Raw genomic sequence first — 115,343 nt, 5'->3', positions numbered from 1 at the left:
ACAAACAATGGTGCAGAAATCATTAACACGAAAGAGTGGGGTAAGCGTCGTTTAGCTTACGAAATCAACGACTTACGTGAAGGTTTCTACATGATCTTAAACGTGAACTCTAACGCAGAAGCGATTAATGAATTCGACCGTTTAGCTAAGATCAACGAAGACATCCTTCGTCATATCGTTGTTAAAGAAGAAGAAAAATAATTGATATATAAGGGAGAGTGGTTCGATTGATGAATCGTGTTATCCTCGTTGGTCGTTTAACTAAGGACCCTGACTTACGTTACACGCCCAATGGTGTTGCAGTAGCTACTTTTACGTTAGCTGTGAATCGCGCATTTGCGAATCAACAAGGTGAGCGTGAAGCTGACTTTATTAATTGTGTAATATGGCGTAAACAAGCAGAAAACGTAGCAAATTATTTGAAAAAAGGTAGCTTAGCAGGCGTAGATGGACGTCTTCAAACTCGTAATTACGATGGACAAGATGGTAAACGTGTATATGTAACAGAAGTTCTTGCGGAAAGCGTACAATTTTTAGAGCCGCGTAATGGCGGTGGGGAGCAACGTGGTTCATTTAATCAGCAACCATCAGGAGCTGGTTTCGGTAACCAAAGCTCTAACCCATTTGGTCAATCTAGTAATCCAGGAAACCAAGGTAACTCTGGATTTACTAAGAATGACGATCCATTTTCGAATGTTGGTCAACCAATCGACATTTCGGATGACGATTTACCATTTTAATGGTATAAATCGGCTATTTTTAACAAAGAATGGAGGGAATAGACATGGCAGGACGCAAAGGTGGACGTGCGAAACGTCGTAAGGTGTGTTTCTTCACATCTAACGGCATCACTCGCATTGACTATAAAGATGTTGATTTATTAAAACGTTTCGTTTCTGAGCGTGGTAAAATTTTACCTCGTCGTGTAACAGGAACAAGCGCAAAATACCAACGCAAACTTACAGTTGCAATTAAACGTGCTCGTCAAATGGCACTTTTACCATATGTTGGTGAATAATAGCGTATGAAATGCACAGTAGAGTCGGACTCTACTGTGCATTTTGCTATGCTTTTCTTTTTTTGAAAGAGAGGTTAGATGATGAAAAATACGAAATTTATTACTGAAGGTGCAGCACTGTTAGCGATATATGCAATGTTATTGCTTATATCTATGTACGTTCCAATTTTAGGTGCAGTTGTAACGTTTGCGTTGCCATTGCCGTTTATATTGCTAACGATAAGATATAGATTATCTAACGCCTTTGTAATTTTTACGGCGGCGCTTTTTATTACTGTTATTGTCAGTCAACCGATGAACTTAGTAAAGACAACTATGTTTGGATTGATAGGTATCATTTTAGGATATATGTATAAAAAACGAAAAAAGCCGGTAGAAATTTTGATGGCGGGGACGCTTGCGTACTTAATTGGTATTATGCTCATTTATGTTGCAAGTATAAAGTTTTTTAACATAGATTTAATGAAGCAAATGCAAAATATGTTTAATGAAAGTATGGCGCAAAGTGAAAAGATAGTCACTGCTGCTGGTATGCCGATTAGTAAAGAGCAAAAAGAATTATTTGCACAATTTAATGATGTGTTACAAACGTTATTCCCAAGTTTACTTGTAATGGTCTCGGTATGTTTTTCTTGGATTACAGTTATGATATCAGGTAGTGTTTTGAGAAAACTAAAGCATGGCGTTATACCTTGGCCTAAATTTAAAGATATACAATTACCAAAGAGTATTGTTTGGTATTACGTTATATTTATTTTGCTATCAACTTTTATAAAAGTAGAACCGACATCATATTTACATATGGTATTTTCTAACCTATATGTCATATTTGCTTTACTACTAGTACTGCAAGGTCTGACGTTTATCGCTTTTCTAGCGCATAGTAAAGGTTTTACGAAAGGGGTTCCTATTATTAGTTTTATTGCCTGCATGTTTATTCCGATGCTGTTTCCTCTTGTGACAATCTTAGGTATAATTGATTTAGGGATTTCATTGCGTTCTAAAATAGGAGGATAAAGTAATAGTCCTTATACTATTTTAATCTGTTTAACTAACTGGAAGGTGAGTTAGTTTTACTTTATAGGAGTTGTATACATGCCTGAATTTTATAAGAAACAGTGGTTTTTATATCCTGTTTACGTATTGGCATTTTTCGTGTTTGTGCTCATTTCAATTCTTTGTTATTTTCATTTGATGATGGGGATAGCCGCCTTTTTTATCTTTTGTATTGTACTTTTTGTTGTTGTACGATTTGAACTTACCTTTCAAAAGAACTTTGAAAAACATACGACAGAGATGATTACAAGGGTAAAGAAAGTGAGTAATGAGGCATTTAACCAAATGCCGATTGGTATTTTGTTATACAATAAGGATTATGGGATTGATTGGGCGAATCCTTATTTATCTTCATGCCTAGGACAGCATGCATTAGCTGGATGGCACCTTTATGATGTATCAGAAACGTTACTTCTTTTTATTAAGGGAGAAACTTCCGATGATATAGTCTCTTTAAATAATCGAAAGTTTCGTGTCTTTGTAAGGAAAGAAGAAAAGTTAATTTATTTCTTTGATGTAACGGAACAAACAGAGATTGAAAAGATGTACGAGGATCAACGTACTGTTTTGGCCGTCATTTATTTAGATAATTATGATGAAGTTACACAAGGATTAGATGATCAATTACGTACGAATATAACAAGTCTTGTAACATCACGACTAAATGAATGGGCCGTTAAGTACGGGGCATATTTAAAACGTGCATCTTCAGAAAGATTCTTCGTTGTGCTAAATGAAAGTATTTTAGCACAGATGGAGAAAGGGAAATTTAACATTTTAGATCAAGTGCGTGAAGAAACATCTAAAAGGAATATACCACTCACCTTAAGTGTAGGTGTTGGATCAGGTGATTTACCTTTATCAGAGCTTGGGGCGATGGCTCAGTCCGGCTTAGACCTTGCACTTGGACGTGGTGGAGATCAAGTGGCTATTAAGCAAGCAACAGGTAAAGTTAAGTTTTATGGTGGTAAGACAAATCCGGTGGAAAAACGTACTCGTGTACGTGCCAGAGTTATTTCGCACGCATTAAAGGATTTAGTATTAGAAAGTAGTAATGTCATTATAATGGGGCATAGGGCTCCTGATATGGACGCAATTGGTGCTGCGATTGGTATTTTAAAGGTAGCGCAATTAAATGAGCGCAAAGGATATATTGTGCTAGATGAAAATGACTCTGATAAGGGAATTAAGCGTTTAATGGATAAAGTGAAACAAAATGAGGAGTTATGGTCTCACTTTATTACACCAGAACAAGCGATGGAATTTGCCAATGATGATTCATTACTTGTTGTTGTTGATACGCATAAACCTTCAATGGTGATGGAAGAAAAGCTGTTACGTAAAATTGAAAATGTAGTTGTTATTGACCATCATCGCCGAGGAGAAGATTTTATTGAAGATCCATTGCTTGTTTACATGGAGCCATATGCTTCTTCCACGGCAGAACTTGTTACGGAATTACTTGAATACCAACCAAAAAATTTAAAAATGACAATGTTAGAAGCGACAGCGTTGTTAGCAGGTATTATTGTTGATACGAAAAGCTTTACATTCCGGACAGGTGCTCGTACGTTTGATGCCGCTTCTTATTTACGCTCACATGGTGCAGATACTGTACTTGTACAAGAGCTGTTAAAAGAAGATATGGCTCAGTATTTACGGGTTGCAAAAGCTATTAAAAATGCGTACATTTATACAAATGGAATTGCGATTGCGAAAGTTGATAGTGATGATTACTACGATCAAGTGCTTATTGCACAATCAGCGGACACATTATTAACAATGACAGGAATTATTGCGTCATTTGTTATCGCAAAACGTGGCGAGAATTTCATTGGAATTAGCGGCAGGTCATTAGGTGAAGTGAATGTGCAGCTAATTATGGAAAATTTAGGCGGTGGCGGGCATTTAACGAATGCAGCCACACAAATGAAAAATGTTACAGTAGATGAAGCTGAGGAGAAGCTTCGATTTGTTATTGATGACTATTTACAGGGAGGCACACAATCATGAAAGTAATTTTTCTAAAAGACGTAAAAGGTAAAGGGAAAAAAGGAGAAGTAAAAAACGTACCAGATGGCTATGCAAATAACTTCTTATTAAAACAAGGATTAGCTGCTGAAGCGACAAATAGCAGTATGAAAACTTTAGAAGCTCAAAAGCGTAAAGAAGAAAAAGATGCAGCAGCAGAGGTTGAAAATGCAAAAGAGTTGAAAGAAACGTTAGAGAAACTAACTGTAGAAGTAAAGGCGAAATCTGGAGAAGGTGGCCGTCTATTCGGTTCAATCACAAGTAAACAAATCGTAGATGCAATGCAAAAATCACATAAAATTAAACTTGATAAACGTAAATTTGAAATGGATGATGCAATTCGTGCATTAGGCTATACAAACGTTACTGTGAAGTTGCATCCGCAAGTAACAGCAACAGTAAAAGTTCATGTTAGTGAACAATAAAAATAAGTTAAGCAAGGAGGATTGCGTATGAGTGATGTAATGGCTGATCGTACCCCTCCGCATAATATAGAGGCTGAGCAGGCGGTTTTAGGGGCCATATTAATTGATCAAGATGCATTAACATCGGCATCGGAACTATTGGTACCTGACTCATTTTATCGAACGAAACATCAAAAGATTTTTGAAGTCATGCTTGGGTTATCTGATAAAGGAGAACCGATTGACTTAGTAATAATGACATCAGCAATGGCTGATCAAGGATTATTAGAAGAAGTTGGTGGGGTTTCTTACTTAGCAGAATTAGCAGAAGTTGTTCCAACTGCTGCTAACGTAGAATATTATGCACGAATCATCGCTGAAAAGGCGCTATTACGTCGTTTGATTCGAACGGCGACTCATATCGTGTCTGATGGATATGAGAGAGAAGATGATGTGGATGGCCTTTTAAATGAGGCTGAGAAAAAAATATTAGAAGTATCTCACCAAACGAATGCAAAAGCATTCCAAAACATTAAAGATGTTCTTGTAGATGCTTACGATAAAATTGAACTTTTGCATAATCAAAAAGGTGAAGTTACGGGGATACCAACTGGATTTACTGAATTAGATAAGATGACCGCAGGTTTCCAGCGAAATGATTTAATTATCGTAGCGGCACGTCCATCAGTAGGGAAAACCGCATTTTCATTAAATATCGCACAAAATGTAGCGACGAAAACGGATGAAAATGTAGCGATTTTTAGTCTGGAGATGGGCTCTGATCAGCTTGTTATGCGTATGCTTTGTGCAGAAGGAAATATTGATGCACAAAGACTTCGTACTGGTTCATTAACTTCTGATGATTGGGCGAAATTAACAATGGCGATGGGTAGCCTTTCTAATGCTGGTATTTATATTGATGATACACCAGGGATTAAAGTGAATGAGATTCGAGCGAAATGTCGTAGATTAAAGCAAGAACAAGGTCTTGGGATGGTTTTGATTGACTATTTACAGCTTATTCAAGGAAGCGGGAAATCAGGAGAAAACCGTCAGCAAGAAGTATCTGAGATTTCTCGTACATTAAAAGGGATTGCGCGTGAATTGCAAGTGCCTGTTATTGCCTTGTCACAGTTATCTCGTGGTGTAGAATCTCGTCAAGATAAACGTCCGATGATGTCTGATATTCGTGAATCGGGAAGTATCGAGCAGGATGCTGATATCGTAGCCTTCTTATATCGTGAAGATTACTATGACCGAGAAACGGAAAATAAAAATACGATTGAAATTATTATTGCAAAGCAGCGTAACGGTCCAGTAGGCTCAGTAGAGCTCGCATTCGTTAAAGAGTTCAATAAGTTCGTTAACTTAGAACGTCGCTTCGAGGATGGACATGCGCCGCCTGCATAAAGATAGTATAAAAAAGAAATGCATTTCTTATAATAAGATGTGTTTCTTTTTTTTTATAGGAAAGATAAGGCTTTCATAATGTAAAAATATAATTCTTACGAACGAAAATGTTTTTTAATAAAAAAATGTTCGCTTTTTGGTTGACTTCTTTTTCGGTTTTGGTACAATTATATTGTTTGAATAGATCGTTTGAAAATCGCGGAGGTGCTTTAATAATGTCTTCAGTAGTAGTTGTAGGAACACAATGGGGCGACGAAGGAAAAGGTAAAATCACTGATTTTCTTTCTGAGCATGCGGAAGTAGTTGCAAGATATCAAGGTGGAAATAACGCGGGACATACAATTGTTTTCGGCGGAGTTAAATATAAATTACACTTAATTCCATCTGGTATTTTCTATAAAGAGAAAATTTGTGTAATCGGAAATGGCTTAGTAGTAGATCCGAAAGCATTACTTGAAGAGTTAAAATACTTACACGACCGTGGTGTAAGTACTGATAATTTACGTGTAAGTAACCGTGCGCACGTTATTTTACCTTATCACTTAAAACAAGATGAGTTAGAAGAAGCAAGTAAAGGTGATAACAAAATCGGTACAACGAAAAAGGGTATCGGTCCTGCATATATGGATAAAGCTGCTCGTATTGGTATTCGTATGGCTGATCTTTTAGATCGTGAAGCGTTTAAAGAAAAACTTGAGCGCAATTTAGTAGAAAAAAATCGTTTATTTGAAAAAATGTACGATACAGAAGGTTTCAGTGTAGAAGAAATCTTCGAAGAGTACTTCGAGTACGGACAACAAATCGCACAATATGTATGTGATACGTCTGTTGTATTAAATGATGCACTAGATAACAATCACCGTGTATTATTTGAAGGTGCACAAGGTGTTATGCTTGATATCGACCACGGTACGTACCCGTTCGTTACATCTTCTAACCCGATTGCTGGTGGTGTAACAGTTGGAACTGGAGTTGGTCCTGCAAAAGTTACTCGCGTTGTAGGTGTGTGTAAAGCATATACAAGCCGCGTAGGTGATGGTCCATTCCCTACTGAGCTTAATGACGAAATTGGTCATCAAATTCGTGAAGTTGGTCGTGAGTATGGAACGACAACTGGTCGTCCACGCCGCGTAGGTTGGTTCGATAGCGTTGTTGTAAGACATGCACGTCGTGTTAGTGGTTTAACAGATTTATCATTAAATTCTATTGACGTTCTAACAGGTATTCCGACTCTTAAAATTTGTGTTGCTTACAAATACAATGGCGAAGTTATCGATGAAGTTCCAGCAAACTTAAACATTTTAGCGAAATGTGAGCCTGTATACGAAGAACTTTCAGGTTGGACAGAAGATATTACTGGTGTAAAATCATTAGACGAGCTTCCTGAAAATGCACGAAAATACGTAGAACGTGTTTCTGAGTTAACAGGAATTCAATTATCTATGTTCTCAGTTGGACCAGATCGTAACCAAACAAATATTGTTCGTAACGTATACGAAGCTTAATTGATATTTTTGAGAAAAACTCATGTCCGCATGAGTTTTTTTTTATCTTTTATAAAAAAATAAAAAAAGGTATTGCAAAAGATAAAGAAAACATGTTATGATACATCTTGTCGTCACGAAAATATGACGTTGGTGAGAATGAGCCATTAGCTCAGTTGGTAGAGCATCTGACTTTTAATCAGAGGGTCGAAGGTTCGAATCCTTCATGGCTCACCATTTTATTTTTCGTGGCCCGTTGGTCAAGTGGTTAAGACACCGCCCTTTCACGGCGGTAACACGGGTTCGAATCCCGTACGGGTCATGTTTTTTTATGTTCATTTTTGGTCCCGTGGTGTAGTGGTTAACATGCCTGCCTGTCACGCAGGAGATCGCCGGTTCGACCCCGGTCGGGACCGCCACTTTTGTTTATACCACCATTAGTGGTTTTATATATAGTTTTGGCTCGGTAGCTCAGTCGGTAGAGCAGAGGACTGAAAATCCTCGTGTCGGCGGTTCGATTCCGTCCCGAGCCACTCTCAGGATATTAAGTGGGCCCACTTAATATCCTTTTTATTTGTGCAATTTTACAAAATTGAGTAGTTATTTTAAAATAGAATGAGGAGCCTCTAGCAGTTGAAGCTAGAGGTTTTTCTATAGGTCGTATAGGATTCCGTGTAAAAGTGGATCATACATGAGTCTGTGAGAATAGAGGAGAAAGTACTTAAGCAAAAGATGCGGTCATATAGGGACATACTATGTAGACATCAATGTGTTTAGGGATATTGACCATATTTTTACCCCGCTATTTACCGGGCAGTAAGACCACGCACAAAAATTCAGCAAAGGTAAAGAAGTTAGGTGCGGGAGCGGGCTGCCCGTAAATGCCCAATTGGTGAGGGCTAATAATCGGTGGGTGATGAAGAAAAGCCCCACTGATTAAAGTTTCACTTTATAAGGAGGAAATAGACGATGATGGGAAAGAAAATTTTAGTAGTTGATGATGAAAAGCCGATTGCGGATATTTTGAAGTTTAATCTAGAAAAAGAAGGTTTTGAAATTGTAATGGCGCATGATGGTGATGAAGCGATTGAAAAAGCGAATGAAGAGCAGCCGGATATGGTTTTATTAGATATTATGCTACCAGGTAAGGATGGCTTAGAGGTTTGTCGTGAAATACGTAAAAGCTCAGAAATGCCGATTATTATGCTTACAGCAAAGGACTCTGAAATTGATAAAGTATTAGGGCTTGAGCTTGGAGCAGATGATTATGTAACGAAGCCATTTAGTACGAGGGAATTACTTGCTCGTGTGAAGGCGAATTTACGTCGTCATCAACAAGGTGGTGCTTCAGAAAAAGAAGAAAATACGGAAATGGTTATTGGACCAATTGTTATTAATCCAAATGCGTATAGTGTAACGAAACGTGAGGAAAATATTGAACTTACACATCGTGAATTTGAGCTACTACATTATTTAGCGAAGCATTTAGGACAAGTTATGACACGCGAACATTTATTGCAAACAGTTTGGGGTTATGACTATTTTGGAGATGTACGTACAGTGGATGTAACAGTGCGTCGTTTACGTGAAAAAATTGAAGATAATCCAAGTCATCCTACATTAATTGTCACTAGACGTGGAGTAGGGTATTACTTGCGTGACCCAGAGCAGGAATAGTATATGAAGAAAGTTGGTTTTTTTCAATCTATTCATTTAAAATTTGTACTCATATATATGCTATTAATATTAATAGCTATGCAAGTTATTGGGGTATATTTCGTAAGGGAGTTAGAAAAGAGTCTTGTACAAGGCTTTAGAGATTCTTTAACGCAACAAACGAACTTATTATCGTATAACTTGAAACAAGAGTTTAAAAAAAGTTATACAAAAGCAGAAACAGAGTCAACAGATGAAACGATTAAAACTTCTATTCGAAAATTTGCCTCTGATCGAAAGAAAGATATTCAAGAGGTAAGTGTATTTGATGCGAATAGAAAGCTGCTCGCTATTTCAGATGAGTCAAAGCAAAACAAGGTAAATAGAACATCAACTGATATAGCTGTTCAGCGGGTATTGGTACAAAAAAAACCAGAAGTGAAAATTGAGAAGGATGGTCGTACAGGTCACCGTGTACAAGTTATGATTACTCCTATTATGGATGATAACAACAAAGATGCACTTGGTGCTATTTACGTTGTTGCATCTATGGAAGATGTTTATAAGCAGATGAAGGATATTAATCAAATCTTTGCGACCGGAACCGTTATTGCATTACTCGTAACAGCTGTACTTGGAATTCTGTTAGCTCAAACGATTACGAGACCAATCTCTGATATGCGAAGACAAGCGATTGAAATGGCAAAAGGAAACTATTCAAGAAAAGTAAAAGTGCATAGCCATGATGAAATTGGACAATTAGCATTATCTTTCAATAATTTATCAAAAAAATTACAACAAGCTCGTTCTTCAACGGAAAGTGAAAGACGTAAATTGTCATCCGTATTATCACATATGACAGATGGAGTAATTGCTACTGACCGAAAAGGGGACATTATTTTATTAAATGATCCTGCGGAAAAGATGCTAAATGTTTCGCGTGAAACGGCGCTCGATCAATCTGTTTTAGAAGTATTGGGAATACAAGAAGAATTTACGCTCGATCATTTATACGAAGAGCCTGATTCCGTTTTATTAGATTTTAGTACGAGAAATGAGCCATATATTTTACGCGCTAGTTTCTCTGTTATTCAAAAAGAGACAGGGAAAGCAAATGGTTTAATTGCCGTATTATATGATGTGACGGAGCAGGAGCGTATAGAAAGGGAACGCCGCGAGTTTGTAGCAAACGTCTCTCATGAATTAAGAACGCCATTAACGACAATGCGCAGCTACTTAGAGGCACTTACAGACGGTGCGTGGCAAGATCCGAATATTGCACCGCAATTTTTAACAGTTACACAAGAAGAAACAGAAAGAATGATTAGACTTGTAAATGCGTTATTGCAACTATCTAAACTTGATAGTACAGAACATCGTTTAATGAAAGAATGGGTCGATTTTACTGACTTCTTTAATAACATTATTGATCGTTTTGAAATGTCTAAAGAGCAAAACGTAAGTTTCAAACGATCTTTCTCTAAAAAATCTCGATTTATTGATATGGATACGGATAAAATTACGCAAGTATTGTATAACATTATTTCGAATGCATTAAAGTATTCACCAGAAGGTGGAACAGTAACATATCGTTTACGTGATCGCGGAGAATTATTAGAGATTAGTGTAAGTGACCAAGGAATGGGTATTCCGAAAGAAAACGTCGATAAAATCTTTGAGCGTTTTTATCGTGTAGATAAAGCACGTTCAAGACAAATGGGTGGTACAGGACTTGGATTAGCAATTGCGAAAGAAATGATTGAGGCACATGGTGGCTCGATTTGGGCGAAGAGTGAGGAAGGAAAAGGGACAACGATTTATTTCACATTGCCAATGGCAGCGGATGAAGAGGACGAATGGGAATGAGTATGGAAAATGTTAAAACGATAGTTTTAATTAACTTAGTTGTAATTAGTCTATTTCTTACTTTTAACTTATGGACGTATGTGCCAGATTCCACATCTATGCAAAACGCAAAATTTGTGCAGGGGAATGAAGGAACTACTCAAACTAAAATCGCTGATGTTGTCCGCCCTACTTCTATCATCGTGCATAAAGATAAAAATCATTACGGGAGCAAAAGAGAGGGAGATATAGAATCAATCTATAGACCTTTGGAAGCAGGGGAATTACATGAGTTCAAAGAGATATCGATTGCTAAGACTGACTTCCTTTCTTATGTGCATGGTGAAGGGAAAATTGAACTTATTTTCCCTACCAACATCCCATTTGATGCAGTTAAATCTATGTTTAGTATGAAAGAAAAAAGTATAGATAAGCCTAAACACTTTAATCGAATTATTCTTGACCCTTCTAGAAGTAGGGATCAAGAAATTAAAATTAATTTTGTTTCCGATGGTGATAACTCTAGAATATATGAAGCAAAATTAAGTGGTGTGTATTTAAAAGATATTGTAAATGCACAAAATCAATTTGTAGTATCAGCAAAACCTTATTTTGACTATCAAATTAATGATATGAAAAAGCTATTTTTACCAGATGGAACGACAGAATTAAGTAATATAACATATATTTCATCAAATTTAGCGGTTGATACATTTAAGAATGCTCTTTTTAGTGACCCACGTTATTTAAGCCCTATTATCGAGAAATCGAAAGAAATATTTACAGATGGTATTAGGTCTATGGAGATTGAAAACGATCAGCATATGCTAAAGTATAAAAATTCTTCTGTTTTAAGTGAGAAAAAGCCAGATAATTTAATGCTTTTACAAAAAAGTTTTGATTTTGTAAATGGTCACAGTGGGAGTTTGGATCCATATCGTTTGGACTATATGAATAAAGGACAGACAGTATTCCGCTTACAGGAAGATGGATATCCCGTATTCAATACAGATGGACTAGCTGAATTGAGACAAGTATGGGGATCAGAAGAAGTAATGGAATATGAAAGACCGTTGTTGTCTTTAAATACGAAAGGTATCGAACAGAAGGTTACTCTTCCATCAGGTCATGTTGTGATAGCATCCTTAGAAAATAATGCCGCTGTAGATAAACGATTGATTAAAGACATTGGTATCGGATACAAATTAGCACTAGATGGACAAGTGGCTCGACTACAGCCAATTTGGTATGTAAAGTTTGTTGAAGATGAAGCTGGCAAACAAAAAATATATGAGTGGAGTGAGGGAGGACTAAATGGATTGGGATCGGATTAAAACCATATTTATTGTGACCTTTTTTGTTTTGGACCTCTTTCTCATTTTTCAATTCATTCAAAAGCAAGATAGTAATCAATTGGAGCTTATTGCAGAAACAAAGATAGATCAAGAATTAAAAGCAAACAAAATTACTATGGGTAATTTCCCTAAAGAACCGAAAAAAGAGTCATTTATTAGGGCGGAAAACAAGGCATTTAAAGAAGAAGATATACAGTCTTTAAAAAATCAAACAGCGCATATACAGAATATGTACAAGATAGAAAGTAAGCTGAAAGAGCCCTTTTTGAATACAAAATCATTATCCAAAGATAAGTATAGTGATTTTTTGAAGAACTATGTATTGGATGGACAAAAGTATGAGTATGGGGCGATGAAAGACTCTAAAATTTACTTCTTCCAAAAGTATAAAGATAAGCCTATTTTCTATAACGATCAGGCAATGATTGTTGTGGAATTAAATGAAAAAAATGAACTTGTGTCGTACACGCAGACGATGCTAACTGATTTAAAAGAAATGGGCGAAAGTGAAAAAACGAAACAGCAAGAAATTATTACTGCTCAAACGGCTTTAGAGAATCTGTACTTAAAAAATAAAGTTCATGGGAATACACATGTAAAAGAAGCACAAATTGGTTATGCCACCCTTACCGCATCTACTTCTAATAACCAAGTACTCGCTCCAACATGGAATTTAAAAACGGAGCAGAAGCAGGACTTCTTTGTAAATGCAATTGAAGGACAAGTTATGGAATTAGGGGAAAGGGAAAATCAAGTGGTTGATGAACATACTGGAGTGAGAAAGAATGGGGTTGCATTTTAGCGTACTTGCAAGTGGAAGTACAGGGAATATGCTATATGTAGGAACAGATGAAAAGAAATTACTCGTCGATGCAGGTTTAAGTGGTAAAGCAACAGAGGCTTTATTTAAACAGGCAGAACTAAATATAAATGATGTATCGGGTATTCTTGTAACACATGAACATAGCGATCATATTAAAGGATTAGGTGTATTAGCACGTAAATATGATTTGCCTGTTTATGCAAATGAGAAAACATGGAATGCAATGGAACACTTAATAGGAAATATCCCAACAGAGCAAAAGTTCATTTTCTCAGTTGGGGATGTGAAAACATTCGGTGATATTGAGGTCGAGTCATTTGGAGTTTCTCATGACGCCGCAGAGCCGATGTTCTATGCTTTTCACAACAATAATAGAAAGTTAGCCCTTATTACAGATACGGGATACGTGAGTGACCGTATGAAAGGTGTTATTAAGGGAGCTAACGCTTTCGTATTTGAAAGTAATCATGACGTGGAAATGCTTCGTATGGGACGGTATCCATGGAGTATTAAGCGACGTATTTTAAGTGATGTGGGGCACGTTTGTAATGAGGACGCTGCATTAGCGATGGCAGATGTAATTACAGACGAGACAAAACATATTTATTTAGCGCATTTAAGCTTAGATAATAATATGAAAGAACTAGCACGTATGTCAGTGTCACAAGTATTAGAGGAAAAAGGATTTGGAGTGGGAGAAGCCTTTGAAATTCACGATACAGATCCAAAAATGCCGACAAAAATTCAATACGTATAATTCTTCATTTTAGTAAACAATAAAGGTGAATATAGTTGTTTTCAGGAAGATAGGTGAACAAATATGTCCTTTATTGATGAAGAAAATTATCGTATGAAACGTGCAAGGAAAAAGAAGCATAAAGGTATTGTTATTTCTAGCATAGCAGGAACAATTGTAGGAGCTTCGTTATTTGCATTTGGAGCTCCTTTATTTGCAAATGATGCAGGCGCGCTTCCACAAGCTGAAGCAAGTGGGAGTAATATGGCCGAAGCGCAAGGAATTAAACAAATTAGCTTTGTGGATGCTGTTGATCGTGCGTCTGAAGCTGTTGTTGGCGTTATTAATATTCAACGAGATAATTTTTCAGAGGCAGATTCAGAAGCTGGTACAGGATCAGGTGTAATTTATAAAAAGGCAGATGGCCAAGCTTATATCGTAACGAATAATCATGTTGTTGCTGGGGCGAATCGTATTGAAGTAAGTTTGAGTGACGGTAAGAAAGTCCCGGGAAAAGTATTAGGAACTGATGTGGTTACAGATTTGGCTGTACTACAAATAGATGCAAAGCATGTGAAAAAAATAATTGAAATTGGCGATTCTAATACTGTTCGTAGAGGAGAACCGGTCATTGCGATTGGAAACCCGCTAGGACTGCAATTTTCTGGGACTGTCACACAAGGCATTATTTCAGCTAATGAACGTATTGTTCCTGTAGATTTGGATCAAGATGGACATTACGATTGGCAAGTAGAAGTATTGCAAACAGATGCAGCAATTAATCCAGGTAATAGTGGTGGTGCGCTTGTAAATGCGGCAGGTCAATTAATTGGCATTAACTCAATGAAAATTGCAGCAAAAGAAGTAGAAGGAATTGGACTAGCTATTCCTGTTACTAGAGCTGTTCCTATTATGAATGAATTAGAGAAGTACGGAAAAGTAAGAAGACCGTATGTTGGAATTGAACTTAGATCGTTAAATGAGATTCCAAATTACCATTGGTCAAAAACATTACATTTACCAGCTAATGTAACAGAAGGAGTTTGCATTTTAGATGTGAAAAGTCCTTCGCCAGGTGTAGATGCTGGTTTACGAGAACACGATGTGATTGTAGCAGTAGATGGAAAACCAGTTCGCGATATTATCGGATTCCGTACGGCCTTATATGATAAAAAAATTAATGATAAAATGACACTTACGTTTTATCGTGGTACAAAACGAGCAACAACAACGGTTAAACTAGGCATTCAAAAGTATTAAAAACAGGAGGGCCTACCTCCTGTTTTCTATTGTAGAAAAGTGAGGTGAAGAATATGAATTTACCTTGTTGTTTAGAGCATGTTGAATTAGCTTTAGATATTATTGTGGATGAGTGTGAAGTTGCGCCAGTTATTAACAATGTGGATAACTCAGAAAAAGAGAAAAAAACATGTGAATTTTGTCAAAACGAGGCGACATATGTTGTATCGAACACAGATTCTCACACAATATGTGGGTAACATTTGTGGATATGTGGATAAGTTATGTGGATAACATGTTTGTAAGGTGGGGAATACGTGTGAATATCTCGATTATTTCAATTGGGAAATTAAAAGAAAAATATTTAAAACAAGGTATAGCAGAATACTTAAAACGATTATCTGCATACGCAAAAGTAGAAGTAATTGAATTGCCAGATGAAAAGGCACCAGAAAATTTAAGTGAAGCAGAAATGTTAATTGTAAAAGAAAAAGAAGGTATACGTATACTGGATAAAATTTCTGACGATACGCATGTCATTGCGTTAGCGATAGAAGGAAAACAAAAATCATCAGAAGAATTTGCAGTAAGCTTAGATCGTCTTGCTACATATGGAAAGAGCAAAGTTGCCTTTGTAATTGGTGGATCACTTGGACTAAGTTCAGAAGTAATGAAGCGTTCAAACGAATCTCTTTCTTTTTCAAAGATGACATTACCACACCAATTAATGCGATTAGTATTGCTTGAGCAAGTGTATAGAGCGTTTCGTATTAATCGTGGGGAACCGTATCATAAATAGTAATAGTACATTCAAACGGCTACAGATGTGGCCGTTTTCTATATTTCCTAAAATAAGTATGTTTCTATTTCTAAAAAAATATGATGTAATATGAAGAGGAAAAAAGTATAAGTAGTCATAGAAGTGAGGAATTAAAGGTGAAGAAGTTTAAAAAGTTTTACTTGGAGATTACGAGTGTATGTAATCTTGCGTGCAGCTTTTGTCCGCCGACGGAAAGGCAGAAGCAGTTCATTTCTGTGGAGGATTTTGCGAAAAGATTAGACCAAATTAAACCTCACACAGACTACATTTATTTGCACGTGAAGGGTGAGCCGTTGCTTCATCCCAAAATAGATCAACTGCTAGATTTAAGCCATGAAAAAGGGTTTAAAGTTAATATTACAACGAACGGAACGTTAATTAATAAGAGAAGGCATAGACTGTTAAATAAGCCTGCATTAAGACAAATGAATTTTTCACTGCACAGTTTTGATGGGCATCCAGGTTCGCAAGATAAAGAAGGTTATGTAAGGAGTATACTTTCCTTCATTAGAGAGGCGACAAGTCAATCGGATTTAATTGTTTCACTACGGTTATGGAATTTAACCCAGGATAATAAAACAAATGCTGAAATCCAGAAAAATAGAGATCTATTATCCATCATTGAAAATGAGTTTGGCCTATCTTATCAAATCGAAGAGAAGCTTACACCGGGAAAAGGTATAAAAATTGCGGAACGTGTCTTTATTAATCAAGACTATGAATTCCAGTGGCCGGCATTACATGAAGAAGAGGATGATGGAAAAGGATTCTGTCATGGTCTTCGAAATCAGGCTGGAATTTTAGCGAACGGAACAGTTATTCCTTGCTGTTTAGATGGTGAAGGGATTATTAACCTTGGGAATATTAATAATGACTCATTTTCTAGCATTATAGAAGGTGAAAGAGCGACAAACATTGTCGATGGATTTTCGAAAAGAGTTGCAGTCGAAGAGCTATGCAGAAAATGTGGATACCGTAAAAGATTTGGAAAATAAATATGAAACAAGCCCTCATAAAGCGAGGGCTTATTTTTTATTCTTGATAAGAGCGTTCTAATTCATCGATTAAGGAGCCGACGTAAGAAACAGCTTTACGTATTGCATCTGGTTTTGACATATCTACTCCGGCATGTTTCATTAATTCAAGTGGTTTCATCGTACCACCAGCGCGAAGTACATCTAACCAGCGGTCAACAGCAGGTTGTCCTTCTTCTTTAATCATTTGAGCTACCGCAGTAGATGCAGTAAGGCCAGCGGAATAGGTGTAAGAATATAAGCCCATATAATAATGAGGTTGACGCATCCAAGTTAAGCCAGCGCCTTCGTCAATTTCTACAGAATTTCCCCAGAATGTAGAAAGTACATTTGTCTTTATTTCAGTTAAAGTTGTAGCTGTAAGTGCTCCGCCTTCTTCTGCTAGCGTGTATACTCTTCTTTGATATTCTCCCTCAAGTAAGTGAGTAACAAAGTTGTGATAATATGTGCCGAGTAGTTGCAGAATCACCCATCTGCGCATTCTCTTATCGTCATTCGTTGCTAATAAATGCTGGGCTAATAGTAATTCATTCATTGTAGATGGTGCCTCAACAAAGTACATAGATGGACGTACATTCATAATACGCTGGTTTTTATTTGCTAAATAAAAATGACCAGCATGTCCGAATTCATGTGCTAATGTGAAGCATCCACGCATCGTATTTTGCCATGTAATTAAAATGTATGGATGAGAACCATATGGGCTTGAACAAAATGCTCCGGTTGATTTGCCTACGTTATCTGCAAGATCAACCCATCTTTCTTTGAATCCTTTTTCAATAATGGAACTATATTCATCGCCTAATACCTTTAAAGAATCTTGAATTAATTTACCAGCCTCCTTGTATGTGATGGTTGGATTAAATTCGGGATCTAAAGGTGCATGTAAGTCGCAGAACAGCATTTGATCGAGTCCTAATACTTTCTTTTTTAAATCTGCAAAACGGCGCATATGAGGCGCTAATTCTTTATAAATAATATCAAGTTGATTGTTATACATTTCAAGTGGAACTTTTTGAGGTTCTAAAAGCATATGAGTAACAGATTCGAATTTGCGTAAACGAGAGAGTGTTACTTGTTTTTTCACTTCAGTCGCATATGTTGTTGCCACTGTATTCGTATATCGTTTCAAGGTGGAAACAAATGATGAGTATGCTTTCCTACGTATGTCTACGCTTGGAGAGAACTCATATTTGCTTTCAAATAATGCAAATGATATAGGTAGTTCGTTTCCTTGCTCGTCTTGTATGGAGGTAAAATCCATATCGGCTAATTTAGTCATACTGTAAATTTTGTATGGAGAATTATGTACTTCGCCAAGTGCAGCAAGAGCTTCTTCTGTTTCAGGAGAGAGCGTGTGCTGCCTTTTTTGCAGTATGTCTAGTAATGATTTACGGAAAGGTTCGAGTTTTGTTTCTTCAGCTAAATATTTTTCAATTGTTCCTTCTTCGAATGAGAGGATTTCATTATGGATAAAGGATAGTGCAGTATGTACTTTTGTCCATAAGGCAGCAATTTTGGCAGAGTTCGCTTGAATAACTGGGTTTGTACGATCAGTGGATTCTTTTAAATTTGCATAGGAGTATAGTTTTGTTAACTCCATTAAAAGCTCTTCTTCTAAAAGTAGGCAATGTAATAAGGTAGTGGCGCTAGTGTGTAATTGTCCTTTAAACGCATCAAGTTTTTTTATATCGTCTGTTAATACAAGTAATGCAGTTTCCCACTCTTTATCACATTCGTATAAATCAGAGAGGTCCCACGTTAGTTCAGTAGGGACTTCTGCGCGAATATGGCGTTTCTCAATTACATTTTTCATTTGTTATATCCCCCTTATTATAAGTATCTAAAAACATGATACTAGAAAATTCAGTAAAATGAAAATATTTTACATTTCTATACATGAAAAGAAGGACAAGCATAAAAATGCTTGTCCTTCGAGTTAAATTTAAAAATTAATATACTTTATCACCGTTGAAAATAGAGTTTTTCACGACTACATAATCTACAGTACGAATTGAATCTAATTTTGTTCCACCAGCGTAAGAGATAGAAGATTGAAGATCTTGTTCCATTTCAATTAAAGTGTCTTCTAAAGAACCTTTATGCTCAACGAACATTTTCTTACCTTCAACGTTTTTCTTCTCACCTTTTTGGAATTCAGAAGCTGAACCGAAGTACTCTTTATAAAGTTTGCCGTCTTTTTCGATTGTTTCCCCTGGAGACTCTTCATGACCAGCGAATAGAGAACCGATCATAACCATAGTCGCCCCAAATCGAATAGATTTAGCTACGTCGCCGTGTGTACGAATACCACCGTCAGCGATAATTGGCTTACTTGCAGCTTTTGCACACCAGCGAAGTGCAGCTAGCTGCCAACCGCCAGTTCCAAAGCCTGTTTTAATTTTAGTAATACAAACCTTACCAGGTCCAATACCAACTTTTGTTGCGTCAGCACCAGCATTTTCTAATTCTCTTACCGCTTCTGGAGTTCCAACGTTTCCAGCGATAACGAAGCTTTCTGGTAAATGCTTTTTAATATGTTGAATCATGTTGATTACAGCATTAGAATGTCCATGCGCAATGTCAATCGTGATATATTCAGGCGTAAGGTGCTCAGCAGCTAATTGCTGTACGAATTCATATTCGTCCTCTTTTACACCAACGCTAATAGAAGCGATTAATCCACGTGATTGCATATCTCTAATGAATGAGATTCGTTTCTCTGGTTGGAAACGATGCATGATATAGAAGTAATTATTTTCAGCTAAATAAGTTGCAATTCTTTCATCAATAATCGTTTGCATATTTGCAGGTACGACAGGTAATTTAAATTTATGTTTTCCTAAAGTGACAGTTGTATCACATTCAGAGCGGCTATTTACAATACATTTTGCAGGAATTAATTGAATATCTTCATAGTCGAATACGTTTTCCATCATTTACACCCCTAAAATACGAATATTTTATTCAGTTTACTTAAAAATGTTCGTCCAAAGGATAATTTACATTATTTTCACTCATAAGTCAAAGGTTTTCATGTTTATATTTGAAAATTAAATTTTAGCTACGTATTTTGTAAGTTCATGTAATGAAAATGTGTTTAAACATAGTATTATTTGATGTAAAATTATGTTTGGAAAATAAAAGTTTAATAGGTAAATTTAGGAGGGGTACTAATGAAGCGTCTAGTATATATGGATTGGTTGCGAGTATTAGCAACAATCGCAGTAGTTACAATTCACGTTGCTGCTGGTTATGTTTCAGTGTTAGATGCAAATAACGCTTCACGTTGGATGGCTGGTAATCTATTTGAATCGATTTCACGTGCGAGTGTGCCGATTTTTGTAATGATTAGTGGAGCTTTATTGTTAAAAGGAACGAAAGATATTTCAGTCGGAGAGTTTTTACAGAAGCGCGCGAGTAAAGTAATTATTCCTTTTATAGCTTGGAGCGCTATATTTTATGCATATGGGGCATATGCAGGCTATTTCCCGGCCTCTTTAAAGCAAGGGATTAAGCACTTTTTAACGGATACTATTGGGGGACATTTATGGTTCTTATACATGATTGTAGGGATATATTTAATTACACCTCTACTGAAAATCTTTGTGAAGAACGCTAAAAAAAGAGAAATAGAATACTTTTTAATTTTATGGTTATATGCGTCTGTTATAGTCAATTTAGTGAAATATTATTATCCTATCAACTTTAATATTGAATTATTTTATGTTACGAATTATGTAGGGTACTTCCTACTTGGTTATTACTTATCCAATTACGATATTTCGAAAAAATGGAGAAATATTTCTTACATTGGAGGATTCGTAGGATTTATTAGTACATTCTTTATTACTTATTACTATACAGTAAAGGCAAATGGACAATTAGAGCATTTTTGGTATGGATATTTTGCGCCAGGCGTTGTACTGATGGCGATTGGATTATTTGTATTTTTCAAATATGCTTTCCAAAAATCAGAAAGAGAATTACCATTGTTATTCCGTTTTATAAATCAAGCAAGCCTTGGAATCTATATTCTTCACTTCTTCTTATTAAATAACTTGTTGTACATGGTTTTCCCTAAAGTAAATGAGCGTGTACATGCAATATTGGCAATACCTATTAATGTAACGATTACAATTGTTCTTAGTATGGTAATTACGTTAGTATTGCAAAGAATACCAGTTGTGAAAAAACTAGTTCCGTAAAAATGAATATGGTATAGATAGGGCAGACTTATAATTAAGGCTGCCCTTTACTATTTTAAAATTATACGTAGATAAATTTAGGCTGAAACGAATTAAAAACAGTGGATTAATATAGTATCTTACTATAGTCTAAAGTGAGGTATGAAGAACAGAATAGGTTAAATATAAAATCAAATGAGGTTAATATATGAGTAAAAAAAGCTTTAGTAATTATGCATTAAGTAAAGAAGTAAGACGAGCACTTACTGGTTTAGGATATGAGCATCCAACAGAAGTGCAAGGAGAGGTTATTCCAGTTGCATTGCAAAAGAAGGATCTTGTTGTAAAATCACAAACGGGTAGTGGGAAAACAGCTTCGTTCGGTATACCACTTTGTGAAATGGTAGAGTGGGAAGAAAATAAACCACAAGCGTTAGTTTTAACACCAACGAGAGAACTTGCTGTTCAAGTGAAAGAAGATATTACGAATATAGGGCGATTCAAAAGAATTAAAGCCGCTGCAATTTATGGTAAATCTCCATTTGCACGTCAAAAATTAGAGCTAAAACAAAAGACGCATATTGTAGTAGGGACTCCAGGACGTGTGTTGGATCATATTGAAAAGGGAACTCTTTCTTTAGAGCGATTAAAATATTTAGTGATTGATGAAGCAGATGAAATGTTAAATATGGGCTTTATCGATCAAGTAGAGGCAATTATTGATGAATTACCTACAAAAAGAATGACAATGCTATTTTCAGCAACATTACCGGAAGATGTTGAAAAGTTATCACGTAAATATATGAACGCACCAACTCATATTGAAATTAAAGCGGCTGGGATTACAACGGATAAAATTGAACATACTCTGTTTGAAGTAAGGGAAGAAGAGAAGCTTTCACTCCTTAAAGACGTAACGATGATTGAAAATCCCGACAGTTGCATTGTTTTTTGTCGTACACAAGAAAATGTAGACCATGTATATAGACAGCTAAAACGAGTGAATTATCCTTGTGACAAAATACACGGTGGTATGGTACAGGAAGATCGTTTTGAAGTTATGGATGATTTTAGAAAAGGAAAGTTCCGTTATTTAGTAGCAACAGATGTAGCTGCAAGAGGAATTGATATTGATAATATCACACATGTTATTAATTACGATATTCCATTAGAAAAAGAAAGCTATGTACACCGTACAGGAAGAACAGGAAGAGCTGGTAATAATGGAAAAGCTATTACATTTATAACGCCTTATGAAAATAGATTTTTAGAAGAGATTGAGGAATATATCGGATTTGAAATTCCAAAGGAACTGGCACCTTCAAAAGAAGAAGTTATAAAAGGGAAAGCAGTATTTGAAGAAAAGATATATGCTAAACCAATTATAAAGAAAGATAAAAATGCAGACCTAAACAAAGGAATTATGAAATTGTACTTTAATGGCGGAAAGAAAAAGAAAATTAGGGCGGTAGATTTTGTTGGTACAATTGCTAAAATCCAAGGTGTTTCTGCTGATGATATAGGTATTATTACAATACAAGATAATGTTTCTTATGTTGAAATATTAAACGGAAAAGGACCACTTGTTTTAAAGGTTATGAGAAATACAACGATAAAAGGTAAACAATTAAAAGTTCATGAGGCAATTAAGTAAACAAAAAAACTATCCACTATAACAGGTGGATAGTTTTTTTGTTTATGACTCTTCTAAATCATCGATCAACTTCTCAGCTAAGCGTCTATACATATTACTCATCGACACAAATGATGTTAGTAATAAAAATTTCTCTAGGTTCGGATCTTCTAAGGAAGACATCTCACTTACTTCTGAAACACGGTTATTTACGTCTTGTGTAAAGCTTTCGACGTTGCTTTCGGTAAGAGAAAGATAATCTTTATATAGCGTATTTAATTCAAATGAATCATCGCTTAATAAGGATTCATTTATATTTTCTAAGGAGCTTTTTATGTCATTAATAGAAAGGGCCCCTTTTAATTGGTAAATTAAGCTAATTAAAATCATATGCTCTTTTGAGTATTTTTTATTTTTGATTGGAATAAACAGTTTACCTTTTGCATAATTGTTAATCATTGTTTTTGTTAATACTTTTTCATCATCGGTTCTTGTTGTATCCGCATAAGTATTTTCAAATAGTTGGACAACCTGGTCTACATACAAGTCGACATTTGGAATATCCTCAAGCGTAATATTTTTTTCTAAATGTAATGTTTCAAGCAATTTATTTATATTTTCCACGTAGAACCCCTCACTTTTATAACTTAGTGGAGCATAATGTTTAGTTTATCTCTAAATATGGTATTACGAAACAAATGAATTGTAAATGTTGACCTCTAATGATAATGCATATATAATTACATGTAGTTATTAAAACTACATGTAATTATATGAGGGGTGTTTATATGAATGCTTATATAAGGGAACCGGTTAATGCTTTTACCCATTTGGGAGGAGCTGTATTATCATTTATTGCATTATTAGCTATGCTTGTAAAAGTTTCTATTAAGATGCCGTCTTTTGCGGCAATTACAGCTGTTATTTTGTTTGGTATCGGAATGATGGTTTTGTATACAGCATCAGCTGTATATCATAGTGTTGTAGCCAGTGAACGTGTTATTTATTTCTTTCGGAAGCTTGATCATTCTATGATTTTTATATTGATTGCAGGTACATATGCACCATTTTGTTTAATTACATTACATTCCACAAACGGTTTATTATTATTTTGTTTAGTTTATGCAACTGCCATTTGTGGTATTGTTTTTAAAATGTTTTGGTTTAGTTGCCCGAGATGGTTATCAACAGCAATTTATATTACAATGGGCTGGTTAATTGTTCTGTTCTTTGCGCCGTTAGCTGCTAACTTAAGTACAGGAGGTATCGTACTTCTAGTGCTTGGAGGCATTCTTTATACAATTGGTGGATTTATTTATGGAACAAAGCCAAAATGGTTAGAGTTTAAACATATGGGGCATCATGAAATTTTTCACGTGTTCGTGTTATTAGGAAGCCTTGCCCACTTTTTAAGTGTATATTGCTACGTAATTTAACGATATGAAATTTCCGAGTAATTTTTATTCTTCTTGATTAATAAAAAAAGATATAGACACATATGTATGTTGAAGAGTTGCATAACGTAAAGGTTATGCGGCTCTTTTTTGTATAAATAATAATAAAAAAAACAAATATTAAAAATTATCAGTCTTTTTATGGTAGGATAGATGTGTATGAAGGTTATAAAATTTTATAATTAATAATAAGTGGGGGACTCTATATATGGCGATACTTATAACGGGTGGAGCAGGATATATTGGTAGTCATACGTGTATAGAATTATTAAATAATAATTATAAAATTATAGTCGTAGATAATCTTTCAAATAGTTCAATCGAGTCTTTAAACCGAGTAAAAGAAATAACAGGAAAACAATTTGAATTTTATAAAGAAAGTGTTTTAAATCGTGAAAAAATGAATGAGATTTTTTTGAAAAATAACATTGAAGCGGTTATACATTTTGCTGGATTTAAAGCAGTAGGGGAATCGACTACAATTCCTCTTACATATTATTATAATAATATAATAAGCACAATCATACTATGTGATGTGATGCAGAAACATCATGTTAAAAAATTTATTTTTAGTTCATCTGCAACTGTATATGGAATTCCAAAAACATCACCAATTACAGAAGAATTTCCGCTAAGTGTGACAAATCCATATGGGCAAACAAAATTAATGATTGAGCAAATGATGCGTGATGTAGCAAAAGCTGATGATGAATGGAGTATTGCATTACTTCGTTATTTCAATCCATTTGGAGCGCATAAAAGTGGTCGTATTGGAGAAGACCCAAATGGGATTCCGAATAATTTAATGCCATATGTAACGCAGGTAGCAGTAGGTAAGTTAAAGGAGCTAAATATATTCGGAAACGATTATCCAACAAAAGATGGTACCGGTGTCCGTGACTATATTCACGTTGTTGACCTTGCAAAAGGACATGTAAAAGCACTTGAGAAAATACTTGAGACGAAAGGAATCGAGGCATATAATCTTGGCACAGGTAAAGGGTATAGTGTGTTGGAGATGGTAAAGGCTTTTGAAAAGGTTTCGGGTAAAAAGATTCCTTATAAAGTGATTGGGCGTCGTCCTGGTGATGTAGCAATATGTTTTGCTGATGTATCTAAAGCGAAACAGGAATTAGGATGGGAAGCGGAATATGGGTTAGAAGAGATGTGTGTAGATTCTTGGAGATGGCAGGTAAATAATAAAAATGGCTATCAAATGATTTAAGGTAGCTAGTAAAGCATTCTCTTATTATTTTGTAGGATATTTTATGTATATAATAAATTGTATTCTTTATTATGTTGCTTGAGGTCAGTAATATGTTCAATTTAGGAAAGAGAATGTAATAAAATATTACTGACCATAGCATTTGAATAGCAATCGGTTCTATTGAAAAGTATTCCAATACTTGTATCATTGTTAAAGTGCGTTTATAATCAAATAATCTTATTAGCTTTTGGATTGAATTACGTATTATTGAAAGCGTTTTTATCGTGTGATACATTCTGATTGAAATCATTACTGTATGACATGCATGAAAGGGATTTTTTTATTGTTTTTTAAGGTAGGAAGTCTGACTTGTTTCCAAAAAAACTTTGTATGTAGTTGCAAGTAAGAAGGAGAATAAGGAATAATATAATTTTTACAAGACGGGGAGGGTACAGTGTGAAAATGTAAGGTTTTCACATGAGGATATATGGGGTACGTAGGATTATTACTTTCGGGTGCAGCTTTATTTTTAAATAGTCTTGTTATATTAGGAAAAGCAGAAATGAAAAGTGCGGGTGTTTTTAATTTATTTGTGGGTGCACTACAAATTATTATTCCGTTCTATCTAATCATGATTTCTGACCAAAGCAATTGGACGGTATATTCATATGCAGCTACTTTCTTATTTGGATTAACCTATTTATATGTAGGTGTTACTTTTATAAAAGGAATGGATAGCAGTGGTCTAGGGTGGTTCTGTATTTGGGTAGCAGTTATTGCTTTATTCTATATGGTTGTTTCATTTGTTCAATTCCATGATGTTGTTAATGCGTTAACGTGGTTTATGTGGGCATTGCTTTGGTATTTATTCTTTGTATTAAATACACAAAAAAAGAATATCAATCAATATCTTGGAAGAATTGCTTTCGTACAATCATGGGTAACATTAACGTTGCCTTCACTCTTTTATTTTATGGGAGTATGGGGCGAGGGATTCGTATATGATCTATGGGTTTATGTATCCGTAATTTCTATTTTATACTTCTGTTATTGTATTTATAAATATCGAGTACGTTAATATACTTTCTGTAGAAAAGCATGGAATCGTTAAACGAATTCCATGCTTTTTCTATATTAGCATCTATAATAGAGAGGTAGTATTTTACATTTTATCAAAATGGGGATGATGAAGTTGAAAAAAGTATTAGTACTAGGGGGAACAAGATTTTTTGGTAAACATTTAGTAGAAGCACTTTTGCAAAATGGACACGATGTAACGATTGCGACGAGAGGGATTACAGAAGATCCTTTTGGAAGTGCAGTAAAAAGGCTGATTGTCGATAGAGAAGATGAGAAACAACTAGCAGAGCGTCTAGAAGATAAAAGTTATGATATCGTATACGATAATTTATGCTATAGCTCGAATGCAGCGAAGGTAGTATGTGAAGTGTTACGAGGAAAAACGAAGAAATACGTTATGACATCTTCAATGGCTGTTTACGAGCCAGCACTAGGTTTGTTAGAAGAGGACTTTAATCCGTATGAGTATGCCGTTACGTATGGGGATAGGAAGAATTTTAATTATGGTGAAGGCAAGCGATTAGCTGAAGCTACTGTATTTCAACAAGCAACATTCCCAGTTGTTGCAGTCCGTTTTCCAGTTGTTATTGGAGAAAACGATTATACGAAAAGGTTACAATTTTACGTTGAACATATTGTGAAGCAAGAGCCTGTCGCGGTGAAACATTTAGATGGAGAGTTTTCGTTTATACATGAAGAAGAAGCAGGCCAATTTTTAGCTTGGTGCGGGGTGGAAAGTATAGAAGGGCCAATCAATGCTTGTAGTAATGGAGTAGTTTCTACTAGAGAAATCATTCATTTCATAGAAGAAAATACGGGAATAAAAGCACTCGTTCAAGGGGTAGGAGATCATGCAGCGCCTTACAATGAAGTAATTAATTGTACATTACACAATGGAAAAGCTAGTGAATTAGGATTCCCGTTCCGAGAGTTGAAAATAGACATAGAACAAGTATTACGTTATTACATCCATGCAATGAAATAATCATAAATCCCCCGGTGGCAATCCGGGGGATTCTGGAGGATTTCGACAATACTAATTTTACATTACCAAATTTACCTTATACGCACGACTAATGTTTTTGTGATTGAATTGCTTGTAAATATTTTTCGTTTACCCGGTCCCAGTTCACTGTATGCCACCAATTGGTAACAAATTCTGGACGCCGATTTTGATACTTTAAATAATAGGCGTGTTCCCATACATCGATAACGAGTAATGGAATTTTACCTTCTTGCAAAGGTGTATCTTGATTGGGTGTACTCATAACGGAAAGTTCCTCACCGTCCATAACAAGCCATCCATAGCCACTTCCAAAACGACTAATAGCTGCTTTGGAAAGTTGATCTTTTAAGTTGTCAAAGGTATTGAAATAATAATCAATTACTTTTGCAACGTCTCCATTAGGCTCACCGCCACCTCGCGGGCTCATTACTTCCCAAAAAAGACTATGACAATAGTGACCACCACCGTTATTTCTTACAGCTGTAACAATTTCCTTTGGTAAAACGTCTAAATTACATAGTAACTCTTCTAAAGACTTATTATGTAATTCCGTATAGTTTTCTAAAGCGGCATTCAAGTTATTTACGTATGTCGCATGATGTTTTCCATGATGAATGGAAAGCGTGTTGCTATCGATATATGGCTCTAGTTCATCGTAGTCATATGAAAGCTTTGGCAATTGAAATGAAGACATAACATTACCTCCTTTCTTTTTAAAAGTTGGTCTAGGTAAAAATAATTTACCTGAGTCAAAAATACACCTATTTTTTATGTAAGTCAATAGTAATGTCTTTAATTTTCTGAAAAATATTACAATAAAAGTAACACTTCGACTTTCATTTGTGACTCGTATTCTTTTTGCTTATACTGTAAAGTAGAACGTTTTGTTGAAATAGAAGGAGATCGTTTATGAGTAAAACGGAACAATTAATAGAGGAAGCGAGTCAGTTTATTACGATTTGCTATAAAGAGCTTAATAAAGAGCAATTCATAGAAGAGCGTGTGAAAGAAATTCAAGTTGAGATAGAGAAGACGGGGACGTATGAGCATACATTTGAAGAACTCGTTCATGGATCGCGCATGGCATGGCGTAATAGTAATCGATGTATCGGAAGACTATTTTGGAGTAAGATGCACATATTAGATGCACGTGAAGTAAAGGATGAGGAAGGCGTATATAATGCATTAATTCATCATATTAAATATGCAACGAACGATGGGAAAGTTAAACCGACAATTACAATTTTTAAGCAATATCAAGGTGAAGAAAATAATATACGAATTTATAATCACCAATTGATTCGATATGCAGGATATAAAACAGAAATGGGAGTGATTGGTGACTCTCATTCTGCTGCATTTACGGATTTTTGTCAGGAACTTGGGTGGCAAGGAGAAGGTACGAATTTCGATGTATTGCCACTTGTTTTTTCTGTCGATGGAAAAGAACCTGTATATAAAGAAATTCCTAAAAAAGAAGTGAAAGAGGTACCCATTGAACATCCAGAGTACCCAATCTCATCTTTAGGAGTAAAATGGTATGGGGTTCCAATGATTTCAGATATGCGCTTAGAAATTGGCGGTATTTCCTATACAGCCGCTCCGTTCAATGGATGGTATATGGGGACAGAGATTGGGGCGCGTAACTTAGCGGATCATGATCGTTATAATTTACTGCCGGCTGTTGCGGAGATTATGGAGTTAGATATATCGAGAAACGGTACGTTATGGAAAGACAAGGCACTAATTGAGTTGAATATTGCTGTATTACATTCCTTTAAAAAACAAGGAGTTAGTATTGTGGATCACCATACAGCTGCACAACAATTTCAACAATTTGAGAAGCAAGAAGCATCATGTGGTCGTGTTGTAACGGGCAATTGGGTGTGGCTCATTCCACCGTTGTCGCCAGCTACCACTCATATTTATCATAAACCGTATCCGAATGAAATTTTGAAGCCGAATTTCTTTCATAAATAGTTTGTAGTGCAGGGCATTTTCTGTAAAAATATAATTTTTTTTAATTACTGTTATGTAGCAAATGGAAGCCTTTACGCTCGGTTATTTTTGGAAGGGGCTTTTTGAACCAAGGAGTTCCTTATGTTATAATCAAATTTCTGTTTCGAAGACCTTATAGAAATATAAGGTCTTTTATTTTGCTTTTTTATGTAATAGGAATAGAAATTTTCTTTTAAATAAGGGATTTAGCATATTTTTAGGGACAACATAAGTGTGTAGAAAATTGATGAATTATTATGCTTATATAATCATTGTGTTTTGGATGTAAAAAATAAAACATAATAAAGTTGTTTTTTTAGATTGCTGAGGAAGGAGGAAGTGTAAATGAGAATGAAGAGTCGAAAAACGGATTGGCCTGTATTTCTTATTAGTGGTGGCTCACTTTTATTATTTGTAATTGCAGTTATTTTAAATAAAAGTTACGTAGAGGGAGTCATTAATAGCAGTTTTGCAGCTTCAATTAAATATTTTGGTGCCTTTTGGCAGGTTTTATTAATTGGTACATTTGTTGTTGCAATGTGTATGGCGTTTTCGAAATATGGGAGAGTTAAACTTGGGGGGCTAGAAAAACCTGAGATTAGTACGACAAAATGGCTCGCTATTATTATGTCTACATTACTTGCCGGAGGTGGCGTTTTTTGGGCAGCCGCAGAGCCGATGTACCACTTGATGACGGTGCCACCAATACATGAAGGTATAACTGCTGGAACGAAAGAAGCAGTCATGCCTGCTTTAGCACAAAGTTATATGCACTGGGGTTTCCTGGCTTGGACGATTTTAGGTACAATTAGTGCGGTAGTTATGATGTACGGACATTATCATAAAGGTATGCCGTTAAAACCTCGAACGCTTTTATATCCTATTTTTGGGGAGAAATTGCGAAAGAGTTGGCTTGGAACAATGATCGACGTATTTGCCATTATTGCGGTAGCTGCAGGGACGATTGGTCCGATCGGATTTTTAGGACTACAAGCAAGTTATGGATTACAAGCATTGTTTGACATTCCTGATGTGTTTACAACTCAATTAGCCATTATTGTTTGTGTAGTAGCTGTTTCTACTATATCTGCGGTAACGGGAATTGATAAAGGGATTCAAATTATAAGTAATTTAAATGTTAGGTTAGCAGTTTTATTAATGGCATTCGTATTACTGTTTGGACCAGGTGGATTTATTATTGATTCATTTGTTTCTTCATTTGGATTTTATATAAATGAATTTATTCCAATGAGCACATATCGTGGTGATACAACTTGGTTAGGATCATGGACAATCTTTTTCTGGGGATGGTTTATCGGATACGGACCGATGATGGCAATTTTAGTGAGCCGTATTTCAAGAGGAAGAACAATCCGAGAAATCATCGTTGCAATTGGAATTATTGCACCTATTATTACAACGTTTTGGTTTACTATACTAGGGGGATCAGGTGTGTTTTATGAGTTAATGAATCCTGGTTCTATCTCGACCGCATTAAGTGAATCTGGTATGCCAGCGGCTATGATTGCAATTACAGAGCAACTGCCACTATCTAATATTATTGGACCTGCATTTCTTTTATTAACAATTTTATTTGTAGTGACAACAGGAGATTCAATGGCTTATTCGATTTCAATGGCAGTGACTGGAGATGGAGATCCTAGAATTAGCTTGCGAGTGTTTTGGTCGCTTATTATGGGCGCAGTTGCAGCGATTCTTTTATACATGGGTGAGGGAAGTATTAATGCGCTGCAATCATTCATCGTAGTAACAGCTGTCCCGGTATCCATTCTGTTATTCCCAATGCTATGGCTAGCGCCAAAAGTTGCAGGGGAATTAGCATTACAACAAGGTGTTGTAAAAGAAGAAGAGAAAACTTCCTTCTTGTTCCAAAAAGCTAGCAAATCAAAATAAATAATTATATTTATATAAGAAGAGGAAGCATCTCATTTGAGATACTTCCTCTTTCCTATTTATCCAACTACTTTTCTTGAAGGATACAGTTTCAATCTATTCTAATACTTTATCTTTCGTCTCTGGGACACATAATAGATTTCAAAAGTTATTTCATTCTTCTTGACGTCTACTTCATTATTTTTCCATAATAAAACTAACTCATATAAAAAGGAATGAATCACAGATGCTAAATTTAGTACTTATGATGATTGAACGTGTCGGACTTATTGTTATTTTAGGATTTTTACTTTCTCATATTAAAACGTTCAGGCGCCTTCTTCATAGACAAGATGGGTATGTAGATAAACTTAAGCTTATTTGTATTTTTTCAGTGTTTACAATTGTTAGCAATTACACGGGAATTGAAATTGCAGGGAATACAATTATGAATGAAAATTGGCTACAAGGTGTTTCGTCATCTAGTACAATTGCCAATACACGTATTATGGGTGTTGGAATTAGTGGATTGCTTGGTGGTCCTATCGTCGGAATTGGAGTAGGATCGATTGCTGGTATTCACCGTTATATGCTTGGCGGGACGACAGCGCTAAGTTGTGCAATCTCGTCAATTTTAGCAGGTGTTATAACGGGGTATATTGGATACATTTTCAAAAAATATAATCGTGCAATTACGCCTAAATTTTCAGCGGTTTTAAGTGTGTTTATCGTTTCTTTAGAAATGATTATGATCCTATTAATTGTAGAGGATGGAATTAGCATCGTGAAAACAATTGCGATACCAATGATCCTTGTAAATAGTTTTGGAAGTTTTATTTTACTTTCTATGATACAAGCTATTTTACGCCAGGAAGAAAATGCGAAAGCTTTGCAAACGCATAAAGTATTACGAATTGCTGACAAAACATTGCCATATTTCCGCAAAGGATTAACAGAAGAGTCTTGTAAACATGTGGCACAAATTATTCACCGTTTTACGGGAACGGATGCGGTATCCTTAACAGATACAGAGAAAATATTAGCTCACGTTGGATTAGCATCAGATCATCATATTCCTTCACACAGTTTAATAACAGGTTTATCGAAAAAGGTTTTACATACAGGGAAAATAATGAAAGCGAAATCACGTGAGGTTATTAATTGCCAACATGAAGGCTGTCCTCTGCAAGCAGCTATTGTTATTCCATTAACTTCACATGAAAATACGATAGGGACATTAAAACTGTATTTCAAGAACCCTAACCAGTTAAGTCGTGTTGAAGAGGAACTAGCAGAAGGATTAGCAAAAATATTTTCCACGCAGCTTGAATTAGGTGAAGCTGAGTTGCAAAGCAAATTATTACAAGATGCAGAGATAAAGGCATTACAAGCACAAATTAACCCGCACTTTTTATTTAATGCAATTAATACCGTATCAGCTTTATGCCGAACAGATGTAGAAAAAGCGAGAAAATTATTATTGCAGCTTAGCGTTTATTTTCGTTGTAATTTACAAGGGGCACGCCAATTGCTTATTCCATTAGAACAAGAGTTAAATCATGTACATGCATATTTATCGTTAGAACAAGCGAGGTTTCCGAATAAGTATGAAGTGAAGATGTACATTGAGGAAGAGTTAAAGACGACCTTAGTTCCACCATTTGTACTTCAGCTATTAGTTGAAAATGCATTGCGCCATGCTTTTCCGAAAAAGCAACCAGTGTGCGAAGTTGAGGTACATGTGTTTGAAAAGGAGGGGATGGTGCATTTTGAAGTGCAAGATAATGGACAAGGAATTGAGAGTGAACGTCTAGGACAATTAGGAAAAATGGTAGTCCCATCAAAGAAAGGGACTGGAACAGCTTTATATAATATTAATGAACGACTTATCGGGTTATTTGGGAAAGAGACAATGCTTCAAATTGAAAGTGAATTAGAGCAAGGGACGAAGATCCTCTTTGTAATCCCGAAAAAAATAGGGGAGGAAAAACGGAGTGTTAAAAATATTAGTAGTTGATGATGAAATGTTAGCGCGTGATGAATTAAAATATTTATTAGAGCAAACGAAAGAAGTAGAGATAGTTGGTGAGGCTGATTGTGTAGAGGATGCATTAGAAGAGCTAATGAAAAACAAACCAGATATTGTTTTCCTAGACATTCAGTTATCTGATGATAACGGATTTGAAATCGCAAATATATTAAAGAAGATGAAAAATCCGCCTGCAATTGTGTTTGCGACTGCCTACGATCAATACGCACTCCAAGCATTTGAAGTAGATGCGTTAGACTATATTTTAAAGCCATTTGATGAAGAACGTATCGTACAGACATTAAAGAAATATAAAAAGCAAAAACAAATTAAATTAGAAACAAAACAGGAAGTAAAGAGTGTAGACGTAACGACTGAGATGCATAAATTAGCATTACCAATTGAAGAATCGATTGTACTTGTGAATATTGAAGATATTATATATGTAGGACTTGTGGACGGAAAAGTGACAGTAAAAACGATGAGAGAAACATATATAACACATGATACACTTGTCATTTTGGAAAAGAAGTTGCCGCAAGCAAGTTTTATGCGTGTCCATCGTAGTTTTATTGCAAATATTAATCATATTACGGAAATACAACCATGGTTCAATTCTACATATAATTTATTTATGAGAGAAGGATCAAAAGTACCTGTTAGCCGTACATATGCAAAAGAACTCAAAAAGCTACTTCGTATTTAAGAAGTAGCTTTTTGTATTTCATCTGCCTATTTTTGTAACTAATTTTGTATATTTGACGTTCTATTTTGCAAACGCTTACAGTTTTGTTTGTATCTTATACAATAAAGGTACCAAATCGAAAGAGGTGGCCAAAATGAGTACGAAAAAAGTATATAGTTTCTTATCACAAGCATTCATATTTTCAGCTATTATGTTAGTTTCTAATATTATTGCAACGCATTTACCAATTCCGATGCCTTCATCGGTGATCGGATTAGTCATTTTATTTAGCTTATTATGTTTGAAAATTATTAAATTGGAACAAGTTGAATCACTCGGAACGGCTTTAACAGGTATTATCGGATTCCTTTTCGTTCCATCAGGTATTTCAGTTATTAATTCTCTCGGTGTAATGGGACAATATTTTGTACAAATTCTAACTGTAATTGTTGTCGCAACAATTATTTTACTCGCTGTAACAGGGCTATTTGCACAATTCATTTTAGGAAAAGAAGACAAACAAACAGAAGATACAAAAGAATTGAAAGTAGTAAATAAAGGACGCAAGCACGGAAAAGTTGCGTAACCAATTTAGCGTATATATTGTTAGGAGGGAATGAACATGGCAAGCACAATGACTCCATATTTCGGAATTGTCGTTTCATTAATCGCATACGGAATCGGAACATTATTATTTAAGCATTCAAAAGGATTCTTCTTATTCACACCATTATTCGTAGCGATGGTATTAGGAATTGTCTTTCTAAAGGTAGGTAATTTTACTTTCGAAGAGTATAATACTGGTGGGAAAATGATTAGTTTCTTCCTAGAACCAGCAACAATCGCGTTTGCAATTCCATTATATAAACAAGTTGATAAGTTAAAAAAATATTGGTGGCAAATTTTATCGGCTATCGTAGTTGGATCTATTTGCTCAGTCATTGTCGTGTTCATTGTTGCAAAAGCAATTGGTCTAGATACAGCAGTAATGAATTCAATGTTACCACAAGCAGCAACAACAGCAATTGCGTTACCAATCTCTGAAAGTATTGGTGGTATACCAGCAATTACATCGTTTGCAGTTATTTTTAATGCAGTTATTGTATACGCATTAGGAGCATTATTCTTAAAAACATTTAGAGTAAAACATCCAATTGCAAAAGGTTTAGCACTTGGAACAGCAGGTCACGCATTAGGAGTGGCAGTAGGAATTGAAATGGGTGAAGTAGAGGCTGCTATGGCAAGTATTGCTGTAACAGTAGTGGGAGTTGTAACTGTAGTTGTCATACCGATGTTTATGCCATTCATTGGCTAGTAAAACTTACTTAAAAAAATGAGAAAAGCAAGCTATTTGTAGGGCGGATTTCTACTGATAGCTTGCTTTTTATGTTACAGTAGTGGTAAGACCTATCTTAATAAAATGTAAGTTTCCTTAAATCTTCATTAATACTGTGTAGAATACGTTTTGAATTAGGTCATTGTATTGTAAAATAAGAAGTAAGCTACTATAGGATCTGCTAAGGGAGATCTATAATAAGCTTATAAAAATCTTTATATGAATGAATAAGTAAAGGTAGAGAAGAGAGAAAAAATCTACTTATTAACGTTTTACTTTATAGGACAGGAGAGAGTACTCGTCGATTATGCAAATAAAAAACCTGTTTCAAAGCAAAGGATTTCAGAGGTTTCTCGTATTAGTAATACTTGCTCTCGTGTTATACGGGCTGCAAAGTATGTTGAATCTAATTTTAATTACGTTTATTCTCACGTATTTAATGGATCGATTCCAAAAGTTTATTTCTCGTAAATTAGATCATTTTATGCCCATTAATAGGAAAATTATTATAGCATTTCTATATGTAATGTTAATTGGTGGAATTGCTATTACGCTATTTAAATATTTACCAGTATTAACGATACAAATTTCACAATTGATTTATCAATTTAATGTATTTTTAAGAAACCCACCAGATAGTGAATTAATTAAGTATGCAGTGAATGCTGTCAATCATATGGAACTGTCGAAGTATGTAGGACAAGGCGTTGACATTTTGTATAAATCGATTACGAATGTTGGGAAATTTGGCCTTCAAGTGTTACTTTCTTTAATTTTAAGTTTATTTTTCTTATTGGAAAAAGCTCGTATCGTTGCTTTTACTGCAAAATTTAAAGAAAGCCGACTTGCAATTTTCTATACTGAAATTGAGTACTTCGGTAAGAAATTTGCACGTTCATTCGGAAAAGTAATCGAAGCACAATTTTTAATTGCAGTTGTTAACTGTGTTTTATCCGTTATTGCACTATGGATATTAGGATTCCCGCAATTATTAGGTTTAGCGTTAATGATCTTCTTACTCGGTTTAATTCCAGTAGCTGGGGTTATCATTTCGTTATTCCCGCTTTGTATGATTGCTTACAATATCGGCGGTATTATGTACGTTGTGTATATTTTAGTTATCGTAACAGTGATTCACGCACTTGAAAGTTACGTGTTAAATCCGAAGTTTATGTCGCAAAAAACAAACTTACCGATCTTCTATACATTTATGGTATTAATCTTCTCAGAACACTTCTTAGGTGTATGGGGGTTAATTATCGGTATTCCAATCTTCATTTTCTTATTAGATGTCTTAGATGTGACAAGTGATGAAATGGAGAATGACGCCAAAAAAATAAAGTGAAGTAAAGAAAAAGCATCGATGTTCGATGCTTTTTCTTTTATAACATGACGTTCCTTATGCCATACTGTAAGAAGAACATAGAATAGGGGTGAAAGAATGGCTGTAAATGAAAAGGTAGAGTTAGCTACATTTGCTGGAGGGTGCTTCTGGTGTATGGTTTCACCATTTGAAGAGATGGAAGGAATTATAGAGGTTGTTTCTGGCTATACAGGTGGTCATAAAGAGAGTCCAACATATAAAGAAGTATGTTCAGAAACGACGGGACATTATGAGGCAGTACAAATTACATTTGATGCAAATAAAATGCCGTATGAGGAGTTATTAAATATATATTGGAGACAAATTGATCCGACTGATGTAGGTGGGCAATTCCACGACCGCGGACAGTCTTACGAAACAGTGATTTTTTATCATAATGAAGAACAACATAAAAAAGCAGATGCTTCAAAAGAAGAACTTGCAAAGAGTGGACGCTTTTCAAAGCCAATTGCGACAAAAATATTGCCAGCAGCTACGTTTTATCCGGCTGAAGACTATCACCAAGGATATCATAAGAAAAATACATTCCGCTACGAGCTATACCGTAAAGGCTCGGGACGAGATGCTTTTATTAAGCAACATTGGCCAAAAGATAATACTCATTTAAAAGAAAAACTAAATGAGATGCAGTTTTATGTAACGCAGGAAAATGGTACAGAACCACCATTTCGAAATGAGTATTGGAATCATAAAGAAGAAGGACTTTATGTAGACATCGTTTCAGGAGAACCGTTATTTACTTCTTTAGATAAGTTTGATAGCGGTTGTGGATGGCCTAGTTTTACGAAGCCAGTTATGTCAGCTAGTGTGAAAGAAAAAATGGATGTGAGTCATAATATGACGCGTACAGAGGTGAGAAGTAAGGAAGGAGATTCACATCTTGGGCACGTATTTCCAGACGGTCCAGGACCAGAGGGTCTTCGTTATTGTATTAACTCCGCAGCCCTTCGATTTATTCCAAAAGAGGAATTAGAGAAAGAAGGCTATGGTGATTTCCTAATCTTATTCGGAAATAAAAAATAACCTCGCAGTTAGCGAGGTTATTTTTTTGTTATTTTGCTTGTTTCTTTTTAAATTTGCTTAATACTTCATAAACGATTGGAACAATAAGAAGTGTTAATAACGTTGAACTTGTTAATCCACCAATTACTGTTACACCAAGCCCTTTAGAAATTAAGCCGCTACCTTCAAATCCTAATGCAAGCGGGATAAGAGCCCCGATTGTTGCAATTGCAGTCATTAAAATCGGGCGAAGGCGTGTTACACCAGCTTCTAATAAAGCTTCACGTGTTGATAGACCTTCATTTTCTTTATGAATAACGCGGTCAATAAGCACGATTGCGTTTGTTACAACGATACCGATTAACATAAGCGCACCAATCATTGCAGATACACTTAATGTCTCACCAGAGATTAATAAGGCAACAAGAGCCCCAATAATTGTGAATGGTAGCGAGAATAAAATTGCGAATGGTGCAAGGGCACCGCCAAATGTAACGACAAGAACGAAGTATACAATGGCAATCGCAGCTAACATCGCTAAGCCAAGTTGCTTGAATGATTCTTCAATATCTTTTGTAACGCCGCCCATAGAAACATCTACGCCAGAAGGAAGATCCATTTTATCTACTTCTTTTTGAACCGCGGCAGATGCTTTTGAAACATCATCAGATGTTAGTTTTGCACTTACTTCTGCATAAACACGGCCATCGCGGTGTTTCACTGTATTTGAAGTTTCTCCTTCTTTTACAGTCATCACATCTTTCACAGCCACTTCGTTACCAAGTGGTGTTGTAAGTTTTCGATTGGTTAAGTCATCTATAGTTTCATAATTTTGTTTTTCAGCTTCTACATATACATTGACATCTTTACCGTCTTTTTTTATTGTTGTGAGAACAGGGCGATCGTGTGGATTAGAAAGTCCCATCCCAATTTGTGCAGCCGTTAGACCCATCTTACTTAGTTTTTCCTGATCTGCGACTAAAGTGTACTCTGCATATGTTTTTGCAATACTAGAGTCTATATCTTTTAAGTCTTTATTTTTCTTCATGATATTTTGAATATCTTTTACGACAGGTTTAATGTCTTCTGAGCTATCTCCGTAAACGTATAGTTTAATTTCATTACTACCGCCACTCGCTCCGAAATCTTGGTTTTTCCATTCGCCTTTTCCAGACATCTTCTGTAAATCTTTTACGACTTGTTCTTTCTCTTTTTCGAAGTTTTTCGTATCGTTATCATATTGCACGAAGAACATTGCTTGATTTGATTGACCAGGACTCATTGGATTTTCTCCGCCTAATGAGAACTGAATTGTTTTCACGTCTTTATTATCTTGGAAGTGCTTCTCAGCTTTCGTTGCAATTTTTTCAACGTCTTCTAACGTTTGACCTGGTTCAGGGTTGTACGTTGTAATGATCATTTTTTCTTCTTCAGATGGTAAGAAGCTTACACCGATAACTGGCACAAGTGCAAGACTACCAACTAATAGAAGGACAGCGATACTTGATGTAATGATTTTATGATTTAAAGCCCATGCAAGTATACGTTTATATCCATTTGCTAATTTACTTGGTTTTTCTTCATGATGTACTTCTTTTTCCCTCATGCTCTCTTTCTTAAATAAAGAGTGAGCTAGCATTGGTACGATTGTAACTGCTACTAGTAACGATGCTAATAAAGCGAAGACAATAGTTAAGGCGAATGGTAAGAACATTTCACCAATCATACCTTTTACTAGTCCAAGCGGTAAAAATACAGCAATTGTTACAATGGTAGAAGACATAATTGGGATGAACATTTCCTTCGTAGCTTCACGAATTAAATCTTTCCCGCGCAGTTTCTCTTCTGATAACGACATTCGTCGGTAAATATTTTCAATAACAACAATGGAATCATCCACAACGCGCCCGATAGCGACTGTCATTGCTCCGAGTGTCATAATGTTAAGTGTAATATCCATTTGTTTTATGACTAATACAGCTATTAATAAAGAAAGTGGTATGGAAACGACAGAGATTAATGTTGTTCGGATATTTCGTAGGAACAGCATAATAATAACAATCGCAAAGATAGCACCGAAAATAGCTTTGCTCAGCATAGTTTCTACTGATTTCTCAATAGGTGCACCTTGGTCGAATGTTGAAATAATCTCTAAGTCTTTATATTTTTTCTCAAGTTCTTTTACTTTATCCTTAACTGCATTTACAACATCAACTGTATTCGCATCAGCAGCTTTTACAATTTGAATTCCAATTGCTTCTTTTCCATTTGTACGGGAAATAGATTCTGCTTTTCCGACTTCTTTAATGTCAGCAATTTCGTCTAATGTAACTGTCGGAATCCCGTTCATAGCAGCTGGGTTCATTTGCGGCATTTGTGCACCAGCACCAGCATTTTGATTACCTTGACCGCTCGGTGATGAAGGTATAGCCGGAATCTTTAATTCTTTTAATGCTTTCATTGTCGTAATATTTCCATCTACAACAACTGATTTTTCCGTGTCTTTAAATGTATATAAGCCAAGTGGTAAAGATACGTCCGATCCTTTAATTACATTTTTTACAGTATCTTCACTTAAACCTAATTCTTTCATCTTATCTTTCTTGAAGACAAGTTGTACTTCATCTACTTGTTGACCTGAAATTTGAACAGATGCGACCCCATCAAGTCCTTTTAATCCTGGAACAACATTTTTTTCTACATTTTCAGTTAAGGTAGCTAAAGATTCATTTTTACTTGCTACGCTTAACGAAATAACAGGAAAGGCATTGAAGTTTACACGTGAAACTTTCGGATCCTTTACGCCTTCTGGCATTTTCACATTTGCGAGAGCTTCTTTAATTTCGGTTTCGGCCTTTTCCATATTTTTATCAAAATCATATTCTACCTGAATAGAAGATGCGTTTTGAAAAGATGATGAACTAACAACATTTACACCACTTAAATTTTGTAGTTGCTCTTCCATCGGTTTTGAAACTTTATCAGCTACTTCTTCCGGTGTAGCACCAGGATAAACCGTAGTTACTGTTACAATTGGTGTTGTAATATCAGGAATTGTTTCCAGCTTCATGTTCAGCCCAGAATAAATACCTGCAATGGTAACGATAATGGTTAGTAGCCAAACCGCGAACTTATTTTTTAACGAGAAATTAATGATTTTGTTCATGTTTGCGCTCCCTTTGTATTGTATTGACCAACTGGTCAGTCTAATACATAATATAACTGACTGATTGGTCAGTAGTCAATGAAAAGAGATGGTATAATAAAAGCGAAACTTTAATCAGTGAATAATTTATTATCTGTAAATAGCGAGATATATTTATGGTAAGATGCGAGATTAAATTTAGGAGAGACAATATGAAAGAAAAAGAGCGCTTAATTATAGAGTTGGCTATGAAGTTATTTGCGAATAAGGGTGTAAATGCGACATCAGTGCAGGAAATTGTGACAGCTTGCGGTATATCTAAGGGAGCTTTCTATTTATATTTTAAATCGAAAGACGAGCTTTTATTGGCGACACTTCGATATTATTATGACAAGATTCAAAATAAAATGATGGATATTGAAAAAGAATCGTTATTGCCGCGTGAAAAATTCACAAAGCAATTGCATTGTCAGTTTAACGATATACAAAAGCATAAAGAATTTATTATTATGCATGCACGGGAAAATGCTATTCCTTTTAATAAAGATGTGGAAGAATTTATGATGCGGATGAAATTGGAGTCCCACGCATTTTATCGGAATAGTTTATTGTCCATTTATGGTGAAAAGGTTATGCCATATTTATTAGATTTAGTAATTATGGTAGAAGGGATCTACCGCGGATATTTAGAATTAATTATTCTACAGGCTCCAGAAATTGATTTATCTTATGTCTCTGCTTTTATTTTGAAAAGGGTGGATGATTTAGTAGATGGATTGGTAGAATCCTCAGAAGAACCCGTGTTACATGAAGAAAAGCTTGGGGAGTTCCTTTGTAAATCAGAGCTTATTAAAGAGCAGGTGAAGGAACATTTTTTAAAGGAAATTATTGTTTTTAAACGCACATTAGCTGATCAACTTGAAGATGAGGAATTGCTTGTTACATTAGATGTCTTGGAGGCAGAAATGAGAATGCAAAATCCAAGAATTCCAGTTATCCAAGGGATGTTGTTTAATTTAGAAGCATATCCAACTTTAAAAGAATTTCGTTTGAGGCTCATGGGCTATTACAATATAAAAAGGTAACAATGATAGTTCTCATTGTTACCTTTTTTATTATGCATTCACTGTTTCTTTTGTTTGTGTAGTCTCTTCTTGCTCAATATTGATTGTCTCTTTTACGATATAAATCGGACGGTTCTTACTTTCGTCATAAATACGAGCAATATATTGGCCGACGATTCCAAGACCAAGTAACTGAATGCCGCTAAAGAATGTAATAGCGACCATAATAGACGCCCAACCTGTTTGCGTACCAGTGCCAATAATTTTTACAGTAATTGTATATAGTAAGACAATTATTGAAATGAGAACTGATAATAAACCTATAGACATAACGATACGTAATGGCTTTGTTGAAAATGCAATAATGCCATCAGATGCAAATTTAATCATTTTCTTTAATGGATATTTTGTTTCACCAGCAAAGCGCTCATCGCGTTCATATTCAACATAAGTTTGGCGGAAGCCAACCCAAGACATCATACCGCGGATGAAGCGATTGCGCTCAGTCATTTGATTGAAAACATCAGCTACTTTACGGTCGATGATTCGGAAATCACCAGTATCTTTTGGGATATCGATATCAGACATGTAGTTTAAGAATTTATAGAAATATTTAGCTGTTAAAAGTTTAAACCAAGTTTCACCTTTACGTTGTTTACGTTTTGCATAAACAACTTCATATCCTTCTTCCCATTTTGCAATAAGTTCAGGAATAACTTCAGGTGGATCTTGTAAGTCTGCATCGATAATTACAATAGCATCACCTTTTGCAGCAGCAATACCAGCTGTAACGGCAACTTGATGTCCAAAGTTACGTGCGAAATTAACGATTTTTGTTCGGTAATCATTTGCTGCAATCTCAGACAAAATCTCCATTGTACGGTCTGTGCTACCGTCGTTTACAAAGACAAATTCATAGTTAATATTATTTTGAAGCATAACGGACTTTAGACGGTTATAACATTCCTGTGCTACTTCTTCCTCGAAGTACATAGGAACTACAACCGAAATTAATTTTTGCATGTTGTATCCTCCGTAGTTTTAATAAGTTATTCAAGTTTAATTAGTAGCCTTTTCAGTTTGGTTGAATGTCCAAATTTTATTAAGAACAAAATTTATAACCATTCCGACACCAATTGCAAAGATTTGTGCAATTAATGCATTAAAGGTAAGTTTATCTACTAATATAAATAAACATAATGTATTAAAAGCCAATACAATTAAATTTACAGTTAGAAATTTAAAGAACATTGACGTGCTTTTATTATTAGGTTTAAACACCCAATTCTTGTTCCAATAGTAGCTATTGGCAACACCAATTAAATAGGCAATGGTATTCGCAATAAGGTAGTTCATCCCAAATTTTAATAATATCCAAAAGCTAATAATTGTAATGAGCGTATTAAAGATTCCTACTAAACCAAACTTTAAGAGTTTCTCCATAATAGTATCCTCATCTTTATAAAATATATAAATAAAACAGGAAATGTAGAAAGGTTATCTACATAACAACTATCAATTATAGCATAGTTTATATTGAAACGTTAATGCAATTGAGTAAATCTAATGTTTTTGTAATTTAAACGTATAATCGGATGTATATAAGTTTATTTTTATAACCGCTTATTCAATTGATTAAATATGAAGAATTGAATATGGAAATATCAACCTGATTCATGTATAGTGATGTGTAATGTGGTTTGTACGTTATTATCGGGGATACTTGAACATTTATTAAGATGATAAAGTTCTTCGGTTTTATACAGTATATAACGGTATTTTTGTACCAATGTTTAAAGGAGTAGGTTGTATTGAAATTATTTTTAAAAGGGTTATCGACTCTTTCTACACGTGCAGTATACATGATATATGTCTTTTTTGCGTCAATATTAGTTGTGGATTATTTTTCGGATACGCAAAAATATAATTACACAATGATAGCAACTGGGGTCGTATTTTTATGTACAATTGGGTTTTATGTACTTAGAAAAAGTTCTTTATATCTAGAAAAATTAAATGAGAAAAAATGCTTTTTTGTGTTAGTAATTATTTGCTTAGCAGTTAAATTAATGTGGGTTCTTACATACAAAATTCAGCCATTAGTTGATTATGCTACATTTTATTATACTGCAGAAGCATTGAGTAAAGAATTTGTTATTGATAATAATTATATTGCATTATTTCCACATGTTTTTGGTTACGCTTCATTTTTAAGTATTTTCTTAAAAATATTTGGAGTTAGTCATATGGTAGCACCTATCGTAAATGTTGTTTTAACTACAATATCAATGGGATTAATATATGTTATATCTAGAAAAATTGGTGGAGTTAGAACAGCCATAACAGCTAGTATTTTATGGATAGTATTGCCTTCACAAACGATTTATAACATGTTTGCATTGTCAGAGCCGTTGTATTGTACAATACTATTATTAATTTGGGCAGTTATGATAAGTGTTCATGAGAAGATTCACAATATAAGTATAAAAAAATTACTTGTGTACTCGATTTTATTAGCTGCATTACTTGCATTAATGAATATGGTAAGACCAATTGCAGCTGTTCCAATTATAGCCCTAGTCATATGGTTATTTATTATCAACACGAAGCACATAGGAAATAAAAAAATATTATTAAATAAGGTAGTATATGTAGGGGTTATCGTTATTGGATATGTTATTTTTTCCTCGGCGATCAATCAGTATATAACATTACGTTTAGGTGAAGAGATAGCATCAGCACCAGGATATAATATTTATGTAGGATTCAACCAGCAAGAATCTGGGAAATGGAATATGCCAGATGCAGAATTGTTGTTTGAGTATAATAATAAACCAGGGTGGACTGCTGAGGATTCTCAACAAAAAATGCTAGAAGAGGCGAAGAACAGAATACTAAACGACAATATCGATTTTATGAAATTATTTTCGGATAAATTCTTTGTCTTTTTAAGTGAAGATAGTGCGGCAGTTTCTTACGCTGAGCCTGCACTAGATAATGTAGTAAGATATACCGTGGCATCTAATATTTTTTATTACTTCTTAATTGTGACTTCAATATTAGGTGTATTAATAATGATAAAAAATAAAACTAAATCTATCCTATTTATGATTTGCTTATATACAATAGGGTTAACAATGGCGCAGTTATTAGTAGAAGTGGCATCACGATATCATTATTCGGCTACAATACCGATGATAATTTTGTCTGCCTTTGGTATAAATTACGCTTACAATAAAAAAGAAAATATAGATATAAATAAAAAGGCATGAGTTCGGTATTGCACCGGGCTCATGCCTTTTTTATTTCATTTTCATTTATTTTAATAATAAAATACTCATTAATTAAAGTTACACTTTTGAAGACGTTCTGTTCGATATAAATCGATAGCATAAATATAGCCCGTAACTTTGAATAATCGTAAAGCTAGGAATGATGAAGTATCGGTATCTTGTTTGGTATTCAATTAAGAAATGAACAGTTATGTAACCGATTATCAACAATAAAAATAGTGTATAATGCGTGTTATTTTGCTTAGTCAACACGAGATAAAGAAGCGCCAATGTGCTAAAGAGCATAGCTGTAATGTACATATACTTTTCATATTTCGTAAGGTCATCTTTTAAAGTAATCATATCATTATCTGTGTCCCCAAGTGTCAGTAAACTCCATAATGGAGCGGAGTCGTAATCTGCCCACATGAGTGTGAACTTATCACCAAATAAAGATAAAACTTTTTGTGGATCAGCCAGTCGTTCTTGAATCAGCTTCTTTTCAGCAGCTTTGCGTTCTTCACCGATTTCAAGGGACATAATATATTCTGCATCTGCTGCAGAATAGCCACCCTTTGTTTCATGGTTAAATCCTACTGTGAATTTCCAGAGAGGGTCACGGTTAGATAGTGGATATTGTGTAATTCCAGCAGATATAAATGAATAACTTATAATGTAATGTACAAGGTAAAATACGACGAAAATGCCACAAAGTTTTTTAATGGAAGTGAAGATATCTTGTTTTGATTTCCCTAACATACCTTGTAAAAAGACATAAATAGTTACTGCAATTAGGATGATAGCACCAAGTGGGCGCATGATATCACCTAAAGAAAGCGAAATCCCTATAAAAATCCACATATATTTATGGCTTAAGCCTTTTGTAATTAATAAATAAAACCCAAGATAAAATAAGAATGTAGCCAAGTGTTGATTTGTTAGGACTGAGCTTAATACGATGCTTGGGATATATATTGCATATAGTAAACCAGCCAGACGTCCAGACCACTCATTAAAGATGTGAGAAGTTATTTTGTAAATGAGTAATGTTGTTCCTGTGCAATATAATACATTTAAGAACTTTAGAAGGAAGGTTCCTTCGCCAAATAAATTAATAATAAAAGCTTGGTACATTGTGAATCCAAGTTGATAAACCCATGAAGTATAATATGTGCTTTGGGCGAAACTAAAATCTCCTTTAGTTGCTTGCACGGCACCATTGTACATCATAGCAAAATCCGATTCGACAGGAGTTTGGATATTAAGAACCCAGATGAATCGAATAGAGAAAGCTAAGATGATAAGTGAAATAGTGAATATTAGTTTTGACATATATTTGTTAGAAATATAGCCAATTAATAAAAATAGAAGCCCTATCATAATAATAATTGGGACTATAATAAGTAAACGAGTGTGGGCTTGTTCTCTAACTACGTATACTGATTGCCATGTAATAGCTGCAGAAATAATGAGACATAGCACTAACAAGGATTTCACACAAAATGTATTAAGTTTTAGAAAAAATGGACTTTGCATTATAAGTAAAAACTCCTTATTGAATTTAATTGCTATTTTAAGGGGAAATCCCTTTACACACTAGGTGTGTAAAAGGATGATTTCAGGTGGTTAAGAATTTTCTTGGGCCCATTTTTCTACATCCCAAGTTTTTGTTACCCAATCTTCATAAAAGTCTGGTTCGTGGCATACAAGAAGAATTGTTCCTTTGTATGCTTTCATCGCTTTTTTCAGCTCTTCTTTTGCTGTAACATCAAGGTGGTTTGTTGGCTCATCAAAGAGTAGCCAGTTACTTTCTTCACCCATTAGTTTACATAAACGAACTTTTGCCTGTTCGCCACCGCTTAATTGATTCAACGGACGAGAGATATGTTCGTTTTTCAAACCACATTTTGCTAACATTGCACGTACTTGATGTTGGTCTAAGCTAGGGAATGTATTCCAAACATCATCAATTGGTGTTATATTATCAGCTTTTACTTCTTGCTCGAAGTATGATGAGTTTAAGAAGTCGCCAAGACTAGTTTTCCCGCTTAATGGTTTAATCTTACCTAAAATCGTTTTTAATAGTGTTGACTTACCGACACCATTACATCCAACAATTGCAATTTTTTCACCACGTTCAATTGTCATCGTTAATTTCGGTAATAACGGATGTGTATATCCAATTTCTACATTTTCCCCTTCGAAGACAAACCGGCTACTTGCACGACTTTCTTTAAAGGAGAATTCAGGTTTAATAGCTGTTTCAGGACGATCGATACGTTCCATACGATCAAGTTGTTTTTGACGACTCTTTGCACGGCCAGTCGTTGAGTAACGAGCTTTATTTTTCGCAATAAAATCTTCCTGCTTTTTAATAAACTCTCGTTGCTTTTCATAAGCGTTTATATGTTGGTTCTTATTCATCTCCGCTAGTTCTAAGAATTTTTCATATGTCGCTGTATAACGCGTCATTTTTGTAAATTCGAGATGGAAAATAATATCAACACATTTATTCATAAACTCCGTATCATGGGAAATTAATAGGAATGCGTGTGGATATTCTTTTAAATAAGTTGTTAACCAATGAATATGTTCAACGTCTAAATAGTTGGTCGGCTCATCTAATAGTAATACTTCTGGTTGCTCAAGTAGTAACTTTGCAAGTAATACTTTTGTACGTTGTCCACCACTTAATGCAGCAACATCACGATCTAGACCGATTGCGTCAATTCCAAGTCCACGCGCTGCTTCTTCAATTTTAATATCTAATAAATAGAAACCGCCTGCTTCAAGAGCATCTTGAATTTCTGCCATTTCCTCAAGAAGTTCTTCTAATTCTTCTGGTGTAGCAGTTCCCATTTTTTCTGCAACTTCATTTAATGCTTTTTCTTTTTCAAATAAAGGTAAAAATGCATCTGCTAATACATCACGAATTGTGCGACCGGGTGTTAAAATTGTATGTTGGTCTAAGTAACCGTAATTTGTGCCAGGTGTCCATTCAACACGACCTTCATCATGGATAAGCTGACCAGTAATTATATTCATAAATGTTGATTTCCCAACACCGTTTGCCCCAACTAATCCAACGTGCTCTCCTGCGAGTAAGCGCATGGATACATCTTTAAATAATGTGCGATCACCAAATGTATGACCTAATTTTTCAACAGTTAATAAGCTCATAATGTCCTCCGTTCATTTCTAAATAGTGTCTTGAATCATGATACTAAATTCTTGGATAGAATGCTATCATTTCAAAAATGTATATTTTTGAAAATAGATTTTTTTATTATTTCGGAAAAATATATAGGCGTTCTGTCTAAAACTCCATATTATGAAGGATTAAAAGAAACAATTATATATATGAGTAATAACAGTAAATAAAAAGTCGCCTTCTTTCTCGAATTTATGAGAAAGAAAGCGACTTTTACCCCGCATTAACGGACAGTAAAACTGCCACTGATTAAAGTTTCGCTTTATGCTATGTTCTTGCCGAGCTTTTTATTTACGAACCCTAAAAGCAACCCACGTATTTGTGGATCAATGGCAAGGCCGATAATGCCGTACAATATACCGGTAAGCGTTAAAGCTACTAGTGGTGGCAAACTAATTAATATTGTACGGTATAGAACGTAACTAATTATAAATGCGAGACTATTAAATATAATTCCTTTAAATAATAGCCCGAAACCTTTACGGACAAATAAAGTAAATCCAATTAATAAAGTAACTTCAGTAAGGATAGCTGCTACAGCAGCTCCCATCATTCCAAATTTGCTACCTAAGATGATGTAACTTACGATGCCAACAGCCAATCCAATTCCCATAACTGTCGCACGCTTCCACTGTTGTCCAATTGTTGTTAAGTTATCGGCAAGTGGATAGTTGATAGATTGTAAAATGACCATAAAGGCTAAAATTGCAAGAGCGTCACCGGCTGGTGCATATTTTTCACCTAATAAAGTAATAATCCAAAAACTTGGATCAGCGATAAACGGAATAGCAATTCCCATACCTAAGAAGGACATAAGTTTTAATTCGAACTGAGATAGTTTTTTATGTTCATCAATATTCTTTTCATTTCCAAAAGCAAATAATTTTGGATAAAAGGCTGCTGCAATTACACCAGGTATTTGGTAAAGTACAGCAGGTATTTTATAGGCAGCCCCAAAAAATCCAACTTGCTCATTCGCTGAAACTTTTTCTAATATAATAGGACCTAACTGCGGCAAAAGCATAATGATAACGCCATTAATTGTGAAAATAAGTAATTGATCTAATATGCCTTTATCCCAGCCTTTATGGATTGTTGTATAGCGGATTGTCATGATAAAGGCAATGACTCCTGTTACAAGGCTAGATATTCCGTACATGGCAGCGACCATCATAAGTGACCATTGAAATGACATTCCTAGCAGAAGGGCGGCTGCAGCTGTCACACCTTGTAGTACAGAAATAATCGCTGTAAATTGCATACGCTCTGTTACTTGGAAATAAGCCATCCCGACACCTTGTAAAGTGGCTCCAAACATGGTTGGTAGTACGACCCAATATACCATGGCACGTAAGTAAGCATCAGTGTAGAAGAACTGAGCGAAAATAGCGAAGAGTACAGAAATTACGATAGCTAATATTAAACGAATACGTAAATAACTACTTATTAATACGCTAATGTTAGCGTCGCTTCTCGTTCCTTCACGCATAAACGTATGTGTCAAACCTGCATCTGTAAAATAACAAATGACAGCGGAAACTGCTAATGCAACTGTAAACATCCCATACTCATCTGGTGAAACATATCTTGCAAAGAGAATGGTCGCAATAGCAAGTACAAATCGAACAGTAATATTTCCTACAAAGAGGTAGGAGGCGTTTTTAAGGATTTTGTTTGTTTTCATGGAAAAAGACCTTTCTATTCGTCAGGACATGCTTGTCCTATTTGTAAATTTAATTTGTTTACGGAAAGACTGTTTAAAAGCATATTCGTTTATTTAAGAAAATAAAAATTTGATGCGTACAAACCAAAGCATCGCATATAACTTTTTGCTTCGTTTCCCATTTTTTGAATAGATTTTGCGACAATATTTCTTTATATCGCTTTTAATTAACTGAACCTTTGATTTATCTAATTTAGGGTGTCCTTTAATATATATACAAGCATTGTTAATGACTGTATATGGGAATAGATAAGTTTCAAGGATTTCAATCAGTTCCGTAGAATCATTGGTGATTAAGTCTTTTGATTTATTATGAATCCAATCTTTCATTCGATTAAATACTTCTAATTCTTTTGTTGTTTTTAATTCATAATCTTTATAATTGGAAGAAAGGTTTCCTCCGGATAGGATTCGATAATATGTTAAATATTCATCCACATAACATACATTTGTTACACTCATTAATTTAAAAAGAAATTCTAAGTCTTCTCCCCAGCTACAACCTGGTGTGAAACGAATGTTATGATCCATTACGATAGATTTTTTGAAAATCCATGTACTTGTTTGAGCAAAAACTTGATGTGTTAAGAAAGCCTTTGTCATATTACCTTTTACAAAGTTTGTCGTGTTTTCAACTTTTTCACCAGTCTCTTCATAAAAGTTCATATATCCACAATAGCAGGCGTTCATATTATTTTTATGCATGCTTGTGATTTGCTTTTCTATTTTTGTTGGATGCCATAAATCGTCACTATCAAGAAACGAAATATATTCTCCACTTGCATTTTCAATTCCTGTATTACGAGCAACGGAAACACCTTGATTTTCTTGTAAGATATATTTTATTTGTTCAGGGTATTTTTTCTTGAGATTTTTAACGATAGAAGATGATTGATCTTTACTTCCATCATCAACAATTACAATTTCAATATTTTTATATGTTTGATTCAGTATTGATTCCATCGTTTCTTCAATGTATTTTTCCGCATTATACAGCGGGACAATAACGGAAACGAGTTGAGTTTGTTCCATCATATAATTATTATCTCCTCAAATTTTTTATGTTGTACACTATATAGGCCTTTTGCAAGGAAGAAGATTACAAGAACATCTGTATAAGTTTACCGCATATAAACTTTGTAAATCAACACTATGTATTTTATCCCGCTTTAATGGGAAGTAAGACCCCCGCCTCAAAATTCAGCGAAAGCAAAGAAGTTAGATGGGGATCAACTGCCCATAAAAGTCCGATTGGTGAGGGCTGATTAAAGTTTCACTTTATATAAAAAAACCTTCCTTTTGGATTTGTAAAAAGGAAGGTAAATCAGTTATTACATACTCCAAGGTTTACTCAATGTTAATACTTCAGCCATTTCTTTGCTTTTTAAACGTCCTTTTTTTCTATTTTCTGCACGTTCGGAACCAGTTGTGTGTAGCCAATGTTCTTCTTCCGTTTCAGGTAGTACTTGTGGAACAGATGAAGGTTTTCCATCTTTTAATGCAACGAATGTAATGAAACATGTTGCAGCTATTCTACGCTGGCCTGCTAATAAATTCTCAGCAATTACTTTTACGAACACTTCCATTGAAGATTTTCCTGTATAACATACGAATGCTTCGTAACAAACAGAATCTGCTTGGTGAATGGGAGTTAAAAAATCAACAGAATCGATAGATGCCGTTACGCAATGCTTACGGCTATGTCTTGCAGCTGCAATTGAAGCGATACTATCAATTTCTGCTAATAGTTTTCCTCCGAAAAGTGTTTGATGATTATTTAAATCATTTGGAAAAACACGTGTTGTTTTAATTGCTTTGGATTCTCGCATGAATTTCTTTTCCATATGGTCAGCCCCTATTTTCTGTTTTCAATCAGAATGACATGTATTGTAAGTGGAGTACAAAAATATTAAAAATCAATAGATATTTAATGAAGTAAAGAATTCCAGAAGAGAGTTAGCAAAACTTCTGTATTTGTATTCATGTAACTGAAAGAAAATTTATCATTATATAAAGTGTAGTGTAAAAGAGGATTCGCTTACATTGCAAGTGAAAAAATTAGGACTCTATATTTGTCATAGAAATTCCCTATCAGCGTTGTGCCTATTCATGATAGAATCGTTTTGTTATGAATGGAAATAGAGGTGCAATGGATATATGAATCATATACAAACAAATTTTTCGTCTTTTTTTAGTAAAATAATGATTGGTGCGATGCTCGCATTTTTTGTTTATAGTTGTTGGTCAGCGTTTGAAACAAGCAAACAATTTTTTGGAGACAGTACAACAAGTGTAACAATCGTATTGGTTATTTTTGTTATTCTCATGCTGTTAGTGGCATCGATTTTACAGTATCGTTTTACAGATAAACAATTTCTTGTTTTTCTTATAAGTACATCTATAATTGTGAGACTTAGTATAGTTCTATTTGTAGACGTTCCGATAATCGGTGATATGAAAGCTATGCTTGAGTCTGCAAAGCAGATTGCAATTGGTAATAACGTAGAGAACGTAGCGCAGTTACCTTTTATTATTTATGAATCAATGATTATTCGTATATTTGGCGATACAGTATTCGCATTGCAGTTATTTAATATTTTATTTTGCACAGGGACTGCATTTTTCATTTATCGTATTGCAGCAATCGTTTTTGGAGAAGAATGTGGACGTATTGCGTCTGTATTTTACGCTTTATATATCCCGAATATATTTATGAGTTCCTTATTAACATCAGAATCGCTCGCAATATTTTTATTTTATTTGGCTTGCTACATACTTTTATATAAAGGTTTAGATCATCCTTATATGTGGGTACTTTCAGCAATTTTATTTGCATGTAGTAATATGATTTTCCCAATGGGATTATTTCTTCCTATTTTTATTGCTGTATATGTGTTGTTAATTGAACTCTTTCGATCAGCAATGAAGCAAAAAGTACTATTAAAGATGATAGGGATACTTATTCTATTTTATAGTGCTCATTTTGGTGTGAGTTATGGAATTCAGACAATGGGAATGTCACAATATACAATTTCAAATGAGACATATGTTCAATCGGTTTTAATTGGAAAAGGTAAAAATGAGGAAAAAATAACAAAGAATCAAAGCGTAACAGAGCATATTAATCAAAAGCTAAAAGGAATTGAAGAAGAAAGATTTACACTTTTAAAGCCAGTAATTAATCAATTCTCAGGTGAGGGAATACATTCTATTCTATTTAAATGTGAAAAACTTATATATATAGCGGTAACATTATTTACGTCTATAGCTTTATTACACTTTCTTATTAAGAAACAACAAAATGAAGGATATATGTTATTCTTGTTGTTAATTAGCGGATATGTATTGTTAAGACTCTTCCAAGTAAATATGGCATACTACAACCTTATCGTGCCAGCCTTGTTTATTTTGCAAAGCTTTGGTGTTTATATGAGTTATGTGTACTGTCAAAAAATATTCTTCAGAAAATAAAAAGAATCCAGTTTGGATTCTTTTTTTCATGGAAGATGAGGACTGAGAGTCAGCAGAGATGAAGAATCTCTACTGGCATAAGCATCACTCTATCGGTTTAGTTCTAGTTGTAAACTATCAGCTGTTAGAGCCATTTGTGAGGAATCTTCTTGAATTCCTTTCATTACTTGTGAAATGGTTTCTAACTCATGTTCAATTTTTTTATTCTGTTCTTTCGAGTTAGACATATCCTTTACAATTTCTTGGAAGTATTGATCTGTTGCAGACATGCTATCCGTTCCTTCAGAGACGAGGGAGCTAATTTGTTTCACTGAAGAAGAGACACGAATAATTTGTTCATTTGTTTTTTCAACGAGCTTTGTAACGTTGAATATAGATTCTTTCGTTTGCTCTGATAACTTTCGAATTTCTCCAGCTACAACAGAAAAGCCTTTGCCAAATTCCCCAGCACGTGCAGATTCAATGGCAGCATTTAGTGCGAGTAAATTTGTTTGCTCTGCAATTGATTTTACAATATCTATAATTTCGTTAATTTTGTTAGAAATATCGAGAAGCTCATGAGTATCTGTAATAATCGTTTCCATGTTCGTTTGAATGTATTCCATTCGCTTATTTTGCTGATTTAATTGTTCTTTACCTTTATTCGCTTTTTCTTCTGATGTTGTAGCTAATGATGTACCTGTTTTAGCAATTTTTACAATAGTTTCAGATTTAGCGGTTAACTGTTGAATAGAAGCACTCGTTTTCTCAGATACAGATGCTAATTCTGTTGCAATATGTGTAATTGTCATAGCTGTTATTTCTTTTTCTTTTTCATGTTCTTTTTGTATTCTTTCATATTCAGATTCATAGGCCGCAATAACGAGTTCTTGTTCAAGGGTGAATAATTTATTTATTACGTTTATAGAATAAGAAAAATCATCAATTGTTTTAATTTTCGTTTGTAAAATCTTCAGGATAGAGCGGAATAATTCTTGATAAGCAGCTGTATACCATTTTCTATGTAAGCCAATTTGTACATGTCTTTTGGCAATTTTAACACGTTGTTCAATAAAATCTTCGTGCATATCTCCGCTGAATAATTCTTTTATATGTGTTTTTAAAGTTTGCTTTAGTTTTGGAATAGAGCTATAACGTTCAATAATAGTAATTAAATTAGGCTGTTTTGTAATATTGGCATAGAATTTTTCCGTAATCCAATCAATTTCTTCATAAATAAAGGGCTGTAGTACCTTTACGATTTGTAAATCTTCTTTTGAAATATGTAACATATCCATTTGAATGTTCAGTTCAGAATTAGTAGGCACGTTAAAAGTGATTTGTTGATCCTTACTTAATTCAAGTATACTGGTGTTTGTTTTATTATTATGTTTTTTAAAAACCCCAAGCATTGTTCTTCCCCCTGTTTGTGAAGCGTTTTCATTTTTGGTTCTAATATAATTATATATTTTTATATACAATTACTCTATATTAGTGTGTAGAATAGTATATAAATTAAGAGAATTCTAAGTAGAATTCTCTTAATGACCTTTATTAATTTTAGCATGTGTTTTAAAGAAAACTGGGAAATGTACATTATATATTACAGTGACAACACGAATAATGAATGTTACTAATAAACAAACATAGAAAGCTAATACGTGTGCCCCCATTGCATATGTGATTAGGAAACTAATTGCCCCTAAGATAGAAGCGATTGCGTAAATCTCTTTTCGGAATACGTAGGGGATATCTTGAGCGCAAATGTCACGCAAAATACCGCCTCCAATACCTGTAATGACTCCCATTGAAACAACTAAAAATGAGGCGTCAACATGATGTGACATTGCCGCATTTGCACCAATAGCTGTAAAAACACCTAAGCCAACAGCATCAGAAAGCATAATAACGACTTGCAGTTTATTGATACGCTCAAAAAACATACAAGTAAATAATGCTGATAATACACTTACGAAAAAGTAAATGGGTTTAACAAAAGCGACAGGAGGCAGGTTACCGATCATAATATCACGAATAATACCGCCGCCGAGCGCAGTAGCTACAGCTAAACAAAGGACACCGAATAAATCTAAATCTTTTTTTAAACCAACTAATGTACCGGAAATAGCAGCGGCGATAATGCCAAGAAACGTAAATATGTCGATTAATAACATTGCTGTAATCCCTTCCTCCTAAAGATGTTCCAGAGAAAAAATATACACTAAAGTTATGTAAATAACAATGCATTTTCGTTACATGTAGAAAAAAAGAAAAAACGAGGAAAGAAAGCGCTTGAAAATGCAAATACGCTTTTTTCTATAAGGTAAGGTTTGGGAGAAATGTGAGACGTTTAATTAAAAAATATATGTTATAATAAATATTTGAGATAAGAAAAAAATATTAACTGTATAGATTGAAATTAGGTAATAGTTATGGAGGTTCTAGATGTTAAGCGAAAATAGTAAAAGTAATAAATTTGAAAATTTTCTACTAATCTTTATTTTGTTGCAACCGATTTTAGATTTGCTTACAGCGTTCTGTATCATGGTTTTAAAAATTGATACGACTATTGGAGTTATTACACGCTTATTCGTTATGTTCCTAGGCGGGATATATATTTTAATTCAAACGAAGAAACAAGGAAATATAAAATATATATTGTATATAATCTTAGTAGGAATAGTCTTCACTATCGGATTGGTAAATAACAAGCTTACAAAAAACCCTATGGTACTTACAGAAGAAATTAAGTTTATAGCAAAAGCTTTATATCCGTTTGTTATGCTTACTTGTTATGTGTTTGTATTTAAGTCTTTAAAAGAAAAAGGCCATTCAAAAATGCGTGACTATATTACGTATGCATCGCTAATTATAGGGGTAGTCATGGTAGCTTCTATTACTACTGGAACAGATTACAATAACTATGAATGGTTAAAATTAGGATCACGCGGTTGGTTTTATGCAGGTAACGAGTTAGGATCTATTTTAGCCATCATGTGTCCGATTGTTATTTTATATTCGATTGAAAAAACAAAAACTATGAGCAAAATATACTATTGGATTCCTTCTATTTTAGTTGTTTTTTCATTATTTGCAGTTGGTACGAAGGTTGGTATAGGAGCAATCTTTGGATCAATGGCTATCGCGGTTGTTATGTGCTTTATTCAAGCCTTTATACAAGGTAAAAAAGGAAAGAAAAATATATATTTATTAAACGGCTTTATTGCAATGACTGTTTTTGTAGGAATCATGGCATATACACCTTTTTCACCATTTTTAAAAAATATGGGAATTCATGTTCAATTAATTGAAGAACAACAGACAGCGAAAAAGGAAGAGAAAAAGAAAGAGGAAGCTAAAGAGCATAAACCTCCTGTTACAGAAAAAGAAAAAGTGAAAGAAAAAGAAAAAGAAAAAGTTGCAGAGAAAAAAGAAGAAACGCAAGCTATTATTTTCAGTGGGCGTCAATTATTTGAGCAAATGTATAAAGATTTCTATAAAGAAGCCCCAATGTCTCAAAAATTATTAGGGATGGGTTATGCTGGTAACTATAAAGCAGAGCCGAAATTAATTGAACGTGACTTCCACGATTGGTTCTATTCTTTCGGAATCATAGGGTTCATTTTACTTGTAATTCCATTCTTATACTTTGGTATTAAATTTATTGCATGTATATTTACTAAATTTAAAGAAATATTCACCGTAAAATATGCAATGGTGATTGCATCGATAGTTCTCGGATTAGGTATCTCATTTATAGCTGGTCATATTTTAATGTCACCTGGGGTGAGTTTCTTCTTAGTATTAATCATGGCATATTTAATAGTTGACTTGGAAATTGAATGATAGAAAAATAAAAGCTAGCATATGTTAGCTTTTATTTTGTTATAGTAAATAAAAAGAAAAAAATGGGGGATGTAAGAAATGAAAGTGTTGCATATGAATGCTGGTGCAGAAGAAGGTGGGGGGAAAACACATATTATTTCACTTTTATCGCAGTTTTCAAAGGAAGAAGTGGAATTAATGGTATTTGAAGAAGGTGCGATTGCTAGAGAGGCGAGAAACCTTGGTATTCAAGTGCATGTTTTTACCCAATCATCTCGGTACGACCTATCAATTCTTTCAAAAATAAAAGCATTTATTAATGAAAATCAATTTGACATTGTGCATACACATGGCGCACGAGCAAATTTCTATCTTTCCCTCTTGAAAAAAGGTATAAAAGCGAAATGGATAATGACTGTCCACAGTGATCCAACTTTAGATTTTATGAAGAGGGGATTAAAAGGATGGGTATTTACGAAGTTAAATTTACGTTCTTTCAGGAAGGTAGATTTGTTCTTTGCAATTACGGAGAACTTTAAGAGAAATATAATAAAACTAGGTGTACCAGAAGAGAAGATTTGTACGGTTTATAATGGGATTGAGTATGATAGTACGCCAGTAAAACCTTATGATAAGAGTGAATTTGGCATCGGTGAAGAAGTATTTACAGCCATTCAAGTAGCGCGTCTTCATCCTGTTAAAGGTCATGATATTTTATTTGAAGCGTTGCAAAAAATTAAAATTCCAAATATAAAAGTGCTCTTGCTTGGTGATGGTCCTATAGAAGCAGAATTAAAAGAGATGGCGAAACAAAAGGGCGTAGAGGATAAGGTGATGTTTCTAGGTTTTCGTACAGATTCAAAAGAATTGTATGCATCTGCACACATTAATTTGCTAACCTCTTATAGCGAAAGTTTCCCTCTTGTTTTATTAGAAGCAGCTAATCAACGTTTAACATCTATTGCAACAAATGTAGGTGATATGAAAAAGTTAATAGTTGATGATACGTATGGATGGATTGTACCAATTGGTGATGCAGATTCGTTAGCAAAAGCGTTAGAAAATGCTTACGAAAAATGGTTGAATGGTGAATTAGAGGCGATGGGAAATCGTTTATATAATCACGCATCTACTCATTTCTCGCTAAAGAATTTGTATGAAGATACTTATAATGCATATAAAAAACTTTTACTGAAATAGAGAGGATAGTTAATCATGGAAGTAAAAACGGTTGATATTCTAGGTGTTCCTTTTTCTACAATGACAATGGATGAAACAATCCAATATTTGAAGGGTCAACTAGAATTGGAGCGAACGCATACTTTTCAGGTAGTAACAGCAAATCCTGAAATTGTTATGTGTGCAAAAAAGGATGAAGCATTTCATCAAACATTATTAAATGCAGATTTAATTACACCTGATGGTATTGGAGTTGTAAAAGCAAGTGGTATGTTAGGTACACCTGTAAAGGAACGTGTAGCAGGTTTTGATTTAATGTGTAATTTATTTGCGAAGCTATCAGAAGAGAATAAACCGGTATCTGTTTTCTTACTTGGTGCAAAACCGCATGTTGTACAAGCTGCAGCAGATCATTTAACGAAGACGTATTCAGCTGTATCTATTGTGGGTACACAAGATGGGTATTTTAAACAAGAAGAAGAAGAGAATATCGTTTCTCGTATTCAAGAAGCAAAACCAGATTTATTACTTGTCGCACTTGGTTTCCCAAGACAAGAAAACTTTATTCAAACTAATAAGCATCGTTTAGAAACGAAGATGGCTGTTGGAGTGGGCGGAAGTTTAGACGTATGGGCTGGAGAGGTAACACGTGCACCGAAATGGATTCAAGCGATTAATTTAGAGTGGTTTTATAGATTATGTAGTAACCCAACGCGTTGGCGCCGTCAGTTAGTATTAGCGGAGTTTTTAAAAGAAGTCATGCGTTCGAAAAAGTAGCGTCCTATCGCTACTTTTTTATTTAGCCATTTTTGATAAAGTGAGGTTTTATTCATCTACCACTGATTGTTTCCCCTTGCTAATTGGGTGTTTAACGGCAGTTGATCTTCAATCTAACCTCTTTGCTCCAGCTGAATTTTGAGGTAGGATTCTTACTACCCCAAGATAGTGGGATAAGTATTTTACTTTTTGGGAATGATGAAGGAGAATTTTTTACACGAAAGTATTTTACTTATACAATTCACACATGTAAAATGATGTGTAAAGACAGCTGTGTAAGGAGGACTTCATGTGGGTAAGGTGAAAGAAATTTCGAAGCGAAAGCTACTTGGTATAGCCGGGCTTGGATGGCTATTTGACGCAATGGATGTTGGAATGCTTTCATTCGTCATGGTAGCACTGCAAAAAGATTGGGGATTAAGTACGCAAGAAATGGGCTGGATAGGCAGCATTAATTCAATTGGTATGGCAGTCGGAGCGCTCGTTTTTGGAATACTATCAGATAAAATAGGACGGAAATCAGTCTTTATTATTACATTATTGCTATTTTCTATCGGTAGTGGTTTAACTGCTTTAACGACAACACTTGCGATGTTCCTTGTGTTACGATTTTTAATTGGTATGGGGCTTGGCGGAGAGCTTCCGGTTGCTTCTACATTAGTATCAGAGAGCGTTGAAGCGCATGAACGTGGCAAAATAGTTGTGCTATTAGAAAGTTTTTGGGCAGGTGGATGGCTAATTGCAGCTCTTATCTCGTATTTTGTTATTCCGAAATATGGTTGGGAAGTTGCAATGATATTGAGTGCGGTTCCGGCACTATATGCTTTATATTTAAGATGGAATTTACCGGATTCTCCGAGATTCCAAAAGGTTGAAAAAAGGCCGTCCGTTATCGAAAATATAAAATCAGTTTGGTCTGGGGAATATCGCAAGGCAACCATTATGTTATGGATTCTATGGTTTTGTGTTGTCTTTTCCTATTATGGGATGTTCCTTTGGTTACCTAGTGTAATGGTATTAAAAGGATTTAGTTTAATAAAAAGTTTCCAATACGTACTTATTATGACGTTAGCTCAATTGCCAGGGTATTTCACAGCTGCTTGGTTTATTGAACGTCTTGGTCGTAAGTTTGTTTTAGTTACGTATTTAATCGGTACAGCGTGCAGTGCTTACTTATTTGGAGTGGCGGAGTCATTAACAGTATTAATCGTAGCAGGTATGTTACTATCCTTCTTTAATTTAGGTGCTTGGGGTGCATTATATGCCTATACACCTGAACAGTATCCAACAGTTATTCGTGGTACAGGTGCAGGGATGGCTGCAGCCTTTGGTCGTATTGGCGGTATTCTTGGGCCATTATTAGTAGGATATTTAGTTGCTTCACAGGCTTCACTATCACTAATATTTACGATTTTCTGTGGATCAATTTTAATTGGTGTAGTTGCTGTAATTGTACTTGGGCAAGAAACGAAACAACGAGAATTAGTATAAGGTGAGACTTTAATCAGTGAGGGATTTATTCTCGCACTGATTATGGGCTCTTACCAATAGCGGAATAAAAGGGCAGGGGGAACCGTGAAGGTTTCCTTTTTTCTGTTTTTTTAGATAAATGATGGTATAGTAAGAAAAAGGGAATGTTCCTTATAAAAGCGAATGTATACAACAGGACATACGGACAAAAGAATTAGGTGGTTGAAGAAATGAAAATTTTACTGATCATGGAAGAAGCAGAAGAGCGAAGAAGTTTAGCTGAAAAATTTACTGAAAATATAAGGAATGTAGAATGTTTTGAAGCAAACACAGGAACAGAATCATTATTTATCATGAAAAAGCATACACCGGATTTTGTTTTTTTAAATTCGAAATTACTAGATGGAACAGGTTTTGAATATGCAAGTTTATTACGTGAAGTAAATTGTTATACGAAATTTATTTTTATGGGAGAAGATATTGAAGAGTCCATTACGGCATTTCGTTTTCAAGCATTTTATTATTTACTACGCCCGTTTCGCGAAGAAGATTTGCAATTCCTTTTATATAGAATGAGTAAAGAGCAAAGCGAGAAAGCAAAGAGTTATTTACGAAAACTACCGATAGAAGGTCAAGAGGGGATTCGGTATATTTTCCCTGAAGATATTGTATATGTAAGCAAAAATAAGGAAAACAAAACGGTTTCCATTTATACAACAAATAATCAGTATATTTCAACATATACACTTCAGGAGCTGGAAAATAAGCTGAATGCATATGATTTTTTACGCGTGCATAAAAGCTATTTAATTAATATGTCATATGTACAAGAACTAAAACCTTATTATAATGGCACATATAATCTGTATTTAGATAAATATGATGAGCAACCGATTCCAGTTAGTCGTAATTATGTGAAACGACTTCGAAATAAAATTGAATTATAGTAGATAATGCGAAATTTTTAACATGATAAACTAAAAATCCTTCATGATAGGGAGGATTCAAATTAAATATTCAGAAAATTTAGTACAATCCCACTAAGAAATAGTATTGGGGGATTGTATGTGAAAACATTGAAGTCGATTTTACTTTGGGGAGTTATTGCAGCAGTAGGAGCAGGTGCTTTTGGTGTAATAGCTTTATCTCAAGGTGAAACTATTAATGCCGTGTGGCTCTTAGTAGCTGCCGTATGTGTGTATGCAGTTGCTTATCGCTTTTATAGTAGATTTATAGCGAGAAAGGTATTTGGTTTAGATAATAATCGGCAAACACCAGCCCATACATTAAACGATGGAAAAGATTATGTTCCGACAAATAAGTGGGTATTATTTGGCCACCATTTTGCAGCAATTGCTGGGGCAGGACCTTTAGTAGGACCGATTTTGGCGGCACAAATGGGATATTTACCAGGGACAATATGGATTATTGTTGGGGTAGTTGTCGCTGGAGCTGTGCAAGATTTTGTAATTTTATTTGCTTCGATGAGACGGAATGGTAAATCTTTAGGGGAAATGATTAAAGATGAGATCGGTCCTGTTACAGGATTTATTGCAATGATAGGTATTTTAGGCATTATGATTATTTTATTAGCAGTGTTAGCATTAGTAGTAGTAAAGGCGCTTGTTGGAAGTCCTTGGGGAATGTTTACAATAGCAGCGACGATTCCTATTGCTATTTTAATGGGAGTGTACATGCGCTACATTAGGCCTGGACGGATTGGGGAAGGGTCGGCAATCGGAATTATTCTACTTATACTGTCTCTTATTGGAGGACAGTATGTGGCGGAACATCCAACGCTTGCAAGCATGTTCACGTTTAGCGGTGAGACGATTGCTATTATGCTTATTGTATATGGATTTATCGCATCGGCATTACCAGTTTGGATGCTTTTAGCACCGCGTGATTACTTAAGCACATTTTTAAAAGTCGGAACAATTGTTGGATTAGCAATCGGTATTTTAATTGTAGCACCAGATTTACAAATGCCAGCAGTTTCAAAATTTATCGATGGAACTGGTCCAGTATTCTCCGGAAACTTATTCCCGTTCTTATTTATTACAATTGCTTGTGGTGCGGTGTCTGGATTCCATGCTCTCGTTTCATCAGGTACGACGCCGAAAATGATTGAACAAGAGGGACACGCACAGCCAATCGGTTATGGAGCAATGTTAATGGAGTCATTTGTAGCGGCGATGGCGATGATTGCAGCTTGTGTATTAACACCAGGAACTTATTTTGCCATTAATAGTCCCGCAGCACTTATCGGTACGGATGTCTCGCAAGCAGCTCAAGTTATTTCTTCATGGGGATTTGCTATTACACCAAATGAACTAAAAGATCTCGCTGTAAACGTTGGAGAGCAAACGATTTTATCACGTACAGGGGGTGCCCCAACGTTAGCGATTGGTATGGCATATATTTTCTCACAAGTAATAGGCGGAACGGCCATGATGGCCTTTTGGTATCATTTTGCAATCCTCTTTGAAGCACTATTCATTTTAACAACAATTGATGCTGGAACGCGTGTAGGCCGATTTATGATTCAAGATATTTTAGGGCATGTATATAAGCCATTTGGGAAAACGGATTCTACAGTAGCGAATGTGATAGCTACAACGTTATGTGTATTAGGATGGGGATATTTCTTATACCAAGGGGTAGTTGATCCGCTTGGTGGAATTAATACATTATGGCCACTTTTCGGCATCGCAAACCAAATGTTAGCAGGTATTGCATTATTACTTGGAACGACAATTTTGTTCAAAATGGGGAAAAAGGCATATGTTTGGGTGACACTTGTTCCAACTGTCGGATTGCTTATTGTAACGATGACGGCTGGTTATCAAAAGCTATTTCATGAAAATCCTAAAATCGGATTTTTATCGCATGCAAAGGTATTTCAGGGGGCATTAGATGAGGGGAAAGTGTTAGCACCAGCTAAAAATGTCGCTCAAATGAAACAAATTATTTTTAATGATTATATTGATGCAGCGCTTTGCGGAGTTTTTATGATCGTTGTAATTGCTGTATTAATTTCCGCAATTCGAATTTGGATTAAAGTATTAAGAAATAAGCCGATGCCGTTAAAAGAAGCACCATATATTTCTAGAGATGAAAGTGAGTCGAGGAACTATGCTTAGAAGACTACGGAAAGTATGGGGACAAAGGAAACACTTTATTAGTTTACTTGTTGGGGTACCAAGCTACGAAACATATGTAGAGCATATGAAAAAGCATCATCCAGAAGAAGAAGTTGTATGTCAAAAACAGTTTTTTGCAGAAGCGCAAGAAGCTAGGTTTAATGCAAAGGGTGGAAAGATATCACGGTGTTGTTAATGAAAAGGGCGAATTTTCGTCCTTTTTTATTTTTTTGCTGTTTCACGTGGAACAGCAAAAAATAAATAAAAGCTTTGGGAATTATAGGTATCTCGTATACAATAAAATATGGAAAGGGATAGATAGAAAAGTAGGGAGATTATTTTATGTTAAGGGACTTATTTGTAAACACAACAATTATTCTTTCCTTTATTTTTGTTGGAGGTCAGATTTTAAGAGATAAACCGTTAAAAGAAGGGTTCTCTTTTTGGCAGAAATGTATAGTAGGTATTCTTACTGGAATATTAAGTGTACTGTTGATGTATTTTGGTGTACATATTGAAAATATTATGTTGGATCTACGTTATTTAGCTGTTATTTTGGCAATTATAATCGGAGGTCCGATAGCTAGTAGTATAACAGTTACTATTATTTTAATTACCCGATTATTTTTAACCGAGTACTCTTTAGCCTCTGAATTGGCTTGTTATACTATTGTATTGATAGGCGTTGGAATTATTTTTATTTGGCGGATGAAAGCTTCTATATTTACAAGGTGGATCTGGTTTAATCTATATAGTTTATCTATTTTAGCGGTGCCACTTTCTATTTTATTTAAGGATACTTCTATAGTAGCATTATATTTAGTTTGTAGTGGTGTTGCAGCATATATCACATTTATAAGCGCAAATTATGTATTGCAATCCAATGAGTTATTTCAAACGATGAAGCAATACGCAACGATAGATGCATTGACGGGTTTAGGAAACGTAAGACAGTTTGATTTAGAGATGAATCGTCATCTTGGTAATAAGCGCATAAAAAATGATTCACTTTGTTTACTACTTATAGATATTGATCATTTTAAGTGTGTAAACGATACATATGGACATCCTGCAGGCGATGAAGTATTAAAAGAAATAGGACGTATTTTAAGAGAAGTTTCAACGTTTCCAGATTTGGCCTTTCGAAAGGGTGGAGAGGAGTTTGCACTTTTGATACCGAAGAAGGGACTAACTTACGGAATGAGTATGGGAGAACAAGTCCGTACAGTTGTTGAAAACCACCCATTCCAATTGTTAAATGGCAAAAAAATAAAAATTACAGTTTCAGTAGGCATTTCGGTGTATGAAGAATCACCAGAGCAATTTATTCAAGCTGCTGATGATGCATTATATTACTCCAAAAGAAATGGTAGAAATCAGGTTAGTTCTGCATCTTAAAGATAAGATGACCAGAAGAGCTTATAAAAACACCCACAGGAATTATAAACTCTGTGGGTGTTTTCTTTTATATGTTAGACAAGTTCTTTTGATGCAACAAATTTACGGTATGCACCATGATGAGTTGGGCCTACGTATTCGTTAATTTTGAATGAATAACGAATAGCCGCTGTGATAAATTCTTTAGCAGTTTTTACTGCTTCTTTCACAGATTTTCCTTTTGCAAGTTCTGCTGTAATTGCAGCAGAATATGTACAACCTGCGCCGTGCGTATTTGTCGTATCAATCTTTTCTGATTCTAGAAGATCAAATGTTTCTCCATCATATAGGACGTCGATTGCAGTTTCTGTACCAAGCTTGCTACCGCCTTTAATTAGGACGTATTTCGCACCTAAAGCGTGGATTTTCTTCGCTGCTTCTTTCATGTCCTCAAGAGAATTAATTTTCACGCCACTTAATTGGTAAGCTTCAAATAAGTTCGGTGTTACAACTAATGCTTTTGGAACAAGAACGTCACGTAAGCAATCATTTGTTTCAGGGTGTAATGCTTCATCTGCACCTTTACATACCATAACAGGATCGACTACTACATTTTTAAAATTATGCTTTTCGATTGTTTCTGCAACCATCTCAATAATTTCTACTGATCCAAGCATACCTGTTTTTAAAGCATCTACGCCAACACCTTCAATTGTTGTTTCTAATTGTGGTTTTAATGTAGAAGCCGGGATTGGGAATACGTTATGTGCCCAACCGTTATGTGGATCCATCGTTACGATTGTCGTAAGAGATGTCATTCCGTATACACCAAGTTCTTGGAATGTTTTTAAATCTGCTTGTATTCCAGCACCGCCACTTGTGTCTGAACCAGCGATAGTAAGTGCCTTATTTAATGTCATTATGAAAGCCCCCTCAAGTGATATAATGAAAACTATGTTTTCACCATTATATCAATGTTACGAATAAGTACAAAGTGAAAAGTAGATGATTTACTTTAGAGGCACTTTAAAATCTTGTGTGTAGGAGATTGAGTATGTTTCGAGATAATCGTACAAATGAATTAGTTATATTAAAAGAAATTGCAGAAACATTAAATACATCAAATGATACGTACCATGTACTGCAAGCAGTGCTAGAAAAATTACTTAGTGTAACAGGTTTAACGACAGGATGGATATTTCTTGCAGATGAAAATGGTAGATATACAAAGTTAATTGATTATCAATTACCAGAGGCACTTACATATGAAAAAAAACGCCCGATGTGTGAAGGGGAATGTTGGTGTTTACGTGGCTTTGTGGATGGAAAATTAGAGCGAGCAGTTAATATTATTGAATGTAAAAGAATTAATAATGCAATTGAATATAATTGGGGAGATACAGAAGGAATTCTTCATCATGCTACGGTTCCTTTAAAGGCTGGGGGAGAAAAATTTGGTTTGTTGAATGTGGCAAGCCCAGGTAAAACACATTTTTCAGAAGAGGAATTAGTATTGCTCCAATCAGTGGCCCTCCAAATTGGAACGGCTTTAAAGCGGGCAAAACTATATGAAAACGAAAAGCGAAGAGCACATTATTATGTGAAATTAGAACGTTTTATTCAAGCTTTAAGAACGATTCATCAATTTAATATATTGCCTGAAAAAGTTGTAAATCAATTAGGTGAAGTGTTTCAGTGGAACGAAGTAACATTCTTTATTCGAGAAGAGAAAGAATTATCATTGCGTGCATCTTATCGCCAAGAAGAATTGCAAGAGGATGTAAAAGAAGCAGCGGAAGAAGCGTTAGAAAAAGGTGAATCTATTTTATTAAAACGTCAAATCAGTCATACAACCCCCTCTAATAGGACGGTTATTGCTACACCAATACAGATTCAAAGTCACATATTTGGGGTTGTATGTGTTAGTTCAAATAATGGTGAATTTGATGTGAATACGATAGATGTGCTTCAAGCCATAACAAATCATATTTCTTTCGTGATAGAGAATTTAAGGCTAAATGAGCAGCGACGCGAACTTGTACGGATGGAAGAAAGAAATCGTTTAGCAAGGGATTTACATGACTCTGTCTCACAAAAGCTATTTTCGTTAACCTTTATGACAAAAGGTGCTGAGGCAGTTTTAAAAGGTCAAAATGAGAAAGTAGATCACTCGTTGCACGAGATGCGTGAATTAGCGCAAGGTGCTTTAAAGGAAATGAGGACGTTAATCTGGCAGCTCCGTCCAGCAGGATTAGAGAAAGGTTTATTACCAGCTTTAAAACAGTATGGTGAAAGTTTTGGATTGAAAGTTAGGGAACAAGTTACAGGTGTTCGCGATTTGCCACGTGTAGTAGAAGAAGCATTATGGCGTATTGGACAAGAAGCGTTAAACAATGTGAGTAAGCATGCAGGTGTAAAAGAAGCGACCATTTATTTTAAAGTGACTGAGAAAAATGTATCATTAGAAATAGTAGATCAAGGTAATGGATTTATAGAAAAGGATATAAAAGAGAAGAAATCACTTGGCATGACAACGATGCGTGAAAGAGTAGCGTTGATTGGTGGAACAATTAAAATTATAAGTGAAAACAAACGAACAAGTATACAAGTAAATGTACCATTATGATGTGAAAATGAGGGAAGTTTGTGAAAATAAAAGTATTGTTAGTTGATGATCATACAGTCGTTTTAAAAGGATTAGCATTTTTCTTAAGTACACAGGAAGATTTAGAGTTAGTTGGGGAAGCGAATAACGGGAAAGAGGCTTTAGTGAAAGTAGGAGAAGCAAATCCTGACGTTGTATTAATGGATTTATATATGCCTGAAATGGATGGCGTTGAGGCGACAGCTTGCATAAAAAAAGAATATCCAGATGTGAAAGTAATTGTATTAACGAGCTTTTCTGATCAAGCTCATGTGTTACCAGCATTAAAAGCGGGAGCCAGTGGGTATATTTTAAAGGATGTAGAACCAGATCAACTTGTTGAGGCGATCCGTAGTGCTTATAAAGGGAATATACAGCTACATCCGGATATAGCAAATGCGCTTCTTTCTCAAGCGTTACCGGTGGAAGAGAAAGAAGAGGAACACTTCATTCATGTAGATGTATTAACAGCAAGAGAAAATGAAGTGTTACAACTATTGGCAAAAGGGATGAGTAATAAAGAAGTTGCTTCGGTTTTAGTCATTACAGAAAAAACGGTTAAAGCGCATGTGAGTAGTATTTTAAGCAAATTAAACTTATCTGATCGTACGCAAGCAGCGTTATATGCAGTGAGAAATGGAATTGTATAAGACGAAAGTCGTAAGACCTAGTTCGCCTTTAGAAGGTGGACTTTTTTTATGGAAAAATACGTCTATATGAGGACGAAATTGTCTTGATATAAAGATAAAATATGTTTGTAAGCAACAAAACAACAATTACAAGGGATACCTTTTTTGAAAGTATATATGACAACGTAAGAGTGAGTTTTAGGAGGAAAATATAATGACAACAGTTTTATTCGTAAAAGCAAACAACCGCCCAGCAGAACAAGCAGTTAGTGTGAAATTATACGAGGCATTTTTAGCAAACTATAAAGAAGCGCACCCAAATGATACAGTGGTAGAACTTGATTTATATAAAGAAGAATTACCATATGTAGGCGTAGACATGATTAATGGTACATTCAAATCTGGTAAAGGATTTGATTTAACAGAAGAAGAAGCAAAAGCAGTAGCAGTAGCTGATAAGTATTTAAATCAATTCCTAGAAGCTGATAAAGTTGTTTTCGGTTTCCCATTATGGAATTTAACAATTCCAGCAGTACTACACACATATATTGATTATTTAAACCGTGCTGGTAAAACATTTAAATATACACCAGAAGGTCCAGTTGGCCTAATTGGAGATAAGAAAATTGCATTATTAAATGCACGTGGCGGCGTATATTCTGAAGGTCCAGCAGCTGGAGTAGAAATGGCTGTTAAATATGTAGCAAGCATGATGGGCTTTTTCGGTGCAACAAACATGGAAACAATCGTTATTGAAGGACATAACCAGTTCCCAGACAAAGCAGAAGAAATTATTGCAGCAGGTCTTGAAGAAGCAGCTAAAGTAGCAAGTAAATTTTAATTGAAATTATAATCGTCACTCAAAGAAACAGCATTAACGTCTATGTTAATGCTGTTTTTTATTAATTTGTAGTTTCGTTACGCTTAGGAAGTGGAAATGCATTACCAATAGCTGCTGCACCGAGCATTGGTAATAGTAAATTAAGCGGGAAAAACATAAGTAATAGTAATGTTATAGCTATTGGTTTTCTTAGCGCATAGCTCGAAATCGCTGTCGTAACAATGGCTACAGACGCGATTGGGTCTATAGGAAGAATGGAGGCTATCGCGTATCCGATACTTGACCCAGAAAATATAATGGGAAAAATATGTCCACCACGCCAACCTGTATTTAAACAAACGGCAGTAATGCATAATTTTAAAATTCCTGAAAGAAGTAATATCCAAAAAGATAAATGACTCCATTCAACGACTAAATCTTTTAATTGATGTTCCCCTGAAAATAATGTGTATGGGAGAAAAGTTCCCGCAATCCCTAATAAAACCCCACCTATAATTCCGAGTGTTAGTTTGTATTCACGGAAAGGATGGATAATTTTCTCTAATGTAAATTCTACTTTGAAATATAGGAAACCAACGATAGCACCGATGCAAGCAAGTGGAAGAAAGGCAATCCATTCATTGATTGAAAGAGATCCTTCCCCAAAATCAACAATAAAGGACCCACGATTATCGAGTTTACTAAGCAATAAATAAACGGAAAATCCAGCAAAAGTAGTAGTTACATATACAATTGCTTTTTTTCCTTTAGAAAACCCGGCAATTTCTTCTTCCTCATTTTCAGTTGGAGCTAAGTAACCGAATAATGGAGCGTTAAAAATGACACTTAAAGTAGCTCCAATTCCAACTTCTGTTAGTTCACTCATTCCCTTTAAAGCGAATTTAAAGCGATCCCCTACCCATGTACAAAGTCCGCCGATAATCCCGACAAGTGCGGCCTCTGGACCTAGGCTAGCTCCAAATATTAAAACAATAAGCGCAGTTAAAGTAGCCTGATGTACAAAACGGTATTCAATTCTACCAGTTTTTTTATATTCACCCATTACTTCTGGCATAAGACGTGGATATGTACCGAAGTATTTTTGTGATAAACCAACAAAAATACCGCCGATTATTGTTACACAAAGAGTGTAATAAGGGGGAGAAGAGAAAACGTTAGGTAAGTATCCCCAAATAAAGTGGATTCCGATATTGATCGTAACTAAAAATAACCAAACCGTAGCCCCTACTATAGAGCCTAAAAGAATGCCATATAGAGCGAGTATATAGTGCATGTCCTTTTTATCTGTCATGTTATACCTCCGTTATGTAAGTTGTAATAGAGAAAGGGTTACACATGCTAGTGTGAAATGAATGGAATATAATATAGTATCTTTGTGTGAGGTTGGCTTATTCAACATATATATTGGGATTTCATTAGGGTTTGGGGCTTATAAATTAAACCACTTATTTAATTCTATATATTGATTGGGATTTTTTAAAGGTCTTTTTTGAATAAATATGGAATATACTTCTTTTGTTGCTTTATATAGAACTGCTGACATTTATTTTAGAACATTCAGAAAAACGGATTGACATTAGGAAATTATTGCTATAAAATCAACGGTAATTGCATAGTCTTATCAAGAAAAGGTGGAGGGACAGGCCCGACGAAACCTTGGCAACAGCCGTATAACGGAATTGTGCCAAATCCTGCAGGTAATAAACCCTGAGAGATAAGAAAGAGCCTTTAGAGCGTGTTTTCAAACTGCTCCTTTCTTGTTTTCAGGAAAGGAGCAGTTTTTTTATCCCGCTTTAATGGGCAGTAAGACCCCCACCTCAAAATTCAGCGAAAGCAAAGAAATTAGGTGGGGGATCAACTGCCCATAAAAGTCCGATTGGTTCAACTAATAATCAGTGGGGGATGAAGAAAACCCCCACTGATTAAAGTTTCACTTTATTTTGTATAAAAGAAAGGAGAATGAGAGATGGGAGAATCATGGGGAAAAGGAACAATTTGTGTGCAAGGTGGTTATACACCAAAGAATGGTGAACCGCGTGTTTTGCCACTTTATCAAAGTACAACGTATAAATACGATACTTCGGATGATTTAGCAGCGCTATTTAATTTAGAGGCAGAAGGATATATATATACGCGTATTGGAAATCCTACTTTAGCTGCATTTGAGCAAAAGTTAGCGGATTTAGAAGGTGGTGTAGGAGCTGTTGCAACGGCTTCTGGGCAGGCTGCTATTATGCTTGCCGTTTTAAATATTTGTAGTAGCGGAGACCACTTGCTTTGTTCTTCCACAGTTTACGGTGGGACGTTTAATTTATTTGGAGTGAGTTTGCGTAAGCTTGGTATCGATGTTACGTTCTTTAATCCGAATTTAACTGCTGATGAAATTGTGGCCCTTGCTAATGATAAGACGAAACTCGTTTATGCAGAATCGCTAGGAAATCCAGCGATGAACGTTTTAAATTTCAAAGAGTTTTCAGATGCAGCGAAAGAGCTAGAAGTACCTTTTGTCGTGGATAATACATTAGCAACTCCTTATTTATGCCAAGCATTTGAACACGGAGCAAATATTATCGTTCATTCTACGACGAAATATATTGATGGTCATGCAAGCTCTTTGGGCGGCATTGTTATTGACGGAGGGAACTTCGATTGGACAAATGGGAAATATCCTGAACTTGTTGAACCGGATCCAAGTTATCACGGCGTAAGTTACGTTCAAAATTTTGGTGCAGCAGCTTATATTGTGAAGGCACGTGTTCAATTATTAAGAGACTACGGAAACTGTATGAGCCCATTCAATGCATATATTAGCAATATCGGCTTAGAAACACTGCATTTACGAATGGAGCGTCATAGTGAAAATGCTCTCGCAGTTGCTAAGTGGCTTGCTAACCATGAACGTATTGAATGGGTGAATTATCCGGGATTAGATAGTAATGAAAATTATTCGTTAGCACAAAAGTATTTGAAAAAAGGTGCTAGTGGAGTTTTAACATTCGGCATTAAGGGAGGATTAGAAGCAGCGAAAGAATTTATCGCAAATGTAAAACTAGCAACCCTCGTAACGCATGTAGCTGATGCACGAACTTGCGTTATACATCCTGCTAGCACAACGCATAGACAATTAAGTGCTGAAGACCAGCATTTAGCTGGCGTTACATCAGATTTAATTCGTTTATCGGTTGGTATAGAAGATGTTTCTGATATTATTGCAGATTTAGAAGCAGCGTTAGTCGGAGGCAAACAACATGCCGATCATAATTGATAAAGATTTACCAGCTCGCAAAGTGTTGCAGGAGGAAAATATCTTTGTAATGACGAAGGAGCGAGCAGAAACACAGGATATCCGTGCATTGAAAATTGCTATATTAAATTTAATGCCTACGAAGCAAGAAACAGAAGCGCAGTTACTTCGTTTAATTGGCAACACCCCGTTGCAATTAGATGTTCATTTACTTCATATGGAATCACATTTGTCTCGTAATGTAGCACAGGAACATTTAACGAGCTTCTATAAAACATTCCGTGATATTGAGAATGAGAAATTTGATGGACTTATTATTACAGGAGCACCAGTTGAAACTCTTTCTTTTGAAGAGGTAGATTATTGGGAAGAGCTTAAACGTATTATGGATTATTCAAAAACGAATGTAACATCTACGCTTCATATTTGCTGGGGGGCACAGGCTGGTTTGTATCATCATTATGGCGTTCCAAAGTATCCTCTTAAGGAAAAAATGTTCGGTATATTTGAACATGAAGTCCGTGAGCAACATGTGAAATTGTTACAAGGATTTGATGAATTGTTTTTCGCCCCGCATTCTCGTCATACAGAAGTACGAGAGATTGATATTAGAGAGGTGACAGAGTTAACATTATTAGCAAACTCTGAGGAAGCCGGTGTTCATCTTGTTATTGGGCAAGAAGGAAGACAAGTGTTTGCGCTCGGTCATAGTGAATATAGTTGTGATACGTTAAAGCAAGAATACGAACGAGATCGTGACAAAGGGTTAAATATTGATGTGCCGAAAAATTACTTTAAGCATAATAATCCAAATGAGAAACCGCTTGTAAGGTGGAGGAGCCATGGGAATCTATTATTCTCTAATTGGCTGAATTATTACGTGTATCAAGAAACCCCTTATGTATTATAAAAGAAGATTGTGTCACACGTGGCAACGTTTTCTTTGTAGTGATTACCTTATAATTTTTCCGAATGTTCAAAAAACATTGTTTTTCAGATTTTTTACTCATATAATTTCATCTAAACACAATTTTTGAGGGGTGGACAGTATTATGAAAGAAATTCAAGTTGGCTTATTAGGTCTTGGGACAGTTGGTAGCGGTGTAGTTCGTATCATTACAGATCATCAAGAGCGACTTATACACCAAGTAGGTTGTCCTGTAAAAGTAACGAAAGTACTCGTACAAAATGTTGAAAAAGAGAGAGAGGTAGAGGTACCTTCTACTCTATTAACACAAAATGCAAATGAAATTTTAGATAATCTAAATATTGACGTTGTCATCGAAGTAATGGGTGGCATTGATGATGCAAAAGCATATATTTTGCAAGCTTTACAAAGCGGGAAGCATGTTGTGACTGCCAATAAAGATTTAATGGCGTTACATGGGGCGGAACTGTTAGCGGTAGCAAAAGATAATAAAGCCGATCTGTTTTATGAAGCAAGTGTAGCCGGAGGGATTCCGATTTTACGAAGTATCGTAGAAGGACTTTCTTCAGACCTTATTACGAAAGTAATGGGAATTGTAAATGGAACGACAAATTTTATTTTGACGAAAATGTCAGATGAAGGGAGAGCATATAACGACGTGTTAAAAGAAGCCCAACAACTTGGATTTGCAGAAGCAGATCCAACATCAGATGTAGAAGGTTTAGATGCAGCAAGAAAAATGACGATTTTGGCTACTCTTGGTTTCTCTACAAATGTAGAGCTTGGAGATGTGAAGGTAAAAGGAATTACTTCTATTACAGAAGAAGATATTGAATACAGTAAGAGTTTAGGATACACGATTAAATTAATCGGTCTTGCGAAGCGAGATGGTGAAAAATTAGAGGTTACAGTTGAACCGACACTACTTCCGAATACACATCCTCTTGCGGCCGTACAAAACGAATATAACGCTGTATATGTGTATGGGGAAGCAGTTGGAGAAACGATGTTTTATGGACCAGGTGCAGGAAGTTTACCGACAGCAACAGCTGTTGTTTCAGATTTAGTAGCTGTCATGCAAAATATTAGATTAGGTGTAAACGGAAATAGTGCAGTATCCCCGCAGTATAAAAAGGTATTAAAAGAGCCAGAAGAAATTGTTGTGAAGAAATTTTTAAGACTTCATGTAAAAGATGAAATTGGTGTATTTGCAAAAATTACTTCGTTATTCTCTGAGCGTGGTGTTAGCTTTGAAAAGATTATTCAAATGCCGCTTGAAGAGAAAGGGAAGGCTGAAATTGTAATTGTAACGCATCGTGCGTCTCTTGCTGATTACGAGTACATTCTACATACATTGCAATCGTATGAAGAAATAGATTGTTTGAAAGCAAACTATCGAATTGAAGGAGATGCTAAGTAGTATCTCTTATCATAAAGCAGAAAGAGCCAATTAAGCAGCTTGCTTAATTGGCTCTTTTCTATTTAAAATCTTCGTGCCAACTTGAATAAATGCTTGGATAATCCAGCCTGTTGTAAAGGATAAAATGATTGTTCCAAAATAGATAGGTCCATCTAATAGGAAGCTTAATGTTAAAAATAAAAACGCTAACGAAATTTCTGTTCTTCTAAATGTCCATTTCTTTTTCTCAGCAACGGTTAAAACGAAAGCTTCTTGAGGTGCTGCGCAAAGGTTTGTAGAGACGTAAAGACCAATCCCAGCTCCAACGAATAGATTTCCGCAAATAAGTGTTATATATTTTGGAAGAGAGCGGATAGCGTCCATAATAGTTGGAATGGAACCGATCCAATCAACAAAAAGAGAAATAAGAACCATCGTTACAATTGTACCGATCGTAATTTGTTTTTTATTCCAAAAGAGTACGATAAGAGTAAAAGCAAAGTTAATCATGAAAATCCAAAAACCGATACTTATCCCGAAATTTTGATATAGTGCAATAAAGAAGGAATCATAAGGGCTAAGTCCAAAGGAAGTAATTGTCGTCATCATATTAATACCGATGGCGAGAGTGAGTAGACCGCCAATGAAAAATATATATTCTAATTTGAATCGAAGCATAGTTGTATATCCTTTCAAAATGTATTTGCTAGGAAAGGATATATTGTGGAAAGCTTACCAGGTCAAGGGAGAATTTTTGCAGAGAAGGGGAAAATGAGATGACAAATATAAGAAAGATTGCTGAACTTGCTGGGGTATCTGTTTCAACTGTTTCACGTGTACTGAATAATCATCCATATGTGAATGAACAGAAACGAAAAGAAATTTTAGCAATTATCGAAGAATTAAATTATACGCAAAATGTAAATGCAATTCATTTAGTGAAAGGAAAAACGAATGTCATTGGCGTGTTATTACCGCACGTAAATGATCAATATTATAGTGCTATTATCGAGGGAATATCAAAGGAAACAGCAAAGAATAATTATAATATGATGCTTTGTCAGACGAATTATGGTGAGGAAAGAGAACTTGAAATTTTGAATATGTTAAAAATGAAAAAGCTTGATGGGGTTATTATATGTTCGCGGGCAAATAGTAAGGAAAAGCTTGAAGAATATACGAAATTTGGTCCAATTGTTATGTGTGAAGAAATAGACTCGAATTCCATTTCGAGTGTGCATATTGATTACTATAAAGTCTTTTCGCGCGGGATGAAGAGCTTAATAGATGCCGGTCATACAAGTATTGGATATTGCATTGGAAGAAGTAATAGCATTAATAGTCAGAGAAGAAAACAAGCATATGAGGATTCACTTCAACAAATTGCTGTAACACCGATAGAGGACTGGAAGTTTAAAGGCTGTTTTACGGTAGAAGATGGGCGTAATGTAATCAGGGAATGGGCCTGTATGTCAGTGAAACCAACTGCGTTTCTTGTATCTTGCAACCATATTGCAGCGGGAATGGTAACGGAAGCAAAAAAACAAGGAATTCGTATTCCGGAAGATATTACAATTATCGGTTGTGATGATCAAGATGTGGCAGATATTTTAGGCATTACGACGATTTCATATTGTAGTAAAAATGTTGGTGTGAAGGCATTTGAATTATTATATGAAAAGATTAATGATGAGCAAATAGATGTAAAGCACGTAGAGTTACTGCCAGAATTAGTACATAGAGAAACAACATAATAGATAAGGTGTGAAAATCGCTTTTCAAAATGGCGTTTGGTATAATTATGGACAATCTATGAGGGCTAAAAGGGGTTTTGATATGAGATCAAAAGTAGTAAAAATAATTCTGCTCATTACAATTGCATCTTTCTGTTTATTTGCATATGGCTTTGTTTCAGGTGTAAATGATGTATTAAATCCAAAAGCTTCAAGTTTAATTAAAAAGACCGATGTAGTGGCAAAAGAGAAAAAGAAAACGGGAACGTTACAAATCGTTAGTTTAGGTGATTCATTAACACGCGGTGTAGGTGATAAAGAAGGAATTGGCTATATTGGACGAATGAAAGAAGATTTGCAAAAAGATTATAAGCAAAAGGTTGCTTTAACGAACTTAGCTGTTAGTGGTGCAAAAATGCCAGATTTATTAAAACAAATGGAGAGTAGTGGCGCTCAATATTCAATTAAGCAAGCAGATGTAATCGTTTTAACAATTGGAGGGAATGATTTATTTCCAGGTTGGGAATCGCTTGGAAAGATAGATTTAGAAACATACCGTCCTGATACAGAAACATTCCAGAATGAAGCGAAGAAAATTATAGAAGAAATTCGTAAGGTAAATACAGATAGCCCTATTTTTTGGCTAGGTTTATATAATCCTTTTGAAGATGTAGAAGATTTGAAAGGGTCTTCAAACATTGTTGTAGATTGGAATGCATCTTTAGAAAAATTAGCGGTAAATGATAAAAACGTGTATATTACACCGACATTTGATTTATTCCAAAACCGCGGGAAAGATTTATTATACTCCGATCATTTCCATCCGAATGAAGTAGGGTATACATATATGGCGGATCGATTAGTTCAAAATGTTGCGAGTAAATTAAAACTAGAACAAGGAGGGGTAAAATGACGACGATACTTTCCGTACGAGACGTGAAGAAGGTAATTGGAAAGAAGACAATTGTAGAGAATATTTCTTTTGATGTAAAACAAGGAGAAGTGTTTGGCTTCTTAGGACCGAATGGCGCCGGAAAAACGACTACCATTCGAATGTTAGTTGGATTGATTAAAGAAACAGAAGGTACGATTTCTATCGGCGGTTATTCTATTAAGGAAAATTTCAGAGAAGCGATGCGTCAAATTGGGAGTATCGTTGAAAACCCAGAACTGTATACATATTTAACGGGATGGGAAAATTTAAAACAATTTGCCCGTATGTTAGGTGGTATATCAGATGAGCGTATTATTGAAATTGCTCAAATGGTTCATTTGGATGAAAGAATTCACGATAAGGTAAAAACATACTCACTCGGTATGAAACAGCGTCTTGGCATTGCGCAAGCGCTTCTTGGAAATCCAAAATTGCTCATATTAGATGAGCCAACAAACGGTTTAGACCCAGCTGGAATTAGAGAGCTTAGGGAATTTATACATAAGCTTGTGAAAGAAGAAAATATGAGTGTGTTTATTTCAAGTCACTTGCTAAGCGAAGTACAAATGATATGCGATCGTGTGGCGATTATTCATAAAGGCAAAATGATAACAGTTGCCAAAATTGAAGAGTTAATTAAAACAGCAAGTGATCGCGTGGAATGGATTGTTACGCCGATTGGTAAGGCAAAAGCTATGCTAGAAGATGCTGAGGAAGTAAGAGAAGTGAGTATAGAAGGTGAGCGATTACTATGCCGCATGGACATTGCATCTATAAGTAGTTGGAATAAACACTTTGTAGAAAATGGGATAGATGTGCATAGTGTTAAGGAGCTTGTATTTACGCTAGAAGATTTATTTATTGAACTCACAAGGGGTGAGCAACATGCGTGAATTTGCGAATCTAGTTTTAAATGAATCGGAAAAAATTTATCGTAAGAAACGTATTTTTGTTGTTATGCTTATTTTAGCAATCTTGATCCCGCTTTTTGTGTATGCGCAGTATCGTGAAATAGAAACGACACAAAAAAGACTAGGTACAACGGATTGGAAAGTTTCGCTGCAACAACAAATTGTTGATTCTCAAAACCGCTTGAACAACTCTAGATTACCAGAAGAATGGCGCGATTGGTTAAAGGTAAGAGTGGAGCAACAACAGTATTATTTAGATCATGATATTAATCCAATGGCACCGGGCGCACCAACTTTTGTAAGGGCGTTTATTGAGCAAGGAATTACATTGTTTATTCCACTTCTTGTAATGATTGTCGCTATTGATATTGTTTCAGGAGAACGAAGTGATGGAACGATGAAGATGTTACTTACGCGACCGATTCGGCGCTGGAAAATACTCCTTAGTAAGTACGTGACGATGTTATTTTTCATTTCACTCATACTGCTCCTTGTCGGTGTGTTTGCTTACATATTATCCGGGCTTGTGTTTGGATATTCAGGATGGAATCTGCCTGTGTTAACAGGATTCGTCATTGATAAGGAAACGTTAAATACGAATTTTGTACATCTTATTCCGCAGTGGCAATACGTATTAATGGCGTATGGACTAGCTTGGTTTGTTGCTATCGTTGTCGGCACTATATCATTTATGGTTTCTGTTTTAATTCGAAATACACCAGCTGGTATGGGCGTTATGTTAGCCGCGTTAATCGCAGGTGGCATTTTAAGCTCATTTGCAACGTCTTGGGAAGGTGCGAAATATATTTTTAGTGTGAATTTATCATTAACAGATTATCTATCAGGAAAATTACCTGCATTACAAGGGTTATCGATGGGGTTTTCTTTAATGAATTTAACTGTTTGGGCAGTTGTGTCCCTGATTATTTCGTTTGTAGTATTTACAAAGCAGGATATGGTGAATTAATTGGACGGGAAGTGAGAGCATGAAAAATGTTTTGAAAAATGATTGGGGGCCATTATTGGCACCAGAATTTGAGAAAGAATATTATCACAAGCTGGCTGATTTTTTGAAAGAAGAGTACAGTACACATGTTGTTTATCCAAAGGTAGAAGATATTTTTAGCGCTCTAGCGTATACAAGTTATGAAAATACAAAGGTCGTTATTTTAGGCCAAGATCCATATCATGGACCGAATCAAGCACATGGTTTAAGCTTTTCGGTACAACCTGGTATTAAAACGCCACCGTCATTGCTAAATATGTATAAAGAACTTCGAGATGAATATGGTTATGAAATCCCGAATAACGGTTATTTAGTAAAGTGGGCAGAGCAAGGAGTTTTATTATTAAATACTGTATTAACAGTTCGACGAGGTGAAGCAAATTCTCACAAAGGAAAAGGATGGGAGCATTTCACAGATCGTGTAATTGAGCTATTAAATGAACGTGAAAAACCGGTTATTTTCATATTGTGGGGACGTCATGCACAGGCTAAGAAAAAGTTAATTACGAATACGAAGCATCATATTATCGAATCTGTACATCCAAGTCCACTATCAGCAAGACGTGGTTTCTTTGGGAGTAAGCCATACTCTAAAGTAAATACGATATTAGCTAATATGGGCGAAAGAGAAATTGATTGGGAAATTCCAAATTTGTAAAGTGAAACTCTAATCAGTGGGGGTTTTGTTCAGCCCTCACTGATTATTAGCCTTCACCAATCGGGCGTTTATGGGCAGTTAAACTCGCACCTAGCTCCTTTGCCCTAGACGAATTTTGAGGTGGGAGTTTTACTGCCCGTTAATGCGGGGTAAATAAAAAAGGTAGTTAACAGTCGTTAACTACCTTTTTGTTATTATTGTTGTTCGTTCTTTAATTTTGCATCTAGTACAAACGTACCGAATGGGATAATTGATGAAACAAATGCCCCAAGTGCCCATGCAATAGATTTGCGGTGTACGATTGTTACTTGAATTACCGCAAAGATAAATAGAATAAATAAAACACCATGAGCCATACCTGTAATTTTAACGGCTGTTGCAAATCCTGCGAAATATTTTAATGGCATTGCTACAAATAATAGTAACAGGAAAGAAATCCCCTCAATTAAGCCGATTGCTCTTAATCGTCCGATTGGTGTAGATAACATGAAGTAACCTCCTTTAATGTATGCTTGTATATAGTAAATTTGTATTCTTTTTCAAAATAAAATAGTCTATTTTGTTTCATTATATACAAAAAGAAAGTTTACACTACGAGAATAGTGCAAAGTTCAAAATATAGTCACAAAAGCATGGTAATTTAAATAAAAACCTATTTGAAGTATTTGACTTCAAATAGGTTTTGTGAATGAAAATATTAAACAAGTACTTCGTTTTTTAGCACAAATTTCTCTACGACTTTTGCAACGCCATCGTTCATATTTGTATCTGTTACGTAGTTGGCAATTTCTTTAATATCATCTGGTGCATTGCCCATTGCAACACCAAGACCAGCAAATTCAATCATCGCTTGGTCATTATAGCTATCGCCCATTGCGATAACTTCTTCACGCTTAATGCCAAGTTTTTGAATCAGTTTGTTTAAGCTCGTTCCTTTTGTAACACCGGCTTCAGTAAATTCTAAGAAGAATGGCTTAGAACGCATAACGCTTAATTGGCCTTCTAGCTGTTTTTGTAGTTTCTTTTCTACTACAACAAGGCGTTCAGCTTCTTTGTTCATTAATACTTTTACTACAGGCTCTTTAACAGCAGCTTTAAAGTCATCTACTACAACAATTGGCATACCAGTAATATCGCCCTCAATTTCAGTATAAGGATTATTTTCTTCTGTTACGATATCATCGCCAATATAAGTATGAATCCATACATCTTCAGTTTTACTAATTTCAAATAGGTTGTGAACGATTTCAGGAGATAGCGTACTACTAAAGATTTCTTCATTTGTTTTACAGTTAATAATTTTTGCGCCATTAAAAGATAGAATGAAACTGCCGTATTCTTCTAAACGAAGTTCTTTCGCTACATTGCGCATACCAAACGTTGGACGTCCAGAAGCAAGTACAACTTTTACACCTTGCTCTTGTGCAGTCATTAGAGCCTCTTTCGTACGAGGTGAAATCGTATGGTCGTCACGTAATAAAGTATCATCTAAATCTAAAACAATCATTTTATAAGTCATATTGAAAATTCCTCTCTTTGTTGAAATAGAAATAAAGTTTTATGAAGATATTGGGGAATATATAGTAAGACATCGAACTTCTTTATCCCACATTAACGGGCAGTAAGACCCCAAACTCAAAATTCAGCGAAAGCAAAGAAGTTAGGTGGGGGTCGGGCTGCCCGTAAAAGTCCGATTGGTGAAGGCTAATAATCAGTGGGGGATGAACAAAACTCCCACTGATTAAAGTTTCACTTTATGTGAAATTAGGAGAAGTTCTATATTGTTAGTATAAATTACCATGAGCATGTTGCCCATGATAATTTATAACGCTAACGCCCGATTAGCTTTCACTTTATCATTATCGTAACAACTCTAAAGATAGAGTGCAATAATGGAAGTTTTCCAATTTACGATGGTTGTTTTTCTGTAGAACGAGAAAATAGTATCTCGAGCAAAATTGCCATTACAGATCCAAGAACGAGACCGTTACTTAAGAATGATGCTAGAAATGGTGGGAGCGTAGAAAATGCCCCTGCTGGAACAAACATAACCCCGACACCTGTAAAGATTGAAAGACCCGCTACTTTAAATAATCGTTCTTTATTCTGTACTGTTTCGTATTCGCGAAAGGCAAGACCAATCATGCTTGCAAATACAGGGTAAATGGCAGCATATCCGACTGCGACAGGTATCGCCGCGAAGAATGAAGTAATCTTTGGGAATATACTAACGAAAATAATAAAGCTTGACCCTAGCATAAATGGGAGTCGTTTATAAATATTAGTCGTTGCAATAAATCCTGCTGATCCAGAAATCGCGACAGGTCCAATAGCTGAAAAAAGGCCGCCTAGCAATTGATTTATTCCTGTTATAATGCCGGCTTGTTTGAAACGATCTGGTGCTGCACTCTTTTCATACTTAGAGACAATCCTTTGCACAACGCGAATACTTGCTAACATATTTGTTAGAAGTAATAGTGTAACGAAAACTACCGTAATTGCCATGTTCCATTCAATACGAGGCATTCCGAAAACAAATAGAGACGGAAAACGAATTATATCTGTCACAGGCGTTACTGGATTAGATAATCCGAAGCATGCGAATAATATCCAGCCACAGACGATACTGAAAAGAACGGAATATTGCCCAATAATAGGTAGCTTCATGATGAAAAAGGATAGTAAAATAACAATGAGTGAAAGAATAAATACGTCAGCTTGTACCTCTGTATGTTGTCCGTCAAGGCCGAACATTCCTTTTAAGAAGGACCCGCTAAGTTGCGCGACAAGAAGAAATAAATATGTTCCAATGACTGTCGGTGTGAAATAGCGAACTAGTTTATCGATGAGTCCAAAAACACTAAGAATAATACAAATGATTCCGCTTAATAGGAAAGCGTATTGAAGGACTTTAAGTGTTTCATTGCTGGATCCAAATAATACGACACCTAAACTTGCATAAAGGGAGAAAATGCCCCACCAAAGGCCTGCAGGACCTTCTTGAATAGGAAGTTTATGTCCAAATATAGCTTGCAGTAGGCCAGCAAAGCCAAGAACAAATAATGTTCTTTGTACGAATGCAATAGCTTCAGCACCATCGAGGCCATAACTAGTTGCGACGCTAATTGGTACAATAAGGCTCCCAGCTAAAATAAATAGCGCCCATTGTAAGGCGGAAAGAAATGTTTTCATTATATCAACCTCTTTCATAGATTCCGTACCTAGTATATATGTATTTCATTTCCACTGGCAAAGATTGTAGATAAAGAAAAGAGCTGAAACACGATATGAATGCACGTAAGCAATTATGGATAGCAGTTATATGTATGACCTTTGTTGTAATTCTAGGAACGTTAGGATTTATGACGAAGGTATTGCGAATCCGCTAACAGTTCATTATATTGATACAGTATTGTATGGTGTGGAGCAGTCATTTGTAATCGAAGAAATTGCAGTCGGCGAGGGCTCTATTTTAGCTAGTAAATCGTTACTAGAGAGTGATGTGAGAAATCAATTTGATGTAACAATTTTAGTGATTTTGAGAAATGGGAATGTTATACATAATCCAACGGGGCAGGAAAAACTACAAGAACATGATATGATAATAGTATTTGGTTCAGTAGAGAAGCTGGGACAATTTGAGAAAGAACTACAAAGTAAGGGGTGAAAAGGAATGCAAATATCGAGTGATAAAATTTTAAATAAAATGGCAAATGAAATTGCAAAGGCAAAAAGCAGCGAAGGGCAAAAATCAAAAGAGCATGTATTAGTTGTGCGTGCTTTATGTGATTTACTATTAGATGAGCAGGTTGAATTTTCTGCGTATAAAGAGCCGCAAATTCAATCACAAATAATTGGATCACAGCCTATAACAACAGTTCAACCAGTTATGCCAGTTTCTGGTGAACCTGTGTATATAAAAGAAGAAGGTGCAAATGGTAATTCATTATTTGATTTTTAAGGATTAAATCGTTTGGCTTATATGAAAAAATTGCTTATGATAAAGGTAAAAAAGGGGAATTAAGATGAAAATTTTCTTTTTACTAGGTTGTATTGTGGCAGGACTAGCTGTTGTGTTAGGGGCTTTCGGAGCACACGGTTTAGAAAATAAAGTTTCTGCAAAAATGTTAGAAGTTTGGAAAACGGGTGTTACATATCAAATGTTTCATGCAGGTGGACTATTCGTAGTTGCTTTATTGATGGATAAGATTCAATCATCACTTTTAACTACCGCTGGCTGGCTTATGGTAGCTGGAATTATTATGTTTTCAGGTAGTTTGTATGCATTAAGTACGACAGGTATTAAGTTCTTTGGCCCCATTACGCCTCTTGGTGGTGTAGCATTTATCGTAGCATGGATCTTAGTCGGAACTGCAGTTGTAAAAGGATTATAAAAAAACAAAAGCTGGCATATGCCAGCTTTTTTATGGTCTTGGAGCATAAGTTGCTTGTTGACTAGGTAAATACGTAATTTCTTCAGGGAATTCTACATAATCTAAGTAAATCATTAGTAGTAAATAACGTTTTCCTGATTGGGGTTCACTAATAACGATATGGTCACGTCCAGCCGCCTCAATAATACCTGTATATGATTGTGTACCGAGCGAACTGCCACGCTCATAAGTCATTACAACCGTAGCTTGCTTACCCTTGTTTAAACGAAGGATATTTTCAATATAGGATTGTTCTAGAGGTAACATACCCTGAGAAATTGCATATTGAGCTTGTGCAGCTTGAGCTGCTTGTTGTTGCATCGCTTGCTGTTGTTGCTGTTGTTGCTGTTGCGTCATTTGTTGCGGTTGTACGTAAGTTCCAGATGGTTGATAGAAACCTGTTCCGTAATATGGGTTTTGTTGCTGTGCCATTCAAAAATCCCTCCTCAGTATCAATCCTTAATATACGCCAGGACAATCCTCGCCAGATGGCTGGAAGAAGCAGTGCTTTTTGAAGCGACCAGAGTTTTGTTGATTATACCAAGTTGGCGGACAAGGGCCTTCTGGTCTAAAAAACCATAAGGAAAAGTTGGCTGGCCAAAAACGTTGTCCTTGAATCGTTCGTCTTGCTAATGCGATATCTTGCTCCCTTGCACGTTGATAAAAATATCCTTTTTGAGTTGCCTCAAAACCGCCAGGGTTTTGATACACCATTTGACGTAAATTACGTATTTTTCTAAAATCTAAACAATTTCCGCGGACACGATTTACCCCAACGTTTCCAACCATTAACATTCCTTGCTGCCCTTCTCCCTCAGCTTCAGCACGCATCAGTCTAGCTAATAACTTTACATCTTCTTCGTTATAAGCAATAACACCCATTATGTGTCACCTCTCTTTTTGGAATACCGTGTGGAAAGAGGTTTATCTCTAGATGAAGTGTGTAACAATTACTAGTTCATACGTATGAGAAAAAGGACCCAGATATGACAACCAAACGAAGTTTTACATGTAGAGAGGAAAATAAAAAAGCTAGCGTGAGCTAGCTTTTCATCATTAAAATATTTTAGACCATAAGTTTGAGAAGAAATCTCCAATAGAGCGCATCGTTAATACGAACCAATTTGCTTTTTCAACTTCTTCTGTCGTTTTTGCAGTAACTTTCATACTTTTACTACCGTCTAAGAAACCATATTTATCAGTTGATTCTAAAGTAATTGAGCCTACTTTGGCATCTTTCTTAATAGGAGCAACTAAATGTCCATCTTCAGCGAGAGATTTATCTACTTCAGTGCCAATTTTATAAGGATCCTTGCTACCTTTTTTCGCAATTACTGTTATTTCTTTTTCTGGTGTAACAGTGACTTGATCTTCTTTCCCTTTTACTACAGAGATTGTATTGTTTTTATCAACCTTTAGCTTTTGTTTTTCGAAGTTATTAAATCCGTATTCAATTAATTCGCGAGATTCAGTGAAACGCTCGTCCATTGATTTTGTTTTTATAATTACTGAAATAAGACGTAAGTCGCCACGTTTAGCAGTAATAGTGAATCCGTATCCAGCAGTATCAGAACTACCAGTTTTTAAACCATCTGTTCCTTCATAAGAGAAAGCCGCACCTGGCAACATCCAGTTCCAGTTTTCCATACGAATTGGTTTCGGATGGTTATCTGGGAAGTTTCTAAATCTTTGTTTTGTATCCTCTAGCATTTCTGGATACTTTGTAATCATTGCTTTTGAAAGCATACCCATATCACGAGCTGACATAGAATTTTCTCCATTCGGATCAGTTCCTTCAGGATGTTTTCCTTTTAAGTCAGCGTTATTTAACCCAGTAGCGTTTACAAATTTATATTTCTTTAATCCTAGTTTTTTTGCATGTTCATTTGCCATACTTAAGAAGTTTTTCTCACTTCCTGCAAGAAGTTCTGCTAAGGCAATACTAGATCCGTTTGCAGAGAAGATAACGATAGAATGATAAAGTTCTCTTACAGTATATTGACGTCCCTTTTCGAATGGAACGTTAGAGAATTCATTATTACGTGAAACTTCATAAGCGTAATCAGAAATGTTTACCTTTGTATCCCAAGTGATTTTTCCTTCTTTAATTGCTTCTAACACAGCATAAATAACAATTAATTTTGACATACTAGCGATAGCTAGTAATTCATCTGGATTTTGTTCATGCAGTATCTTTCCTGTATCTGCATCAAATAGAAGCGCAGCAGCTGCCTCAATGTGTATTTTTTCTTCCGTATGGGATGTTGTTACTCCTAAGGAAGAAATTGACAATAAAAGTACTAGTAAAATAGATAAGATTTTCTTCATATAGATTATCACCTTCGCATCGTTATTAGCATGTAGCTCGTACCATTTTAGCATAAATTTGGATATAGAAAGGTTACAATTTTGTAAGGAATTCGAAAGTAATTTGTCGATTCTTGTTCAAATTTGCAGAGAAAAGAAGTTTTTTGAGGAGAAATATAGAGGGGAATAAAAAAAGGAACGAATTTCGTTCCTTTTTCACGATTTATATGTGTAAAAAGTTCTCTACTTTTTCGTCTGGTAAGATGTTTCCAACGAAAAATGTTCCGAATTCACCATAACGAGCACTTACTTCATCGAAACGCATTTCATATATAAGTTTTTTAAATTGAAGAACATCGTCAGCAAATAATGTTACGCCCCACTCAAAATCGTCGAATCCAACAGATCCTGAAATAACTTGGCGTACTTTACCTGCGTACTGGCGACCGATTTTACTATGACTGTACATCATTTTTTTACGTTCTTCCATAGGAAGCATGTACCAGTTGTCATCACCTTGGCGACGCTTGTCCATCGGGTAGAAGCAAATGTGATTTGCTTTTGGTAGTTCTGGATATAAGCGAGCTAAGATTTGTGGGTTTTGGTATGGATCTTCATCAGCTGGAAGGTAGTTGCTTAGTTCAACAACAGATACGTAAGAGTATGCAGGAACCATATATTCAGCTAATGTTGTTTTATTCAATTCTGTCTCAAGTTCATTTAACTCTTCCATTGTTGGACGTAAAATCATAAGCATAATATCAGCTTTTTGGCCAACAACAGTATACATTGCATGACTACCTTTTTTCGCAGTAGCTACTTCGTTCCATTTTTCAACGACATTTAAAAATTCAGACACAGCTTGTCCGCGTTCGTTGCTAGATAATGTTTTCCATGCAGCCCAATCAATAGAACGTAAATCATGTAAACAATACCAGCCATCTAACGTTGTTGTTGCTTCACTCATTCTATTCACCTCAGTTAATGATAGTTTTACACGTTAACTATAGCATATATAGTTTTAAAATTATCTATATAAAGCCTTGGCGCATAAAATTTTCACATTTAAATTTACTTGAAGATAGGAGGAGATAAGGCTTAAAGGAGAATTATTTCTATGCTGAATTTTATGAAAATATAATCATTTTCATTTTATCTATTTTTTGGGAGCTATAAGTTTAAAATATAGAGGAAAAGCAGTATTCTTAAAGATAGAGTTTTTTTAACATATGTAGGAGGGTTTATTCGTGAGCAACTTATTTACAACAGTAAAAGAAAAAGTTCAAGGAAAAGGCATTTCTATCGTACTTCCTGAAGGAACTGATGAAAGAATTTTAGGCGCTGCAGAGCGTTTAGCAAAAGAAGAGTTAGTAAAACCAATCTTAGTTGGTAATAAAGAAGAAATTAGCGCAAAAGCTGCTAGCATGAATTTAACATTAGCAGGCGTTGATATTTATGACCCAGCTACATACGAAGAAATGGATGCAATGGTAGCATCTTTCGTTGAACGCCGTAAAGGTAAAGCAACTGAAGAAGACGCTCGCAAAATCCTTAAAGACGAAAACTACTTCGGTACAATGCTTGTATACATGGGCAAAGCACACGGTTTAGTAAGTGGCGCAGCTCACTCTACAGCTGATACAGTTCGTCCAGCACTTCAAATCATCAAAACAAAACCAGGCGTTACAAAAACTTCTGGCGTATTCATCATGGTACGTGAAGAAGAGAAATATGTATTCGCTGATTGTGCAATTAACATTGCACCAAACAGCCAAGATTTAGCTGAAATTGGTATCGAGAGCGCGAAAACTGCTGAACTATTCGGTATGGATCCACGTGTTGCTATGTTAAGCTTCTCTACAAAAGGTTCTGCGAAATCTCCAGAAACAGAAAAAGTTGTAGAAGCAACTCGTATTGCAAAAGAAATGGCACCTGAATTAACTTTAGATGGAGAATTCCAATTCGACGCTGCATTCGTACCATCTGTAGCTGAGAAAAAAGCTCCAGGTTCTACAATTAAAGGTGATGCTAACGTATTCGTATTCCCAAGCTTAGAAGCTGGTAATATCGGTTACAAAATCGCTCAACGTTTAGGTAACTTCGAAGCAGTAGGACCAATCTTACAAGGTTTAAACATGCCTGTAAATGACCTATCTCGTGGATGTAACGAAGAAGAAGTGTATAAGTTAGCTTTAATTACAGCAGCTCAAGCACTTTAATTCTATAATGAATTGAAATAAAGACCGTCGCTATAATAGCGACGGTCTTTATTTTTCTAAGCCAAGTGCTTTATTGTTACGATCAATAATACGTTGTAAATTCGTCTCATATAAAGGTAATTCATCTATTGTTAATTGAGATGGTGTTAACTTTGGAGCGAATTGCTGCAGTGTTTTTAAAAGGCGCATCATTAAATCTTGTACTGTAATGGTTTCGCCAAGTAATTCTGAAAGTGAAGCCATCGTACTCGGTACAATTTCAGGATACGTAAAGCGTGTTTCTTCTCCTTGAATGGCTAGGTTGTAGAAATCGCGAACGAGTGCGGCACGCTCAGAGCCACTTCCTGTCGCACAAAGATAAATTTGAACAGCGACACCACCGCGAATACGGCGCTGTGAAATGCCAGCAAATTTTTGATTGCGAATACTTAAGTCATAGCTACCAGGACAGTAAGAACCAACAATTTCTTTTGCCTCGATTGTAACATCGTAATCGTTTAACATTTCCTGAATTAAATGCCACATTGTATCGTATCCAAGGTCAATATCGATACCTTTTTCTGTCTCTTGGAATAAAAGTGATACGTTTAAAACACCTTCATCAAGTACAACTGCAAGTCCACCGGAATTACGAACGATAACATTGAAATTGTTTTCCTTTAAAAAGGAAATACTTCCTTCTAAGTGTGGTAGGCGTGAATCTTGAATGCCAAGAACAATTGTATTGTGATGAACCCAAGAACGCATTGTTGCAGCTGATTGACCATTTCCAATGCTTGTGCATAATGTGTCATCCATTGCGAACGACTGAAGTGCATGGAATGTTGGTCCCAAACTAGACTGGTCTACAATACGCCACTCTGGCTGAGATAAAATGGAACGGGAATTGCTCATATAACTAACCCCTTATCTTTAAAATGACAATCTCTATTATAGCAAAAATATAGAAAGTAGTTTTAGGGAGAAATCTTACTAAATTGTAAGGTTGTTGTAAGGAAAGTGAATTGGTTAAACGAGCTACGATAGTTAAACTAAGAGATGTAATTATGATCTTAGGAGGAATACAAATGAAAAAAGTGAAATTAGGACTCGTAGCAATTATGTCAGCTGCTGTATTTAGTGGTTGTTCTATTATGGATATGATTGCACCACAAGCAACAGGTGTTGTTATGTACGGAGATGAAACTGGCGTTCAAAAAACAATGGATCAATATAAAGATAAAATTGAATCTCAAAATAAATTTGAAGCAAAACTAAGTACTGTTAATGAGAAAAAGGTTTTAATTATGGATAAAACAACAGCTGAAAAGATGGTAAAAGAAAACATGCTGAAAAAAGTAGTGAAAGAAGATGTAGAACCTATTAAAGCATTGCCGGCTATTTCTGATGAAGCTGGAATCGTATTTGCTAAAGAGGAACAAAAAGATGTAGTAATTGATGGAAAGAAAATGAAGTATGAAGGTAATGTAGTGATTGGTGATGCGCGTAAATATACAGATATGTATGCGGTCGTTAGTGATACGGAATATGCAAAAATAAGTGAACCGGTAAAAACAATTGGTTTAGCAGCTTTTAAAGAGAATCCAAAGGAAAAGATTTTCCCAGATATAAAAAACAGTTCTAACGTAGAAGAAGCACATATGGTGGAAGTGAAATAATAAAAAGGATGCATGTCATGCATCCTTTTTATTCTGCAATTTTTTCTAAATTACCGTTTCGATCCATTCGGAAAGATGTTTGAGAACGTTCTTCGTCATCCATGACTGCCAACTTACGAGCGCGGTTCATAATGTTCATAAGTGTTTCATAATCTTCTTGTACAGTATGAGATTGTTGTTCTAATTTTTCTAGTTTCTTTTCTAGTTCTTCATTTCGAAGGATTTGTGATTTAATTTCTTGTTTCAATCTCGTATTCTCGTTTTCAAGAGCTGTCACTTTTATATTTGAAGATCCGACTGTTTGTAAAAAATAAATAACATCTTGCATGGTCATAGAGCCTTTTGCAGCAGGAACAGTAGATTCTTGATATGGAATAGCTTCTTTATATGGTACAGTTGTTTCTTCTTGTACGAATTCTTCATAATCAGTTATCGCATCTGAAGCTGGTGGTGTATAAAGTAAACGTTTTTTCGCTTGTTCACCGCTTGCAGCACGCATTTTATCTTTACGATGTTTTTTTGCTAGTTGAAGAGCTTGTTCATAACTATAGCGAACAACAGCATTCCAGCGGAAACCACAGGCAGCTGATGTACGATTTAACCTGTCTCCTACTTCCTCAAATGCATTTAATTGCGTACTTCCTTCTCGAACGTGACGAAGTACAGTTTCAGCAAGTAATAAATCATCCTCATCCGTCCAAGCATCTTGTCTTACTTTCATAGATTCAACTCCCTTTCTTTTTATGAACTTCCTATTTTTATAATGGGCAAAAAAATCAGCTTTTATACAAAGCTTTTAAAAATATGGTAGATTTCGATGAAAGGTGAAAATTTTGCTATGAATGATGAGAACTTCTGTAGGAGAGCATATAAATTATGTAGCATTATATGAAGGAAGAGGCTTTTAGGGAAACTTGCAACGAGCTTCAAAGAGCGGTAAAATACCATTTAGTGTTTACTTTTAAATGTACTTGAGAAAAGTTTGAAATAGAGGAAGTGTTATATAATGGGAAACGAATTTCGTGTGTGCGATGATTGTCAGGCAACGAACGTTAAAACGTTAATTCCAAAGTTAAAAAAAGTAGATTCATGTGCAAAGATTGAAGTTGCATGTCAGTCTTACTGTGGTCCTGGTCGTAAAAAATCATTCGCATTTGTAAATAACCGTCCAGTTGCGGCGCCAACAGAAGATGAATTAATTGTAAAGATTGAAGCAAAGTTAAATAAGTAAGAACAAGAAGAGTGAACAGATTACTCTTCTTTTTTTATGCCCATAAGAGGAAGGATTTATTCTATGGAAGGTTAATTGGTGATGATAATAGTTAATAACAGATAAGCATTATCTATTTATTAAGGTTTTAACCTGTATGAATTTGTATTTCAAAATAATGGTTGACAGTCTTTTGAAGCGATAGGTAGAATAGAAGGTGTCTGATTCTGAGAATCATTATCAGGAAAAGGTCAATTCACCTAATTTTTTTATTACTATTTGAGAATAAATTTCATTATATTAAATATATGTTGTTGGTTAGGATGGTTGAGGGATGGAAGCGAGCGTAAGGAGTATAGGACAACAAGAAGAGAATGTGAAAGAGATTAAGAGTAGACCGCTCATTGCTTCTATTATTTTAGTGGCAGGTACCATTTTGTTAGCTTTAAGCATGGCAGTTTCTATTTCGTTTGGAGCAGCAGATATTAGTTTAAAGACTGTATGGCAAGCTGTGTTTCAGTTTGACGGTTCTATTACGCATCATAACGTAATACAAGAACTTCGCATGCCTAGAGCAATAGGGGGCGTAGTGGCAGGTGCCTTTTTAGCGGTATCAGGGGCAATTATGCAAGGTATGACGCGAAATCCACTTGCTTCTCCATCGTTAATGGGGATTACAGATGGGGCTGTATTTGGAATTGCAATTATGTATGCATTCTTCCCTAATTCACCTTATTTAATGTTCGTTATCGCATCTTTTATTGGGGCTGCGTTTGGAGCGAGCATTGTATATGGGATTGGGTCTTCTTCACCAGGTGGATTAACACCTGTGAAATTAGCTTTAGCAGGTGCAGCCATTAGTGCTTTATTAGGGGCCATTTCATCTGGAATTGCGCTATATTTCAACCTTGCCCAAGAGGTAAGTATGTGGAATGCAGGCGGAGTTGCTGGCGTGAAATGGGAAAGTATTAATATGTTAGTACCGATTGGGCTTGTTTGTCTCTTTATTGCAATTATGATGTCAAGGTATATTACAATTTTAAGCTTCGGTGAAGAAATTGCGATTGGACTTGGTCAAAATACGACATTAATTAAATTTATCGGAACAGTACTTGTTCTTGTGTTAACAGGTTCTGCAGTTTCTATGGCAGGATCAGTTGGATTTGTTGGACTTGTAATCCCGCATATGACCCGTTTCCTTGTAGGCTCAGACTATAGATGGGTTATTCCATGTTCTGCGGTCTTAGGCGGGCTGTTAATTGAATGTGCAGATATGTTATCTCGCGTTATTAATCCGCCGTTTGAAACGCCAATTGGAGCAATTACAGCACTAATTGGGGTTCCATTCTTCCTCTACTTAGCACGTAACGAAGGGAGAGGAAAGATGTGAGGACAAGTGTCTTAACAAAAAAGAACGTTTCTATTTTAACAATTTTAGTAGGGTTAATCGTTACTGTATTTTTAGTGAGTTTAAATACAGGGACATTTAAAATACCGCCAATGGACGTATTAAAGTCATTGGTTGGACTTGGGGCTGAAGATCAGTCTGTTATTTTATTTGAATTCCGTATGCCACGTATGGTTATTGCTATATTAGTTGGATCTGCTTTAGCGATGTCAGGTGCGATTTTGCAAGGATTATCACGAAATCCACTTGCTGATCCAGGGATTATCGGTATTAACGCTGGAGCGGGATTAACAGTTGTTATATTCGTCTACTTTTTCTTCGGGAAAGTGGGGACTGGTACATTTTTATCTGTATTTATCCTTCCTTTCTTCGCGTTAGTTGGAGCGATATTAGCAGCGGTTATCATTTATTTACTAGCATGGAAAGACGGCGTTTCATCAACACGATTAATACTTGTCGGTATCGCTGTTGCAGCCGGGTTTGGTGCTGTTAGTTTAATTTTTTCTATGAAGATGACATCTAACGATTTCCGTTTTGCTACGATTTGGTTAGCAGGAAGTCTATGGGGCACAGATTGGAAGTTTGTGTTAAGTGTACTTCCATGGATGGTTATTTTCTTGCCACTTGCTATTAGTAAGGCGCACATATTAAATGTAATGAATCTAGGCGACTCCACAGCTGTTGGCCTTGGTGTAAATGTAGAAAAAGAAAGACGTAAATTATTATTTATTGCAGTGTGTTTAGCTGGTGCATCTGTCGCTGTTGCCGGAGGAATTGGTTTTATCGGTTTAATGGCTCCGCATTTAGCGAGGCGCCTTGTTGGTGGTAAACATCAAATTATGCTGCCTACTGCTGCACTAATAGGGACGTTTTTACTTTTATTCGCAGACGTAATTTCAAGAAGCGTGTTAACCACTTCAGAAATACCGGTCGGTCTAGTTATTTCTGTAATTGGTGCACCGTATTTTATATACTTACTTATGAGGACAAAATAAAGGGAGGCTTTTTGCATGGCAACTTTAGCAGTTGATGCGGTATCTGTTGGCTATAATGAAGGGTTAATTATTGATGGATTAACAGTTGAAATTCCGGAAGGGAAAATTACAACGATTATTGGACCAAATGGTTGTGGGAAGTCCACATTATTAAAAACGGCTTCTCGTATTTTGAAGGCGAAAAAAGGTACTGTTTATCTTGACGGAAAAGCAATTGAGAAGCAGCCAACGAAAGAAATCGCAAAGAAAATGGCGATTTTACCACAGACTGCAGAAGTGCCAACCGGCCTTACTGTGTTTGAACTTGTTTCATATGGTCGCTTTCCTCATCAAAAAGGATTTGGAACATTGAAAGAAGAGGATTATCGTTACATTCATTGGGCACTTGAAGTGACGGGAATGACAGAATTCGCAAATCGTTCAGCAGAGGCGTTATCAGGTGGACAACGTCAACGTGTATGGATTGCGATGGCTCTTGCACAAGGAACAGAATTACTCGTATTAGATGAACCGACGACGTACTTAGATATGGCGCATCAATTAGAAGTATTAAATTTATTGAAAAAGTTAAATGAAGAAGAAGGTAGAACGATTGTTATGGTTATCCATGACTTAAACCATGCTTCTCGTTTCTCAGATCATATGATTGCATTAAAAGCAGGTAAGTTAATGAAACAAGGAACGCCAGATGAAGTGATGACAAGTGAAACACTTCGTAACGTATTTGAGATTGAAGCTCAAATCGTTCCATGTCCAGTAAACTGTAAACCGATTTGTTTAACATACGATTTAATGATGATTAATAATCAATTACGTAAAAAAGCATAAGTAGAACCCCCTCTTAAAGAGGGGGGACTTCTAATGGACGTTGAGCTTCTTATATATAAATGGGAAGTTGAACGCCCTTTAGAATGGGTTATTAACAACAATTAATAAATATATATTGATTGATTGTTATCCGCGTTTCTTATAATTCATTGCAACTTATAAGAGAAATACAGCTAGAAGGAGTGGGAACATGAAGAATTTTAAAATGGCACTATTAGCAATGGTATTAGTCGTAACTTCAGTACTATTTGCAGCTTGTTCTAACAAAGAAGAAGAGAAGAAAGCAGATGCGAAGGATGCAAAGACTGAAGAGCGCACTGTACAACACGCAAAAGGGGAAATTAAAATCCCTGCAAATCCAAAGAAAATTGCTGACCTTAGTGGTTCAACAGAAGAATTATTAATCTTTGGTATGAAACCAATTATTACTGCTAATACATCTCAAGAAAAAATTGATGCACATATTGAAAAGAAATTAAAAGACGTAAAACCAGTTGGCTCTGCTTGGGGCGATAAAATTAACATCGAAGCAGTAGCTGCTGCAAAACCAGACTTAATTCTTGTAAACAATCGTCAAGAAAAGATCTATGATCAATTATCTAAAATTGCACCAACAGTTATGTTAAAAACTCCATTAGATCAATGGCGTCCAAAATTCGAAGAAGTAGGTCAAATCTTCGGTAAAGAGAAAGAAACGAAAGAATGGTTCAAACAGTATGATGAAAAAGCAAGCAAATTACATGACAAAATCGTTGCGAAAACTGGCGATGCTAAATTCATGAAAATGGCTGCATATCCAAATGCTTTCCGCGTATACGGTGACTACGGTTACGGTAGCGTAATCTTTAACGACTTAAAATTGCCAGCAGTTAAAGGTACACCGACGGATAAACCATTAGTACAAGTACAAAAAGAAGCTTTAATCGATTACAATCCAGATTACTTATTCGTATTTACGACTGGTGACGGTTCTCAGCGTCTAAAAGAATTCCAAGAAGAATCAATTTGGAAAAACATGAACGCTGTAAAAAACAACCACGTATTTACAATTAAAAACGAAGACTTAAACAAAGGTTACTTCCCTCTAGGTAAAGAAATGATCTTAGATGAAGTTGCTGAGTTCGTTTTAGGGAAATAATGTATAAAAAGAAATCACTTTTACTCTGGTAAAAGTGATTTTTTCTTTATATAAGGGCAATTAATATAGTCTTTCGTTTCTTTCTGTTTCCTATTTCGTTTATAATATATAGTAAGAATGCAGTAAAGAAAGGGGGATGTCGGAAGGTGGTATATTTAAACGACAAACTCAGCGAAACAAAAGTGTTTAAAGACCCGGTACATAAATATGTGCACGTGCGCGATCGCGTTATTTGGGATTTAATCGGAACGAAAGAATTTCAACGCTTGCGCCGTATTAAGCAGCTTGGAACGACATTTTTTACATTTCACGGTGCGGAGCATAGTCGCTTTACTCATTCGTTAGGTGTATATGAAATTATTCGTCGTATGATTGATGATGTGTTTGATGGCAGACCGAATTGGAATGCTGAAGATAGATTGTTATGTTTATGTGCGGCATTACTTCATGATGTCGGTCACGGCCCGTTTTCTCACTCGTTTGAAAAAGTATTTTCATTAGATCATGAGAAATTTACGCAAAAGATTATCGTTGGAGATACGGAAATTAATCGCATATTAAGTCGTGTGGATAAAGATTTTCCGCAAAAGGTAGCCGATGTAATCGGAAAAACATCTACTAATAAATTAGCGATTAGTATGATTTCCAGTCAAATTGATGCGGATCGTATGGACTATTTACTAAGAGATGCGTATTTCACTGGCGTAAAGTACGGAAACTTTGATATGGAACGTATACTGCGTGTCATGCGTCCGTACGGGAATCAAGTAGTCATTAAAAATAGTGGTATGCATGCTGTTGAGCATTATATTATGAGTCGTTATCAAATGTATTGGCAAGTATATTTTCATCCGGTAACGCGCAGTGCTGAAGTTATTTTAACGAAGATTTTACACCGTGCAAAATCATTGCACGAGAAGTATTATACATTTAAAAATCATCCGGTCCATTTCTATTCTTTATTTGAAGAAGAAGTAACCGTAGAGGATTATTTAAAGTTAGATGAGAACGTTATGTATTATTACTTCCAAGTATGGCAAGACGAAGAAGATCCAATTTTAAGTGATTTGTGCCGTCGTTTTATGAATCGAAACCTATTCAAATATGTAGAGTTTACAGATAAGCACGGTTTAGATAATTGGATGGAATTAAGTAGCTTATTCAAAAAGATTGGACTTGATCCAGAATACTATTTAGTAGTTGATTCAACATCAGACTTACCGTACGACTTTTATCGTGCTGGTGAAGAAGAAGAGCGTCTGCCAATCTTACTTCTTATGCCAAATGGAGAACTTAGAGAGCTTTCACGTGAATCGGATATTGTTGAGGCGATTACTGGTAAGAAGAGAAGGGATCAAAAATTATTCTATCCGCATGATTTAATCTATGAAGATGGAAGAAAAGGAAAATATAAAGAGAGAATTATCGAGTTACTAGAAGGAAAAAAATAAGAAGCAGCTAAGGGCTGCTTCTTATGAAAGAACTTGAAATTATTTGTCGCTTAAGCGTTTTCCGCCAACTGCATAATGGTTTTTAGACATTTCTTCGATGAAAACAACGATGTTTTCTTCAGGAGCACCAGTTGTTTCGCTTACTGCTGCTGTTACTTTCTCAGCAAGAGCTTTCTTTTGTTCCTCTGTGCGTCCTTCTAGCATTTTCACTGTTACGTATGGCATATATAATCGCTCCTTTTATGTAAGTTACAATCTTATTATAGCGGATTATGGGGAAGAACAATCGAAAAAACAAATATTTTCTTTTTTGACATATTGAAGAGGAGATGAAGTATGGATCAGTTATTTAGATATCCATTGCAAGAAATCCCATTGGTAGCAATGGCGATTATTATTGCATTATCAGTGCATGAATTTGCGCATGCATATGTTGCATATAAATTTGGAGACGATACAGCAAAGAAGCAAGGCCGTTTAACATTATCACCGATGGCACACTTAGATCCTATCGGGATGATTGCTGTATTAATTCTTGGTTTCGGTTGGGCAAGACCAGTACCAGTTAACCCGTATAATTTTAAAAGACCTCGCCTTGCGGGAATATTAGTTTCAATTGCAGGACCGATTAGTAACTTGATTTTAAGTGCAATTGGTTTAATTATTTTGTATAGCTTAGCGGTATTCGGGGTATTCGATGCGATGCCAGTTGCAATAGCTCAAACATTAGGGAAGTTTTTCGAACTCTTTATTATGTTAAATATTGTTTTACTTGTATTTAACTTATTACCAATCCCGCCCCTTGATGGATATCGAGTTGTGGAAGATTTAGCACCAGCAAATATTCGTGCGAAAATGACGCAGTATGAAAAATATGGAGCAATCGCTTTATTAATTCTCGTTATTACACCGCTTAGCAATTACACGATCCAACCTATTTTTCAGGTAGTTATTCCGCGTGTGTTTTTATTTTTAGACAGTATCATTGCACCTATTTTTAGGCTTATATAATTAGTTAGTAAGTGAGGAGGAAGTTACATATGACAGAGAAGAAGAAAAAAATCGGTTTTAATATCGTAAAAAATGATTCAACAGATGGACATGGTGGTTTTGGCGTTGGGTCATTAAGTCTAGAAAACATTTCACCAGTATTTGTTGATGTACTAGAGAAAACAGCATTCGTTGATATCGGTGCGATGCATGCGCGTAGTACAGTAGAAAAAGGTATTAAGTTTTTAACAAATAAAGATGAAGTTCCAAACGGAAAACCATTTTGGCTTGTGTGGGTAACGATTGAAAGAACTTCGACAGGTGCTTATTATGCAGGTGTAACAGCTTGTGAAATGACAGTTGACCGTGAAATTCGCCGCGGATATAAATCACTTCCAGAGCACGTAAACAAAATGGATAAATCAATGAAGCGTCACATTATGGTTGACCATATGGATGAATCATCTAAAAAGGTACTTGGTACGTTCTTGAAAGAACATAATGAAGCGATTTGGAACGAATCTAGTGAAGAGTTGCGCCGTGCATTATTAAGTGAATAAAAAATAGCTGACGGATGCCCGTCAGCTATTTTTTTTTACCAAGGAAGGTATTTTTTCCACCAACTTGTTTTTTTCTTTTCTTCAGTTGTCTTTTCAAATTCTTCTTTATCATCAACATGATCCATACAATATTCAGTTGGTTCTGTACCTTTTGCGAAATACATTTTAACTGAAATTGGACAGTTCTTTGTAGCGATTTTTCCATTTTCAGGGTTAATATCGACGGCAACGACGTCACTTGGTTGTTTAAACCCTTTTTTAGGTTGTCCATCTAAGCCTTTCTCCATCGTATCGGTCCATATTCTTTTTGCATATCCTTGTTCTGCTACATTTGAAATCGATTTAGGTTGATCATATCCAACCCATACACCAGTTACGATTTGCGGGGTAAATCCAATCATCCAACTATCCGTTTCAGTAGAACCAGACTTTCCGGCATATGTTCTTGATAGCTTTGATAACATCGATTGACCAGTTACAGCAGCATAACTGCTTAGTTTTTTATTAAACATACCTGTCATCATTTCTTCCATCACAAACGCTTTGCTCTTATCAAGAATTTGCTTACTCTCCAAATGAGCATCGTATAACATATTTCCTTCATGGTCCATAATGCGGCGAATAAACATTGGTTTTACTTCTTTTCCGCCGTTTGCGAACATGCTATAAGCGTTAACCATTTCAATTGGTTTTACGGGAGATGTACCGAGAGCAAGAGACGGAACATCTTTTAATGCGGTAGTAATACCGAATTGCTTCGCCGTTTTTGTAAGAATATCTTCACCTAAAAATAAGTTGGTCTTCACGGCATATACGTTATCTGAGACTGCAAGAGCTTGCGCCATTGTTACAAAATCGTCTGCATAATAGTCTTTATAATTTTTCGGTTTATACTTTGAAACACCGTCACCTAAAGTGAACACAGTATATTCGCTTTTTAAGCGCGTAGCAGGGGTGAACCCGCGTTCTAATGCCGCATAATACAGGAATGGCTTAAACGTAGATCCAGGCTGGCGAGCGGCTTGTGTAGCCCTGTTAAATTGGCTCGTATTATAATTAGTCCCGCCAACAAGGGCAGCTACTTCACCTGTTTTTGGATTCATAGAGACGAGCGCAGTTTGTATGTTTGTTGTGTTAGGTATGTGATCTTTTACAGCTTGTTCTGCGACCGATTGTAATTTCGGGTCTAGCGTTGTATAAATACGCAAACCACCTTTTTGTAAGGCTTGTTCATCTAATCCAATATCACGAAGAAGAGAAGCTTGTACAGCATCTTGGAAATAAGGCGCGACCTCTGCAACTTTTTTCGTATCTAATGAGGCGAAAGTTAGTAGCTCTTTTTTTGCTGAAGTTGCTTGTTTCTTCGTAATATAACCTTGTTCTACCATTTCATCTAATATGAGAGATTGTCGTCCTTTTGCACGATCCTCTTTTAAAAAGGGAGAGTAGACACTAGGTCCTTTCGGGATACCCGCAAGCATACTAGCTTCCGCTAATGTTAATTCTTTTGCTGTTTTATCAAAATATAGACGGGACGCAGCTTCGATTCCGTAAGCACCGTGTCCGTAATAAATTGTATTTAAATATCCTTCTAAAATATGATTTTTATTATAATTCACTTCAAGGCGGATTGTGTACATTGCTTCTAATAGTTTACGTTTCCACGTTTTATCATGATCTAAGTATAGGTTACGAGCATACTGTTGTGTAATCGTACTAGCACCTTGAACTTTTGCCATCGCTTTTAAATCGGCAACAATAGCACCAGCAATACGCTTCATATCAAAGCCGTGATGTTTGTAGAATCGTTGATCTTCGATAGATAGTGTTGCCTCTTTTACATAAGGAGAAATTTCATTGAGAGATACATTGTAACGTTTTTGCATTTCATTACTTTGTCCGATAACAGTGTCATCATTAGCGTAAAAGACACTTGTTTGCGGGACAGCAATAGGAGGAGGTCCCATAATTTTTGCAACTATAATAATAACAAAAAAGGAAAAAACGAAAAAAAGAACAGAAGAAAACATTACGGTGAAGAAAAGACGTTTATATTTTTTAAGTTTCGGATTCATAGTTTGATCCATCTTTTTCAGCCCCTCATTCATACAAACATTATTGTATTAGTATTGAGGGTTTTCGGTTATTTTAAACAATGAAATTTCGAAAAGAAAAAGCTCCCTCAATTAAGAAAGGAGCTCAAAGGCACGTGCTGGCCAATCGGTAATAATGACATCTACGCCATAGTCAATCATAGTTTGTAAATCTTTGTATTCGTTAATTGTATAAGGGCGGAAAACGTACCCTTGTTTTTGTGCTAGTTGAACAAATTCCTTTGTTAGTAGTTGAAAGTTTGGATGTAAACCAGTTGCGTCTCTATTTTTTGCTTCAGCAATAGGATCAGCAAGTGGTGTATCATATAAAATTGCTCTTGGGATTTCAGGAGCTATTTCTGCTAATAATGAAACAGATTCGTGGTTAAATGATGAGAATACAATTTGATTAGATAGATGATATTCACGAGCGAGAGCAACAGCCTTTTCTTCAATAGTTGGATAGTGGATAACATCTGTTTTTAACTCAATGTTCAGCTGTAAATTTGTTGTAGATAACCAAATGAATACTTCGCGTAACGTTGGAATTTTTGCTTCGTGGAAAGAAGGGTCTTTATAGCTACCAGCATCTAAAGCCTGTAATTCTGCTACCGTTTTTTCAGAAACGAGACCTATGCCATTTGTTGTACGATCTACCGTTTCATCGTGAATCACGACAAGTTCACCATCTTTTGATAGATGAACATCAAGTTCAATCCCATGAGCGCCAATGCGTTCAGCTTCTTGGAAGGCAATCATCGTATTTTCTGGATGTGTTCCTTTTACCCCGCGGTGGGCGAAAATGAGTGGTTTATTCATGCGAAAATCTCCTTATCATCTCTTTTCTTTCATTATGAAACTGCTTTGGGAAAAATACAATTGAATAGGAAAAACATTTACAAAAGTCTAACAGTTGCACAAAAGTTAACGTTAACGTAAAATGTAATAATCCGGTGAAGGGAGGAATAAACATGTATAAAATTGATGAAGTCACAAAGCAAGTTGGTTTAACAAAACGTACACTTCGTTATTATGAGGAAATTGGTTTAATTCATCCCCCTGAACGTAGTGAGGGGAACATTCGTCTGTATACAGACGAGGATATTACCAGAATTAAAAGGATTGTAGAGGCGAAAGAAGTGTTAGGGATTACGCTTCAAGAAATGCAACATTTCTTATCGTTAAAAGAAAGAATGGAGCAAAGAAGAAATAGCGAGAATCCTCGTGACCGCGAAGTGATTCAAGAAATTAAAGAGATGCTTGAAAAACAAGTGCAAACGCTAGACGAGAAAATGGAACAAATGCAGCGTGTAAAGGCAGAACTTGAAGATAGCTTACATCGTGCGGTGGCATTTTTGGAGAGTACAAAAGGAGAATGATCAAAATGGAGAGCAAACAAAAACTAGGGAGATTGATTACGGTGGTGGCTACCTTCCTTGCCTTTTCGGGTATAGGGGTAGTCGATCCAATCTTGCCAAGCATTGCTGAACAGATCGGTGCATCGCATTGGCAAGTAGAGATGTTATTTACAGCATATATTTTAACGATGGCCATTATGATGTTACCAGCTGGAATATTCGCATCAAGATTTGGTGATAAACGAATGATGACGATCGGTCTTGGGATTGTGACTGTATTTGCGTTTATATGTGGTATATCGCAAACGATTGCCCAATTATCTCTTTTCCGCGCAGGGTGGGGATTAGGAAATGCAATGTTCTTCGCAACGGCGATGACACTTTTAATAGCATTAAGTAAAGAAGTTCATGAAGCAGTAGGATTGTATGAAGCGGCTATCGGTTTAGGGATGGCAGGCGGACCGTTGTTAGGCGGGATATTAGGTGGACATTCTTGGCGATACCCATTTTTTGCGACGAGTATTTTAATTTTCTTAGCATTTATTTTAGTTTTCTTTTTTGTAAAAGAACCGGAGCGAAAAGTGAAGCGTAAAGCGGCAGGCGTAGGAGAATTACTTAACCTAGTGAAGTATAAACCGTTTATGCAAGGTGCAATTTCAGGAATGTTATACTACTACGGATTTTTTGTTGTGTTAGCATATTCACCACTTATTATGCATTTATCTGCTATTCAATTAGGATTTGTATTTTGCGGATGGGGATTAGCGTTAGCTTACGGTTCTGCAATTTTAGCTCATAAGCTAGAAGGGAAATATGAACCGAAAACATTGTTGAAAGGTAGTTTACTCGTATTTGCGCTGTTCTTAATCGCACTATTCTTTGTGAAAGTTATGTGGTTACAAATTGTATTAATTGTTCTATCAGGATTAGCATCAGGGTTAAATAATGCATTATTTACAAGTTATGTAATGGATATTTCACCTTATGAAAGATCTGTTACATCAGGTGTTTATAACTTCGTTCGTTGGTTAGGCGGCGCGATTGCCCCCATTTTATCAGGAATCATCGGCCACACTGTTTCACCGCAAAGTCCGTTTTTAGTCGGTGGAATTGTTGTGTTAGTCGGTTGTGTAATGATTTTAATTCCGGTTCGAAAGCCGGTAGAAGTAGAGAGAAAAGCCCTTTCTTAAGAAAGGGTTTTCTTTCCTATTACAGGGCAATCCCTTTTCTGATATATGTTAGAACCCTCTGACTAAAATATATTTTCGGTATTTTTGTACTTTTAACTATACTTTTTGGATGTTTTGTTTTATTTTTGTTAGGGGACATTAATGATGTCCCTATTATAAATTTGCATTGAAAGGCGTGATTGTACGATGGAACTATGGTTCACTGAAAAACAAACAAAACATTTTGGGATTACGGCGCGTATTAACCGCACATTACATACGGAGCAAACAGAATTCCAAAAACTTGATATGGTTGAAACGGAAGAGTTCGGAAACATGCTTATTTTAGATGGCATGGTTATGACAACAGAAAAAGATGAGTTCGTTTATCATGAAATGGTAGCGCACGTACCTTTATTTACACATCCAAACCCTGAAAACGTATTAGTTGTAGGTGGTGGCGATGGCGGTGTTATTCGTGAAGTGTTAAAACACCCAAGCGTAAAGAAAGCAACTCTTGTTGAAATCGATGGAAAAGTAATTGAGTACTCTAAACAATACTTACCATCAATTGCAGGCGCATTAGATAATGAGCGTGTAGAAGTAAAAGTAGGAGACGGTTTCCTACACATCGCAGAAAGCGAAAATGAATATGACGTAATTATGGTAGATTCTACTGAGCCAGTAGGACCAGCAGTAAACTTATTTACAAAAGGCTTCTACGCTGGAATCTCTAAAGCGTTAAAAGAAGATGGTATTTTCGTTGCACAAACGGACAACCCTTGGTTCACACCAGAACTAATTACAACTGTGTTTAAAGACGTAAAAGAAATCTTCCCAATTACTCGTTTATACACAGCGAACATTCCAACTTACCCAAGTGGTCTTTGGACGTTCACAATTGGATCTAAAAAACATGATCCATTAGAAGTAAGTGAAGAGCGTTTCCACGAAATCGAAACGAAATACTACACAAAAGAATTACACAATGCAGCATTCGCATTACCGAAATTTGTTGGCGATTTAATTAAGTAAGAAATCGAGTTTGAACAAATAAAGTGTAGGTAGCTCATTTAAGGTGTTTGTCCAGAAGACTTGAACATGCTAGCTACTTACACTCCTGTAAAGAAAATCGTCTTCTTATTGTTAAAAAAGAAGACACCGGTAAATCGAGAAAGAGGAGCAGCTCGCTCCAAATTTGAGAAATAATGAAAGGTTGGGATACCTTAAGTTCCACACAAGGAGGAAAAGAGTATGCGTTTTGATGAAGCTTATTCAGGTAAAGTATTTATTAAAAGTCATCCAAGTTTTGAAGAGTCAGAGGCAGTTATTTATGGGATGCCAATGGATTGGACAGTAAGCTACCGTCCAGGTTCTCGTTTTGGCCCTGCACGTATTCGTGAAGTATCAATCGGTCTTGAAGAATATAGCCCATATTTAGATCGTGAACTAGAAGAGGTAAAATATTTTGATGCGGGTGATATTCCATTACCATTCGGAAACGCACAGCGCAGCATAGACATGATTGAAGAGTATGTATCAAAACTTTTAGATGCCGGTAAGTTTCCACTAGGTCTCGGCGGAGAGCACTTAGTGTCTTGGCCAATTTTTAAGGCAATGGCAAAAAAATATCCGGATTTAGCAATCATCCATATGGATGCTCATACTGACTTACGTGAGTCATATGAGGGAGAGCCTTTATCCCACTCTACACCTATTCGTAAAGTGTGCGATTTAATTGGTCCGGAAAACGTATATTCTTTCGGTATTCGTTCTGGAATGAAGGAAGAATTCGAATGGGCAAAAGAAGTAGGTATGAACTTATATAAATTTGACGTATTAGAACCGTTAAAAGAAGTATTACCGAAACTTGCAGGACGCCCAGTCTATGTCACAATCGACATTGACGTATTAGACCCAGCTCATGCTCCTGGGACAGGAACGTTAGAAGCTGGAGGTATCACATCTAAAGAATTATTAGATTCCATCGTGGCAATTGCAAATTCAAATATAAATGTAGTTGGAGCAGACCTAGTAGAAGTAGCTCCTGTCTACGACCATAGTGATCAAACACCAGTCGCAGCAAGCAAATTCGTGCGGGAAATGCTGCTCGGTTGGGTGAAATAAAATAAAAGCGGAAGCGGCTCGTTCAGAATGTGAGGGGGATGGAGCTTCAGACGTAGAGGCGCTTTTTGCCTCGAAGGAAGAAGCGAAGCCACCGATCATTCTAGTCGCTGTAGCTGGATAAAGTAAAAGTGAAGCCGACTGTTTAGACCCGGTGACTAAGGTTCTTTCCTGCAAAAGGTGCTTTTTACCTTTTAACAGGGAAGGTTCTTCTTAGACGTAAGGGTCTAGGAGGCGTTGTAGCTAGATAAAATAAGAGCCTCCTATATGAATAGGGGGCTCTTGTTTTGTCGATATGTGTCGGTAAGTCGATATATTTAAAAAATCGCTGATATAATTTCATTTAACGTCACGCAACATAAAAAAGAGCTATTCTCAAACGATGAGAATAGCTCTTTTTCTTATGCAACTTTCTCTTCTGAAGTAATGCCGCGAATTTCATCAGCAGAACGGATTGGATATTTGCGGAATATGATTGATCCGATATATCCAACAATTGTGGTAACGATTCCGCATAATACAGCAGCAATTGTTACTTTTACAACGTCATTAAATCCGAATAAGACAAGAAGTCCTGGGATTGGTGATGCTGTTCCTGGTGCATTATTCACGAGTTGGAACAGAGATGTAATAATACCAGCAAGTGCACCGCCAACGAAGTTTGTCGCATAAATTGGAATTGGATTTGCTGAAACAACATCGGCTTGTGTTAAAGGCTCGATTGCTACAGCGATTGTGTCTTTCTTTGAGCAAATTTTTAGTCGCTTAAAGAAAATAAAGTTCATCGGGGCTGAGGCTGCTACGGCAAGACTACCAATTGCCATTGGTAAACCTGTTAATCCAAGCATTGCAGTTAGTGCCATAGAACTTAATGGAGAGGTAGAAATAACTGTTATTAATCCACCAAGCATAATACCCATAATGATAGGACTTTCTGTAGTTGCAACTGAAATCATAGAGCCGATTTTACCGAGTGTTGCGTTCACGAGCGGATCCATAAGCATTGCCATTCCGCGTGAGATTGGTGCAGCAATAAATAAAATTGCTAAAAACTCTACACCAGCCGGTAATTTCTTTTCGAGAAATTTCACGACGAAAGCGCAAACGTATCCAGCGAAAAATCCTGGTAAAATACCGAATCCACTAGTAGCGATACCGATTAAAACAGCATATACGGGTGAAACGCCGATTGCTAGTGCAACTAAAATCGCCGCCGCGACACCGCTCATACTACCAGAAGCTTCTCCTACTGATTGTAAAAAGTCATTATGAAACATTTCTCCACCGATATAACGGTGAAATGCTTCAATAAGAAAACTTGCGATTGCTGCATTAGCTAAAGCACCCATTGCTTTCATGCCGTAAGGAGCACGGTAACTAAAAAGTGTAAATAGACAAAGTACAACAAGTAATAGTGCTAAACCTTGCAAGATAGCCATTTGAAAACTGTCTCCTTTGATTTTTGTAATAAAAATTCGTATCATTCAATAATAATATAAAAGTTTGTTAAACGGAAAAATTTTTTGATGGGAATTTGCTATAAAGGGAAAAACTCTTACAATAATGTAAGGAAAGTGTAAGGCGTTTCGATAGAGTATAGTATGTTGTTTTTCGTATAATACATGTATAGACATAAGGTTAGTGAAAAAGAAGTGCAAACAGGAGGCGCATTTATGAAATTGGTAATTAAAGTTTTAGCTGTGTTCGCCATTATTTTAGGAGGAACAGCATATTATTTAAATACGAAAACAGAAGGTGTACATGCTTTTGTAGACAACTTCTTTTCAAATAAAGAAATACAAGATTATTATGCGGTTATAGATAAAGGTGAGAAAAAAGACGGTGAATACTTGTATACATTTAAAGGGTATACAGAAGACGGAAAGTTACAAGTTGTGAAAAGAATGATGAACCGTGAATTACATACGGGAGCATTTATAAAAATTTATGCAAAAGGTATGCAAGGAAAAGGATGGGCTGAAATCTCAAAAGAATCAATTCCGCAAAAAGCTTTGGAAAAAATAGAAAAACCATAAAAGGAGCGACTCATTCGCTCCTGTTTTAGTGCGTTAAAATGGTGATGGATGTCTTTTCTTTGTTAGAAATGATTTTTACACGTCCACCAATCGGGAAAGTGAAAATAGGGGTTGTATGCCCGAAACTTGCGTTTGCAATGATAGGGATATGTGCAAGTTCAGGTTTTGAAGCGATCATTTCTTGAATGTCTTCTATTGTACATTCTGCACCTTTTTGCATTCTTCCTATAACAATGCCTTTTACATGTTCAAAGTCAGGTTGCTGCATAAGAGAATGCAAATAACGATCAAAAGTTTTAAGGGTAGCTTTTCCAGTTAAACTATCCTCCTCGAGAAATAATATTTTACCCTGTAAGTTTGGCATATATGGTGTACCTTGTAGTAAATTCAATGTGCTCATATTACCACCGATAATCTCTCCAGTTGCTTCGCCCTCATGAATCGAAACATAACCTCCATTTTGAGACGATACTTAAACTACAAGATGGTGAAATAACCCTAATTTCATCACCTTTTTTCAACTTTGTTGGTAGCACATAACTCACCTCTTTAAATGAAAGAATATTTAGATTTAAAAAACATTTTATCATATGAAATAAAGTGAAAGTGAATTATTTTTTGAAATGGAGTTTTCCTGATTTTTCAGCAGACAGACAGAGGTTTTTTTTGATATGATAGGAAAAGTGATTTATTATAAGTAGTATTTAATATCTATAACATTTGAAAGGTGTGCAAGACGTGGAGAAACAACTTGCAGGCTTGCCGGTACACGTTCATTTCGTAACAGAAATCCGTGAAGGGGCGAGGAAGGAAACCGTTGCTTTTGAAGCAAATGGTCAATACTATGTAAAAGGTCAAGGTACATATGTAACATTCCAAGAGCCGAACGAACAGGGCGAAGTGAAAACAATTATTAAAATTCAAGATGAACAAGTTCTTATTATGCGTTCAGGTGCTGTTTCAATGCGTCAAACGCATGTGAAAGGTGAATGGACAACTGGTACGTATACGAGTGAACTTGGTACGTTTGCATTGCAAACGAAAACTGATAACGTTCTTTTTAAATGGTCGGATGAAAAGAAAAAAGGACAACTCTTCTTAACGTACGCATTGCTTCTAAGTGAACAAGAAGCTGGCAGATATACAATTACACTTAATTTGAAGGAGGCAAAATAATGAATTCTTTAGAACAAGTAAAAGGATTAATTAAAGAAGAAATTCAAGCTGCTGTATTAAAGGCGGAATTAGCGACAGAAGAACAGATTCCAAACGTTGTATTAGAATCTCCAAAAGATAAAACAAACGGTGACTTCTCTACAAATATGGCAATGCAACTTGCACGCGTTGCGAAAAAAGCACCTCGTATGATTGCAGAAGAATTAGTTGCAAACTTTGATAAAGCAAAAGCTTCTATTGAAAAAATTGAAATCGCAGGTCCTGGTTTCATTAACTTCTACATGGATAATAGCTACTTAACAGACTTAATCCCAACAATCGTTAACGCTGGCGAAGCTTACGGTGAAACGAATACTGGTAAAGGTGAAAAAGTACAAATTGAGTTCGTATCTGCGAACCCAACAGGTGACCTTCACTTAGGACATGCACGTGGTGCGGCAGTAGGTGACACTTTATGTAACGTATTAGCAAAAGCAGGGTACGATGTATCTCGTGAGTACTACATTAATGACGCTGGTAACCAAATTCATAATTTAGCTCTTTCTGTTGAAGCTCGTTACATGCAAGCTTTAGGCCTAGAGAAAGAAATGCCAGAAGACGGATACCATGGTGCGGACATCATTGGAATCGGTAAGCTTTTAGCTGAAGAATTTGGTGATCGTTATGCAAAAGCTGATGCAGAAGAAAGCTATGAGTTCTATCGTTCATACGGTTTAAAATATGAGCTAGCAAAACTTCAAAAAGACTTAGAAAGTTTCCGTGTTAAATTCGATGTATGGTTCTCAGAAACATCATTATACAAAAACGGAAAAATCGATGCTGCACTTGCAGTATTAAAAGAGCGTGATGAGATCTTTGAAGAAGGCGGCGCAACTTGGTTCCGTTCTATGACTTACGGTGACGACAAAAACCGTGTATTAATTAAAAACGACGGTTCTTACACATACTTAACGCCAGATATCGCTTACCACCGTGATAAATTAGAGCGTGGTTTTGATAAGTTAATCAACATTTGGGGTGCTGACCACCACGGCTACATTCCTCGTATGAAAGCTGCTATTCAAGCGCTTGGTTACGATAAAGAAACACTTGAAGTAGAAATCATCCAAATGGTACAACTGTATCAAAATGGTGAAAAAATGAAGATGAGTAAGCGTACAGGTAAAGCAGTTACACTTCGTGAGCTTATGGAAGAAGTAGGCGTGGACGCAATGCGTTACTTCTTCGCAATGCGTAGCGGTGATTCTCATTTAGACTTTGATATGGACTTAGCTGTATCAAAATCTAACGAAAACCCAGTATACTATGCACAATATGCTCATGCTCGCGTATGCAGTATTCTTCGTCAAGGTGAAGAGTTAGGATTAGCTACAGGCGGAGATGTGAACTACAAACTTGTTACTTCTGAGAAAGAAGTAGAGTTACTGAAAAAACTTGGTGAATTCCCGGCAGTAGTTGCGGATGCAGCGCAAAAACGTCTGCCACACCGCATTACAAGCTATGCATTTGAATTAGCAGCAGCATTACACAGCTTCTACAATGCAGAAAAAGTATTAAACCAAGATAACTTAGAATTAAGTAAAGCACGTTACGAATTAATGAAAGCAGTACGCACTACACTTCAAAACGCATTAGCAATCGTAGGAGTATCTGCACCAGAAAAAATGTAATTAAGAAAAGCGGAAGCGGCTCGTTCAGAATAGGAGGGGGATGGAGCTCCTGACAAAGAGGCGTAGTTTGCCTCGGAGGAAGGCGCGAAGCCACCGAGTATTCTAGCCGCTGTAGCTGGATAATAAAGAAAAGCGGAGCCGACTGTTTAGTCCCGAAGGCTAAGGTTCTTTCTCACAGAAGATGTATTTTATCTTCTTGTGGGGAAGGTTCTTAGACGGAAGGGGCTAGGAGGCAGAGCTGGACAATAAAGAAAAGCGGAGCCGATTTTTCGCTTTCAGTAAAAGGCAATCACACGATGTTGTGATTGCCTTTTTATATGGAGATAATAAAAAAATAAAATTTTATCAAACAAAAGGAGAATTTGCGTCGTCTTATATAAATGACAGGAGGTTTATGATGGAAGAAAAAGTAGAAGAATTAATTGATATATATAAGCAGCAAATATATTCCTTATGCTATAAATTAGCGAAGACGAAAGAAGATGCAGAAGATATTTTTCAAGAGACTTGGATAAAAGAGTTAAAGGAAATTTGTGAATCGAAAAAAGGTACTTTCAAAGCTACATTGAACGCAAATAAAAAATATGTATTAAATATAAGTGGCTTAATGGTGAAAGATGGATTTGTGAAAGTGAATTGGGAAGCAAAATAAAGGGCCTTGAGAAAGGCCCTTTATTTTATTGGATTGTATACGTAACGGAAAAGCTAACAGGACTATAGTAAACGAAAGGTGCATGAAATTGAACGTACATATTTCCATCTGTTTTTGCAGTGAAAATTCTGCCGTATCCATCAGAATAACGTCCAATAAGTTTATGATCTGAGTCATAGACACTGTAACTAGGAGTTTTGCTATTAGGTTGAATTGTTAACTCTTGTCCCTTTTGAAGGAAAACAGGTTCCTTTTCAGAACTACTTCCAGTTTGCAAAGAATAAAATTTTGTAAAGCTTTGTTCTTGAGTGGCAGCAGCGACCTTTGTTTCAGGAATAAACGCGGTAGCACCAGTAATTCCTGCTAAAGTTAACGCACTGGCTAAAATCATTTTTTTCATAGTAGAAAAAGCCTCCTTATTAGTTGTAATCATTTTTGTTACAGTTAATATTGTATATGATAATGAGTAGGAGGAAATATGCTTTTATGCATATATGTATTTTCTCAATAAAAGACCACTGATAAAAATCAGTGATCTTTTAAATAATTAAGCAGCTTTCTGTTCAGTTTGAGAAACAGGTTTTTGAAGTGTGTTATAAACACCAGTTCCGATAACTTCTAATGCCATTTTCATACGTTCAGGTGAGATATTCTCAAATACGTTATCTTGAGGTGTGTGATATACCTTTTCGATATGATAGATTAATGGATTCCAACTATCGACACCCATCCAAATAAATAGGGCAGCAGGGATCCCAACTTCGGCAAATGGTACGTGATCACTAGAGCCAAATTTACCTTGTAGTACGAGGTCATTATTTAATTGTTTACCTGCTTGTACGGCCGCGTCTGTTACAAGGTTTGGGGAACCGTTAGGCGTCATAGCATATAAATTCTTTGCTTTATCGTAATTTGTTGCAACCATGTCTGCATTAAAGACACCTAAAATTCGATCGCGTTCTTTTTGAGATAGACTATTAACGTAATAATCAGAGCCAAGTAAGCCAGTCTCTTCAGAACCAAAAGCAATAAAACGAATTTCTTTATCAGTTTCTACATTTTGAAAAGAACGAGCTAACTCTAATACTAATCCTGTACCAGAAGCATTATCGTTTGCTCCAGGTGCTCCAACGACGCTATCATAGTGCGAACTTACAACAACAGCTTTTTCATTACCTGTACTATTTTTTGGTTTCTTTTTAGCGATGACATTTAGTGATGTTAAATTAGATTCATGTCTCGCTTTTAGGGAAAGAAGAGTTGTCCCCTTTTTAGCGATTTCTTCTTTAAATGCATTTCCTTGCGCATAAGCAAGACCAAAGACAGGGATAGATTGCTTTTTCGTTAGGCGAGGATTGAACGTTTGTCCATAATTTCCGCGTCCGCCAATTAAACTGTATAAAAGAACACCTTTTGCTCCTTTACTAACAGCATTTTCAACTTGTTTATTATAGTCTGCAACTGTTGTTCCTCTTTCAAATAGAACAATTTTTCCGTTTACTTCATTTGGGATATCCTCTAATTTTGTCCCACCTTGAACAAAGATAAGAGGAGCTGTAACAGCTTCTGTAGAAATTAGTGCGTTAGGGGCAGCGCCAGCTTGCCAATTACGCTTTGTAGATAATGGTGAGTCAATAAATCCAACGTATTGATCAGGCACTTGAAATGGTTGATATTCTACTTCGTAGCCCATTGATTTCAGTTGCATACCAACGTAGCGAGAAGCCCATTCTTCTGATTTTGTCCCACCAGGGCGAGGACCAATTGTTTCGGATAAGAAACGGATGTGTTCGATGGCACGGCTTGCATCAACCTGTTTTGTGACAGGTGAAGTCTGTGTGATTTCTGACGTGGAATCAGCTTTGGCTTGTCCGATTGGAGCTAAGCTAACAGCGAGTGATACAGCAAGCAAAGAGCTTACTATCTTTTGTTTCAAAGATTTTTTCATTTTTTCCTCTCCTATTCTTCTATTCTCTCTGACTGACAAAAGAAGACGGATAACGACTTCATTTTACCTTTATTTTAATTATTTTTCAATATTCTGACATTGAGAAATAAAAAATGCTATATGCATATTTGCATATTTTTGATGGAGATATGTATGCTATCATTTTAAATGAAGGTTCGCTTTCCGCTTGGAAAGCTCCTACATTGCATGAATCTAGTGTACCCAAACTTTAGATTATGTGGAGAGAAGGAACCGCTGTAGGGTTTCTTTTCTCATGTTTGAATCATGTGATGATAAATATGTTTCCGCATTTCATACTTATTATCAGTGATATATGTAAGGCATCCATATGAAAATACGAGGCTGTTCAAAGGGTTTCCGTACTTTTGGACAGCCTCACCCCGTTAAAAGGACGATACGTTAGGTATCGTTCTTTTTTGTATAAAAAAACACCCAATCAAATGATCACTTGATTGGGTGTGAAAAACTATTAATAATATTTTTTTCGTTTTGTAGCTAAAATACTTAACAATCCAGCTAGTATAAGTACGATACCTACTGTTTGTGTAGGATCATTTTTGTGACCTGTATTTGGAAGTTCTTTACCCGTATTTCGGTCATCTTGCTGTTTGTTTATCTGTGTTTCAGGATTTTCTTTTTCTAGTTCTTCGGAAGTTCCGTTACCATGTGTTTCAGGATGTCCTTTTTCTAGTTCTTCAGAAGTTTCTTTACCTGTTTCCTCTTCTTTATTAGGAGGAGTAATTGGTTTATCATCTCCACCTGATGAAGAGTCGATTTTTTTATTTGAAACTGTAATTTGTAGTGGTGTAGCTTGAGCCTTTTCAATTGTAAAGTTTATTGGTGATGCATCTAATTGATAGCCTGTAGGAGCTTTTGTTTCCACTAATTGATAATTACCAGGTTTCAAATCATTTATGATTAATTTACCATGCCCGTCTGTTTGTAAACCTTCTCGTACTACTTTTCCGTCTTGATCTAAAATATTGAAAATGGCACCTTCAAGTGTTCCATGGTGATCCATATCAACTTTAGTTAACTCCATTGAACCTGTTGTTAAACTATTTAAAGCTGTAACAGAAGTAACTTGAGATTGTCCTTTCGTAATTGTGAAAGGAATTGGCTTAGCGCTTAAATCGTATCCAGTAGGAGCTTTCGTTTCAATAAACTGATAGTCTCCCGGACGTAAATCAGAAACAGAAATTTTACCATCTTTATCAGTAGTTAAATTAGAGCGAACGTCATTGCCGTTCATATCAACAATTTTAAAGATAGCTCCTTCAAGAGCAGAACCGTCGATGTCGTCGACTTTAGCTAATTCAACAGCACCCTTAGTTAAGCTATTTGTAGCAGTAACAGAAGCTGTAGCCGTTTGACTCTTTTCAACAGTAAACTTGATTGGATTTTGATTTAAGTCGTAATGAGTAGGAGCTTTCGTTTCAATAAACTGATAGTCTCCCGGACGTAAATCAGAAACAGAAATTTTACCATCTTTATCAGTAGTTAAATTAGAGCGAACGTCATTGCCGTTCAT

Annotated in this window: 106 protein-coding genes, 4 tRNA genes, 3 pseudogenes and 1 riboswitch (1 of these 114 running past the window's edge); of the genes and pseudogenes, 78 read left to right on the top strand and 35 right to left on the bottom strand. The window is 35.8% G+C overall.

Translation table 11 applies throughout. The features are described 5' to 3' along the window. From rpsF to ACTFOB_RS19550, 21 genes are all read left to right on the top strand, one after another. On the top strand, positions 1-201 hold the 3' portion of the coding sequence (gene rpsF / locus ACTFOB_RS19650; protein WP_001233781.1) for a 30S ribosomal protein S6. The gene continues 90 nt to the left of window position 1, outside the view; only the last 201 of its 291 coding nucleotides appear in the window; its start codon lies beyond the left edge, outside the window; its stop codon occupies positions 199-201. Positions 202-227: 26 nt separating this feature from the next. After that, positions 228-740, top strand: coding sequence for a single-stranded DNA-binding protein (gene ssb / locus ACTFOB_RS19645; protein WP_225990150.1), 513 nt, complete (start codon positions 228-230; stop codon positions 738-740). Between the two features lie 44 nt (positions 741-784). Next, positions 785-1,018, top strand: a complete 234-nt coding sequence (gene rpsR / locus ACTFOB_RS19640; protein WP_000918874.1) for a 30S ribosomal protein S18 — start codon at positions 785-787, stop codon at positions 1,016-1,018. A gap of 81 nt (positions 1,019-1,099) precedes the next feature. Further along, the gene (locus ACTFOB_RS19635) at positions 1,100-2,035 is read left to right on the top strand and encodes a YybS family protein (RefSeq protein ID WP_440027397.1); all 936 of its coding nucleotides are present in this window, start codon (positions 1,100-1,102) and stop codon (positions 2,033-2,035) included. Positions 2,036-2,113: 78 nt separating this feature from the next. After that, a complete protein-coding gene (locus ACTFOB_RS19630) occupies positions 2,114-4,087 on the top strand; it encodes a DHH family phosphoesterase (RefSeq protein WP_440027399.1) in 1,974 nt (657 codons plus the stop codon). Further along, the gene (gene rplI, locus ACTFOB_RS19625) at positions 4,084-4,530 is read left to right on the top strand and encodes a 50S ribosomal protein L9 (RefSeq protein ID WP_000864237.1); all 447 of its coding nucleotides are present in this window, start codon (positions 4,084-4,086) and stop codon (positions 4,528-4,530) included. The genes ACTFOB_RS19630 and rplI overlap by 4 nt, the downstream gene beginning before the upstream one ends. A gap of 27 nt (positions 4,531-4,557) precedes the next feature. Continuing rightward, positions 4,558-5,919 (top strand): replicative DNA helicase, encoded by a 1,362-nt coding sequence (dnaB, locus tag ACTFOB_RS19620; RefSeq protein WP_001286242.1) that lies wholly within the window; start codon positions 4,558-4,560, stop codon positions 5,917-5,919. Positions 5,920-6,134: 215 nt separating this feature from the next. Further along, entirely contained in the window at positions 6,135-7,424 is a 1,290-nt protein-coding gene (locus tag ACTFOB_RS19615; RefSeq protein ID WP_000100234.1) for an adenylosuccinate synthase, read from the top strand. 140 nt (positions 7,425-7,564) lie between these two features. After that, a tRNA-Lys gene (locus ACTFOB_RS19610) sits at positions 7,565-7,640 on the top strand. Positions 7,641-7,653: 13 nt separating this feature from the next. Next, a tRNA-Glu gene (locus ACTFOB_RS19605) sits at positions 7,654-7,725 on the top strand. Positions 7,726-7,746: 21 nt separating this feature from the next. Beyond that, a tRNA-Asp gene (locus tag ACTFOB_RS19600) sits at positions 7,747-7,822 on the top strand. 41 nt (positions 7,823-7,863) lie between these two features. Continuing rightward, positions 7,864-7,936, top strand: a tRNA-Phe gene (locus ACTFOB_RS19595). 436 nt (positions 7,937-8,372) lie between these two features. Beyond that, on the top strand, positions 8,373-9,080 hold the full coding sequence (gene walR, locus ACTFOB_RS19590; protein WP_151630079.1) for a cell wall metabolism DNA-binding response regulator WalR: 708 nt from the start codon (positions 8,373-8,375) through the stop codon (positions 9,078-9,080). A 3-nt stretch (positions 9,081-9,083) separates the two neighbouring features. Then, complete coding sequence (gene walK, locus ACTFOB_RS19585) at positions 9,084-10,925, top strand: cell wall metabolism sensor histidine kinase WalK (RefSeq protein ID WP_000755373.1); 1,842 nt, start codon at positions 9,084-9,086, stop codon at positions 10,923-10,925. Next, the gene (locus tag ACTFOB_RS19580) at positions 10,922-12,238 is read left to right on the top strand and encodes a YycH family regulatory protein (protein ID WP_440027403.1); all 1,317 of its coding nucleotides are present in this window, start codon (positions 10,922-10,924) and stop codon (positions 12,236-12,238) included. The genes walK and ACTFOB_RS19580 overlap by 4 nt, the downstream gene beginning before the upstream one ends. After that, the gene (locus ACTFOB_RS19575; RefSeq protein ID WP_440027405.1) at positions 12,219-13,061 is read left to right on the top strand and encodes a two-component system regulatory protein YycI; all 843 of its coding nucleotides are present in this window, start codon (positions 12,219-12,221) and stop codon (positions 13,059-13,061) included. Before ACTFOB_RS19580 ends, ACTFOB_RS19575 begins: the two co-directional genes overlap by 20 nt. Then, positions 13,045-13,839 carry an MBL fold metallo-hydrolase gene (locus ACTFOB_RS19570; protein ID WP_000522836.1) on the top strand — a complete coding sequence of 265 codons (795 nt, stop codon included), beginning with the start codon at positions 13,045-13,047 and terminating at the stop codon, positions 13,837-13,839. The genes ACTFOB_RS19575 and ACTFOB_RS19570 overlap by 17 nt, the downstream gene beginning before the upstream one ends. A 63-nt stretch (positions 13,840-13,902) precedes the next feature. Beyond that, positions 13,903-15,078 carry a S1C family serine protease gene (locus ACTFOB_RS19565; protein WP_440027407.1) on the top strand — a complete coding sequence of 392 codons (1,176 nt, stop codon included), beginning with the start codon at positions 13,903-13,905 and terminating at the stop codon, positions 15,076-15,078. A 53-nt stretch (positions 15,079-15,131) separates the two neighbouring features. After that, complete coding sequence (locus ACTFOB_RS19560; protein ID WP_001052827.1) at positions 15,132-15,317, top strand: CxxH/CxxC protein; 186 nt, start codon at positions 15,132-15,134, stop codon at positions 15,315-15,317. Between the two features lie 59 nt (positions 15,318-15,376). Beyond that, complete coding sequence (rlmH, locus tag ACTFOB_RS19555) at positions 15,377-15,856, top strand: 23S rRNA (pseudouridine(1915)-N(3))-methyltransferase RlmH (protein ID WP_001027003.1); 480 nt, start codon at positions 15,377-15,379, stop codon at positions 15,854-15,856. A gap of 137 nt (positions 15,857-15,993) precedes the next feature. Then, positions 15,994-16,872 (top strand): radical SAM/SPASM domain-containing protein, encoded by an 879-nt coding sequence (locus ACTFOB_RS19550; protein ID WP_440027409.1) that lies wholly within the window; start codon positions 15,994-15,996, stop codon positions 16,870-16,872. A 37-nt stretch (positions 16,873-16,909) separates the two neighbouring features. Here ACTFOB_RS19550 and pepF read toward each other — a convergent pair whose 3' ends face one another. Together pepF and guaC are read right to left on the bottom strand one after the other, a co-directional pair. Then, a complete protein-coding gene (gene pepF, locus ACTFOB_RS19545) occupies positions 16,910-18,727 on the bottom strand; it encodes an oligoendopeptidase F (RefSeq protein ID WP_440027411.1) in 1,818 nt (605 codons plus the stop codon). Between the two features lie 136 nt (positions 18,728-18,863). After that, entirely contained in the window at positions 18,864-19,847 is a 984-nt protein-coding gene (guaC, locus tag ACTFOB_RS19540) for a GMP reductase (RefSeq protein WP_000432434.1), read from the bottom strand. 240 nt (positions 19,848-20,087) lie between these two features. On the opposite strand from guaC, the gene ACTFOB_RS19535 reads away from it, so the two are divergent. After that, complete coding sequence (locus ACTFOB_RS19535; protein WP_151630091.1) at positions 20,088-21,119, top strand: acyltransferase; 1,032 nt, start codon at positions 20,088-20,090, stop codon at positions 21,117-21,119. A 187-nt stretch (positions 21,120-21,306) separates the two neighbouring features. Beyond that, positions 21,307-22,752 carry an ATP-dependent RNA helicase DbpA gene (dbpA, locus tag ACTFOB_RS19530; RefSeq protein ID WP_440027412.1) on the top strand — a complete coding sequence of 482 codons (1,446 nt, stop codon included), beginning with the start codon at positions 21,307-21,309 and terminating at the stop codon, positions 22,750-22,752. 42 nt (positions 22,753-22,794) lie between these two features. Here dbpA and ACTFOB_RS19525 read toward each other — a convergent pair whose 3' ends face one another. Further along, positions 22,795-23,355: a DUF1836 domain-containing protein gene (locus ACTFOB_RS19525; protein WP_440027414.1), complete on the bottom strand. Its 561-nt coding sequence runs from the start codon at positions 23,353-23,355 to the stop codon at positions 22,795-22,797. Between the two features lie 164 nt (positions 23,356-23,519). Between ACTFOB_RS19525 and trhA the strand changes: the two genes are divergently transcribed. The 4 genes from trhA (at position 23,520) to ACTFOB_RS19505 (ending at position 27,457) form a co-directional block, all read left to right on the top strand. Continuing rightward, complete coding sequence (gene trhA / locus ACTFOB_RS19520) at positions 23,520-24,167, top strand: PAQR family membrane homeostasis protein TrhA (protein WP_151630094.1); 648 nt, start codon at positions 23,520-23,522, stop codon at positions 24,165-24,167. 226 nt (positions 24,168-24,393) lie between these two features. Beyond that, positions 24,394-25,410: a UDP-glucose 4-epimerase GalE gene (gene galE, locus ACTFOB_RS19515; RefSeq protein WP_440027416.1), complete on the top strand. Its 1,017-nt coding sequence runs from the start codon at positions 24,394-24,396 to the stop codon at positions 25,408-25,410. A gap of 469 nt (positions 25,411-25,879) precedes the next feature. Further along, the gene (locus ACTFOB_RS19510) at positions 25,880-26,470 is read left to right on the top strand and encodes an AmiS/UreI family transporter (protein ID WP_440027418.1); all 591 of its coding nucleotides are present in this window, start codon (positions 25,880-25,882) and stop codon (positions 26,468-26,470) included. Between the two features lie 105 nt (positions 26,471-26,575). Next, positions 26,576-27,457: an NAD-dependent epimerase/dehydratase family protein gene (locus ACTFOB_RS19505; protein ID WP_440027420.1), complete on the top strand. Its 882-nt coding sequence runs from the start codon at positions 26,576-26,578 to the stop codon at positions 27,455-27,457. Between the two features lie 88 nt (positions 27,458-27,545). Here ACTFOB_RS19505 and sodA read toward each other — a convergent pair whose 3' ends face one another. Beyond that, positions 27,546-28,172, bottom strand: coding sequence for a superoxide dismutase (gene sodA, locus ACTFOB_RS19500; RefSeq protein ID WP_242240662.1), 627 nt, complete (start codon positions 28,170-28,172; stop codon positions 27,546-27,548). A 215-nt stretch (positions 28,173-28,387) separates the two neighbouring features. On the opposite strand from sodA, the gene ACTFOB_RS19495 reads away from it, so the two are divergent. The 8 genes from ACTFOB_RS19495 to msrB all read left to right on the top strand — a co-directional run bounded on the left by ACTFOB_RS19495 (position 28,388) and on the right by msrB (position 37,826). Next, on the top strand, positions 28,388-29,458 hold the full coding sequence (locus ACTFOB_RS19495) for a nitric oxide synthase oxygenase (RefSeq protein ID WP_440027422.1): 1,071 nt from the start codon (positions 28,388-28,390) through the stop codon (positions 29,456-29,458). 363 nt (positions 29,459-29,821) lie between these two features. Then, positions 29,822-31,390, top strand: coding sequence for a BCCT family transporter (locus ACTFOB_RS19490; protein WP_440027424.1), 1,569 nt, complete (start codon positions 29,822-29,824; stop codon positions 31,388-31,390). A 226-nt stretch (positions 31,391-31,616) separates the two neighbouring features. Then, on the top strand, positions 31,617-33,386 hold the full coding sequence (lytS, locus tag ACTFOB_RS19485; RefSeq protein ID WP_440027426.1) for a two-component system sensor histidine kinase LytS: 1,770 nt from the start codon (positions 31,617-31,619) through the stop codon (positions 33,384-33,386). After that, complete coding sequence (locus ACTFOB_RS19480) at positions 33,364-34,104, top strand: LytR/AlgR family response regulator transcription factor (protein ID WP_440027428.1); 741 nt, start codon at positions 33,364-33,366, stop codon at positions 34,102-34,104. The genes lytS and ACTFOB_RS19480 overlap by 23 nt, the downstream gene beginning before the upstream one ends. A 133-nt stretch (positions 34,105-34,237) precedes the next feature. Continuing rightward, a complete protein-coding gene (lrgA, locus tag ACTFOB_RS19475; protein WP_151630102.1) occupies positions 34,238-34,669 on the top strand; it encodes an antiholin-like murein hydrolase modulator LrgA in 432 nt (143 codons plus the stop codon). A gap of 36 nt (positions 34,670-34,705) precedes the next feature. Next, positions 34,706-35,398, top strand: coding sequence for an antiholin-like protein LrgB (gene lrgB / locus ACTFOB_RS19470; protein ID WP_000168869.1), 693 nt, complete (start codon positions 34,706-34,708; stop codon positions 35,396-35,398). A gap of 328 nt (positions 35,399-35,726) precedes the next feature. After that, positions 35,727-36,764 carry an AI-2E family transporter gene (locus tag ACTFOB_RS19465; RefSeq protein ID WP_440027431.1) on the top strand — a complete coding sequence of 346 codons (1,038 nt, stop codon included), beginning with the start codon at positions 35,727-35,729 and terminating at the stop codon, positions 36,762-36,764. 96 nt (positions 36,765-36,860) lie between these two features. After that, positions 36,861-37,826: a peptide-methionine (R)-S-oxide reductase MsrB gene (gene msrB / locus ACTFOB_RS19460; protein ID WP_440027433.1), complete on the top strand. Its 966-nt coding sequence runs from the start codon at positions 36,861-36,863 to the stop codon at positions 37,824-37,826. 28 nt (positions 37,827-37,854) lie between these two features. Here msrB and ACTFOB_RS19455 read toward each other — a convergent pair whose 3' ends face one another. Next, positions 37,855-40,971: an efflux RND transporter permease subunit gene (locus tag ACTFOB_RS19455; protein WP_440027436.1), complete on the bottom strand. Its 3,117-nt coding sequence runs from the start codon at positions 40,969-40,971 to the stop codon at positions 37,855-37,857. Between the two features lie 191 nt (positions 40,972-41,162). Between ACTFOB_RS19455 and ACTFOB_RS19450 the strand changes: the two genes are divergently transcribed. Next, on the top strand, positions 41,163-42,035 hold the full coding sequence (locus ACTFOB_RS19450) for a TetR/AcrR family transcriptional regulator (RefSeq protein ID WP_440027437.1): 873 nt from the start codon (positions 41,163-41,165) through the stop codon (positions 42,033-42,035). Positions 42,036-42,065: 30 nt separating this feature from the next. On the opposite strand, the gene ACTFOB_RS19445 is transcribed toward ACTFOB_RS19450, so the two are convergent. Both ACTFOB_RS19445 and ACTFOB_RS19440 read right to left on the bottom strand, forming a co-directional pair. Further along, a complete protein-coding gene (locus tag ACTFOB_RS19445) occupies positions 42,066-43,037 on the bottom strand; it encodes a glycosyltransferase family 2 protein (protein ID WP_440027439.1) in 972 nt (323 codons plus the stop codon). Positions 43,038-43,073: 36 nt separating this feature from the next. After that, positions 43,074-43,457 carry a GtrA family protein gene (locus tag ACTFOB_RS19440; protein WP_000413281.1) on the bottom strand — a complete coding sequence of 128 codons (384 nt, stop codon included), beginning with the start codon at positions 43,455-43,457 and terminating at the stop codon, positions 43,074-43,076. Between the two features lie 368 nt (positions 43,458-43,825). On the opposite strand from ACTFOB_RS19440, the gene ACTFOB_RS19435 reads away from it, so the two are divergent. Further along, a complete protein-coding gene (locus ACTFOB_RS19435; protein WP_440027442.1) occupies positions 43,826-45,286 on the top strand; it encodes a glycosyltransferase family 39 protein in 1,461 nt (486 codons plus the stop codon). Between the two features lie 78 nt (positions 45,287-45,364). Here ACTFOB_RS19435 and ACTFOB_RS19430 read toward each other — a convergent pair whose 3' ends face one another. The 5 genes from ACTFOB_RS19430 to ACTFOB_RS19410 all read right to left on the bottom strand — a co-directional run bounded on the left by ACTFOB_RS19430 (position 45,365) and on the right by ACTFOB_RS19410 (position 52,064). Next, a complete protein-coding gene (locus ACTFOB_RS19430) occupies positions 45,365-46,822 on the bottom strand; it encodes a glycosyltransferase family 39 protein (protein WP_440027445.1) in 1,458 nt (485 codons plus the stop codon). A gap of 90 nt (positions 46,823-46,912) precedes the next feature. Then, positions 46,913-48,466 carry an ABC-F family ATP-binding cassette domain-containing protein gene (locus tag ACTFOB_RS19425; RefSeq protein ID WP_151630110.1) on the bottom strand — a complete coding sequence of 518 codons (1,554 nt, stop codon included), beginning with the start codon at positions 48,464-48,466 and terminating at the stop codon, positions 46,913-46,915. 293 nt (positions 48,467-48,759) lie between these two features. Beyond that, on the bottom strand, positions 48,760-50,181 hold the full coding sequence (locus ACTFOB_RS19420; RefSeq protein ID WP_440027447.1) for a flippase: 1,422 nt from the start codon (positions 50,179-50,181) through the stop codon (positions 48,760-48,762). A 93-nt stretch (positions 50,182-50,274) separates the two neighbouring features. Next, entirely contained in the window at positions 50,275-51,255 is a 981-nt protein-coding gene (locus ACTFOB_RS19415; protein ID WP_440027448.1) for a glycosyltransferase family 2 protein, read from the bottom strand. A gap of 296 nt (positions 51,256-51,551) precedes the next feature. Further along, on the bottom strand, positions 51,552-52,064 hold the full coding sequence (locus tag ACTFOB_RS19410) for an acyl-CoA thioesterase (RefSeq protein ID WP_440027450.1): 513 nt from the start codon (positions 52,062-52,064) through the stop codon (positions 51,552-51,554). Positions 52,065-52,377: 313 nt separating this feature from the next. Between ACTFOB_RS19410 and ACTFOB_RS19405 the strand changes: the two genes are divergently transcribed. Then, complete coding sequence (locus ACTFOB_RS19405; protein ID WP_440027452.1) at positions 52,378-53,691, top strand: ArnT family glycosyltransferase; 1,314 nt, start codon at positions 52,378-52,380, stop codon at positions 53,689-53,691. A gap of 89 nt (positions 53,692-53,780) precedes the next feature. On the opposite strand, the gene ACTFOB_RS19400 is transcribed toward ACTFOB_RS19405, so the two are convergent. The 3 genes and pseudogenes from ACTFOB_RS19400 to ACTFOB_RS19390 all read right to left on the bottom strand — a co-directional run bounded on the left by ACTFOB_RS19400 (position 53,781) and on the right by ACTFOB_RS19390 (position 55,844). Further along, positions 53,781-54,587 (bottom strand): methyl-accepting chemotaxis protein, encoded by an 807-nt coding sequence (locus ACTFOB_RS19400; RefSeq protein ID WP_440032736.1) that lies wholly within the window; start codon positions 54,585-54,587, stop codon positions 53,781-53,783. Continuing rightward, a pseudogene (locus ACTFOB_RS19395) lies at positions 54,585-54,962 on the bottom strand (protoglobin family protein); the annotation flags it as partial. The gene ACTFOB_RS19400 and the pseudogene ACTFOB_RS19395, both read right to left, overlap by 3 nt. A 249-nt stretch (positions 54,963-55,211) precedes the next feature. Further along, positions 55,212-55,844 carry a trimeric intracellular cation channel family protein gene (locus ACTFOB_RS19390; protein ID WP_000924376.1) on the bottom strand — a complete coding sequence of 211 codons (633 nt, stop codon included), beginning with the start codon at positions 55,842-55,844 and terminating at the stop codon, positions 55,212-55,214. A gap of 271 nt (positions 55,845-56,115) precedes the next feature. Here ACTFOB_RS19390 and ACTFOB_RS19385 point away from each other — a divergent pair, with 271 nt between their 5' ends. The 8 genes from ACTFOB_RS19385 (at position 56,116) to ACTFOB_RS19350 (ending at position 65,462) form a co-directional block, all read left to right on the top strand. Next, positions 56,116-57,516, top strand: a complete 1,401-nt coding sequence (locus ACTFOB_RS19385; protein WP_440027454.1) for an O-antigen ligase family protein — start codon at positions 56,116-56,118, stop codon at positions 57,514-57,516. Between the two features lie 78 nt (positions 57,517-57,594). Continuing rightward, the gene (locus tag ACTFOB_RS19380) at positions 57,595-58,695 is read left to right on the top strand and encodes a glycosyltransferase family 4 protein (RefSeq protein WP_440027456.1); all 1,101 of its coding nucleotides are present in this window, start codon (positions 57,595-57,597) and stop codon (positions 58,693-58,695) included. Positions 58,696-58,710: 15 nt separating this feature from the next. Then, on the top strand, positions 58,711-59,451 hold the full coding sequence (locus ACTFOB_RS19375) for a WecB/TagA/CpsF family glycosyltransferase (protein WP_440027457.1): 741 nt from the start codon (positions 58,711-58,713) through the stop codon (positions 59,449-59,451). 291 nt (positions 59,452-59,742) lie between these two features. After that, the gene (locus ACTFOB_RS19370; RefSeq protein ID WP_151630118.1) at positions 59,743-60,942 is read left to right on the top strand and encodes an MFS transporter; all 1,200 of its coding nucleotides are present in this window, start codon (positions 59,743-59,745) and stop codon (positions 60,940-60,942) included. Between the two features lie 209 nt (positions 60,943-61,151). Beyond that, positions 61,152-61,868, top strand: a complete 717-nt coding sequence (locus ACTFOB_RS19365; protein WP_440027460.1) for a LytR/AlgR family response regulator transcription factor — start codon at positions 61,152-61,154, stop codon at positions 61,866-61,868. Positions 61,869-61,988: 120 nt separating this feature from the next. Next, complete coding sequence (gene cstA / locus ACTFOB_RS19360) at positions 61,989-64,064, top strand: carbon starvation protein CstA (protein WP_440027462.1); 2,076 nt, start codon at positions 61,989-61,991, stop codon at positions 64,062-64,064. Then, positions 64,057-64,260, top strand: coding sequence for a YbdD/YjiX family protein (locus ACTFOB_RS19355; protein WP_426831586.1), 204 nt, complete (start codon positions 64,057-64,059; stop codon positions 64,258-64,260). The genes cstA and ACTFOB_RS19355 overlap by 8 nt, the downstream gene beginning before the upstream one ends. Before the next feature lie 146 nt (positions 64,261-64,406). Next, a complete protein-coding gene (locus ACTFOB_RS19350; RefSeq protein ID WP_440027464.1) occupies positions 64,407-65,462 on the top strand; it encodes a GGDEF domain-containing protein in 1,056 nt (351 codons plus the stop codon). 74 nt (positions 65,463-65,536) lie between these two features. On the opposite strand, the gene pdxK is transcribed toward ACTFOB_RS19350, so the two are convergent. Further along, positions 65,537-66,361, bottom strand: a complete 825-nt coding sequence (pdxK, locus tag ACTFOB_RS19345; RefSeq protein WP_063223948.1) for a pyridoxine/pyridoxal/pyridoxamine kinase — start codon at positions 66,359-66,361, stop codon at positions 65,537-65,539. A 134-nt stretch (positions 66,362-66,495) separates the two neighbouring features. Between pdxK and ACTFOB_RS19340 the strand changes: the two genes are divergently transcribed. The 3 genes from ACTFOB_RS19340 (at position 66,496) to ACTFOB_RS19330 (ending at position 69,555) form a co-directional block, all read left to right on the top strand. Continuing rightward, positions 66,496-68,067, top strand: coding sequence for a sensor histidine kinase (locus tag ACTFOB_RS19340; protein WP_440027466.1), 1,572 nt, complete (start codon positions 66,496-66,498; stop codon positions 68,065-68,067). Positions 68,068-68,087: 20 nt separating this feature from the next. Next, the gene (locus ACTFOB_RS19335) at positions 68,088-68,735 is read left to right on the top strand and encodes a response regulator (RefSeq protein ID WP_185913336.1); all 648 of its coding nucleotides are present in this window, start codon (positions 68,088-68,090) and stop codon (positions 68,733-68,735) included. Between the two features lie 193 nt (positions 68,736-68,928). Beyond that, positions 68,929-69,555 (top strand): FMN-dependent NADH-azoreductase, encoded by a 627-nt coding sequence (locus ACTFOB_RS19330; protein WP_071710839.1) that lies wholly within the window; start codon positions 68,929-68,931, stop codon positions 69,553-69,555. Positions 69,556-69,616: 61 nt separating this feature from the next. Here the strand turns inward: ACTFOB_RS19330 and ACTFOB_RS19325 are convergent, their stop codons facing one another. After that, complete coding sequence (locus tag ACTFOB_RS19325) at positions 69,617-70,846, bottom strand: chloride channel protein (protein ID WP_440027469.1); 1,230 nt, start codon at positions 70,844-70,846, stop codon at positions 69,617-69,619. A 324-nt stretch (positions 70,847-71,170) separates the two neighbouring features. After that, positions 71,171-71,276: riboswitch (SAM riboswitch) on the top strand. 245 nt (positions 71,277-71,521) lie between these two features. Between ACTFOB_RS19325 and ACTFOB_RS19320 the strand changes: the two genes are divergently transcribed. The 3 genes from ACTFOB_RS19320 (at position 71,522) to ACTFOB_RS19310 (ending at position 75,147) form a co-directional block, all read left to right on the top strand. Continuing rightward, positions 71,522-72,820 (top strand): bifunctional O-acetylhomoserine aminocarboxypropyltransferase/cysteine synthase, encoded by a 1,299-nt coding sequence (locus ACTFOB_RS19320; protein WP_440027471.1) that lies wholly within the window; start codon positions 71,522-71,524, stop codon positions 72,818-72,820. After that, on the top strand, positions 72,804-73,709 hold the full coding sequence (gene metA / locus ACTFOB_RS19315; RefSeq protein ID WP_440027472.1) for a homoserine O-acetyltransferase MetA: 906 nt from the start codon (positions 72,804-72,806) through the stop codon (positions 73,707-73,709). The genes ACTFOB_RS19320 and metA overlap by 17 nt, the downstream gene beginning before the upstream one ends. Before the next feature lie 142 nt (positions 73,710-73,851). After that, the gene (locus ACTFOB_RS19310) at positions 73,852-75,147 is read left to right on the top strand and encodes a homoserine dehydrogenase (protein WP_440027474.1); all 1,296 of its coding nucleotides are present in this window, start codon (positions 73,852-73,854) and stop codon (positions 75,145-75,147) included. 30 nt (positions 75,148-75,177) lie between these two features. On the opposite strand, the gene ACTFOB_RS19305 is transcribed toward ACTFOB_RS19310, so the two are convergent. Then, complete coding sequence (locus ACTFOB_RS19305) at positions 75,178-75,804, bottom strand: YczE/YyaS/YitT family protein (protein ID WP_151630132.1); 627 nt, start codon at positions 75,802-75,804, stop codon at positions 75,178-75,180. Positions 75,805-75,902: 98 nt separating this feature from the next. Between ACTFOB_RS19305 and ACTFOB_RS19300 the strand changes: the two genes are divergently transcribed. From ACTFOB_RS19300 to ACTFOB_RS19280, 5 genes are read left to right on the top strand one after another with little or no spacing between them, the layout of a single operon-like run. After that, positions 75,903-76,880, top strand: a complete 978-nt coding sequence (locus tag ACTFOB_RS19300) for a LacI family DNA-binding transcriptional regulator (RefSeq protein ID WP_440027477.1) — start codon at positions 75,903-75,905, stop codon at positions 76,878-76,880. A 10-nt stretch (positions 76,881-76,890) separates the two neighbouring features. Then, positions 76,891-77,772 carry an SGNH/GDSL hydrolase family protein gene (locus ACTFOB_RS19295; protein WP_440027478.1) on the top strand — a complete coding sequence of 294 codons (882 nt, stop codon included), beginning with the start codon at positions 76,891-76,893 and terminating at the stop codon, positions 77,770-77,772. Then, complete coding sequence (locus tag ACTFOB_RS19290) at positions 77,769-78,686, top strand: ABC transporter ATP-binding protein (RefSeq protein WP_440027479.1); 918 nt, start codon at positions 77,769-77,771, stop codon at positions 78,684-78,686. The genes ACTFOB_RS19295 and ACTFOB_RS19290 overlap by 4 nt, the downstream gene beginning before the upstream one ends. Then, the gene (locus tag ACTFOB_RS19285) at positions 78,679-79,671 is read left to right on the top strand and encodes an ABC transporter permease subunit (protein WP_087959130.1); all 993 of its coding nucleotides are present in this window, start codon (positions 78,679-78,681) and stop codon (positions 79,669-79,671) included. The genes ACTFOB_RS19290 and ACTFOB_RS19285 overlap by 8 nt, the downstream gene beginning before the upstream one ends. A 19-nt stretch (positions 79,672-79,690) precedes the next feature. Then, positions 79,691-80,368, top strand: coding sequence for a uracil-DNA glycosylase (locus ACTFOB_RS19280; protein WP_440027482.1), 678 nt, complete (start codon positions 79,691-79,693; stop codon positions 80,366-80,368). Between the two features lie 194 nt (positions 80,369-80,562). Here ACTFOB_RS19280 and ACTFOB_RS19275 read toward each other — a convergent pair whose 3' ends face one another. The 3 genes from ACTFOB_RS19275 to ACTFOB_RS19265 all read right to left on the bottom strand — a co-directional run bounded on the left by ACTFOB_RS19275 (position 80,563) and on the right by ACTFOB_RS19265 (position 83,560). Then, positions 80,563-80,856 carry a DUF3817 domain-containing protein gene (locus tag ACTFOB_RS19275; protein WP_061680068.1) on the bottom strand — a complete coding sequence of 98 codons (294 nt, stop codon included), beginning with the start codon at positions 80,854-80,856 and terminating at the stop codon, positions 80,563-80,565. A 209-nt stretch (positions 80,857-81,065) separates the two neighbouring features. Further along, complete coding sequence (locus ACTFOB_RS19270; protein WP_440027484.1) at positions 81,066-81,887, bottom strand: Cof-type HAD-IIB family hydrolase; 822 nt, start codon at positions 81,885-81,887, stop codon at positions 81,066-81,068. Positions 81,888-82,276: 389 nt separating this feature from the next. Continuing rightward, the gene (locus ACTFOB_RS19265; RefSeq protein WP_440027487.1) at positions 82,277-83,560 is read right to left on the bottom strand and encodes a purine/pyrimidine permease; all 1,284 of its coding nucleotides are present in this window, start codon (positions 83,558-83,560) and stop codon (positions 82,277-82,279) included. A 175-nt stretch (positions 83,561-83,735) separates the two neighbouring features. Between ACTFOB_RS19265 and ACTFOB_RS19260 the strand changes: the two are divergent. From ACTFOB_RS19260 to ACTFOB_RS19250, 3 genes and pseudogenes are all read left to right on the top strand, one after another. Next, positions 83,736-84,035 (top strand): annotated as a pseudogene (locus ACTFOB_RS19260) (cation:proton antiporter regulatory subunit); the annotation flags it as partial. A 6-nt stretch (positions 84,036-84,041) separates the two neighbouring features. Beyond that, positions 84,042-84,329 carry a YwdI family protein gene (locus tag ACTFOB_RS19255; RefSeq protein ID WP_440027489.1) on the top strand — a complete coding sequence of 96 codons (288 nt, stop codon included), beginning with the start codon at positions 84,042-84,044 and terminating at the stop codon, positions 84,327-84,329. A gap of 64 nt (positions 84,330-84,393) precedes the next feature. Then, complete coding sequence (locus ACTFOB_RS19250) at positions 84,394-84,762, top strand: DUF423 domain-containing protein (protein WP_440027491.1); 369 nt, start codon at positions 84,394-84,396, stop codon at positions 84,760-84,762. A gap of 30 nt (positions 84,763-84,792) precedes the next feature. Here ACTFOB_RS19250 and gerQ read toward each other — a convergent pair whose 3' ends face one another. From gerQ to hemQ, 4 genes are all read right to left on the bottom strand, one after another. Next, positions 84,793-85,233 carry a spore coat protein GerQ gene (gene gerQ / locus ACTFOB_RS19245; protein WP_128975357.1) on the bottom strand — a complete coding sequence of 147 codons (441 nt, stop codon included), beginning with the start codon at positions 85,231-85,233 and terminating at the stop codon, positions 84,793-84,795. A 27-nt stretch (positions 85,234-85,260) separates the two neighbouring features. Further along, the gene (gene cwlJ / locus ACTFOB_RS19240; protein ID WP_440027494.1) at positions 85,261-85,683 is read right to left on the bottom strand and encodes a cell wall hydrolase CwlJ; all 423 of its coding nucleotides are present in this window, start codon (positions 85,681-85,683) and stop codon (positions 85,261-85,263) included. A gap of 174 nt (positions 85,684-85,857) precedes the next feature. Further along, positions 85,858-87,129: a serine hydrolase gene (locus ACTFOB_RS19235; RefSeq protein ID WP_440027495.1), complete on the bottom strand. Its 1,272-nt coding sequence runs from the start codon at positions 87,127-87,129 to the stop codon at positions 85,858-85,860. 202 nt (positions 87,130-87,331) lie between these two features. Next, positions 87,332-88,075 (bottom strand): hydrogen peroxide-dependent heme synthase, encoded by a 744-nt coding sequence (gene hemQ, locus ACTFOB_RS19230; RefSeq protein WP_440027497.1) that lies wholly within the window; start codon positions 88,073-88,075, stop codon positions 87,332-87,334. Positions 88,076-88,355: 280 nt separating this feature from the next. Between hemQ and pta the strand changes: the two genes are divergently transcribed. Next, positions 88,356-89,327 (top strand): phosphate acetyltransferase, encoded by a 972-nt coding sequence (gene pta, locus ACTFOB_RS19225; protein ID WP_151630143.1) that lies wholly within the window; start codon positions 88,356-88,358, stop codon positions 89,325-89,327. 48 nt (positions 89,328-89,375) lie between these two features. On the opposite strand, the gene ACTFOB_RS19220 is transcribed toward pta, so the two are convergent. Continuing rightward, positions 89,376-90,221, bottom strand: a complete 846-nt coding sequence (locus ACTFOB_RS19220; RefSeq protein WP_440027499.1) for a lipoate--protein ligase family protein — start codon at positions 90,219-90,221, stop codon at positions 89,376-89,378. 173 nt (positions 90,222-90,394) lie between these two features. Here ACTFOB_RS19220 and ACTFOB_RS19215 point away from each other — a divergent pair, with 173 nt between their 5' ends. After that, complete coding sequence (locus ACTFOB_RS19215; protein WP_440027501.1) at positions 90,395-90,985, top strand: lipoprotein BA_5634 family protein; 591 nt, start codon at positions 90,395-90,397, stop codon at positions 90,983-90,985. 28 nt (positions 90,986-91,013) lie between these two features. On the opposite strand, the gene ACTFOB_RS19210 is transcribed toward ACTFOB_RS19215, so the two are convergent. Further along, positions 91,014-91,706, bottom strand: a complete 693-nt coding sequence (locus ACTFOB_RS19210; RefSeq protein WP_151630145.1) for an RsfA family transcriptional regulator — start codon at positions 91,704-91,706, stop codon at positions 91,014-91,016. 285 nt (positions 91,707-91,991) lie between these two features. Here ACTFOB_RS19210 and ACTFOB_RS19205 point away from each other — a divergent pair, with 285 nt between their 5' ends. The 6 genes from ACTFOB_RS19205 (at position 91,992) to ACTFOB_RS19180 (ending at position 98,015) form a co-directional block, all read left to right on the top strand. Then, on the top strand, positions 91,992-92,216 hold the full coding sequence (locus ACTFOB_RS19205; protein WP_073517724.1) for a DUF1450 domain-containing protein: 225 nt from the start codon (positions 91,992-91,994) through the stop codon (positions 92,214-92,216). A gap of 313 nt (positions 92,217-92,529) precedes the next feature. Further along, entirely contained in the window at positions 92,530-93,585 is a 1,056-nt protein-coding gene (locus ACTFOB_RS19200; RefSeq protein ID WP_440027503.1) for a FecCD family ABC transporter permease, read from the top strand. Next, the gene (locus tag ACTFOB_RS19195; protein WP_071757839.1) at positions 93,582-94,598 is read left to right on the top strand and encodes a FecCD family ABC transporter permease; all 1,017 of its coding nucleotides are present in this window, start codon (positions 93,582-93,584) and stop codon (positions 94,596-94,598) included. The genes ACTFOB_RS19200 and ACTFOB_RS19195 overlap by 4 nt, the downstream gene beginning before the upstream one ends. A 15-nt stretch (positions 94,599-94,613) precedes the next feature. After that, positions 94,614-95,426: an ABC transporter ATP-binding protein gene (locus ACTFOB_RS19190; protein WP_000212065.1), complete on the top strand. Its 813-nt coding sequence runs from the start codon at positions 94,614-94,616 to the stop codon at positions 95,424-95,426. Positions 95,427-95,616: 190 nt separating this feature from the next. After that, positions 95,617-96,564, top strand: coding sequence for an ABC transporter substrate-binding protein (locus tag ACTFOB_RS19185; protein ID WP_076541342.1), 948 nt, complete (start codon positions 95,617-95,619; stop codon positions 96,562-96,564). A 146-nt stretch (positions 96,565-96,710) separates the two neighbouring features. Further along, positions 96,711-98,015: an HD domain-containing protein gene (locus ACTFOB_RS19180; protein WP_144614855.1), complete on the top strand. Its 1,305-nt coding sequence runs from the start codon at positions 96,711-96,713 to the stop codon at positions 98,013-98,015. A 39-nt stretch (positions 98,016-98,054) separates the two neighbouring features. On the opposite strand, the gene ACTFOB_RS19175 is transcribed toward ACTFOB_RS19180, so the two are convergent. Continuing rightward, the gene (locus tag ACTFOB_RS19175; RefSeq protein WP_001147171.1) at positions 98,055-98,240 is read right to left on the bottom strand and encodes a 2-hydroxymuconate tautomerase; all 186 of its coding nucleotides are present in this window, start codon (positions 98,238-98,240) and stop codon (positions 98,055-98,057) included. Between the two features lie 111 nt (positions 98,241-98,351). Between ACTFOB_RS19175 and ACTFOB_RS19170 the strand changes: the two genes are divergently transcribed. Together ACTFOB_RS19170 and ACTFOB_RS19165 are read left to right on the top strand one after the other, a co-directional pair. Next, positions 98,352-99,026 carry a site-2 protease family protein gene (locus ACTFOB_RS19170; RefSeq protein WP_440027507.1) on the top strand — a complete coding sequence of 225 codons (675 nt, stop codon included), beginning with the start codon at positions 98,352-98,354 and terminating at the stop codon, positions 99,024-99,026. A gap of 29 nt (positions 99,027-99,055) precedes the next feature. Then, positions 99,056-99,565, top strand: coding sequence for a YwhD family protein (locus tag ACTFOB_RS19165; RefSeq protein ID WP_440027509.1), 510 nt, complete (start codon positions 99,056-99,058; stop codon positions 99,563-99,565). A 35-nt stretch (positions 99,566-99,600) separates the two neighbouring features. Here ACTFOB_RS19165 and ACTFOB_RS19160 read toward each other — a convergent pair whose 3' ends face one another. Then, positions 99,601-101,652 carry a transglycosylase domain-containing protein gene (locus ACTFOB_RS19160; protein WP_440027510.1) on the bottom strand — a complete coding sequence of 684 codons (2,052 nt, stop codon included), beginning with the start codon at positions 101,650-101,652 and terminating at the stop codon, positions 99,601-99,603. Positions 101,653-101,751: 99 nt separating this feature from the next. Next, positions 101,752-102,477, bottom strand: a complete 726-nt coding sequence (locus ACTFOB_RS19155; protein ID WP_440027512.1) for a glycerophosphodiester phosphodiesterase — start codon at positions 102,475-102,477, stop codon at positions 101,752-101,754. Positions 102,478-102,629: 152 nt separating this feature from the next. On the opposite strand from ACTFOB_RS19155, the gene ACTFOB_RS19150 reads away from it, so the two are divergent. The 4 genes from ACTFOB_RS19150 (at position 102,630) to speB (ending at position 106,312) form a co-directional block, all read left to right on the top strand. Next, a complete protein-coding gene (locus ACTFOB_RS19150; RefSeq protein ID WP_440027514.1) occupies positions 102,630-103,037 on the top strand; it encodes a MerR family transcriptional regulator in 408 nt (135 codons plus the stop codon). 5 nt (positions 103,038-103,042) lie between these two features. Then, positions 103,043-104,206 carry an MFS transporter gene (locus ACTFOB_RS19145; protein ID WP_440027516.1) on the top strand — a complete coding sequence of 388 codons (1,164 nt, stop codon included), beginning with the start codon at positions 103,043-103,045 and terminating at the stop codon, positions 104,204-104,206. A 186-nt stretch (positions 104,207-104,392) separates the two neighbouring features. Next, positions 104,393-105,220 (top strand): polyamine aminopropyltransferase, encoded by an 828-nt coding sequence (gene speE / locus ACTFOB_RS19140; protein ID WP_000424696.1) that lies wholly within the window; start codon positions 104,393-104,395, stop codon positions 105,218-105,220. Between the two features lie 219 nt (positions 105,221-105,439). After that, positions 105,440-106,312 carry an agmatinase gene (gene speB, locus ACTFOB_RS19135; protein ID WP_061680052.1) on the top strand — a complete coding sequence of 291 codons (873 nt, stop codon included), beginning with the start codon at positions 105,440-105,442 and terminating at the stop codon, positions 106,310-106,312. Between the two features lie 398 nt (positions 106,313-106,710). On the opposite strand, the gene ACTFOB_RS19130 is transcribed toward speB, so the two are convergent. Further along, a complete protein-coding gene (locus ACTFOB_RS19130) occupies positions 106,711-107,748 on the bottom strand; it encodes a PTS sugar transporter subunit IIC (protein ID WP_097817108.1) in 1,038 nt (345 codons plus the stop codon). Between the two features lie 234 nt (positions 107,749-107,982). Here ACTFOB_RS19130 and ACTFOB_RS19125 point away from each other — a divergent pair, with 234 nt between their 5' ends. Beyond that, entirely contained in the window at positions 107,983-108,345 is a 363-nt protein-coding gene (locus ACTFOB_RS19125; protein WP_061680051.1) for a YxeA family protein, read from the top strand. Between the two features lie 25 nt (positions 108,346-108,370). Here ACTFOB_RS19125 and ACTFOB_RS19120 read toward each other — a convergent pair. Beyond that, positions 108,371-108,808: pseudogene (locus ACTFOB_RS19120) on the bottom strand (LD-carboxypeptidase); the annotation flags it as partial. Positions 108,809-109,083: 275 nt separating this feature from the next. On the opposite strand from ACTFOB_RS19120, the gene ACTFOB_RS19115 reads away from it, so the two are divergent. From ACTFOB_RS19115 to ACTFOB_RS19105, 3 genes are all read left to right on the top strand, one after another. Next, on the top strand, positions 109,084-109,521 hold the full coding sequence (locus ACTFOB_RS19115) for a DUF1934 domain-containing protein (protein WP_000414868.1): 438 nt from the start codon (positions 109,084-109,086) through the stop codon (positions 109,519-109,521). Continuing rightward, positions 109,521-111,191: an arginine--tRNA ligase gene (argS, locus tag ACTFOB_RS19110; RefSeq protein WP_001086441.1), complete on the top strand. Its 1,671-nt coding sequence runs from the start codon at positions 109,521-109,523 to the stop codon at positions 111,189-111,191. The genes ACTFOB_RS19115 and argS overlap by 1 nt, the downstream gene beginning before the upstream one ends. 394 nt (positions 111,192-111,585) lie before the next feature. Next, positions 111,586-111,843, top strand: coding sequence for a sigma factor (locus tag ACTFOB_RS19105; protein ID WP_440027520.1), 258 nt, complete (start codon positions 111,586-111,588; stop codon positions 111,841-111,843). Between the two features lie 25 nt (positions 111,844-111,868). Here the strand turns inward: ACTFOB_RS19105 and ACTFOB_RS19100 are convergent, their stop codons facing one another. The 3 genes from ACTFOB_RS19100 to ACTFOB_RS19090 form a co-directional block, all read right to left on the bottom strand. Beyond that, positions 111,869-112,243 carry a hypothetical protein gene (locus ACTFOB_RS19100; protein ID WP_440027521.1) on the bottom strand — a complete coding sequence of 125 codons (375 nt, stop codon included), beginning with the start codon at positions 112,241-112,243 and terminating at the stop codon, positions 111,869-111,871. A 147-nt stretch (positions 112,244-112,390) separates the two neighbouring features. Continuing rightward, positions 112,391-113,791, bottom strand: coding sequence for a M28 family metallopeptidase (locus ACTFOB_RS19095; RefSeq protein ID WP_440027523.1), 1,401 nt, complete (start codon positions 113,789-113,791; stop codon positions 112,391-112,393). A gap of 490 nt (positions 113,792-114,281) precedes the next feature. Next, the coding region (locus tag ACTFOB_RS19090) for an MSCRAMM family protein (protein WP_440032734.1) at positions 114,282-115,343 on the bottom strand (1,062 nt) is incomplete at its 5' end.

It is taken from the genome of Bacillus cereus group sp. MYBK79-1 (assembly GCF_051915365.1).
Lineage (GTDB): Bacteria > Bacillota > Bacilli > Bacillales > Bacillaceae_G > Bacillus_A.
The sequence above is the reverse complement of the archived record's forward strand: the minus strand, read 5'-3'. Positions and strand labels throughout refer to the sequence as shown.

Bases quoted from the DNA above. Each gene is read 5' to 3' on its own strand.
- rpsR (WP_000918874.1), top strand. From the start codon at position 785: ATGGCAGGACGCAAAGGTGGACGTGCGAAACGTCGTAAGGTGTGTTTC.
- ACTFOB_RS19635 (WP_440027397.1), top strand. From the start codon at position 1,100: ATGAAAAATACGAAATTTATTACTGAAGGTGCAGCACTGTTAGCGATA.
- ACTFOB_RS19630 (WP_440027399.1), top strand. From the start codon at position 2,114: ATGCCTGAATTTTATAAGAAACAGTGGTTTTTATATCCTGTTTACGTA.
- rplI (WP_000864237.1), top strand. From the start codon at position 4,084: ATGAAAGTAATTTTTCTAAAAGACGTAAAAGGTAAAGGGAAAAAAGGA.
- dnaB (WP_001286242.1), top strand. From the start codon at position 4,558: ATGAGTGATGTAATGGCTGATCGTACCCCTCCGCATAATATAGAGGCT.
- ACTFOB_RS19615 (WP_000100234.1), top strand. From the start codon at position 6,135: ATGTCTTCAGTAGTAGTTGTAGGAACACAATGGGGCGACGAAGGAAAA.
- walR (WP_151630079.1), top strand. From the start codon at position 8,373: ATGATGGGAAAGAAAATTTTAGTAGTTGATGATGAAAAGCCGATTGCG.
- walK (WP_000755373.1), top strand. From the start codon at position 9,084: ATGAAGAAAGTTGGTTTTTTTCAATCTATTCATTTAAAATTTGTACTC.
- ACTFOB_RS19580 (WP_440027403.1), top strand. From the start codon at position 10,922: ATGAGTATGGAAAATGTTAAAACGATAGTTTTAATTAACTTAGTTGTA.
- ACTFOB_RS19575 (WP_440027405.1), top strand. From the start codon at position 12,219: ATGGATTGGGATCGGATTAAAACCATATTTATTGTGACCTTTTTTGTT.
- ACTFOB_RS19570 (WP_000522836.1), top strand. From the start codon at position 13,045: ATGGGGTTGCATTTTAGCGTACTTGCAAGTGGAAGTACAGGGAATATG.
- ACTFOB_RS19565 (WP_440027407.1), top strand. From the start codon at position 13,903: ATGTCCTTTATTGATGAAGAAAATTATCGTATGAAACGTGCAAGGAAA.
- ACTFOB_RS19560 (WP_001052827.1), top strand. From the start codon at position 15,132: ATGAATTTACCTTGTTGTTTAGAGCATGTTGAATTAGCTTTAGATATT.
- pepF (WP_440027411.1), bottom strand. From the start codon at position 18,727: ATGAAAAATGTAATTGAGAAACGCCATATTCGCGCAGAAGTCCCTACT.
- guaC (WP_000432434.1), bottom strand. From the start codon at position 19,847: ATGGAAAACGTATTCGACTATGAAGATATTCAATTAATTCCTGCAAAA.
- ACTFOB_RS19535 (WP_151630091.1), top strand. From the start codon at position 20,088: ATGAAGCGTCTAGTATATATGGATTGGTTGCGAGTATTAGCAACAATC.
- dbpA (WP_440027412.1), top strand. From the start codon at position 21,307: ATGAGTAAAAAAAGCTTTAGTAATTATGCATTAAGTAAAGAAGTAAGA.
- trhA (WP_151630094.1), top strand. From the start codon at position 23,520: ATGAATGCTTATATAAGGGAACCGGTTAATGCTTTTACCCATTTGGGA.
- galE (WP_440027416.1), top strand. From the start codon at position 24,394: ATGGCGATACTTATAACGGGTGGAGCAGGATATATTGGTAGTCATACG.
- ACTFOB_RS19510 (WP_440027418.1), top strand. From the start codon at position 25,880: ATGGGGTACGTAGGATTATTACTTTCGGGTGCAGCTTTATTTTTAAAT.
- ACTFOB_RS19505 (WP_440027420.1), top strand. From the start codon at position 26,576: ATGATGAAGTTGAAAAAAGTATTAGTACTAGGGGGAACAAGATTTTTT.
- sodA (WP_242240662.1), bottom strand. From the start codon at position 28,172: ATGTCTTCATTTCAATTGCCAAAGCTTTCATATGACTACGATGAACTA.
- ACTFOB_RS19495 (WP_440027422.1), top strand. From the start codon at position 28,388: ATGAGTAAAACGGAACAATTAATAGAGGAAGCGAGTCAGTTTATTACG.
- ACTFOB_RS19490 (WP_440027424.1), top strand. From the start codon at position 29,822: ATGAGAATGAAGAGTCGAAAAACGGATTGGCCTGTATTTCTTATTAGT.
- lytS (WP_440027426.1), top strand. From the start codon at position 31,617: ATGCTAAATTTAGTACTTATGATGATTGAACGTGTCGGACTTATTGTT.
- lrgA (WP_151630102.1), top strand. From the start codon at position 34,238: ATGAGTACGAAAAAAGTATATAGTTTCTTATCACAAGCATTCATATTT.
- lrgB (WP_000168869.1), top strand. From the start codon at position 34,706: ATGGCAAGCACAATGACTCCATATTTCGGAATTGTCGTTTCATTAATC.
- ACTFOB_RS19465 (WP_440027431.1), top strand. From the start codon at position 35,727: ATGCAAATAAAAAACCTGTTTCAAAGCAAAGGATTTCAGAGGTTTCTC.
- msrB (WP_440027433.1), top strand. From the start codon at position 36,861: ATGGCTGTAAATGAAAAGGTAGAGTTAGCTACATTTGCTGGAGGGTGC.
- ACTFOB_RS19455 (WP_440027436.1), bottom strand. From the start codon at position 40,971: ATGAACAAAATCATTAATTTCTCGTTAAAAAATAAGTTCGCGGTTTGG.
- ACTFOB_RS19450 (WP_440027437.1), top strand. From the start codon at position 41,163: ATGAAAGAAAAAGAGCGCTTAATTATAGAGTTGGCTATGAAGTTATTT.
- ACTFOB_RS19445 (WP_440027439.1), bottom strand. From the start codon at position 43,037: ATGCAAAAATTAATTTCGGTTGTAGTTCCTATGTACTTCGAGGAAGAA.
- ACTFOB_RS19440 (WP_000413281.1), bottom strand. From the start codon at position 43,457: ATGGAGAAACTCTTAAAGTTTGGTTTAGTAGGAATCTTTAATACGCTC.
- ACTFOB_RS19430 (WP_440027445.1), bottom strand. From the start codon at position 46,822: ATGCAAAGTCCATTTTTTCTAAAACTTAATACATTTTGTGTGAAATCC.
- ACTFOB_RS19425 (WP_151630110.1), bottom strand. From the start codon at position 48,466: ATGAGCTTATTAACTGTTGAAAAATTAGGTCATACATTTGGTGATCGC.
- ACTFOB_RS19420 (WP_440027447.1), bottom strand. From the start codon at position 50,181: ATGAAAACAAACAAAATCCTTAAAAACGCCTCCTACCTCTTTGTAGGA.
- ACTFOB_RS19415 (WP_440027448.1), bottom strand. From the start codon at position 51,255: ATGATGGAACAAACTCAACTCGTTTCCGTTATTGTCCCGCTGTATAAT.
- ACTFOB_RS19410 (WP_440027450.1), bottom strand. From the start codon at position 52,064: ATGGAAAAGAAATTCATGCGAGAATCCAAAGCAATTAAAACAACACGT.
- ACTFOB_RS19405 (WP_440027452.1), top strand. From the start codon at position 52,378: ATGAATCATATACAAACAAATTTTTCGTCTTTTTTTAGTAAAATAATG.
- ACTFOB_RS19390 (WP_000924376.1), bottom strand. From the start codon at position 55,844: ATGTTATTAATCGACATATTTACGTTTCTTGGCATTATCGCCGCTGCT.
- ACTFOB_RS19385 (WP_440027454.1), top strand. From the start codon at position 56,116: ATGTTAAGCGAAAATAGTAAAAGTAATAAATTTGAAAATTTTCTACTA.
- ACTFOB_RS19380 (WP_440027456.1), top strand. From the start codon at position 57,595: ATGAAAGTGTTGCATATGAATGCTGGTGCAGAAGAAGGTGGGGGGAAA.
- ACTFOB_RS19375 (WP_440027457.1), top strand. From the start codon at position 58,711: ATGGAAGTAAAAACGGTTGATATTCTAGGTGTTCCTTTTTCTACAATG.
- ACTFOB_RS19365 (WP_440027460.1), top strand. From the start codon at position 61,152: ATGAAAATTTTACTGATCATGGAAGAAGCAGAAGAGCGAAGAAGTTTA.
- ACTFOB_RS19355 (WP_426831586.1), top strand. From the start codon at position 64,057: ATGCTTAGAAGACTACGGAAAGTATGGGGACAAAGGAAACACTTTATT.
- ACTFOB_RS19350 (WP_440027464.1), top strand. From the start codon at position 64,407: ATGTTAAGGGACTTATTTGTAAACACAACAATTATTCTTTCCTTTATT.
- pdxK (WP_063223948.1), bottom strand. From the start codon at position 66,361: ATGACATTAAATAAGGCACTTACTATCGCTGGTTCAGACACAAGTGGC.
- ACTFOB_RS19340 (WP_440027466.1), top strand. From the start codon at position 66,496: ATGTTTCGAGATAATCGTACAAATGAATTAGTTATATTAAAAGAAATT.
- ACTFOB_RS19330 (WP_071710839.1), top strand. From the start codon at position 68,929: ATGACAACAGTTTTATTCGTAAAAGCAAACAACCGCCCAGCAGAACAA.
- ACTFOB_RS19325 (WP_440027469.1), bottom strand. From the start codon at position 70,846: ATGACAGATAAAAAGGACATGCACTATATACTCGCTCTATATGGCATT.
- ACTFOB_RS19320 (WP_440027471.1), top strand. From the start codon at position 71,522: ATGGGAGAATCATGGGGAAAAGGAACAATTTGTGTGCAAGGTGGTTAT.
- metA (WP_440027472.1), top strand. From the start codon at position 72,804: ATGCCGATCATAATTGATAAAGATTTACCAGCTCGCAAAGTGTTGCAG.
- ACTFOB_RS19310 (WP_440027474.1), top strand. From the start codon at position 73,852: ATGAAAGAAATTCAAGTTGGCTTATTAGGTCTTGGGACAGTTGGTAGC.
- ACTFOB_RS19305 (WP_151630132.1), bottom strand. From the start codon at position 75,804: ATGCTTCGATTCAAATTAGAATATATATTTTTCATTGGCGGTCTACTC.
- ACTFOB_RS19300 (WP_440027477.1), top strand. From the start codon at position 75,903: ATGACAAATATAAGAAAGATTGCTGAACTTGCTGGGGTATCTGTTTCA.
- ACTFOB_RS19290 (WP_440027479.1), top strand. From the start codon at position 77,769: ATGACGACGATACTTTCCGTACGAGACGTGAAGAAGGTAATTGGAAAG.
- ACTFOB_RS19285 (WP_087959130.1), top strand. From the start codon at position 78,679: ATGCGTGAATTTGCGAATCTAGTTTTAAATGAATCGGAAAAAATTTAT.
- ACTFOB_RS19280 (WP_440027482.1), top strand. From the start codon at position 79,691: ATGAAAAATGTTTTGAAAAATGATTGGGGGCCATTATTGGCACCAGAA.
- ACTFOB_RS19275 (WP_061680068.1), bottom strand. From the start codon at position 80,856: ATGTTATCTACACCAATCGGACGATTAAGAGCAATCGGCTTAATTGAG.
- ACTFOB_RS19270 (WP_440027484.1), bottom strand. From the start codon at position 81,887: ATGACTTATAAAATGATTGTTTTAGATTTAGATGATACTTTATTACGT.
- ACTFOB_RS19265 (WP_440027487.1), bottom strand. From the start codon at position 83,560: ATGAAAACATTTCTTTCCGCCTTACAATGGGCGCTATTTATTTTAGCT.
- ACTFOB_RS19255 (WP_440027489.1), top strand. From the start codon at position 84,042: ATGCAAATATCGAGTGATAAAATTTTAAATAAAATGGCAAATGAAATT.
- ACTFOB_RS19250 (WP_440027491.1), top strand. From the start codon at position 84,394: ATGAAAATTTTCTTTTTACTAGGTTGTATTGTGGCAGGACTAGCTGTT.
- gerQ (WP_128975357.1), bottom strand. From the start codon at position 85,233: ATGGCACAGCAACAAAACCCATATTACGGAACAGGTTTCTATCAACCA.
- cwlJ (WP_440027494.1), bottom strand. From the start codon at position 85,683: ATGGGTGTTATTGCTTATAACGAAGAAGATGTAAAGTTATTAGCTAGA.
- ACTFOB_RS19235 (WP_440027495.1), bottom strand. From the start codon at position 87,129: ATGAAGAAAATCTTATCTATTTTACTAGTACTTTTATTGTCAATTTCT.
- hemQ (WP_440027497.1), bottom strand. From the start codon at position 88,075: ATGAGTGAAGCAACAACAACGTTAGATGGCTGGTATTGTTTACATGAT.
- ACTFOB_RS19220 (WP_440027499.1), bottom strand. From the start codon at position 90,221: ATGAGCAATTCCCGTTCCATTTTATCTCAGCCAGAGTGGCGTATTGTA.
- ACTFOB_RS19215 (WP_440027501.1), top strand. From the start codon at position 90,395: ATGAAAAAAGTGAAATTAGGACTCGTAGCAATTATGTCAGCTGCTGTA.
- ACTFOB_RS19210 (WP_151630145.1), bottom strand. From the start codon at position 91,706: ATGAAAGTAAGACAAGATGCTTGGACGGATGAGGATGATTTATTACTT.
- ACTFOB_RS19205 (WP_073517724.1), top strand. From the start codon at position 91,992: ATGGGAAACGAATTTCGTGTGTGCGATGATTGTCAGGCAACGAACGTT.
- ACTFOB_RS19200 (WP_440027503.1), top strand. From the start codon at position 92,530: ATGGAAGCGAGCGTAAGGAGTATAGGACAACAAGAAGAGAATGTGAAA.
- ACTFOB_RS19190 (WP_000212065.1), top strand. From the start codon at position 94,614: ATGGCAACTTTAGCAGTTGATGCGGTATCTGTTGGCTATAATGAAGGG.
- ACTFOB_RS19185 (WP_076541342.1), top strand. From the start codon at position 95,617: ATGAAGAATTTTAAAATGGCACTATTAGCAATGGTATTAGTCGTAACT.
- ACTFOB_RS19175 (WP_001147171.1), bottom strand. From the start codon at position 98,240: ATGCCATACGTAACAGTGAAAATGCTAGAAGGACGCACAGAGGAACAA.
- ACTFOB_RS19170 (WP_440027507.1), top strand. From the start codon at position 98,352: ATGGATCAGTTATTTAGATATCCATTGCAAGAAATCCCATTGGTAGCA.
- ACTFOB_RS19165 (WP_440027509.1), top strand. From the start codon at position 99,056: ATGACAGAGAAGAAGAAAAAAATCGGTTTTAATATCGTAAAAAATGAT.
- ACTFOB_RS19160 (WP_440027510.1), bottom strand. From the start codon at position 101,652: ATGGATCAAACTATGAATCCGAAACTTAAAAAATATAAACGTCTTTTC.
- ACTFOB_RS19155 (WP_440027512.1), bottom strand. From the start codon at position 102,477: ATGAATAAACCACTCATTTTCGCCCACCGCGGGGTAAAAGGAACACAT.
- ACTFOB_RS19150 (WP_440027514.1), top strand. From the start codon at position 102,630: ATGTATAAAATTGATGAAGTCACAAAGCAAGTTGGTTTAACAAAACGT.
- ACTFOB_RS19145 (WP_440027516.1), top strand. From the start codon at position 103,043: ATGGAGAGCAAACAAAAACTAGGGAGATTGATTACGGTGGTGGCTACC.
- speE (WP_000424696.1), top strand. From the start codon at position 104,393: ATGGAACTATGGTTCACTGAAAAACAAACAAAACATTTTGGGATTACG.
- speB (WP_061680052.1), top strand. From the start codon at position 105,440: ATGCGTTTTGATGAAGCTTATTCAGGTAAAGTATTTATTAAAAGTCAT.
- ACTFOB_RS19130 (WP_097817108.1), bottom strand. From the start codon at position 107,748: ATGGCTATCTTGCAAGGTTTAGCACTATTACTTGTTGTACTTTGTCTA.
- ACTFOB_RS19125 (WP_061680051.1), top strand. From the start codon at position 107,983: ATGAAATTGGTAATTAAAGTTTTAGCTGTGTTCGCCATTATTTTAGGA.
- argS (WP_001086441.1), top strand. From the start codon at position 109,521: ATGAATTCTTTAGAACAAGTAAAAGGATTAATTAAAGAAGAAATTCAA.
- ACTFOB_RS19105 (WP_440027520.1), top strand. From the start codon at position 111,586: ATGATGGAAGAAAAAGTAGAAGAATTAATTGATATATATAAGCAGCAA.
- ACTFOB_RS19100 (WP_440027521.1), bottom strand. From the start codon at position 112,243: ATGAAAAAAATGATTTTAGCCAGTGCGTTAACTTTAGCAGGAATTACT.
- ACTFOB_RS19095 (WP_440027523.1), bottom strand. From the start codon at position 113,791: ATGAAAAAATCTTTGAAACAAAAGATAGTAAGCTCTTTGCTTGCTGTA.